We start from the raw sequence: 83,805 nt of genomic DNA on the forward strand, positions 1-83,805 counted from the left end.
TCGTCCCGGCCAGTTAAGCCGTAAAGAGACCGGCGATGCGTGGGAGTTAAAAGCGCGTCGCTGGCTTGAAGGCAAAGGACTGCATTTTATCGCCGCTAACGTTCGCGGACGTGGCGGCGAAATTGATCTGATCATGAAAGAGGGTCAGGTGATTGTGTTTGTAGAAGTCCGCTTTCGACAGTCTTCCCGTTTTGGCGGTGCTGCCGCCAGCGTGACGCTCGCCAAACAACATAAATTATTACAGACTGCCCACTTGTGGCTTGCCCGCCATAATGGGAGTTTTGATACTGTGGATTGCCGGTTCGATGTGATAGCCTTCACCGGAAATGAGATCGAATGGCTTAAAAACGCTTTTGGCGAAGACGCATAATTACGATTTAAAAGGGATAACGTGCTCGAAAGAATTAAAGTGTGCTTCACAGAAAGCATCCAGACTCAGATTGCCGCGGCGGAAGCCCTTCCGGACGCGATCTCTCGTGCTGCAATGACGCTGGTGCAATCCCTGCTTAATGGCAACAAAATCCTCTGTTGTGGCAACGGTACCTCAGCCGCCAACGCACAGCATTTTGCTGCCAGCATGATTAATCGTTTTGAAACCGAACGCCCGAGTTTACCTGCCATTGCACTTAATACCGATAATGTGGTCTTAACAGCGATTGCTAACGATCGTCTGCATGACGAAATTTACGCAAAGCAGGTGCGCGCCCTGGGGCATGCCGGTGATGTGCTGCTGGCCATCTCCACGCGCGGCAACAGCCGGGACATTGTCAAAGCCGTTGAAGCCGCGGTCACCCGTGACATGACTATCGTCGCCTTAACCGGCTATGACGGTGGTGAACTGGCGGGTCTGCTGGGGCCGCAGGATGTGGAAATCCGCATTCCGTCTCACCGTAGCGCACGCATTCAGGAGATGCATATGCTCACGGTAAACTGCTTATGCGATTTGATCGATAACACGCTTTTCCCTCACCAGGATGATTAAGGAGTTTTTATGAAGGCTTTATCGACCCTCGCAGTCCTTATGTCTGCATTGCTGCTTCAGGGATGTATCGCTGCGGCTGTCGTGGGTACTGCCGCAGTAGGCACCAAAGCGGCGACCGATCCACGCTCTGTAGGAACGCAGGTGGATGACGGTACGCTGGAGCTGCGCGTCAACAGTGCGCTGTCGAAAGACGAACAAATTAAGAAAGAAGCGCGTATCAACGTGACGGCTTATCAGGGCAAAGTCCTGCTGACGGGTCAGTCACCGAATACCGAACTCTCCAGCCGCGCGAAGCAGATCGCCATGGGCGTTGAGGGCACTACGGAAGTCTTCAATGAAATCCGTCAGGGCCAGCCAATCAGCCTGGGTACGGCGTCGTCTGACACCTGGATCACCACAAAAGTCCGTTCCCAGCTGCTGGGTTCAGATCAGGTGAAATCCTCAAACGTAAAAGTGACGACCGAAAACGGTGAAGTGTTCCTGCTGGGTCTGGTTACCGACCGTGAAGGGAAAGCGGCAGCGGATATCGCCAGCCGGGTCAGCGGCGTGAAGCACGTCACCACCGCGTTTACTTACATCAAATAAAAAAACCTCACTTGAAGGGATTTTTGTAGGCCCGGTAAGCGTAGCGCCACCGGGCTTTTTTTCACAGAAGCGCAATGCTTCCCACCAGCACCCCACTTAACGCTACCAGCCCCGCTGTCAGCCACAGCGCTTTTGCCGGGAAAGACTTACGCAGCATGACAAGCGACGGCAAACTAATGGCCGGCAAGGTGATAAGCAGCGCCAGCGCGGGCGCGGTGCCCATGCCAGCCAGCATCATGGTCTGAACAATCGGAATTTCAGCCGCCGTTGGGATCACAAACAGGCAGCCAGCAACGGCCATCGCAATCACCCACATCAGCGTGTTATCAATCGCGCCATCCGCATGCGGGAACAGCCAGACGCGCGCCGCGCCGAGCACCAGAACCGCCAGGATATAAACCGGAATGGTGCTCCAGAAAAGTTGCCACAGCGCTTTACCCCAGCGGGCAAAGAAACTGCCCTGCGGCTCGCTGATGTCCAGCTCAACAGAAGCGGGCTCTGGCGCTTTCTCTTTCACCAGATTTTGCACCAGCGTCGCCACCACCAGCACCGTCAGCAGCCCGGCAACCAGGCGGATAGCCGCAAAATGCCAGCCGAGCACAAAGCCCATAAACACCAGCGTTGCCGGGTTGAGCAGCGGGTTGCCCATCCAGAACGCCAGCGCACCGCCCATCGAGACACGCTGACGGCGCATTCCTGCGGCCACAGGGGCTGCACAGCATGAACACATCATGCCCGGCAGAGAGAAAATCGTCCCCAGCAAGGTGCCCTGAAAGCGTGGCTGCCCGAGGGTTTTCACCAGCCAGTTTCGCGGAATAAGTACCTGAATCAGCGACCCTAACAAGACGCCTAATACCGCAGCTTTCCAGACAGCAAGGAAGTAGACCATGGCGTAATCCCACGCCGCCTTAAGCGGGCTGGCATCCGCCTGCGCGAGTATCGATTTACCAATGCTGTGCGTTTCGGCGGCGGTGAAGGCCTTGCCATAGTACGGCTGCCATTTCACATACCAGAGGCCAATGATGACCACGAGAAAGAAGAGTGCGGGCTTCCACCATTGGACAGGTGTCGCCGCCTGAGATGAAGACTGACCAGTCATACCATTCCCCGGAGAGTGTTATTGAATAAGCCGGAGAAGTTTACGCCTCGCCCTGCGCGATTTCACGCAGTTTTGCCGAAGGGATGATATTGACCCCTTCCTGCGACGGTGCCAGCGCCTCTTTCAGCATCGCCTGCGCGACATCCCGCGCCTCAATGGACTTCCAGTTACCCGGCAGGATGCGAAACAGCGGAGCGAAAACAGACTCGTTAAAGCGCCGTTCATCGCGGTGCCCCATCAGCATGGAAGGCCGCACAATGGTCAGATATTCCCACTTCTGGGCAATCAGCGCCTCTTCCATCTTGCCCTTCACCTGGTTGTAAAAAAACGGCGAGCCGGTGCTCGCGCCGTGCGAACTGACCACCAGAAAATGCTTTGCCCCCAATTTTTTCGCCGTCAGTGCGGTATCCACCACCAGGGTGTAATCCGCATGGACAAAGGCTTCTTTACTGCCCGCCTCACGCCGCGTCGTACCGAGGCAGCAAAAGGCGATATCAATCGGGTCCTGCACCTGCGCCAGCGCGTCAGTGAGCTGCGGGTCGTGCGGGTTAAAGACGCCGGAGATATCCAGCAGCGGTCGACGCATCGGTGCGGCGATATAGTTAATATGGCGATCCTGGATCAGCAGCCGCAGCAGATGCCCGCCGACCAGCCCGGTTGCGCCCGTAATCAGTACCTGGCTCATCGTATCCCCTTTACAGAATTGTCCGTTTGCGAACTCAGCGTGGTCGACCACACTTAGAAGTCTGTTACAGGTAAGTATTTACCACAAGCGGAGAAAAATCAGTCTGAAGACAAAACAACGGAGGAAGCATGGGCAAGAAAATCGCAGTCTTGATTACCGACGAGTTTGAAGATTCAGAATTCACCTCTCCTGCTGAGGCATTCCGCAAGGCGGGCCATGAGGTCATTACCATTGAGAAAGAAGCGGGCAAAACGGTGAAAGGCCATAAGGGCGAAGCCAGCGTGACCATCGACGAAACCATCGATAACGTCAGCCCGTCTGATTTCGACGCCCTGCTGTTACCCGGCGGCCATTCACCGGATTCCCTGCGCGGGGACGAGCGTTTCGTCACTTTCACACGTGACTTTGTCGCTACCGGAAAACCGGTCTTTGCTATCTGTCACGGCCCGCAGCTGCTGATCAGCGCCGACGTGGTCCGAGGACGTAAGCTGACGGCGGTGAAACCGATCGTGATCGATCTGAAAAATGCGGGGGCTGAGTTTTACGATCAGGAAGTGGTCAACGACAAAGACCAGTTGATCACCAGCCGGACCCCGGACGATCTTCCGGCGTTTAACCGGGAAGCGCTACGCCTGCTCGGCGCGTAGCCAGTGAAGCTTCTTGCCAAAGCCCAGCGTGTTGTCGGTAAATTTCAGCTCATCGAGGCGGATTTCCCACACCGGGGCTTTTAGCGCAGCGGCAACCGGGAAGCGGCGCGTGTAGTGCTTACGGCGCGCGTCGCTCTCTTCTCCCTCCAGCCGACGGATCTCTCCCTTGAACTGCACGCCACGGATCAACGCGACCGTTTTGGGCTGGCCATTTACCGTACCCGCCACCTTCGCCTGCTGGCCGGTCATTTGCGCATGCCGCGTTTTGTCTTCGCTCATGACATAGAAGGCTACGCGCTCGGGATCGTAGTAATAAAAGGCGTTCGCGCACCACATCTCTTCGTCTTTACAGACGCACCAGGTGACGACATGCTGCTTCGCCAGCCAGCGGTTAATGGCTGCCAGTGTTTCCATTTTCGCTCTCTCTCATGCTATGGTGCGTTCACCTTAACATACTGAATCTGTTTACCGTGTGCTGGTTTCTCTATCTCGTCCGAACCGCTGATAACGCACTCTACACCGGGATCACTACCGATGTGGCGCGGCGTTTTTTACAACATCAAACGGGGAAAGGGGCAAAAGCGCTGCGGGGGAAAGGTGAACTTCAGCTGGCTTTTTACGCCGCCGTCGGCGACAGGTCGCTGGCGCTCAGGCTGGAATACCGAATTAAACAGCTGACGAAGCGCCAGAAAGAGCGCCTCGTTACCGGAGACGGCTCCTTTGAGGCGCTACGCGAAAGCCTGCTCAGAAACGATTGAAGTGATCGTGGTAATCAACCAGGCCACTCACACCATTCAGGGCATCATCCGCCAGGCGATGTACCTGGAAGGCGGATTCGGTACCCGGCCAGCGGCAGCGCAGATCGTAATGCGCGGCCTGCTCGAAGCCTAAGCGGCCATAAAATGCCGGATCGCCCAGCGTGACCACGGCGGCATAGCCAAACTCATTCAGCGAGTCCAGCCCTTCATACACCAGCTGGCGCGCCAGGCCCTGGCCGCGATAGTTCTCATCGACCGCCAGCGGTGCCATGCCTACCCACTGCAGATCTTCGCCCTGAACAATTACCGGGCTGAAGGCAACATAGCCAACAACCTGACCTTCGTCATCGGTGGCTACCAGCCCTAAAGTAATCAGGCCGTCTTCACGGAGATCGTGGACCAGTTGGGCCTCCGCATCGCTCTCAAAAGCGCGGCGTAACAACGCATCGATACCCGGTGCATCAATCCCAATTTCGACTCGAATCAGCATGGCTCACCTACTGAAGTGTGTTTACTGTCAGGCGGGGTTTTCAGCCCAGCCTCAACGAAATCTGCCATTTGCATCAGCATCACGCGCAGCGCTTTCGGCATCTGCTCCAGCTCAATGGCATCCATTAAATTTTTCACGTACAGACCCAGCTCCGTATCGCCTTCAATGACCAGACGGCGCTGGAAGAATAACGTATCCGGATCCTGTTTACGCGCGGCGATCATCAGCAGATCGCTGGCACTGGCGCTAAAGCTCACATCCGCCTCGGCGGACTCACGCACAATGAGTTGATCATTCTCAACCGAGGTAAACCAGCGCAGCCCGATGTCACGCACCTCAATGCTCAGCCAGCGGCCTTCCAGAAACTCCAGCTCGCCGTCCTGCAGCGCCTGGCGGAATTGCCAGCTCAGGACCTGCTCGAGCACCTGACGTTTTAGCGCGAACGGCGCCAGTTTCACCGGCACGCTCAGCATTGATGGACCGAATTGTACGAGACGTGAACGCAGTTTATCCAGCACGAGCTTTACTCCCTGATAGCAATAATCCCGTTATTTTGCCATATCCGACGCACAACATAGCGGCGTAAATCAACAAACCGTCGTCCGGTGACGCTCATTATTGGTGTCATCAATACGCCATTAGCTGCCTTAAATCAAAAATTGTCGCCCAGGGGTTAATTAAAATCCCAGCTCGTTAACAATTTTGCGATCGACTACATCAGGATAATTTATGGAGCTGCTCTGCCCTGCCGGTAACCTACCGGCGCTTAAGGCGGCCATCGAAAATGGGGCCGATGCGGTCTATATCGGGCTGAAAGATGATACCAACGCCCGCCATTTTGCTGGCCTCAACTTTACGGAGAAAAAGCTTCAGGAAGCCGTTAACTTCGTTCACCAGCACCGCCGCAAACTGCATATTGCCATTAATACCTTTGCGCATCCTGACGGCTATGCCCGCTGGCAGCGCGCGGTAGATATGGCCGCACAGCTGGGTGCCGATGCGTTAATCCTGGCCGACCTCGCCATGCTTGAGTATGCGGCAGAACGCTATCCGCATATTGAGCGCCACGTCTCTGTTCAGGCATCAGCCACGAATGAAGAGGCCGTGCGTTTTTATCATCAACACTTTGACGTCGCTCGCGTGGTGCTGCCCCGCGTGCTCTCCATTCATCAGGTTAAGCAACTCGCGCGCGTCACGCCAGTGCCGCTGGAAGTTTTTGCCTTTGGCAGCCTGTGCATCATGGCCGAAGGCCGTTGCTACCTTTCTTCTTATTTAACCGGTGAATCACCCAATACCGTTGGGGCCTGCTCTCCTGCCCGCTTTGTCCGCTGGCAACAAACCCCGCAGGGGCTGGAATCACGCCTGAATGAAGTGTTGATTGACCGCTATCAGGACGGCGAAAACGCGGGTTATCCAACGTTATGCAAAGGCCGATATCTGGTTGACGGTGAGCGCTACCACGCGCTGGAAGAGCCTACCAGCCTCAACACGCTGGAGCTGCTGCCGGAACTGCTGGCGGCGAATATTGCCTCGGTAAAAATTGAAGGTCGCCAGCGTAGCCCGGCCTATGTGAGCCAGGTGGCGAAAGTCTGGCGTCAGGCTATCGACCGCTGCATGGCGGACCCGCAAAACTATGCTCCGCAGGCAGCCTGGATGGAGACGCTCGGTTCTATGTCCGAAGGCACGCAAACGACGCTTGGCGCGTATCACCGTAAATGGCAGTGAGATAACCATGAAATATTCATTAGGACCGGTGCTCTACTACTGGCCAAAAGAGACGCTGGAAGATTTTTACCAACAGGCCGCCACCAGCAGCGCTGATGTGATTTATCTCGGTGAAGCCGTGTGCAGCAAGCGCCGCGCCACCAAAGTGGGCGACTGGCTGGAGATGGCGAAAAGTCTCGCCGGAAGCGGTAAACAGGTGGTGCTCTCGACGCTCGCGCTGGTGCAAGCCTCGTCCGAACTGGGTGAACTGAAACGCTACGTTGAAAACGGTGAATTCCTGCTGGAAGCGAGCGACCTGGGCGTAGTGAACATGTGCGCCGAACGTAAGTTACCGTTCGTCGCGGGTCATGCATTAAACTGCTATAACGCCGTCACGCTGCGCCTGCTGCTCAAACAGGGAATGACGCGCTGGTGTATGCCGGTGGAACTCTCCCGCGACTGGCTGGTAAACCTGCTGACGCAGTGTGACGATCTCGGCATTCGCAATCAGTTTGAAGTGGAAGTGCTGAGCTACGGCCATCTTCCGCTGGCTTATTCCGCGCGCTGCTTTACCGCGCGTTCGGAAGATCGCCCGAAAGACGAGTGTGAAACCTGCTGCATCAAGTACCCGAACGGGCGCAGCGTGCTATCCCAGGAAAATCAGCAGGTGTTTGTCCTGAACGGGATCCAGACCATGAGCGGCTATGTCTATAACCTGGGCAACGAACTGGCGTCAATGGACGGCCTGGTGGACATGGTGCGCTTATCCCCTCTGGATACCGGCGTGTTCACGATGCTGGACGCCTTCCGCGCAAATGAAACCGGCGCAGCTCCGCTGCCGCTAACGGCAAACAGCGACTGTAATGGTTACTGGAAACGCCTGGCCGGGCTGGAACTGCAGGCCTAAAAAAGGCTCACTTTGTTAACAACGGTTATCATTTTTTAATGCAGTATTAAAGATTGACCGTCGACAAAGTGAGCTGTTATGACTGACAAAACCCTTCCGTTTTCGGTGCTGGACCTGGCGCCGATCCCACAAGGCTCCTCGGCCAGAGAAGCCTTTTCGCATTCTCTCGATCTGGCTCAACTGGCTGAAAAGCGTGGCTACCATCGCTACTGGCTGGCCGAGCACCACAACATGGTTGGCATTGCCAGCGCCGCCACCTCGGTTCTGATTGGTTATCTGGCGGCGAACACAACGACATTGCACCTGGGCTCCGGTGGCGTGATGCTGCCGAACCACGCCCCGCTGGTGATTGCCGAGCAGTTTGGCACGCTGAATACCCTCTATCCTGGCCGTATTGATTTGGGGCTGGGTCGTGCGCCGGGTAGCGACCAGCCGACCATGCGCGCCCTGCGTCGCCATATGAGCGGCGATATCGACAACTTCCCGCGCGATGTGGCTGAACTGGTTGACTGGTTTGACGCGCGCGATCCGAACCCACACGTGCGCCCGGTGCCGGGCTACGGCGAGAAGATCCCGGTGTGGCTGCTGGGTTCGAGTCTTTATAGCGCGCAGCTTGCCGCGCAGCTGGGTCTGCCGTTTGCGTTTGCCTCGCATTTCGCACCGGATATGCTGCATCAGGCTCTGCATCTCTATCGTACGAACTTTAAACCGTCTGAACGTCTGGAGAAACCGTACGCGATGGTGTGTATTAACATCATTGCCGCCGACAGTAATCGCGATGCTGAATTCCTGTTTACCTCCATGCAGCAGGCGTTTGTGAAGCTGCGCCGCGGTGAGACCGGGCAACTTCCACCGCCAGTGGAGAATATGCATCAGCTGTGGTCTGCCTCTGAGCAGTATGGCGTGCAGCAGGCGCTGAGCATGTCGCTGGTGGGGGATAAAGCGAAAGTGCGGCACGGTCTGGAAGCGGTGCTGCGTGAAACGCAGGCGGATGAGATTATGGTTAACGGCCAGATTTTCGATCACCAGGCGCGTTTGCATTCGTTTGATTTAGCGATGCAGGTGAAAGAGGAGTTGGTGGGGTAGTTTTTTGCTTTGCTCCCTCTCCCTTTGGGAGAGGGTCGGGGTGAGGGGGCAAGCCGCACGTTTTACTGGTATACCGGCAACAGATTAAAGCTCGACAGCACGTGAACCACCGCGTTACCCACCCCAAATACCAGGATCAGTGCAATCATCGGTTTGCCACCCCAGACGCGGAATTTAGGGCTACCGAAGCGTTTACGTGATTTACGCGCCAGCAGCGCCGGCACAATTGCCGCCCAAATGGTTGCCGCCAGACCCGCATAGCCGATGGCGTACAGGAAACCGTTCGGCCACAGCAGCCCCCCCGCAACGGGCGGCAGGAACGTCAGCAGCGCCGTTTTGAAACGTCCCATCGCGGAATCATCAAAGCCAAACAGATCCGCCAGGTAGTCAAACAGACCCAGCGTCACGCCGAGGAAAGAGCTCGCCACGGCAAAGTTGGAGAAGATCACCAGCAGCAGATCCAGGCTACGGCTGTTCAGCACGCCGCTCAACGCTTGAACCAGCACATCAATGTTACCGCCTTTCTGCGCAATGCCGATAAACTCTGGACGCGGGATGTTGCCCATCGTCCCCAGCAGCCAAATCACATACAGCCCCAGCGCCAGCAGCGTACCGTAGACCAGACACTTCACGATGGTGCGTGGATCTTTGCCGTAGTACTTCATCAGGCTCGGCACGTTACCGTGGTAGCCAAACGATGCCAGACAGAACGGCAGCGTCATCAGCAGATACGGGGTGTAGGAAGTATTCGCTTCCGCGACATTAAACAGCGTGGCGGGCGTGACGTGCCCCAGCAGGCTACCGAAGGTCAGGAAGAAGGTGATGACCTTTGCACCCAACACAATCGCCGTCATGCGGCTCACCGCTTTGGTACTCATCCAGACGATAAAGGCCACGCCCAGAGCAAAACACAGACCCGCCAGACGCGCCGGAACGTTTAGCGACATCTCAGCAAAGGTGTGGTGCAGTATCGAACCGCTCGCGGAAATGTACGCGTAGGTCAGAATGTAGAGCACAAACGCGATGGAAAGCCCGTTGACCAGGTTCCAGCCCTTGCCCAGCAGATCTTTGGTGATGGTGTCGAAGCTGGAGCCAATGCGGTAGTTGAGGTTCGCCTCAAGGATCATCAGCCCGGAATGGAGCATACAGAACCAGGTAAAGACCAGCGCCGCCAGCGACCAGAAGAACCACGCACCGGACATGACCACAGGCAGGGAAAACATCCCGGCACCTATAATGGTTCCGCCGATGATCACCACGCCGCCAAGCAGCGAAGGTGACGTTTGGGTGGTGGTTAGTGTCGCCATACAGCCTTTTCTCCAGTCAAATATGCGGTTCTGCATTTTAGTGTGACGCACTGTACCAGTACAAGAGTACAAAGGGAATAAAAAAAGCCCCGATAGCATTTATCGGGGCTGTATATTTTACTTTACGTCAGAAGCGTAAGGCTTACGCGTCACCGAAACGACGACGGCTGGTGCCTTCTTCACGACGTGGGCCACGGTTTTCGCGGCGCTCGCCGGAGAAACGACGACCTTCACCACCGCGACCTTCTGTGCGACCGCCTTCACGACGCTCGCCGCCGAAACTGCGACCACCGCCACGACGTTCGCCGCCACGGTCAGGACGTGGCTGAGCATCGCCCAGCAGCTGCATGTTCATCGGCTTGTTCAGGATGCGGGTGCGAGTAAAGTGCTGCAGTACTTCGCCCGGCATACCTTTTGGCAGCTCGATGGTAGAGTGGGATGCGAACAGCTTGATGTTACCGATGTAACGGCTGCTGATGTCGCCTTCGTTAGCGATAGCGCCAACGATGTGACGAACTTCAACACCATCATCACGGCCCACTTCAATGCGGTACAGTTCCATATCGCCCGCTTCACGGCGTTCACGACGTGGACGGTCTTCACCACCACGCTCTGGACGGTCACCACGTGGGCCACGATCGTTACGGTCGCCACGACGTTCAAAGCGATCGTCACGGTCACGGAATTCACGCTTAGGACGCATTGGCGCATCAGGTGGCACGATCAGAGTACGTTCGCCCTGCGCCATTTTCAGCAGTGCCGCAGCCAGGGTTTCCATGTCCAGCTCTTCGCCTTCAGCCGTAGGCTGAATCTGCGACAGCAGTGCACGGTACTGATCCAGATCGCTGCTTTCCAGCTGCTGCTGTACTTTCGCGGCGAATTTTTCCAGACGGCGTTTGCCCAGCAGTTCTGCGTTTGGCAGTTCAGCTTCTGGAATAGTCAGCTTCATGGTGCGTTCGATGTTACGCAGCAGACGACGCTCGCGGTTCTCAACGAACAGCAGCGCACGGCCCGCACGACCCGCACGACCGGTACGGCCGATACGGTGAACGTAAGACTCGGAATCCATCGGGATGTCGTAGTTAACAACCAGGCTGATACGCTCAACGTCCAGACCACGTGCTGCCACGTCGGTTGCAATCAGGATATCCAGACGACCGTCTTTCAGGCGCTCCAGCGTCTGCTCACGCAGAGCCTGGTTCATGTCACCGTTCAGTGCTGCGCTGTTGTAGCCGTTACGCTCCAGCGCTTCAGCCACTTCCAGGGTCGCGTTTTTGGTACGCACGAAGATAATCGCCGCATCAAAATCTTCCGCTTCCAGGAAACGTACCAGCGCTTCGTTTTTGCGCATGCCGTACACAGACCAGTAGCTCTGGCTGATGTCCGGGCGAGTGGTGACGCTGGACTGAATACGCACTTCCTGAGGATCTTTCATGAAGCGTTTGGTGATACGACGAATCGCTTCTGGCATGGTAGCAGAGAACAGCGCGGTCTGATGACCTTCTGGGATCTGCGCCATGATGGTTTCGACGTCTTCGATGAAGCCCATACGCAGCATTTCATCTGCTTCGTCCAGTACCAGACCGCTCAGTTTAGAGAGATCCAGCGTACCGCGCTTCAGGTGATCCAGCAGACGGCCCGGCGTACCGACAACAATCTGTGGGCCCTGGCGCAGGGCGCGTAACTGCACGTCATAACGCTGGCCACCGTAAAGGGCTACCACGTTTACGCCGCGCATATGTTTAGAGAATTCCGTCATGGCTTCAGCAACCTGAACAGCCAGTTCACGGGTTGGAGCCAGGACAAGGATCTGCGGTGCACGCAGGTCCGGATCGATGTTGTTCAGCAGCGGCAGCGAGAACGCTGCAGTTTTACCGCTACCAGTCTGGGCCATGCCCAGCACGTCACGACCAGAAAGCAGGTGTGGGATACACTCAGCCTGGATCGGAGATGGTTTTTCGTAACCCAGATCGTTAAGGGCTTCAAGGATAGGAGCCTTCAGGCCCAGATCTGCAAAAGTGGTTTCGAATTCAGCCATGTAGTACAAGTGCCTCGATATTAATGGCGGCCAGTCTACTTAGCTCATCGTGAAAATGATTAGCAATTTTCATTGAAAAGTGTGAACCGGCTCAAAGTAGGTGTATTGACGAACAACAACGCCCTCACCAGTTAAGGTGATGGCAATCAAAAGATTACGGGCTGATGTTTATGTCGTCAGCTATTGCTGGTCCGATTCTGCCAGGTCGTCTTGCTCCTGGCCCAAGAGCGATAATTCCAACAATGCATAACGGTGCTCAACGAAGTTGTGTACGTTGTTAGCAACCGCTAATTTGAACAGTGCCGTAGCGCTGTCCTTATCCCCCAGACTTAGGTAGTACTTACCTAAATAGAAGTTGGTTTCACTGAGATGCTCAGCGAGCGAGGTGTTATCCGTTGCGTCCGCCTTGAGGCGTTCCATCAGCGTTGCTTCGCTAATGTTGCCCAGGTAGAACTCGACAATGTTCCATCCCCACTGTTCCTTGTCCGATTTATCGAAGCGCTGTTTCAGGGCCTCTTTTGCCTGCTTCTCATCGAGCTTCTGCTCAACGATGTAAAGCCACAGGCTACGGAAAGGATCATTAGGATCGTCTTGATAAAACGCCAGCAGATCATCTTGCGCTAACTTATCACGACCGCCGTAGTACAATGCGATACCGCGATTCAAGTGCGCGTAGTTGTAAGTTGGATCAAGCTCAAGTACAGAATCAAACGCTTCATAGGCAGCATCAAAATTGCCTGCCTGCGTTAAATAAATGCCTAAGTAATTGAATACTTCAGGCATATCAGGTCGGATAGCCAGCGCTTGTGAAAAATCATTTCGCGCCAATGCCCTCAGACCGAGACTATCATACAACACTCCGCGCTCATATAAAAGCTGTGCGCGTTCGTCATCGGTTAAAGCCCGACTGGCAAGAATTTGTTCCATGCGTGCCAGAATCACTTCCTGCTGCAAAGTCGGTTGCAATGGCACTGCGAGGACTTCGCTCTTACGCCAGGCAGAGTTGCTGCATCCTGCCAGCGTTAAAGCTGTCGCAACGAAACACCAGCGCAAAAAAGGCTTCATTTCCCACTCCCGAAGACAACTATTGGATGAACGTCCTGTCCCCCGGCGGCTTAACAAGGCGTCCTGCCTGATACCAGGCCCTCCGCAATGCGGAGGGCAAATGGCAACCTTACTCGCCTTGCTGTTCAGCAGCCGGAGTTTCCGGTGCCGCAGCAGGCTGAGACTGCTCGGTTGCTTCTTTAATGCTCAGACGGATACGGCCCTGGCGGTCAACTTCCAGAACTTTAACCGGTACTTCCTGACCCATCTGCAGGTAATCGGTCACTTTCTCAACGCGCTTGTCAGCGATCTGAGAGATGTGAACCAGACCTTCTTTACCGCCACCGATGGCAACGAACGCGCCAAAGTCAACGATACGGGTCACTTTACCGTTGTAGATACGGCCCACTTCGATTTCAGCGGTGATCTCTTCGATACGACGGATAGCGAATTTCGCTTTCTCGCCGTCGGTTGCTGCGATCTTCACAGTACCGTCATCTTCGATTTCGATGGTGGTGCCCGTCTCTTCGGTCAGCGCACGGATTACGGAACCGCCCTTACCGATAACATCTTTGATCTTGTCTGGATTGATCTTGATGGTGTGGATACGTGGAGCGAACTGAGAAATGTCGCCACGCGGCGCGTTAATCGCCTGTTCCATCACGCCCAGGATGTGCAGACGCGCACCTTTAGCCTGGTTCAGAGCAACCTGCATGATCTCTTTGGTGATACCTTCAATTTTGATATCCATCTGCAGTGCAGAGATACCGTCGCGGGAACCCGCCACTTTGAAGTCCATATCGCCGAGGTGATCTTCGTCACCCAGAATGTCAGACAGAACAACGAAGTTGTCACCTTCTTTCACCAGGCCCATTGCGATACCTGCAACAGCGGCTTTGATCGGCACGCCAGCATCCATCAGTGCCAGAGAAGCACCACATACGGAAGCCATGGAAGAAGAACCGTTAGATTCGGTGATTTCAGACACCACACGAACGGTGTACGGGAATTTGTCAGCTTCTGGCATCACGGCCAGCACGCCGCGCTTCGCCAGACGACCGTGACCAATTTCACGACGCTTCGGCGAGCCAACCATGCCGGTTTCCCCTACGGAGTACGGAGGGAAGTTGTAGTGGAACAGGAAGTTGTCAGTGCGCTCGCCCATCAGTTCGTCGATGATCTGTGCGTCACGAGCGGTACCCAGGGTCGCGGTGACCAGGGCCTGCGTTTCACCACGGGTAAACAGTGCGGAACCGTGAGTACGTGGCAGTACGCCAGTACGCACATCCAGACCACGGATCATGTCTTTTTCACGGCCATCAATACGCGGCTCGCCGGCCAGTACGCGGCTACGAACAACGTTTTTCTCGATAGCGTGCAGGATTTCGCCAATTTCGTTAGCGTCCAGCGTTTCGTCTTCAGCAACCAGGGTCGCGGTCACTTCAGATTTGATCACATCAACCTGAGCATAGCGCTCCTGTTTGTCGGTGATGCGGTACGCGTCGCTCAGACGAGACTCTGCCAGTGCCGCAACACGTGCGTTCAGCGCGTCGTTTGCTGCTTCTGGCTGCCAGTCCCAACGTGGCTTACCGGCTTCTTTCACCAGGTCGTTGATGTTCTGGATAACGATCTGCTGCTGATCGTGGCCGAAGACCACTGCGCCCAGCATCTGGTCTTCGCTCAGCAGTTCTGCTTCGGATTCAACCATCAGAACCGCCGCTTCAGTACCGGCAACAACCAGGTCCAGCTTACTTTCTTTCAGCTCTTCCTGAGTTGGGTTCAGCACGTACTGGTCATTGATGTAACCCACGCGCGCGGCACCGATTGGGCCATTGAATGGAATACCAGACAGTGACAGGGCAGCAGATGCACCGATCATCGCAACGATGTCCGGGTTAACCTGTGGGTTAACGGAAACTACGGTTGCGATAACCTGTACTTCGTTAACGAAGCCTTCCGGGAACAGCGGACGAACCGGGCGGTCAATCAGACGCGCGATCAGAGTTTCGCCTTCGCTTGGACGGCCTTCACGACGGAAGAAACCACCAGGGATTTTACCGGCAGCGTAGGTACGCTCCTGGTAGTTAACGGTCAGCGGGAAGAAGTCCTGACCTGGTTTAGCTTTTTTCTGGCCCACTACGGTGACGAACACCGCGGTGTCATCCATGCTTACCATAACGGCAGCAGTAGCCTGACGTGCCATCATGCCGGTTTCCAGCGTGACGGTATGTTGACCATACTGGAATTTACGAACGATCGGATTCAGCAAAATTCTGTCCTTTCTTAAATGTATGACAGCACACCACCGGCGTGCTGTCGATTTAACCCGACCTTCTTCGCATCCTCGCGACTAATGACAACCGACACCCCCATGGGTGAAGCCTCTCATTAGCCGCGCGAACCTCTGCAATGAAGATCATTTATAGCAACAATACAATAGTTTCCAGTGAATTGCTGCCGTCTGGTTGAAAAAAGGGGCCATCAGGCCCCCTTTTCTGAAACTCGCAAGACTTAGCGACGCAGACCCAGACGCTCGATCAGCGCGGTGTAACGTGCAACATCTTTACGTTTCAGGTAGTCGAGCAGTTTACGACGCTGAGAAACCATACGCAGCAGACCACGACGGCTGTGGTGATCTTTTTTGTGCTCTGCAAAGTGACCCTGCAGGTGGTTAATCTGTGCAGTCAGCAGAGCAACCTGAACTTCGGTAGAACCGCTGTCGTTAGTACCACGACCAAACTCAGAAACGATTTTAGCTTTAGCTTCAACGCTTAGAGACATTTTAAAACTCCAAAGTATAAAGAATGTAAGGGTGCCGATCTCTAATTCAGCGACCCCATGTACGCCTCGCAGATTGTTAAACAATTTACCAGGCGTTAAGCGGCAATATTCTACTCGTCTCCCCTGCTTATCGCAAGATGAGGCGTTATCACCGTCACGCGTCGACCGGATATTCGACGACCAGACGACGCGGCGCAACGCGCCCTTCGCCATCCATTTCGCCCATGCCGATAAACTTACCGTCGTCACCTTCGGTCACGCGCACCAGCCCTTCCAGCGGAGCTTCCGCCGTGCGAACCGGGTTGCCGTTCTTAAAGTAAACGGACGATGTTAAAGGAAGATTAACCACCGGGAAGTCCGCTGCCGGACTGTCCATTGGCATCAGCAAGGGATCCAGCAACGCTGCTGGCGCGATCCCCTGTACTTCCGCCTGTTCAACCAGCTCGCGCAGGTGCTCAAGCGTCACCATCCGCTCAACCGGGTACTTACTCACCGCCAGACGGCGCAGGTAGATAACATGCGCACCGCAGCCCAGTTTTTCACCGAGGTCGTCGATGATGGTACGAATGTACGTCCCTTTGGAACAGTGCACTTCCAGCTCCAGTTCATCACCTTCGTGGCGAATAAAGAGCAGCTCATACACGGTTATCGGACGGGCTTCGCGCGGAACGTCAATGCCCTGACGCGCATATTCGTAGAGTTTCTTGCCCTGGTATTTCAGGGCGGAATACATCGACGGCACCTGCATCGTGTCCCCGCGGAAGCTCTCCAGCGCAGCGTCAAGCTGTTCAGCACTGAAGGTCACCGGACGTTCTTCCACGACCTGGCCATCCGCGTCGGAGGTATCCGTGCGCTGGCCGAGCTTCGCGATAACGCGGTAACGCTTATCGGAGTCGAGCAGATACTGGGAAAACTTTGTCGCCTCTCCCAGGCAGATCGGCAGCATACCGGTCGCCAGCGGATCGAGCGCGCCGGTGTGGCCCGCCCGGTTGGCGTTATAAAGACGCTTCACTTTTTGCAGCACGTCGTTGCTGGATGCCCCCTGCGGTTTGTCCAGCAGCAGCACGCCATGCACGTCGCGACCACGACGACGAGGACGACTCATTAGTCCTCCTTGCTGTCGTCCGTCGGGTTAACACGACGTTCGTCGTCATGTTTCACCACGCTGGTCACCAGATTGGACATGCGCATACCTTCTACCAGCGAGTTGTCGTAGAAGAAGGTCAGCTCAGGCACGATACGCAGACGCATCGCTTTGCCGAGCAGAGAGCGGATAAACCCGGAGGCTTCCTGCAGCGCTTTAATGCCGTTCTTCACGGCCACTTCGTCCTGATCGTTCAGGAAGGTGACGAACACTTTGGCGTAGGCCAGGTCACGGGACATTTCCACGCCGGACACGGTGGTCATCACGCCGATGCGAGGGTCTTTAATTTCGCGTTGCAGGATAAGCGCGATCTCTTTTTGCATTTCCTGCGCCACGCGCTGTGGGCGACCAAATTCTTTCGCCATAATAAATTCTCCAGACAAAAAAGGGGCTTAAGCCCCTTTTGAAATAATTGCCGGATGGCGCTTCGCTAACCCGGCCTACGATCTCAATTAATCGATGCTGCGTTGGATCTCGATGATTTCGAACACTTCGATCATATCGCCAACGCGTACGTCGTTGTAGTTCTTCACACCGATACCACATTCCATGCCGTTACGGACTTCGTTAACGTCATCTTTGAAGCGGCGCAGAGATTCCAGCTCACCTTCGTAGATAACCACGTTGTCACGCAGTACGCGGATTGGGTTGTGACGCTTGATGGTACCTTCGGTAACCATACAGCCCGCGATCGCACCGAATTTCGGTGATTTGAACACGTCACGCACTTCAGCCAGACCGATGATCTGCTGTTTCAGCTCAGGAGACAGCATGCCGCTCATCGCCGCTTTCACTTCGTCGATCAGGTTATAGATGACGGAGTAGTAGCGCAGATCCAGGCTTTCCGCTTCGATCACGCGGCGAGCAGAAGCATCAGCACGCACGTTGAAGCCTACCAGGATGGCGTTGGACGCAGCAGCCAGGGTCGCGTCGGTTTCGGTGATACCACCTACGCCAGAACCGATGATCTTCACTTTCACTTCGTCGGTAGACAGTTTCAGCAAGGAGTCGGAGATCGCTTCCACAGAACCCTGAACGTCAGCTTTCAGCACAACGTTCACTTCGTGAACTTCACCCTCGGTCATGTTGGCAAACATGTTCTCGAGTTTAGATTTCTGCTGACGAGCCAGTTTAACTTCACGGAATTTGCCCTGACGATACAGTGCCACTTCACGCGCTTTCTTCTCGTCACGCACGACGGTCACTTCGTCACCGGCAGCCGGCACACCGGACAGACCGAGGATTTCAACTGGAATGGACGGACCCGCTTCCAGCACTTCCTGACCCAGTTCGTTACGCATCGCACGAACACGACCGTATTCGAAGCCACACAGAACGATATCGCCCTTAAGCAGGGTACCTTCACGAACCAGAACGGTTGCAACCGGGCCACGACCTTTATCCAGGAAGGATTCGATCACCGCACCGCTCGCCATACCTTTACGCACGGCTTTCAGCTCCAGAACTTCAGCCTGCAGCAGGATAGCGTTCAGAAGGTCGTCAATACCGGTACCCGCTTTAGCAGATACTGGGATGAACTGTGCTTCACCGCCCCACTCTTCCGGCATAACGCCATACTGAGACAGTTCGTTTTTAACACGGTCCAGATCGGCTTCTGGCTTATCGATTTTGTTGACTGCAACAACCAGAGGCACCTGCGCCGCTTTCGCGTGCTGGATAGCTTCGATGGTTTGCGGCATTACGCCGTCGTCTGCAGCAACAACCAGCACAACGATATCCGTTGCCTGAGCACCACGAGCACGCATAGACGTAAACGCTGCGTGGCCTGGGGTATCCAGGAAGGTAATCATACCGTTGTCGGTTTCTACGTGGTAAGCACCGATGTGCTGGGTAATACCACCCGCTTCGCCAGAGGCAACTTTCGTAGAACGAATGTAGTCAAGCAGAGAAGTTTTACCGTGGTCAACGTGACCCATAATGGTCACAACCGGTGCACGCGGTTCAGCCGCAGCGCCAGTATCACGGTCGCTCATTACGGCTTCTTCCAGCTCGTTTTCACGACGCAGGATAACTTTGTGGCCCATCTCTTCGGCAACCAGCTGCGCGGTTTCCTGGTCGATAACCTGGTTGATGGTCGCCATTGCACCCAGCTTCATCATCGCTTTGATGACCTGAGAGCCTTTAACCGCCATCTTGTTCGCCAGTTCGCCAACGGTGATGGTTTCGCCGATCACGACGTCACGGTTAACAGCCTGAGCGGGCTTCTGGAAGCTCTGCTGCAGAGCGGAACCTTTACGCTTGCCACCTTTACCACCGCGAACAGCAGCGCGTGCTTCTTCACGATCGGCTTTGGATTCAGCGTGCTTGTTACCTTTCTTCGCCGGACGCGCAGCTTTTGCATTACGACCACGGCCACGGCCGCCTTCTACTTCACGGTCGTTGTCATCTTCAGCCTGACGTGCGTGCTGAGAAGTGGTGACGTGGTAGTCGCTGGTGTCTTCAGTCGGTTCAACGGTATTCACACCGTTCTTCTCGTTTTCTTCTGCCATACGGCGTGCTTCTTCAGCGACGCGGCGAGCTTCTTCTTCGAGCTTGCGGCGTGCTTCTTCTTCGGCTTTACGCTTCAGTTCGGCAGCTTCATTTTCACGACGGGCTTTTTCAGCCTGGGCAGTTTTGGTCATTTCGTCTGTCTGTTGATTGCTCACTTTGTCTTTTTCCGCAGCGTCACGCTTCACTTTATCACTGGCGTCGCGTTTCGCTTTTTCTGCGGCCTCACGTTCAGCTTTTAATTCTGCCTCGCGTTTGGCGGCAGCTTCCGCCTCACGCTGAGCTTGTTCTTCCGCTTCACGCTGTGCCTGCTCTTCCGCGGCAAGGCGTTCTGCCTCTTGCGGATCACGTTTTACAAAGGTGCGCGTCTTGCGGACTTCAATTTGTACCGATTTACTTTTGCCACCGGTACCAGGAATATTCAACGTGCTGCGCGTTTTGCGCTGCAGCGTTAACTTGTCAGGCGTAGAACCGTGCTCACGGTTCAGGTGCGTTAACAAGGTTTGTTTTTCTTGCGCGGTCACCGAGTCATCAGCGGACTTCGGGATCCCTGCATCAGCAAATTGCTGTACCAGGCGGTCCACGGAGGTCTGAATCTCAGCAGCCAGCGATTTTACAGTTACATCAGTCATGCTGTTCCTTCCTGCTACAGTTTATTACGCTTCGTCGCCGAACCAGCAAATATTACGTGCGGCCATGATGAGTTCGCCGGCTTTCTCGTCGGTTAAACCTTCGATATCAGCCAGGTCATCAACGCCTTGCTCAGCGAGATCTTCCAGCGTACAAACACCACGGGCAGCCAGCTTGAACGCAATCGCACGATCAAGACCTTCCAGATTCAGCAGGTCATCAGCCGGCTTCTTATCGCCAAGGCTTTCTTCCTGAGCCAGTGCCAGGGTGGTCAGTGCGTTTTTAGCGCGTTCACGCAGGGCTTCAACGGTTGGTTCATCCAGACCGTCAATTTCCAGCAGCTCTTTCATTGGCACATAGGCCAGTTCTTCCAGCGTAGAGAAACCTTCCTCAACCAGAACAGTGGCGAAATCTTCGTCAATGTCGAGGTATTTGGTGAAGGTATCGATCGCCGCATGGGCTTCAGCCTGATGCTTGGCCTGCAGGTCGTCAACGGTCATTACGTTGAGTTCCCAGCCGCTCAGCTGTGACGCCAGACGTACGTTCTGACCGTTACGGCCAATCGCCTGCGCCAGGTTGCCCGCTTCAACAGCGATATCCATGGTGTGTTTGTCTTCGTCAACAACGATAGACGCCACATCTGCCGGAGCCATTGCGTTGATCACGAATTGCGCCGGGTTATCATCCCACAGAACGATATCAATACGTTCGCCACCCAGCTCGGTAGACACCGCCTGAACACGCGCACCACGCATACCAACGCAAGCACCGACCGGGTCGATACGCTTGTCGTTCGTTTTCACCGCAATTTTCGCACGGGAGCCCGGATCGCGAGCCGCCGCTTTGATTTCGATGACTTCTTCACCGATTTCCGGTACTTCGATACGGAACAGTTCAACCAGCATTTCCGGTTTAGAACGGGTCACGAACAGTTGAGCACCACGCGCTTCAGGACGCACGGCGTACAGCACACCACGGATACGGTCGCCCGGGCGGAAGTTTTCACGCGGCAGCATGTCTTCACGCAGGATCACCGCTTCAGCGTTACCCGGCATCCCTTCGGATTTGATCTCCAGAGAGATGTTGTCGCGGTTTACTTTCTTCACCACGCCGGTAATGATTTCGCCTTCCTGATCGCGGAACTGGTCAACCACCAGTGCGCGCTCGGCTTCGCGCACTTTCTGCACGATAACCTGTTTCGCGGTCTGGGTAGTGATACGGTCAAAGGTGACAGATTCAATCTGATCTTCAACGTAGTCACCCACGTTCAGACTTTCGTCTTCAAAACGTGCCGCTTCCAGCGTGATCTCTTTGGTCGGCTGGGTCACTTCTTCAACAATTACCCAACGACGGAATGTATCGAAGTCACCGCTTTTACGATCGATTTCTACGCGAACATCGATCTCTTGTTCGTATTTTTTCTTGGTTGCTGTAGCCAGTGCACTTTCCAGCGCTTCGAAAATCTTCTCACGCGGCAGTGATTTCTCGTTGGAGACGGCTTCAACAACAGCCAAAATTTCTTTGTTCATCGCGGGCTTTTCACCTCAATCCAGACTGTTAAAAGTGGGGAACCAGGTTCGCCTTCTGGATATTACTCAGCGCGAACACTTCATCTTTGCCTTCGACTGTCACCGTGATCATTTCACCATCAACGGCTTTGATAATTCCCTGCCATTTACGGCGGTTCTGTACGGCCATACGCAGAACGAGAGCCACTTCTTCACCGGTAAAGCGCACATAGTGCTCGGCCGTGAACATCGGACGATCGAGGCCAGGTGAGGAAACTTCCAGGTTGTACGCAACGGTAATTGGGTCTTCAACATCAAGAACCGCACTCACCTGGTGGCTGACATCAGCACAATCATCAACATTGATGCCATCTTCACTATCAATATAGATGCGCAGCGTCGATGTACGGCCGCGAACGAATTCGATGCCGACCAGTTCGTAGCCCAGTGCTTCGACCGGTGCAGTAATCATCTCTGTTAATTTTTGCTCTAATGTGGACAAGCCCACCCCCAAGACATAAAAAAAGGGCGTAAAGCCCAGTTATTCTGTAGTCAGATAACAAAAAACCCCGATAAATCGGGGCTTTAGATAACTGAACCCTATAGCCACAACTGTGGCCTGGAGCACTCTCCGAAAGAATTTTTTCAAATCCAGCTACGAAGGCTCTGAGTCTTCACAGTATATTTGAAAAAGAACTTTATGGGAAAGTGGTTGCGGGGGCCGGATTTGAACCGACGACCTTCGGGTTATGAGCCCGACGAGCTACCAGGCTGCTCCACCCCGCGCCTGAAACGTGGCAAATTCTACGCGTTTTGGACAGAATTTGCAAATAATGCTGGGATTTGGTACCGAAGACGGGACGTAAAATCGGCGTTTAGTATATTGATAGTTGACCCCACCTGTCAACCCAACTTCCATCAGACGAAACAGACCAAATTTTTTACAAAAAACGCACGAGTCTCTTCCGGTATTCGATAAAAGATGATTAAATGAATACTCACTTATTTTGCATAAAAATGCACAAGAGAGCGAAAGCGGTCTCTAATCAGTCAATCAAGCAGGGTTTTATTCTATGACGACGATTCTCAAGCATCTTCCGGTAGGACAACGTATTGGCATCGCTTTCTCAGGCGGCCTGGATACCAGCGCTGCACTGCTGTGGATGCGCCAGAAGGGAGCGGTTCCGTATGCATATACTGCGAACCTGGGTCAGCCGGATGAGGACGACTACGATGCTATTCCTCGTCGCGCGAAAGAGTATGGCGCAGAAAACGCGCGCCTGATTGACTGCCGTAAGCAACTGGTCGCAGAAGGTATTGCGGCTATTCAGTGTGGTGCGTTCCATAACACCACCGGCGGTCTGACCTATTTCAACACCACTCCACTGGGTCGCGCCGTTACCGGCACGATGCTGGTTGCCGCGATGAAAGAAGATGGCGTGAACATCTGGGGTGACGGCAGCACCTATAAAGGTAACGATATCGAACGTTTCTATCGTTATGGCCTGCTGACCAACGCCGAGCTGCAGATCTACAAACCCTGGCTGGATACCGACTTCATCGACGAGCTGGGTGGCCGTCATGAAATGTCCGAGTTTATGATTGCCTGCGGCTTTGACTACAAGATGTCCGTCGAGAAAGCCTACTCTACCGACTCCAACATGCTGGGTGCAACGCACGAAGCGAAAGACCTGGAATTCCTGAACTCCAGCGTGAAGATCGTTAACCCAATCATGGGCGTGAAGTTCTGGGATGAGAACGTGAAGATCGCGGCAGAAGAGGTGACCGTGCGTTTCGAACGTGGTCATCCGGTTGCCCTGAACGGCAAAACGTTCTCTGACGACGTAGAGTTGATGCTGGAAGCAAACCGCATTGGCGGCCGTCACGGTCTGGGCATGAGCGACCAGATTGAGAACCGTATTATCGAAGCGAAAAGCCGTGGCATTTATGAAGCCCCGGGGATGGCGCTGCTGCATATCGCTTACGAGCGTCTGCTGACCGGGATCCACAACGAAGACACCATTGAGCAGTATCACTCTCATGGTCGTCAGCTGGGTAAACTGCTGTATCAGGGTCGCTGGTTCGATCCGCAGGCGCTGATGCTGCGTGATGCGCTGCAGCGCTGGGTGGCGAGTGCCATTACCGGTGAGGTCACTCTGGAACTGCGTCGCGGTAACGACTACTCCATCCTGAACACCGTGTCTGACAACCTGACCTATAAAGCAGAGCGTCTGACCATGGAGAAAGGTGAGTCGGTGTTCTCGCCAGATGACCGTATTGGTCAGCTGACCATGCGTAACCTGGACATCACCGATACCCGTGAAAAGCTGTTCAACTATGTTGAGAATGGTCTGCTCTCCGCAAGCTCCGGTAACGGCCTGCCGCAGGTGGAAAACCTGGAGCACAGCGATAAGAAGTAATCGCTATTCAGAAATGCAGAAGGCACTCTTAGGGTGCCTTTTTTATGCCCTTTTGTAGGGCGGGTAAGCGCAGAGCCACCCGCCATTTTGCCCGGTGGCGCTGCGCTTACCGGGCCTACGAAAACAAAAAGTACAGACGAAAAAAAAGACGTCATTCGACGTCTTTCTTCTGGAATATTGGTACCGAGGATGGGACTCGAACCCACAAGCCCGTTAGGGCACTACCACCTCAAGGTAGCGTGTCTACCAATTCCACCACCTCGGTACGGAATACTTACTGCGGGATATCGCTGGTTGGCTTCGCCGGTGCAGCTGGCTGAGTCTGCTCAGTTTTCGCTGGCGCGCTCAGGTTTTCCCACTCGCTTCCTTTACTGGTCTTGTTGCTGTTGATATTGCCCAGCACCAGACTGATGATGAAGAACAGCGTAGCCAGAATCGCTGTCGTACGGGTCATGAAGTTCGCAGAACCACTTGAACCGAACAGCGTACCGGAAGCGCCTGCTCCGAAGGAGGCTCCCATATCAGCGCCTTTACCTTGCTGCAGCATAATCAGCGCTACGAGAGCGATGGCTACAATAAGGAAAATAACTAAAAGAGCTTCGTACATAATCAACCTGTTCCTTGCGGATTTGCCGCATACCAATGCTTCGACCAATTAGCAGGATTTTTGTTTCCCACTGAAGCGGGTGTGAATACTAACCAAAGCGAATGGCCTTCGCAAGGGCATTTTTGAGCCATTGTATCAACTGCGGAAAAAAACAGCAAAAAGCCATTAATTGCTTAAAACAAAGGCGACAAAAGTCGCCTTTTTAAACAGTTAGCGTGCAAGTTTATGCAGCTTTAACGGCATCAGCAATACGGTGGGCAAATTCAGTCACCTGCGCTTCATCCTCACCTTCCACCATAACGCGAATCAGTGGTTCAGTTCCGGACTTACGCAGCAGCACGCGGCCACGGCTTCCCAGCGCCGCTTCAACGTCAGCCATTACCGCTTTCACATTGTCATTTTCCAGCGGATCGCCTTTACCTGCCGTGAAACGCACGTTCACCAGGATCTGCGGGAACATTTTCATGCCGCTGCAGAGATCGTGCAGGCTCATATGGTTACGGGCCATCGCTGCGACGACCTGAAGCGCAGCCACGATGCCGTCACCGGTGGTGGTTTTGTCGAGCAGGATCACGTGGCCTGAGTTTTCTGCGCCAATGCGCCAGCCTTTCTCCTGAAGCTTCTCCAGCACGTAACGGTCACCCACTTTCGCGCGAACAAACGGGATACCCAGCTGTTTCAGCGCCAGCTCCAGACCCATGTTGCTCATCAGCGTGCCGACGGCACCACCGCGCAGTTGACCCTGACGCAGCCCTTCGCGGGCGATGATGTAGAGGATCTGATCGCCATCAACCTTGTTGCCTTCGTGGTCGACCATGATCACGCGATCGCCGTCGCCATCCAGCGCAATACCCAGGTCGGCCTTCTCTGCCAGCACGCGCGCCTGCAGGGCACGCACGTCCGTCGCGCCAACCTGCTCGTTAATGTTCAGACCATCCGGCTCGCAGCCAATGGTGATCACTTTGGCGCCCAGCTCGCGGAATACGTTTGGCGCAATGTGGTAGGTCGCACCGTTGGCGCAGTCCACCACAATTTTAAGGTGGGCAAGGCTCAGTTCGTTCGGGAAGGTGCCTTTGCAAAACTCAATATAGCGACCCGCGGCATCGACGATACGGTTTGCTTTACCCAGCTCTGCGGAGTCCACGCAGGTGATCTCTTTTTCCATTTCGGCTTCAATGGCTTCTTCCACTTCATCCGGCAGCTTGGTGCCATCAATGGAGAAGAACTTGATGCCGTTGTCATAGAACGGGTTATGGGAGGCCGAAATCACAATTCCCGCTTCCGCGCGGAAGGTACGGGTCAGATACGCAACGGCCGGCGTTGGCATTGGGCCAGTAAAGGAAGCTGACAGCCCCGCGGCTGCCAGTCCGGCTTCCAGCGCCGATTCCAGCATATAACCTGAAATACGGGTATCTTTACCAATAATGATCTTACGGGAGCCATGACGTGCGAGTACCTTGCCAGCAGCCCAGCCGAGCTTAAGGACAAAATCAGGCGTGATAGGCGCATCGCCGACACGCCCACGGATACCATCGGTCCCAAAATATTTACGATTACTCATAGCGTTTGTTTTCCTTCGCTGCCAGTGTGGCTTCCACCACGCGCATGGCTTCTACTGTTTCTTTGACGTCATGGACACGAATAATATGCGCGCCTTGCATCGCCGCAATGACCGCGCAGGCCAGACTACCACTCAGGCGCTCGCTCGGCCCTACGTTAAGCAATTGGCCAATCATCGATTTTCTCGACATCCCCACCAGCAGCGGCAGGCCGAAGTGATGGAATTCCGATAAGCGCGCAAGCAGTGCATAGTTGTGGGAGAGATTTTTACCGAAACCGAACCCCGGGTCGAGCAGCAATTTCTCTTTTGGGATGCCTGCACGCTCACAGCGTTCAATATGCTCAATAAAGAAGCGATTCACATCAGCAAAGACATCGTCATACTTCGGCGCCTCCTGCATGGTTTTCGGCTGCCCCTGCATGTGCATCAGGCACACAGGTAACCCTGTCTCAGCAGCGGCTTCGATTGCACCGGGTTCAGTCAGCGAGCGGATATCATTAATAATGTGAGCACCCACTCTCGCCACTTCACGAATCACTTCTGCTTTGGAGGTATCGACGGAGATCCATACCTCAAAACGTTGTGCGATTGCCTCAACGACCGGCACCACGCGCGCCAGCTCTTCTTCCACCGACACATCCGCTGCCCCTGGGCGCGTCGATTCACCGCCGACATCAATGATGGTAGCACCCGCGTTGATCATTAAATTCGCGTGCTTAACCGCGTCGATAAGCGTGTTGTGCGTGCCGCCGTCAGAGAAGGAGTCAGGGGTAACATTCAGGATACCCATCACATGAGGATGTGAGAGATCGAGATGCGAGTCCTGGGCGAAGAGTTTCATGGCTAAATCCCTGGTATCAATATGGTTAAATGAAAAAGAAAAACCCCGGAGCAAGCTCCAGGGTTTGAGATACAGACAAACGCTTCAACAGCAGTGACTTACTTGTCGCCCAACTGTTCTGACATGGTGTTGCCCGGGTTCGGCGTACGCGGTTCATCGACCGGACGCGGCGCACGCGGGGTGCCATTGTTGTCAGAATTGTTGGAAGCACCTGGGTCTTCCCAGCCTGCTGGCGGACGCACTTCGCGGCGAGCCATCAGGTCGTCAATCTGCGGTGCATCGATGGTCTCATATTTCATGAGCGCATCTTTCATCGAATGCAGGATGTCCATATTGTCGTTCAGGATCTGACGCGCGCGACCGTAGTTACGTTCAATCAGCGCTTTCACTTCCTGGTCGATGATACGAGCCGTCTCATCGGACATATGTTTCGCTTTTGCCACGGAGCGGCCCAGGAATACTTCACCCTCTTCCTCTGCATAAAGCAGCGGACCGAGTTTGTCGGAGAAGCCCCACTGAGTGACCATGTTACGTGCCAGGTTTGTCGCCACTTTAATGTCGTTCGACGCACCGGTAGAAACATGTTCCGGCCCGTATATGATCTCTTCCGCCAGACGACCACCGTACAGGGTTGAAATCTGGCTTTCCAGTTTCTGACGGCTGGCGCTGATCGCGTCGCCTTCAGGCAGGAAGAAGGTCACACCCAGCGCACGACCGCGCGGAATAATCGTCACTTTGTGTACCGGATCGTGCTCCGGTACCAGGCGGCCAATAATCGCGTGACCGGCTTCGTGATATGCCGTGGACTCTTTCTGCGCTTCCGTCATCACCATGGAGCGACGTTCCGCACCCATCATGATTTTGTCTTTCGCTTTCTCGAACTCCACCATGGACACCACGCGCTTGTTACCGCGAGCGGCGAACAGAGCAGCTTCGTTGACCAGGTTAGCCAGATCCGCACCGGAGAAGCCCGGGGTACCACGCGCAATAATTGCCGCGTCGATATCTGGCGCCAGCGGTACGCGACGCATGTGCACTTTCAGAATCTGTTCACGACCACGAACATCTGGCAGACCGACCACAACCTGACGGTCGAAACGGCCTGGACGCAGCAGCGCCGGGTCAAGTACGTCCGGACGGTTAGTTGCGGCGATAACGATAATACCTTCGTTACCTTCGAAGCCGTCCATCTCAACCAGCATCTGGTTCAGAGTCTGTTCACGTTCATCGTGACCACCGCCCAGGCCCGCGCCACGCTGGCGGCCTACGGCGTCGATTTCATCGATGAAGATAATGCATGGTGCTGCCTTCTTAGCCTGCTCGAACATGTCACGCACACGAGATGCACCGACACCCACGAACATTTCGACGAAGTCAGAACCTGAAATAGTAAAGAACGGCACCTTCGCTTCACCTGCGATAGCTTTCGCCAGCAGGGTTTTACCGGTACCCGGAGGGCCGACCATCAGCACGCCTTTCGGGATCTTACCGCCCAGTTTCTGGAAACGGCTCGGCTCGCGCAGGTATTCAACCAGTTCACCGACTTCTTCTTTCGCTTCGTCACAACCTGCAACGTCAGCGAACGTAGTCTTAATCTGGTCTTCCGTCAGCATACGCGCCTTGCTCTTACCGAACGACATGGCACCTTTGCCACCGCCGCCCTGCATCTGGCGCATAAAGAAGATCCAGACGCCGATGAGAAGCAGCATCGGGAACCAGGAAATGAAGATTGAAGCCAACAGGCTTGGTTCTTCTGGCGGCTCGCCTACCACTTTGACGTTTTTGGTCAGAAGGTTATCAAGCAGCTTAGGATCGTTCACCGGGATGTAAGTCGTGTAACGGTTACTATCTTTCTTGGTAACGTTGATCTCACGTCCGTTGATACGCGCTTCGCGAACCTGGTCCTGATTGACCTCCTGCAGGAAGGTAGAATAATCCACCTTGCGGCCATTCGACTCGCTGGGCCCAAAGCTCTGGAATACTGACATCAGCACAACGGCAATGACCAGCCAGAGTATTAGGTTTTTCGCCATGTCACTCAAGGGATTAACCTCATATTACAACTGTGTTAAAAACAGCGTCAGGATACTCTATATCCAGTTTCATTCAAACTTTCGCCTGAAATCTACCGGTTATCATTTTCGCCCGGTCGCTACAATATACACTTCGCGGGAACGGGCCCGGGAAGAGTCCGGCTTACGAACTTTGACCTTCGCAAACAGGGAGCGAATTTCCTTAAGATACTCCTCGAAACCTTCGCCCTGAAACACCTTCACAACAAAACTACCACCAGGCGCTAGTACATCACGACACATTTCTAACGCTAGCTCCACCAGATACATGGCGCGGGGGATATCCACCGCCGGTGTTCCACACATATTTGGTGCCATATCTGACATGACAACCTGGACCTTACTGTCACCTACACGATCAAGTAACGCTTTAAGCACTAATTCATCACGAAAGTCGCCCTGAAGGAAGTCGACACCGACGATAGGATCCATTGGTAAAAGATCGCACGCGATGATTCGGCCCGTTCCGCCGATCTGCGTTACCGCATACTGGGACCATCCGCCAGGTGCCGCACCGAGGTCAACAACCGTCATCCCCGGCTTAAAAAGTTTGTCACTTTGCTGTATTTCATCAAGTTTAAACCAGGCACGGGAACGCAACCCCTTTTTCTGCGCCTGTTGAACATATTTATCGCTAAAGTGTTCCTGAAGCCAGCGGCTGGAGCTGGCAGAACGCTTTTTACCTGTCATTTAACATTTCCGTCCTGGTTCATCGTTACTTGCCTGTGACGTAAATTTCTACGCAGCTATTTGGCGATATAAGGGAGATGGCGGTAGAATGAACCGTTTTCAATCCCAACGTAAGCAAAAATATACGATGAATCTGAGTACTAAACAAAAACAGCACCTTAAAGGTCTGGCACATCCGCTCAAGCCTGTAGTGATGCTTGGCAACAATGGTTTGACCGAAGGGGTGCTTGCCGAGATTGAACAAGCGCTGGAACACCACGAGCTGATCAAGGTGAAAATCGCCTCTGAAGACAGAGACACTAAAAACCTGATCGTGGAAGCCATCGTGCGCGAAACCGGCGCCTGTAATGTACAGGTCATCGGTAAAACGCTGGTGCTCTACCGCCCATCTAAAGAGCGTAAAATCTCGCTGCCACGCTAAGGATATCCTGAATCAAACACATTTTCTGTGTGAAACGAGGGATTTCTGTCAGCAGGCGAGCAAAAATGCCATGCTCCTTGAGTTGATAAAAGGCCGCTATGCGGCCTTTTTCTTTTCTTTACAATGTATCAACATCTTACCAGAGATGCGAATTACAGGTATTCAACCTTGATAATTTCGTATTCCACTTCACCGCCAGGCGTGCGAATGGTAACAACATCATCCTGCTCTTTGCCAATCAGGCCGCGAGCAATCGGAGAGTTCACGGAAATCAGGTTCTGTTTGAAGTCTGCTTCATCATCACCCACGATGCGATAGGTCTGCTCTTCGTCGTTGTCCAGGTTCAGCACGGTCACGGTTGAACCAAAGATCACGCGCCCATTGTTAGGCATCTTGGTGATATCGATAACCTGCGCATTGGACAGTTTTGCTTCGATATCTTTGATACGTCCTTCACAGAAGCCCTGCTGCTCACGCGCCGCGTGGTATTCAGCGTTCTCCTTCAGGTCGCCATGCTCACGCGCATCCGCGATAGCGGCGATAATTTCAGGGCGACGAACGGATTTCAGGAAATCCAGCTCTTTGCGCAGTTTTTCGGCACCACGTAAGGTCATCGGAATAGCTTGCATTTGTTATACCTCTTAAACATTCCTGTTGGGAGCAGTGTTCCCTGCCCCTGCCCCCCTAAGCGGGCAAGAAGCAAAAAGAAAACCGACCCGGGAGCAACGCCCCAGGTCAGCAGCAATTTTTCAATTTGATACGCATTTTACCGCGAAGTTCACTATGGGTCATCGTTTACTTTGCAGTGCTATGCACCGTAGTATGACGGTTTGTTTTCGGGTTGTTAGCGCGAGATTATGCGATTTTCCAGATTTATCATCGGATTGACTACCAGTATAGCGTTCAGCGTTCAGGCCGCGAATGTTGATGAGTACATTAATCAGCTACCCGCAGGTGCTAACCTTGCATTGATGGTGCAGAAGGTCGGGGCGCAGACGCCAGAGATTGACTATCACAGTCAACAGATGGCGCTGCCTGCCAGTACCCAAAAGGTGATCACTGCCCTCGCCGCGCTGCTTCAGCTCGGCCCTGACTTTCGTTTTACCACCACGCTTGAGAGCAAAGGCAACATTGACGGCGGTGTGCTGAAAGGCGATCTTATCGCCCGTTTTGGCGGCGATCCGACCTTTAAGCGCCAGGATATCCGCAATATGGTGGCGGTGCTGAAAAAATCCGGTGTGACGAAAATCGAGGGTAACGTGCTGATCGACACCTCGATTTTTGCCAGCCATGATAAAGCGCCAGGCTGGCCGTGGAACGACATGACGCAATGCTTTAGCGCACCACCCGCCGCCGCGATTGTTGACCGCAACTGCTTTTCAATTTCCCTTTACAGCGCGCCCAAACCGGATGATTTAGCGTTTATCCGCGTGGCATCCTACTACCCGGTGACCATGTTTAGCCAGGTGCGTACGCTGGCCAAAGGCTCCCCGGATGCCCAGTATTGCGAACTGGACGTGGTGCCTGGCGATCTTAACCGTTTCACGCTCACCGGCTGTCTGACCCAGCGCGCCGATCCCCTGCCGCTGGCCTTTGCGATACAAGATGGCGCGAGCTACGCGGGCGCCATTCTGAAGGATGAACTGAAGCAGGCAGGTATTAGCTACTCCGGTACGCTGCTCCGCCAGACGCAGGTCAACCAGCCCGGAACGGTCATCGCCAGCAAACAGTCGCCTCCGCTGCACGATTTGCTGCGAATTATGCTGAAAAAGTCTGACAACATGATTGCTGATACGGTGTTCCGCATGATCGGCCACGCGCGTTTTGGCGTGCCGGGAACCTGGCGCGCGGGCTCAGACGCTGTGCGCCAGATCCTGCGCCAACAGGCGGGAATCGATCTGGGTAATACCATTGCTGTCGATGGTTCCGGATTATCGCGTCATAATTTGATCGCACCGGCAACCATGATGCACGTGCTTCAGTACATTGCACAACATGACTCTGAGCTAAACTTTATTTCAATGCTGCCGCTTGCCGGGCATGACGGTTCTCTGCAGTATCGCGCCGGGCTTCACGCGGCCGGCGTAGATGGCAAAGTATCCGCTAAAACAGGTTCACTGCAGGGCGTTTACAATCTTGCAGGGTTCATCACGACAGCCAGCGGACAACGCATGGCCTTCGTACAGTATCTTTCCGGCTATGCCGTCGAACCGACCGATCAGCGCAACCGTCGTATTCCGCTGGTTCGCTTCGAAAGCAGGCTTTATAAAGACATTTATCAGAATAACTAGCGATGAAACTACTCATAGTTGAAGATGATCTGTTATTGCAGGAAGGACTCGCGCTGGGGCTTGCCAACGAAGGATATGCTCTGGATTGTGCCGGTACCGCGGCAGAGGCGGATTCCCTGATCCAGAGCGGCGAGTACAGTCTGGTGATCCTCGATTTGGGTTTGCCGGACAAAGACGGCGCGACGCTGCTCACCCAATGGCGTCGGCGCGGCATCGCTAACCCGGTGTTGATCCTGACGGCACGCGATGCGATTGAAGATCGTATTACCGGTCTCGATGCTGGCGCAGATGACTATCTGGTGAAGCCCTTTGCGCTCGCAGAACTTCAGGCCCGCGTGCGGGCGCTTATCCGGCGCTATCAGGGGCACAGCGATAATCTGCTGACGGACGGCGACATCACGCTCAATCTGCAAACCCAGCAGGTACTGCGTCAGTCCCAGCCCGTTGAAGTGACCCCAAAAGAGTTCGCCCTCCTGACCCGCCTGATCATGCGCAGCGGGCAAACGGTGCACCGTGAAACGCTGCAACAGGACATTTACTCCTGGCAGGACGATCCCGGCTCTAACACCCTGGAAGTCCACATCCATAACCTGCGTCGCAAGCTTGGCAAAGACCGGATAAAAACCGTCCGCGGCGTTGGCTATCGTCTGGAGAGCCAGAAATGAACAGCATGCGTCGGCGATTAATGGTGTTGCTGGCGGTCATTCTGTTATTTTTCCAGCTGATAAGCGTGATTTGGTTGTGGCATGAAAGTCGTGAGCAGATTGGCTTTCTGGTGAATGAAACGCTGTCTGCAAAAGCCCGCAATAACCATGTCGAAAAAGAGATCCGCGAGGCGATTGCATCTCTTCTGGTCCCTTCCCTGGTGATGGTCAGTTTCACTCTGCTGTTTTCATTCTGGGCGGTCACCTGGATAACCCGGCCTCTGAATAAACTCCGCGACAGCCTCGCTAACCGTTCGGCGGATAACTTAACGCCGCTGCCTATGTATTCCGACATGGAAGAAATAGGCGCCGTTACCACCTCTCTCAACCAGCTACTCGCCAGGCTGGACAGTACCATTCAGCAGGAGCGTCTCTTCACCGCAGACGCCGCCCACGAACTGCGAACGCCACTGGCCGGGATCCGGCTTCATCTGGAGCTGATGGCGCAGTCAGGCTCTCCGCAGGCGACAACGTTAATCAGCCGTATCGATCAGCTCATGCATACCGTTGAACAACTGCTGATGCTGGCCCGTGCCGGACAGGCGATGGCGAGCGGTCACTATGAGACCATCAACTGGACGGACACGATCATCACGCCCCTTGGTCTTGAGCATGAAGCCAAAGAACATACGGTGATATGGCCGGCCAAAAGCACCCTTACGGTGCAGGGTGACGCGGTGCTTTTGCGACTGATGCTGCGTAACCTGCTGGAAAATGCCGGACGTTACAGTCCACCAGGCACAACAATCACCGTGGCACTAACCGAGGTTGCGGGAGGTACGCTGGTCAGCGTGAGCGATCAGGGGCCCGGCATCGATGAAGCACATCGACAGTCGATCACCGAGCCGTTCCGTCGGCTCGATCAGCGCTACGGCGGTAGCGGCCTGGGCCTGAGTATCGTACAGCGTATCCTGCAACTCCACCGCGGTAAGCTAGCGCTGGAGAACGGTGCTGAAGGCGGCCTGATAGCAAGCTGCTGGCTCCCCTCAACGCTGGAATAAAAAAAGCCCCCGGAATGGGGGCCTTAGACAGATATCAGTGCTTGTAGATGAACTCGACACCTTCTTCGTCGTCTTCATCCCAGTCATCGTCCCAGTCGTCTTCCTCTTCCGCTTCCAGCTCTTCAAGCTGCTGACGGTGGTAGTCATCCCACATGAATTCGACTTTTTCTGGCTGTTTCGCTTCTTCAGCCTGAACGACCGGGTTTTCGATGATAAAGGTCATCACATCCCAGCAGAGGTCTTTCACGCCAACCTGGCTTGCCGCGGAGATCAGGTAGTATTTATCTTCCCAGCCCATCGCTTCAGCAATCGCTTTAGCTTTCGCTTCCGCTTCCGCTTTATCCATCAGGTCGATCTTGTTGAAGACCAGCCAGCGCGGTTTAGACGCCAGTTTTTCGCTGTATTTTTCCAGCTCACCGATGATGATCCGGGCATTTTCAACCGGATCGGAACCATCAATAGGATCGATATCAATGAGGTGCAGCAGTACGCGGCAACGCTCAAGGTGTTTCAGGAAGCGAATGCCGAGACCGGCACCTTCCGCTGCACCTTCGATCAGACCCGGGATGTCAGCAACAACGAAGCTCTTCTCGTTATCCATACGGACAACACCCAGGCTCGGTACCAGCGTGGTAAACGGATAGTCCGCCACTTTTGGTTTCGCCGCAGAAACCGCGCGAATAAAGGTCGATTTACCGGCATTTGGCATACCCAGCATGCCCACGTCTGCCAGGAGCATCAGCTCCAGCTGCAGATCGCGCTTATCGCCCGGCGTACCCATCGTTTTCTGCCGCGGAGTACGGTTAACGGACGATTTGAAGCGGCTATTGCCCAGACCGTGCCAGCCGCCTTTTGCAACCATCAGGCGCTGACCGTGTTTGGTCATGTCACCCATGGTTTCACCGGTGCCCTGGTCAATCACGCGCGTACCAACCGGCACTTTAATGGTCACGTCTTTACCGCGTTTACCGGTACAGTCGCGGCTCTGACCGTTCTGACCACGTTCAGCGCGGAAGGATTTTTCGAAACGGTAGTCGATCAGCGTGTTGAGGTTCTCATCCGCCTCCAGCCACACATCACCACCATCCCCGCCGTCGCCGCCATCCGGGCCACCTCGAGGAATATATTTTTCACGGCGGAAGCTCACGCAACCGTTGCCGCCATCACCAGCCACAACCAGGATCGTTGCTTCATCAACAAACTTCATTTTACTCTCCGTAACTCATTCGCCTGAGCGGGGACCGCTTCATTTTTGCGCCAACGTCCCCAAAGACGATGACCAATGGCGGAATACATCGCGCCCGCAACCACGACAAACGCACCGAGATAGCCCAACAGGTTGAGCATCGGTCTGACGAAGACATCGGGCCAGGCCATTGATAACAAATCTGAAAATAACAGGGTAAACAGCGGAGTCAGCGTGATCAATGCGCTAACCTGTGCTGCCTGCCAGCGCGCCATTGCTTCAGCAAGCGCGCCATAACCAACCAGCGTGTTAAGCCCACAAAAAATGAGGCACGCCAGCTGCCAGTCGCTCAGCTGGGTAATGACACCCAGCTTTGCTAACGGCAATAATGCAACTGTACATAAAGTGTACAGCAAAAAAAGGATCTGCTGTGAGGCCAGGCGCCGCAATAACACCTTTTGCGCGACGCCATAGCTTACCCAGACCGTAGCTGCTCCCACACCAAAAATCACACCCCAGGTGTAATCCGTCAGGCGGGTAAAAATTTCGATCAGGCTGGTGTTAAAGAACATCACCAGACCACACAGCAACATGCTCGCCCCGATAATCTGCGTCCCACGCATCTTCTCCTTGAGGATAAACACGCTGGCGACCATCATGCCCACAGGTGAAAGCTGACCAATCACCTGTGACGCTGTAGGGCTAAGATACTGCAGAGAAGAGCTGAACAGGATGAAGTTACCAAACAGACCGCCCGTCGCGATAGCCAGCAGCACCAGCCAGCGCGGTTTGCGGAAAAGTCGCAAAGGCGGAAGCTTACCTTTGATAGCCAGAATGGCGCCGAGGCCGATGCTTGCCATCAGAAAGCGATAAAAGACCACCGTAGGCGGCTCCATCACTTCCAGTACTTGCTTCATTGCAATTGGCAGCGCACCCCAGCACATTGCGGTCGTGAGCGCCAAAAGAATACCAATGCCGGCCTGCTGCTTCATGCCCGTTTTCCCTACAGAAAATTTTCCGGGTTTCCAATGTAAAAAGCCCCGCAACACGTTGCGGGGCTTTAATCCGTTACCGGACCGAGAAAACCTTACTCAGCAACGATGCTGATGTATTTACGGTTGTTCGGGCCTTTAACTTCAAATTTCACTTTACCGTCTGCTTTAGCAAACAGAGTGTGGTCACGACCGCAACCTACGTTGTTGCCAGCGTGGAATTTGGTACCACGTTGACGAACAATGATGCTACCCGCCAGAACGGATTCGCCACCGAAACGCTTAACGCCCAGGCGTTTAGCTTCTGAATCGCGACCGTTACGTGTGGAGCCGCCAGCCTTTTTATGTGCCATTTAAATCTCTCCTCAGGTCTTAGGCGCTGATGCCAGTAATTTTCACATCAGTGAACCACTGACGGTGGCCCTGCTGCTTACGGTAGTGTTTACGACGACGAAACTTAACGATTTTAACTTTCTCGCCACGACCGTGAGCAACAACTTCAGCTTTGATAACGCCGCCATCAACGAAAGGAACGCCGATTTTGACTTCTTCACCGTTTGCGATCATCAGAACTTCTGCGAACTCAACAGATTCGCCAGTTGCGATGTCCAGCTTTTCCAGGCGAACGGTCTGACCTTCGCTTACTCGGTGTTGTTTACCACCACTTTGGAAAACCGCGTACATATAAACTCCGCTTCCGCGCACATCCTCGTATGATTCAGAGTGCGCTATAAATATTCACAATAGGGCGCGAATATTACGCAAAACGCGAGCCTTTGACAAGTGCTACCATCAATACATGAAGAAAAAAAACACAACACGTACGGTAACGTTTATCTGAGCCGTTTTTTCAGTACAATCAGCACTACTATTGATAAACCGAAACCCTTCGTTACCCCATTGAAGATGGGATCAACAGGATGAAAAGCCCGGCTTTTGCGATGAATTTAGAAAAAATCAATGAGTTAACCGCGCAAGATATGGCGGGTGTGAATGCAGCAATCCTGGAGCAACTCAACTCTGACGTTCAGTTGATCAATCAGTTGGGCTATTACATTGTCAGCGGCGGCGGTAAACGCATTCGCCCGATGATTGCCATTCTGGCAGCCAGAGCCGTTGGCTATCAGGGAAATGCCCACGTCACGATCGCCGCACTGATCGAATTTATTCACACAGCGACGCTTCTGCATGACGATGTTGTGGATGAATCCGATATGCGTCGCGGTAAGGCCACGGCCAATGCCGCCTTCGGTAATGCCGCCAGCGTTCTGGTCGGGGATTTTATCTATACCCGCGCCTTCCAGATGATGACCAGCCTGGGCTCGCTGAAAGTGCTGGAAGTGATGTCAGAAGCCGTAAACGTCATCGCTGAAGGCGAAGTGCTGCAGCTGATGAACGTCAACGATCCGGATATCACTGAAGAAAACTACATGCGCGTCATCTACAGCAAAACAGCACGCCTGTTTGAAGCGGCCGCGCAGTGCTCCGGCATCCTGGCTGGCTGTTCTGAGGCTCAGGAAAAAGGGCTCCAGGACTATGGTCGCTATCTGGGGACAGCCTTCCAGCTAATTGATGATTTGCTGGACTACAGTGCGGACGGCGAAACGCTCGGCAAAAACGTGGGCGATGACCTGAACGAAGGCAAACCGACCCTGCCGCTGCTCCATGCGATGCGCAACGGAACTGCAGATCAGGCGAAAATGATCCGTGAGGCGATCGAACAGGGAAATGGTCGCCATCTTCTGGAACCGGTACTGGAAACTATGGCGATCTGCGGTTCACTGGAATGGACGCGTCAGCGTGCCGAAGAAGAGGCTGATAAAGCCATCGCTGCCCTTCAGGTTATTCCAGACAGCCCGTGGCGTGATGCCCTTATTGGCCTTGCCCACATCGCTGTTCAACGCGATCGTTAATCCTTTCACGCCTCCCCGTTTCCATCGCGGGGAGGTTCTAAAACACCCCAGTAAATTCCGTATTCATGTAAATTCATCGGTTTAGAGACCGCATGAATAAAGGCATGTCTTATTCTGAATATCCCTTCAAGTAACGCGAACTTTTTAGAACAAGAGTTTGAAATGGGTATAGTAAGCCAGTCGTTTCAGAAGAAACGGCGTAGGTGAATCCGCACTTAAGGACAGCGTTATGGATACGAAATTTATCGACTGGCATACGGCAGATATCATTGCGGCACTGCGCAAAAGAGGGACGTCACTGGCAGCAGAGTCCCGCCGCCATGGTCTGAGTTCTTCCACCCTGGCCAACGCCCTGACCCGCCCCTGGCCAAAGGGAGAATTAATTATCGCGACGGCGCTGGAAACGCACCCGTGGGTGATCTGGCCCTCGCGCTACCACGATCCCATTACCCATGAATTCATCGACAGAACGCGCATGATGCGCCAGAGAAAGTTAAAGAAAGAACCACAGGAATAACGCGCTTTTTAGCAGGAACAGCAACCCCCCGGTCATCTCTGGCAGGGGGCTGCCGGAACGATTACTCGCCCTTCACACGCTCGATATTGGCACCCAGCGCGCGCAGTTTGTCTTCGATACGCTCATAACCACGATCGATGTGGTAAATACGATCCACCACCGTAGTACCTTCCGCAATACACCCCGCCAGCACCAGGCTTGCAGACGCACGCAGATCGGTTGCCATCACCTGAGCACCTGACAGTTTCTCCACGCCGTGGCAAATCACGGTATTGCTCTCGATCTCAGCATGCGCACCCATACGGATCAGTTCCGGTACGTGCATAAAGCGGTTCTCGAAAATGGTCTCTGTGATGAAGCCTGTCCCTTCGGCAACCAGGTTCAACAGGGTGAACTGCGCCTGCATGTCCGTTGGGAACGCCGGATGCGGCGCCGTACGTACATTGACCGCTTTTGGACGCTGACCGTGCATATCGAGGCTGATCCAGTCTTCGCCGATTTCGATATCCGCGCCTGCATCACGCAGTTTCGCCAGCACCGCATCCAGGGTATCAGGCTGCGCGTTGCGACAAACAATCTTACCGCCAGAGATCGCTGCGGCCACCAGGAAGGTGCCGGTTTCGATACGGTCGGGCAGAACACGATACACACCGCCGCCCAGACGCTCAACGCCTTCGATGGTGATACGGTCAGTACCCTGGCCGGAGATCTTCGCCCCCAGCGCCACGAGGAAGTTGGCAGTATCCACAATCTCAGGTTCACGCGCGGCGTTTTCGATGATGGTCGTGCCGTCTGCCAGCGTTGCCGCAGACATGATGGTGACGGTTGCGCCCACGCTCACTTTGTCCATGACAATGTGCGCGCCTTTCAGACGACCGTTGACGGAGGCTTTAACGTAACCTTCTTCCAGCTTGATCTCAGCGCCCAGTTTCTCCAGACCATAGATATGCAGATCAACCGGACGCGCACCGATGGCGCAACCGCCCGGCAGTGAAACCTGACCCTGACCAAAACGCGCCACCAGCGGGCCAAGCGCCCAGATGGATGCACGCATGGTTTTCACCAGATCGTAAGGCGCAGAGAAGTTGTTCACGTTGCTGGCATCGATCCAGACGGAACCGTTACGCTCAACTTTCGTGCCCAGCTGGGTGAGCAGCTTCATGGTGGTGTCGATATCTTTCAGCTTCGGTACGTTCTGAATTTCTACCGGCTCCTCCGCGAGCAGCGCAGCAAAGAGGATTGGCAGCGCGGCGTTTTTCGCGCCAGAAATTGTGACTTCGCCCTGGAGACGCGTTGGCCCCTGTACACGAAATTTATCCATTGTGTGCTCTCTTATAAATTCAACCGTGCTGCGGGCCTGTCGCCCTCAGCTCAAAAACCGTTTAGTTTGCGATCGCGTGCCCACTCTTGCGGGGTGAACGCTTTAATCGACAGGGCGTGGATGCGGTTATCCGCAATATATTCCATCAGCGGCGCGTACACAGCCTGCTGTTTCTTCACACGGCTCATACCGTCGAACATCTCACCCACAGCAATAACCTGGAAGTGACTGCCATCGCCAGTGACGTGGGCTTCCTGAAGGGAGAGTGCATTCATCAGCACTGTCTGGATTTCATGATTTTCCATGGGTTCTTAATCATCTGATAGTGAAAACAAGCCCAACATCTTAGAGCAAAGTGGCGTCGTCTTAAACAAGCAAAAAGCCCCGACGATGAAACTGTCAGGGCTTTCGGAAGTAACGCACTGAAAATATTAACGAGGCAGGACGTCCGGAGGCAAATTGTAGAGTTGGGCAAGGGTAACGACATTATCGCTCGCGCCATGAAGCCTGACGCTTGTCCCCTGCTTTTTCCCCACAGCGACCAGATGGGCGAGCAGCGCAACACCTGCCGTATCCACCCGCGTGACGTCGGTTAAGTCGATGAGCGTCACGCCCTGCATCGCGTCGTGGCGTTTATCCCACAGTGGGTTCAGCAGGTCCTGATCAAGTTCACCGGACAGCTTTAACGTCTCACCTTCACGCGACCAGCTGAGTTGCTGCGACATTACTTTTTCTCGTCCAGAGTAATTTTCTGACGCGCAATAGACTGCAGTTGCGCGGTCAGGCCATCAATACCTTTGGTGCGCAGCAGGTCACTCCACTCGTTCTGTTTGGTGGTGATCATGCTTACCCCTTCGGCAATCATGTCATAGGCCTGCCAGTGCCCGGTCTGGCTGTTTTTACGCCACTGGAAATCCAGGCGCACCGGTGGACGGCCGTTAGGATCGTTGATCGTCACGCGGATAGGCACAATGGTGGCATCACCCAGCGGCTGCTCGGGAGCAATCTGATAGGTCTGGCCGTGGTACATCGCCAGCGCCTGACCATACGCCTGTTTCAGGTATTCACGGAACGCAGCAAAGTAGGCTTCACGCTGCGCAGGCGTCGCATCTTTGTAATAACGTCCCAGCACCAGCGCACCAGCATATTTGATCTGCACATAGGGCAGCAGTTCCTGGTCTACCACGTCACGCAGATAATCAGGATTCGCGCGAATTTTTGGCTGTTCGTTTTTGAGACGGTCGAAGGTTTTCTTCGCAGCTTCGTCCATCAGTTTGTACGGGTTGCTTTGATCCGCAGCATGAGCCGCAGTCAGAGGAGCAATGACCAGCATGGCAACCATTAACAGTCGTTTAAACATGAATGACTTCTCCTGAATTAATTCGTCGCACCTGGGGTCGGCGCAGCGTTGGTATGGTCTTCACTCTGCGCAGGGGCATCGTCAGACTTTTTATCATCCCCTTTACTGTTGTAAAGGAACTGACCAATCATATCTTCCAGCACCATCGCGGACTTCGTATCCTGGATAACGCTACCGTCTTTAAGGATAGTCGTTCCAAGCTCAGGGTCTTCAAAGCCAACGTTGAGCGCCAGGTATTGCTCTCCAAGCAGGCCGGAAGTACGGATTGACAGGGAGCTGGTGTCCGGAATGTGGTTGTAACGCTCTTCGATATCCATCGCAACGCGCGGCAGATACGTTTTCTCATCAAGCGTTATGTCTGATACACGCCCGATAACAACGCCACCAATACGCACCGGTGAGCGCGCTTTCAGGCCGCCGATATTATCGAAGGTGGCATAGACACGGTATGTCGGCTCGGTGCGCACTGAGGTGATATCCGCCGCTCGCAGACAGATAAACAGTGCGGCCAGCAGCGCCAGCAGCAGAAACACGCCGACCCAAATTTCATTTTTTCTCGTTTGCATGAACTCAATTCCCAAACATCAGTGCGGTGAGCACAAAATCCAGACCCAGTACGGCCAGCGACGAATGTACGACAGTACGTGTAGTTGCACGGCTAATGCCCGCCGACGTCGGAATGGCATCATAACCATTGAACAAGGCGATCCAGGTGACCGTAATGGCAAATACCACGCTTTTAATCAGGCAGTTAACCAGATCCATTCGCAGATCGATGGCATCCTGCATGGCGGACCAGAAGAAACCGGCATCAATGCCTTTCCAGTGGACCCCCACCAGCGAACCACCCCAGATCCCCACGGCGACAAACAGAATAGTCAGTAGCGGTAACGAGATCACCCCCGCCCAGAAACGCGGAGAGATGACCCGACGCAGCGGGTCGACCGCCATCATCTCCATGCTGGAGAGTTGCTCGGTGGCGCGCATCAGGCCAATTTCTGCCGTGAGTGCTGACCCTGCACGACCGGCGAACAGCAGCGCCGCCACAACCGGCCCCAGTTCACGCAGCAGTGAGAGCGCCACCAGCATCCCGAGGCTGGTTTCCGCACTGTAGGTGGTCAGAACGAGGTAGCCCTGCAGCCCCAGCACCATACCGATAAACAGGCCGGAGACAATGATGATGAGCATCGACAGCACACCGACATTATAAAGCTGCCGCACCAGCAGAGGCGCGTGCTTGCGAAACTCCGGCTTGCCAACCAGCGCGTTGAATAACATTAATCCGGCACGCCCGAACGTCCTGATGGTTTTTATGCCACGGTGTCCAAGGGCGGCCAACGCATTTAACAGCATGAGTGGCTTAACTCCCTAATCCCAGTAAATCGTCACGATAATCGCCCGCCGGGTAGCGGAACGGTACGGGTCCGTCAGCAATACCATCGAGGAATTGCCGCACGCGCGGATCGCAATTTTCCTGAAGCGCCTGGGCGCTGCCGTGTGCGACGATCTTTTTGTCCGCCACGATATAGGCGTAATCGGCAATGCTCAACACTTCCGGTACATCGTGAGACACCACAATACAGGTTACGCCGAGCGCGCTATTTAGTTCAGAGATAAGCTTCACCAGCACGCCCATCGTGATGGGATCCTGTCCGACAAACGGTTCGTCGAACATGATTAAATCGGGTTCTAATGCAATGGCTCGCGCCAGTGCGGCACGTCGCGCCATCCCGCCAGACAGTTCTGAAGGCATCAGTTTCGCAGCCCCCCGCAGACCGACAGCTTCAAGCTTCATCATCACCGTGCTTTTCAGCAGTTCAGGCGGCAGGCTGGTATGTTCGCGCAGCGGATAAGCCACGTTATCAAAGACGTTCATGTCGGTGAACAGCGCCCCCGACTGAAAGAGCATACTCATACGTTTGCGGACAGTATACAGGCGCGAGCGCGACATCTCCGGGATGTTTTCGCCATCGAAGAGGATTTCACCGCTGTCAGGTGGTATCTGCCCACCAATAAGGCGCAGAAGGGTCGTTTTACCGATCCCGGACGGCCCCATGATGGCGGTAATTTTGCCACGCGGTACGGTCAACGAAATATCATCGAATATCAATCGATTACTACGCGAGAAACTCACACCGCGGACATCGACTAAATTCGCCATCGTTTGGCTCATTTATGGTTCCTTTCTTACCCTGCTCACGTTTAAGCGTGCAGCCTGAATCAGCCCTAAACTCAGCATTTTTACAGAATATTAGCCATTGAGGTTAGCGAAAGCTGGCATTTGTTTTACTTTTCCGGCGCATAAAGTCAAAATTAGGAATTCGTTACGCCTCAGACCGTATGCAGTCCAGCCATTCCCGCGCGATGGACCGACAAGTATACCTGAAGAAAGGACTTTTGATGCTTTTAGCAACAGCACTGTTAATAATTGGTTTACTTTTGGTGGTCTACAGTGCTGACCGTTTAGTGTTTGCTGCATCAATCCTGTGTCGCCTGACGGGCGTACCGCCGGTTGTCATCGGGATGACCGTTGTCAGTGTTGGCACGTCGCTTCCTGAAATCATCGTCTCTGTCTCGGCATCGTTGCACGGTCAGTTAGACCTTGCAATTGGCACCGCGATTGGCTCTAACATCGTCAACATCTTACTGATCCTGGGCCTGGCGGCGCTACTCCATCCATTTCGCGTGCATTCTGATGTTCTGCGCCGTGAATTGCCGCTAATGTTAATCGTAAGTCTGCTGGCAGGCTGCGTATTTTATGATGGCGTACTGAGCTACAGCGACGGCATTTTCCTGCTGGCGCTGGCCGTCATTTGGCTGCTGTATAGTGTTAAAATCGCCCGCCAGGCTGAGAAACTGGGTCATGACAGCCTCACGCGTGAGCAGGTCGCCGAACTCCCGCGCGAAGGTACGCTACCGGTCGCCCTGCTCTGGCTTGGCGTCGCGCTGATTATTATGCCGATGGCAACGCGCATGGTCGTGGATAACGCGACGGTGCTGGCGAACTTTTTCGCCATGAGTGAACTGACGATTGGCCTGACGGTGATTGCTATCGGCACCAGCCTGCCGGAGCTGGCCACCGCCATTGCGGGGGCACGTAAAGGGGAAGATGACATTGCCATTGGTAATATCATCGGTTCCAACATATTTAATATCGCGATTGTGATGGGTCTGCCGGCCCTGATTACGCCAGGGCCCTTCAACCCTCTGGCATTCTCTCGCGATTACGGAGTGATGTTGTTGGTCAGCGTGATATTCGCCCTGCTCTGCTGGCGGCGGCAACGACAGATCGGCAAAGGCGCAGGTGCGCTGCTGACAGGTGGATTTATCGTATGGATGGCGATGCTGTACTGGCTCTCGCCTCTTCTCTCTGGGTAAACGGAAACGCATTATGTCGCAAATAGAATTGCAGCCGGGTTTTGACTTTCAGAAAGCAGGCAAAGACGTTCTGGAGATTGAACGTGAAGGTCTGGCGCAGTTAGATCAGTACATTAATCAGGATTTTAGTCTGGCCTGTGAGAAGATGTTTTACTGTGCCGGTAAAGTCGTGGTGATGGGGATGGGCAAATCCGGTCATATTGGCCGCAAAATGGCGGCAACCTTTGCCAGCACCGGAACCTCCTCCTTCTTTGTCCACCCGGGAGAAGCCGCACACGGCGACCTGGGGATGGTCACGCCGCAGGATGTTGTCATCGCGCTGTCCAACTCCGGTGAATCCAATGAAATCCTGGCGCTAATCCCGGTACTGAAGCGCCTGCAGGTGCCGCTGATTTGCATGACCAGCCGCCCGGAAAGCAGCATGGCGCGTGCAGCCGATATTCACCTGTGCGTAAAAGTACCCAAAGAAGCCTGTCCTCTCGGTCTGGCGCCAACGTCCAGTACCACCGCGGCCCTGGTCATGGGCGATGCACTTGCCGTTGCGTTGCTGGAAGCGCGTGGTTTTACGCCGGAGGACTTCGCGCTTTCCCACCCGGGTGGCGCGCTGGGGCGCAAGCTGCTGCTTCGGGTAAACGACATTATGCACACCGGGGATGAGATCCCTCACGTCAGTAAAGAGGCCTCCCTACGTGATGCGCTGCTGGAAATCACCCGCAAGAATCTGGGCATGACGGTCGTGTGTGACGACCTGATGAAAATTCAGGGGATCTTCACCGATGGCGACCTGCGTCGCGTGTTCGACATGGGTGTAGATGTCCGTACACTTGGCATTGCCGATGTGATGACGCCCGGCGGGATTCGCGTGCGTCCGGGTACGCTGGCCGTGGATGTGCTGAACCTGATGCAGTCCCGCCATATCACCTCCGTTATGGTTGCCGATGGCGACCAGTTGCTGGGTGTGGTACATATGCATGATCTGCTGCGCGCAGGCGTAGTGTAATGAAGGATAAGACAATGAGTAATGCGGGTGCATCCCTTGCAACCTGTTATGGACCGGTTAGTACCCAGATGATGGCAAAGGCGGAAAATATTCGTCTGCTCATCCTTGATGTCGATGGCGTACTCTCCGATGGCCTGATTTACATGGGCAATCATGGCGAAGAGCTGAAAGCGTTTAACGTCCGCGATGGCTACGGAATTCGCTGCGCGCTCACCTCGGGTATCGAGGTGGCTATCATCACCGGGCGGAAAGCTAAACTGGTAGAAGACCGCTGTGAAACCTTAGGGATTACCCATCTGTATCAGGGGCAATCCGATAAAATGGCAGCGTTCAACGATTTACTGGGTAAACTGGCGATCGCGCCGGAAAACGTGGCCTATGTCGGGGACGATTTGATTGACTGGCCAGTGATGGCTGAAGTCGGTCTCAGCATTGCGGTTGCTGACGCTCACCCGCTGCTGCTCCCACGCGCTGACTACGTTACCCACATCAACGGTGGCCGCGGTGCCGTACGTGAAGTCTGCGACCTGCTTCTGCTGGCGCAGGGCAAGCTTGATGAGGCCAAAGGGCAATCAATATGAGTAAAACCAGACGTTGGGTTATCATTCTGCTTTCGCTTGTCGCACTGGTATTGATTGGCGTGAACCTGGCCGATCGCGACGATACGCAAAAGGAAGTGATCAACAATAACGATCCAACCTACAAAAGCGATCACAGCGACACCGTGGTCTATAGCCCGGAAGGTGCGCTGAACTATCGCCTGGTTGCCCAGCATGTGGAATATTTTTCCGATGAAGGCGTTTCGTGGTTTACCCAACCCGTCATGACCACATTCGATAAAGACAAAGTGCCGACGTGGTCAATTAAGTCAGATCGAGCCAAACTGACAAATGACCGTATGCTTTATCTGTATGGCCACGTTGAAGTCAACGCCCTGACCGCTGACTCGCAACTGCGGAAAATTACGACCGATAATGCCCAGATCAACCTGGTAACCCAGGACGTGACCTCGCAGGATCTGGTCACACTGTATGGCACAACATTTAATTCCAGCGGTTTAAGAATGCGCGGGAACTTACGCAGCAAGAACGCCGAGCTGATTGAAAAGGTTAGAACCTCCTATGAAATTCAAAACAAACAAACTCAGCCTTAAAGTAATTATCGCCAGCGCGATGCTGGCGGCCAGTCTCCCCGCGCTTGCTGTAACGGGCGATACCGACCAGCCGATCCACATCGAGTCTGACACTCAGTCCCTCGATATGCAGGGTAACGTCGTCACCTTCACGGGTAACGTCGTGATGACGCAGGGCACCATCAAAATTAACGCTGATAAAGTGGTCGTTACCCGTCCGGGTGGCGAGCAGGGCAAAGAGATCATTGATGGTTACGGCAACCCGGCCACCTTCTACCAGATGCAGGACAACGGCAAACCGGTGAAAGGCCGCGCCTCGCATATGCACTATGAGCTGGCGAAAGACCTGGTTATCCTGACCGGAAACGCGTATCTGGAACAGCTGGACAGCAACATTACCGGCGACAAGATCACCTATCTAGTGAAAGAGCAAAAAATGCAGGCCTCCAGCGAGAAAGGCAAACGCGTAACCACCGTGCTGGTTCCGTCTCAGCTGCAGGATAAAGGCAAGGGTCAGGCCCCGGCACAGAAGAAGAGTAACTAATTCGTTATGGCAACATTAACTGCAAAAAATCTCGCGAAGGCCTATAAGGGCCGCCGTGTCGTAGAAGATGTCAGTCTGACCGTCAACTCCGGCGAAATTGTGGGCCTGCTAGGCCCTAACGGTGCGGGTAAAACCACCACCTTCTACATGGTGGTTGGCATTGTCCCGCGTGATGCCGGCAACATCATCATCGATGATGAAGACATCAGCCTGCTGCCACTGCACGCGCGCGCGCGTCGTGGCATCGGCTATCTGCCGCAGGAAGCCTCTATTTTCCGCCGTCTGAGCGTCTTTGATAACCTGATGGCGGTTCTGCAAATTCGTGACGACCTGACCAGCGAACAGCGTCAGGATCGCGCCAACGAGCTGATGGAAGAGTTTCACATCGAGCACCTGCGCGACAGCCTGGGTCAGGCATTGTCCGGCGGTGAACGTCGTCGTGTTGAGATTGCGCGCGCGCTGGCTGCAAACCCGAAATTTATCCTTCTGGATGAACCGTTTGCCGGTGTTGACCCAATCTCCGTCATCGACATTAAACGTATCATTGAGCATCTGCGTGACAGCGGGCTTGGCGTGCTGATCACCGACCACAACGTGCGTGAAACGCTTGCCGTCTGTGAGCGCGCGTACATTGTGAGCCAGGGCAATCTGATCGCCCACGGTACGCCGCAGCAGATCCTCGAAAACGATCATGTTAAGCGCGTCTATCTTGGGGAAGACTTCAGACTCTGATAGGGTAGAGGTAACGTAACGCCGAACCGGAGAAAAATGCTCTGAACATGAAGCAAGGTTTGCAATTAAGGCTCAGCCAACAACTGGCGATGACGCCGCAGTTACAGCAGGCAATTCGTCTGTTGCAACTGTCCACCTTAGAACTCCAGCAGGAGCTCCAGCAAGCGCTGGACAGCAATCCCCTGCTGGAGCAAGCCGATCTTCATGATGAGGTAGATACACAGCAGTCCCAGGATACAGAATCGCTCGACACCGCAGATGCGCTCGAACAAAAAGAGATGCCGGACGAGCTTCCTCTGGATGCCAGCTGGGATGAAATTTATACCGCCGGCACCCCTTCCGGTACGCGTGCAGACTACCAGGACGATGAGCTACCGGTTTATCAGGGCGAAACCACCCAGTCGCTGCAGGATTACCTGATGTGGCAGGTGGAGCTGACCCCGTTCTCCGATACCGATCGTGCCATTGCCACCTCCATTGTCGACGCCGTTGATGACACCGGCTATCTGACCGTCACGCTGGACGACATTCTGGAGAGCATGGGCGATGAAGAGATTGAGCTGGAAGAGATTGAAGCCGTTCTGAAACGTATTCAGCGTTTCGATCCCGTAGGCGTGGCAGCGAAAGATCTGCGCGACTGCCTGCTGATCCAGCTTTCTCAGTTCAGCAAAGAGACGCCATGGCTCGACGAAGCACGCTTAATCATCAGCGATCATCTGGATCTTCTCGCTAACCACGACTTTCGTAGCCTGATGCGCGTTACGCGCCTCAAAGAAGAGGTGCTGAAAGAGGCGGTGAATCTGATTCAGTCCCTCGATCCGCGGCCTGGTCAGTCGATCCAGACGAGTGAACCCGAGTACGTGATCCCGGACGTGCTGGTCAGAAAACATAACGACCGCTGGGTCGTTGAACTGAACTCTGACAGCATCCCTCGCCTGCAAATCAACCAGCAGTACGCCTCCATGTGCACCAGCGCGCGCAACGACGCCGATAATCAATATATTCGTAGCAACCTTCAGGAAGCGCGATGGTTGATCAAGAGTCTGGAGAGCCGAAATGATACCCTGCTTCGCGTGAGCCGCTGTATCGTCGAACAGCAGCAGGCATTCTTTGAACAGGGCGAAGAATATATGAAACCGATGGTACTGGCGGATATCGCTCAGGCCGTCGAGATGCATGAATCAACCATTTCCCGCGTCACCACGCAGAAGTATCTGCACAGTCCGCGCGGTATTTTTGAGCTTAAGTATTTCTTCTCCAGCCACGTGAGTACCGAGGGCGGCGGCGAAGCGTCGTCAACGGCGATTCGCGCACTGGTGAAGAAGTTGATCGCCGCGGAGAACCCCGCGAAGCCACTGAGTGACAGTAAGTTAACCACCATGCTGTCCGATCAGGGTATTATGGTGGCACGTCGTACTGTTGCGAAGTATCGAGAGTCTTTATCCATTCCGCCGTCAAACCAGCGTAAACAACTGGTGTGACACAACCGATAAGGAAGACACTATGCAGCTCAATATCACAGGACACAATGTCGAGATTACTGAGGCCTTACGTGATTTTGTGAACGCTAAGTTCGCGAAACTCGAGCAGTATTTCGAAAGGATCAACCAGGTCTACGTCGTGTTGAAAGTGGAGAAAGTGACTCATATCTCGGATGCGACCCTGCATGTAAACGGGGGTGAACTCCATGCCAGTGCGGAAGGGCAAGACATGTACGCTGCTATCGACGGCTTGATTGATAAGCTTGCGCGACAGCTCAATAAACATAAAGATAAACTGAAACAACACTAATTGTCCGGGCAGTTAACGGGTGCAGGACGGCCTGTTGTGAAAAACAACAGGCCATTTGTACAGTTAGCGCTTAGGTGAAATTATGATGAACAACGATTCCGCTCTTCAACTGAGCAATGTCCTTAACCAGGAATGTACCCGCAGTGCCGTTCACTGCCAGAGCAAAAAACGTGCGCTGGAGATCATCAGTGAACTGGCTGCAAAACAGCTGGGCCTGCCGCCGCAGGTGGTGTTCGAAGCGATCCTGACCCGTGAAAAGATGGGCAGTACCGGTATCGGCAACGGCATCGCGATCCCGCACGGCAAACTGGAAGAGGACACCCTGCGTGCCGTCGGTGTGTTTGTGCAACTGGAAACGCCAATTGCCTTTGATGCCATTGATAATCAGCCCGTCGATCTCCTCTTCGCGCTGCTGGTTCCTGCCGACCAGACCAAAACCCATCTGCACACGCTTTCGCTGGTCGCTAAACGTCTGGCCGATAAAACCATCTGCCGTCGACTGCGCTCAGCCCAAAGTGATGAAGAGCTTTATCAGATTATCACTGAAGCAGAAGGCAATCAGGATGACGCGTAACCAGGAGATGGCCTTCACATCTGTTGTCCTGAGGAGAAACGGAACATGGTGCTGATGATTGTCAGCGGTCGTTCAGGGTCGGGGAAATCCGTTGCCCTGCGCGCGCTGGAAGACATGGGTTTTTACTGCGTAGATAACCTGCCGGTGGTGTTATTGCCCGATCTGGCGCGTACCCTGGCGGAGAGACAAACCTCTGCTGCCGTCAGTATCGACGTTCGTAACATGCCCGAGTCGCCTGAAATCTTCGAGCAGGCAATGAGTAACCTGCCTGACGCATTCTCGCCTCAGCTGCTGTTTCTCGATGCCGATCGCAATACCCTGATCCGCCGCTACAGCGATACCCGGCGTTTGCACCCGCTTTCCAGTAAAAATCTCTCGCTGGAAAGCGCCATCGACGAAGAGAGCGATCTGCTGGAACCGCTGCGTTCACGCGCCGACCTGATTGTCGATACCTCAGAGATGTCCGTTCATGAACTGGCGGAAATGCTGCGTACCCGCCTGCTGGGCAAACGCGAGCGCGAACTGACGATGGTGTTCGAATCCTTTGGCTTTAAGCACGGTATTCCGATTGATGCGGACTATGTTTTCGACGTGCGCTTCCTGCCGAACCCGCACTGGGATCCTAAACTGCGTCCTATGACCGGCCTGGATAAACCCGTTGCGGCGTTCCTCGACAGGCACACAGAAGTTCACAATTTTATCTACCAGACGCGAAGCTACCTTGAGCTATGGTTACCTATGCTGGAGACAAACAATCGTAGCTACCTGACGGTGGCGATTGGCTGTACCGGCGGTAAACATCGTTCGGTCTACATTGCCGAACAGCTGGCCGACTATTTCCGCTCGCGCGGCAAGAACGTTCAGTCCCGTCATCGCACGCTGGAAAAACGTAAAACATGACCGTAAAACAAACCGTTGAGATCACCAACAAGCTGGGAATGCATGCACGCCCGGCGATGAAACTGTTTGAGCTGATGCAGGGTTTTGATGCAGAAGTTCTGTTGCGCAATGATGAAGGCACCGAAGCGGAAGCGAACAGCGTTATCGCCCTGCTGATGCTGGATTCTGCCAAAGGGCGCCAGATTGAGGTCGAAGCCACCGGCCCTCAGGAAGAGGAAGCGCTGGCGGCGGTGATTGCGCTGTTTAATGCCGGGTTTGACGAAGATTAGGTCTGCCATTCTGGCGGGTGGCGCTGCGCTTACCCGCCCTACATCAGATGATTACGCTGCATAAACCCCTCTCCACCCAGCTGTCGCATCTGACGCATGATCCACGCCTGACGGCTTCGCACGTAGCCTGATGGGGCACTGGCCTTAAAGCGAAGAGGATTAGGCAGTACAGCGGCTAACAGCGCGGCCTCCGACATGCTTAGCCTGCTGGCAGGTTTATTAAAATAGCGTTGTGATGCAGCTTCGACACCAAATACCCCCTCCCCAAACTCGGCAATATTGAGATAGACGGTCAGAATGCGCTTTTTGCTCCAGACTGTTTCCATTCCCAGGGTCAGCCCCGCTTCCAGCCCTTTTCGCACCCAGCTTCGGCCATCCCACAGGAACAGATTTTTTGCCGTCTGTTGCGACAGGGTAGACGCACCGCGCACGCGATTTTCATGGCGTTCGTTATGGGCAAGCGCCTTTTCAATCGCGGCCACATCGAACCCCCAGTGCTCCGGGAACTTCTGATCTTCCGCCGCGATGACTGCCAGCCCCATCCACGGTGAGATCTCGTCCGTACTCACCCAGTCAGAATGCGCGACATAGCCAAAATCACCGGAGAACCACGCGCTGAGCTGACGCTCAACCATAACGGCTGAAAACGGTACTGGCAAAATGCTGAACACGGCCAGTCCGCCTCCCCAGAACACCGCCAGCACGAGTACGATGCGCAAAAGAAGGTATTTCACCCATTTTCCTGCGGAAGACTGTCGGCTCATTCCGTCAGCACCAGTACCCGGGCTACCAGTTTTTCAATACCCTCAGCCGCTTGCGCGATATTCTGCGCCAGCATGTACGCGGGCGTGGTGACGATTTTGTTCTCTTCATCCACGACAATGTCATCGACCGGGCACGGAACGTGTTCGCCACCCATCTCCTCGATGACCTCAGCAGTATCGATATCGGTCCCGATTGTCAGCCGTAACGGGAAATCAAAAATGTTTGGCAGCATGGCCGGTGCAATGCAGATAAAGCCCAGCGGCTTACCCGCCGCATGCATCGCCTGCGCCAGCGCTTTTAAATCCGCGTCCACCTTGCAAGCCGCGCCTTCAGCAGCAAAAGTGCTGAGATTTTTCGCGGCACCAAAGCCACCCGGCACAATGAGCGCATCCAGTTCAGCAGCATTTGCCTGGGCCAGCGGACGAATTTCTCCCCGGGCAATACGCGCGGCTTCAATCAACACATTACGGGTTTCGGCCATTGGCTCGCCGGTCAGATGGTTAATGACATCCGCCTGATTTTTATCTGGCGCAAAACACATCACCTCTGCGCCCTGTTTTGCCAGAGCCAGTAGGGTAATTACGGCTTCATGTATCTCTGAGCCATCATAAACACCGCATCCGCTCAGGACGACACCCATTTTTTTCATCTTGACGATCCTTCTTTGCAACTTGCTGAAGCACATTAATAATTTTGATTAAAACGCTATGCTTCACACATTTCACTGATTCATGTAACAAACCATTTAAGATTTGCTATCTTATCTGCGTGCGGCCTAAATTTTTCAGGCGGCGCCCATTCGAAAATAACGTTTAAAAACAGGCGCAGCCACGATTTCCCTGGTGTTGGCGCAGTATTCGCGCACCCCGGTTAAACCGGGGTCATTTTTTTCTGGCGTCCACCCAGGCTTTAAGCACCGCCACATCGTTCTGCCACTCTTGTTTCATCTCTTCAACCCAATCACCCACGTTATCTTCCCAGGCGGGTAAATCAGGCGACTGAATCTGTTGGCCCAGCTGCTGCAGGTGGCGTAACCCGACCGAGCCGGCGGCCCCTTTGATTTTATGCCCTTCTTCCACGATGCCCTTCTGGTCCCGTGCCGTCAGGTTTGACTCCAGCACGCTCAGATAGCCCGGCATCATTTTTTCAAACACAGCCAGACCGTCGGTAATCAGTTTCGGGCCGACCAGGTCAATGTACTGCTCCAGCATCGCGGTATCGAGTATCGTTTGGGCTTTTGCGCTATCAACAGACGTCATGGTGCTCTCCTCTTCATCACGGGTATCCCAGAACTTCTTGATCATGGCGGTCAGAGCAGGCACCGCCAGCGGCTTGCTGAGTACATCGTCCATACCGGCGTCGAGATACTCTTTTTTGTCTTTCAGTACGTTTGCCGTTAGCGCCACCAGCGGCGGCAGTTCGTCAGCCGCGTACTGACGCGTCAGTTCACGCGAGATATCCAGCCCGGTCATATCCGGCAACTGGATATCCAGCAGAACGAGGTCATATTCGCCCGGTGTAAACATCTCCAGCGCGGCTTTACCGGTCATTGCCACATCCACGCTGTTGCCCAGTTTTTCCAGCACCGAGCGCGCCACAATGACGTTCAGCTCAATATCTTCCACCAGCAGGACGTGCAGGGCTGGCAGCGGCATATCGTCGTTTTCAAAGGTATCCTCAACTTCTTCCGCCACCGCTGGCGCATGCACCGTCAGCGTAAAGGTCGATCCTTTGCCCGGCTGGCTGGCAACGGTAATATCACCGCCCATGCTCTTCGCCAGCCGTTTAGACACCGCCAGGCCAATACCGGTCCCGGTGGCAGGTTTTCCGCCGTTGCTGTCCTTCACCTGGTAGTACATCGCGAAAATTTTGTCCTGCTCTTCCTGTGGAATACCGATCCCGGAGTCCTCCACCTCGAAGTGCAGCATGTCGCCTGCGTCATAGCGGATACGCACCGCCACCTGCCCTTTCTGGGTAAATTTCACCGCGTTGCTGATCAGGTTCCACAGGATCTGGCGCAACCGCGTACCGTCGGTAACCACTTTATGCGGCAGCGGCAGGGTGGGCTCCATGACGAACCTCAGCCCTTTCTGCTGCGCCTGAAGACCAGACAGATTTTCCAGATCGGCAAGGAAACTGGTGAAATCAATCGGCTGGTTATCAAGCTGAACCTTACGGCGTTCCATCTTATCCATATCGATAATATCGTTGAAGATATTACCCAGCGTAACCGCCGAGACATGAATTGTTTTCAGGTACTTTTCCTGCTCTGCAGTGAGATCGGTATCCAGCAAAATACGGCTCAGCCCCACAATGCCATTGAGCGGCGTACGCAGTTCGTGGCTAATGGTGGAGATAAAGGTGGTTTTATCGCGGCTGGCGCGCTCCAGGGCATCCTGATAGCGCTTACGCTCGGTGATATCACGGCCGAAGCCCATCAGGCCGTGGCGTTTCCCTACGCGGTCATAATAGGGCACCTTACGGATCTCAAAGCAGGCTTTGCGGCCATCCGGATAATCCAGCCACTGCTCGTAGGTCAGCGAGACGTTATGGCGGAACACTTTTTCGTCCGTTTCCATAACCTTGGCGGCCGCCTCCTCAGAGTAAACGTCCTGCGGCTTCAGGTGAATCAACTGCTTCTCGCTTTTTCCGGTCAGGAGTTCCATCGCCCGGTTACAGCCGGAAAACTCTTTATCTTCGTTGCGGTAGAACACCAGATCCGGCGAAGCATCCAGGAACGAACGCAGGAAAGAGGATTGCTGCTCAAGCTGGATCTGCGTCACCTCGCGCTCTTTCATTTCAACTTTCAGCTGTTCCAGCGTGGCCTGACGCTCCGCCTCCGCCTTCTCACGATCTGAAATTTCCTGATTCAGCTGCGCAATGTTGTCTTTAAGCTGAACGTTGAGTTTCAGATCGCGCTCGCGCATCTCCTCCAGCTTATCCACCAGTTTTGACAAGCGCTGACGGGACTCCTCAAGCTGTTCAACCACGACGGAAAGGAAATAGACGGCCCAGGGGGTAATAAGCAAGCCAAAGAAGATAGAGCGGATGACGTCGATACTCTCGACCTGGCCATGCAGAACCATGGTGACGGCCATTTGCACGACAATGGCCAGAACGACCAGCGCCAGCGCCAGCAGCATGGAGAAACGCACCAGCCCAAGCTTCATCATCAGGTCGACGTAATACTGGGCAAGCATTCGAATTTGCTTCATAGAGGATCCCTTCACGACTTTATCGCTCAATAATACTCAAATTCGGGGCAGGACGTTGAAGGTTGTGAGAAAAAGTGCGGGGTGAAACAGGAGATTAGCCTCGCTCCCGGTCAACCGGAAGCGAGGAGAGGTCTGTCAGGAGCGTTTCAAAAGCAGCCAGAGGCTGATCAGGAAGAAACTGGCACTCGGTAGCAGCGCGCCAATAATCGGCGGGATACCGTACACCAGCGTCAGCGGTCCGAAGATCTGATCGAGAACGTAGAAGACAAAGCCGAAGCTGATCCCCGTTACCACGCGCACGCCCATCGGTACGCTACGCAGCGGACCGAAGATAAACGACAGCGCCATCAGCATCATTACGGCCACGGACATCGGCTGGAAGATCTTGCTCCACATGTTGAGCTGATAACGTCCGGCATCCTGCCCGCTCGCCTTCAGGTACTTCACATAGTTGTGCAAGCCGCTGATAGAGAGCGCATCAGGATCCAGCGCCACGACGCCGAGTTTATCCGGCGTGAGGTTGGTCTTCCACGTGCCGCTGACGGTCTGCGAACCGGTGATCTGTTTTGGATCGGTCAGGTCAGATTCATCCACCTGCGACAAACGCCACTGCTTATGTTCGGGGTCAAACTTTGCCGAAGAGGCATGTCGTACTGACTCCAGGCGGCGCTGGTCATTGAAGGCGTAGATGCTCACGCCGCCCAGTTCATCATCGCCTTTTACCCGTTCGATGTAGACGAAGTTTTTACCATCTTTCGCCCACAGCCCTTGCTGCGTCGAGAGTAGTGAACCACCGTACATCGCCTGAGCACGATAGTTACGCGCCATCTGCTCGCCCTGCGGTGCCACCCACTCACCAATCGCCATGGTCAACAGCACCAGCGGGATAGCGGTTTTCATTACCGACAGCGCAACCTGCATACGGGTAAAGCCTGAGGCCTGCATCACCACCAGCTCGCTGCGCTGTGCCAGCATGCCTAGCCCGAGGAGTGCCCCCAGCAGGGCCGCCATTGGGAAGAAGATCTGCACATCTTTTGGCACGCTGAGCAGGGTGTACATCCCCGCGCCCAGCGCGTCATAACTGCCCTGCCCGGCTTTTTTCAGCTGGTCGACAAATTTGATAATGCCGGAGAGCGACACCAGCATGAACAACGTCATCATGATGGTGGTAAAAATGGTTTTACCGATATAGCGGTCAAGAACGCCAAACGCCTGCATTAGATGGCTCCTTTACGCGAAAACCGGGCACGTATGCGGCGCACTGGCACCGTATCCCACAGGTTTAATCCCAGCGCCAGTAAGATGTACAAGCTGTTAACGAACCACGTCCAGACCATAGGATCCAGCTTACCCTTCGCGCCGTTAGAGCGAATAGAGGTTTGCAGCAGGAAATAGATCAGATAAAGCAGCATCGCTGGCAGCATAGAGAGCACGCGCCCCTGACGCGGGTTCACCACGCTCAGCGGTACCACAATCAGTGCCATCATAAACACGGTGAATACGAGCGTAATACGCCAGTGGAACTCCGCACGCGCTCTGTCGGTGTTAGTGTTCCACAATGTACGCATATCCATTTGCTCGGTATCCGTCGGATCGAGCGCCACCGCCTGATGGCCGATAATAGCCTGATAGTTCTGGAAATCCGTAATACGGAAGTCGCGCAGCATCGCGGTGCCTTCAAAGCGAGTGCCTTTATTCAGCGTGACAATCTGCGAACCATCTTTACTCTGCGCCAGCTGACCGGAATCTGCCACCACGACGGATGGACGCGCGTTACCTTTAGGTCGCAGCTGGGCCAGGAATACATCGTTGAATTTACTGCCGTCAACGCTCTCAATGAACAGCACAGAGTTACCGTCGGTCGCCTGCTGGAACTGCCCCTGCGCTAACGCCGCCATGCCGGGGTTCGCTTTCGCTTCGGCCAGCACTTCGTCCTGATGACGAGAAGACATGGGGCCCGCCCACATTACATTCACTGCCGCCACGATCCCCGTGAACAGCGCCAGTATCATCGCCGCTTTCACCAGTACGGCTTTGCTCAGGCCACAGGCATGCATCACCGTGATTTCACTCTCGGTGTACAGCTTGCCGAGCGTCATGAGCAGGCCGAGGAAAAGACTCAGCGGCAGGATCAGCTGCGCCATTTCCGGGATCCCTAAACCAAGCAGGGAAAGCACCAGATTCGTTGGAATTTCGCCGTCAACGGCCGCACCGAGGATCTTAACCAGCTTCTGACAGAAAAAAATCAGCAGCAGGATGAAGAGGATCGCCAGTTGGCTTTTGAGCGTCTCCCGCACCAGATATCTTATGATTATCACTTTAAATACGCCCGTAAAAACCCGTCTCTTTGCTGGAAAATCGCTTGTTTCATGGCTTAAACGTCATTTATTCTCTTGAGTCGTCGAAATCATCGCTAAGATTAAAACATCCGGCGGATTCACGCTTCAGGACTTTTTCTGACGTGTCGAAACCGTAGTAACGTAAGATTAACACGAAGTCACCACAACAGCGGACATGAGTTACGAAAGGTTTCAATTCTATCCGTAGCAGCCGCTGTTGTCTTTAAGATTCAGGAGCGTAGTGCATGGAGTTCAGTGTAAAAAGCGGTAGCCCGGAGAAACAGCGGAGTGCCTGCATCGTTGTGGGCGTCTTTGAACCGCGCCGACTCTCCCCGATCGCCGAGCAACTCGATAAAATCAGTGACGGCTATATCAGCGCCCTGCTGCGCCGTGGCGAACTGGAAGGCAAACCTGGGCAGACGCTGTTACTGCACCATGTTCCAAACGTCCTGTCAGAGCGTATTCTACTGATTGGCTGCGGCAAAGAGCGCGAGCTGGACGAGCGTCAGTATAAGCAGGTCATTCAGAAAACCATTAATACGCTGAATGATACCGGTTCAATGGAAGCCGTCTGCTTCCTGACCGAGCTGCACGTTAAAGGCCGTAACACTTACTGGAAAGTCCGTCAGGCGGTCGAAACCGCAAAAGAGAGCCTGTACAGCTTCGATCAGCTGAAGACCAATAAAAGCGAGCCGCGTCGTCCGCTGCGTAAAATGGTCTTCAATGTGCCAACCCGTCGCGAACTGACCAGCGGCGAACGCGCTATTCAGCATGGTCTGGCGATTGCCGCCGGTATTAAAGCGGCGAAAGACCTCGGCAACATGCCGCCGAACATCTGTAACGCTGCCTATCTGGCCTCTCAGGCGCGCCAGCTGGCAGACTCCTACAGCAAAAACGTCATCACTCGCGTCATCGGTGAACAGCAGATGAAAGAGCTGGGGATGCACTCCTATCTGGCGGTCGGCAACGGCTCGCAGAACGAATCCTTAATGTCGGTCATCGAATACAAGGGCAACCCGTCCGAAGATGCGCGCCCTGTCGTGCTCGTCGGTAAAGGCCTGACCTTCGACTCCGGCGGCATCTCCATCAAGCCTGCCGAAGGCATGGATGAGATGAAGTACGACATGTGCGGCGCGGCGGCGGTTTACGGCGTGATGCGCATGGTCGCGGAGCTCCAGCTGCCCATTAACGTGATCGGCGTTCTGGCAGGCTGCGAAAACATGCCTGGCGGACGCGCCTATCGTCCGGGTGACGTGCTGACCACGATGTCAGGCCAGACCGTTGAAGTGCTGAACACCGATGCCGAAGGCCGTCTGGTGCTGTGCGACGTGCTGACCTACGTTGAGCGCTTCGAGCCTGAAGCGGTGATTGACGTCGCCACATTGACGGGTGCCTGCGTGATTGCACTGGGCCACCACATCACCGGACTGATGTCGAACCACAATCCGCTGGCGCACGAGCTTATCGGGGCATCTGAACAGGCTGGCGATCGCGCATGGCGTCTGCCGCTGGGTGACGAGTACCAGGAACAGCTGGAGTCTAACTTTGCGGATATGGCGAACATCGGCGGTCGTCCTGGCGGGGCTATCACCGCGGGCTGCTTCCTGGCACGCTTCACCCGCAAGTATAACTGGGCACACCTGGATATCGCGGGTACCGCATGGCGCTCCGGTAAAGCCAAAGGTGCCACCGGCCGTCCGGTGGCGCTGCTGTCGCAGTTCCTGCTCAATCGTGCGGGTTTTAACGGCGACGAGTGATGTAAAACGCCGGGTAGCGGCTTCGCCTTACCCGGCCGACAACGTCGCTCAACCGTAGGCCGGGTAAGCGTAGCGCCACCCGGCTTTGCATTTAAATCCACGACAAGAAGCCCCATATATGAAGAATGCAACGTTCTACCTTCTGGACAACGACACCCATCAGGATGGCCTCAGCGCCGTCGAACAGCTGGTGTGTGACATTGCCGCAGAACGTTGGCGCGCAGGTAAACGCGTTCTGATTGCCTGTGAAGATGAACAGCAGGCGATTCGCCTTGATGAAGCCCTGTGGGCCCGCCCACCGGAGAGTTTTGTCCCGCATAACCTGTCGGGCGAAGGTCCGCGCGGTGGCGCCCCGGTCGAGATCGCCTGGCCACAAAAGCGCAACAGCAGCGCGCGCGATATTCTCATTAGCCTGCGGGCAGACTTTGCAGATTTTGCCACCGCTTTCACAGAAGTGGTAGACTTTGTCCCTTACGAAGAATCTTTGAAACAACTGGCGCGCGAACGCTATAAAGCGTACCGCCTGGCTGGTTTTAACCTGAATACGGCAACCTGGAAATAATGGAAAAGACATATAACCCACGCGATATCGAACAGCCGCTTTACGAGCACTGGGAACAGCAGGGCTATTTCAAGCCTAACGGCGACGAAAGCAAAGAGTCCTTCTGCATCATGATCCCGCCGCCGAACGTCACCGGCAGTTTGCATATGGGACATGCTTTCCAGCAGACCATCATGGACACCATGATCCGCTACCAGCGCATGCAGGGTAAAAACACCCTGTGGCAGGCGGGGACTGACCACGCGGGTATCGCGACCCAGATGGTGGTTGAGCGTAAAATTGCCGCTGAAGAAGGAAAAACCCGCCACGACTACGGTCGCGACGCCTTCATCGACAAAATCTGGCAGTGGAAAGCGGAATCCGGCGGCACCATTACCCGTCAGATGCGCCGCCTCGGCAACTCCGTGGACTGGGAGCGCGAGCGCTTCACCATGGATGAAGGCCTGTCCAATGCCGTGAAAGAAGTTTTCGTCCGTCTGTACAAAGAAGACCTGATTTACCGTGGCAAGCGCCTGGTGAACTGGGATCCGAAACTGCGTACTGCCATCTCTGACCTGGAAGTGGAAAACCGCGAGTCTAAAGGCTCCATGTGGCACATCCGCTATCCGCTGGCTGACGGCGCGAAAACCGCAGACGGTAAAGATTATCTGGTCGTTGCCACCACCCGTCCGGAAACCCTGCTGGGCGATACCGGCGTGGCCGTTAACCCGGAAGATCCGCGTTATAAAGATCTGATCGGCAAATTTGTGGTGCTGCCGCTGGTAAACCGCCGTATTCCGATTGTGGGCGACGAACACGCCGACATGGAAAAAGGCACTGGCTGCGTGAAAATCACTCCGGCGCACGACTTCAACGACTATGAAGTGGGTCGTCGTCACGCCCTGCCAATGATCAACATTCTGACCTTCGACGGTGATATCCGTGAAAGCGCAGAAGTGTTCGACACCAAAGGCAACGAATCTGACGTTTACTCCAGCGAGATCCCGGCTGAATTCCAGAAACTGGAACGTTTTGCCGCGCGTAAAGCGATTGTGGCTGCCGTTGACGCACTCGGCCTGCTGGAAGAGATTAAACCTCACGACCTGACCGTGCCGTACGGCGATCGTGGTGGCGTAGTTATCGAGCCAATGCTGACCGACCAGTGGTACGTCCGTGCCGATGTGCTGGCGAAACCGGCGGTGGAAGCGGTTGAAAACGGCAGCATCCAGTTTGTGCCGAAGCAGTACGAAAACATGTACTTCTCCTGGATGCGTGATATTCAGGACTGGTGTATCTCCCGTCAGCTGTGGTGGGGTCACCGCATCCCGGCGTGGTATGACAACGAAGGCAACGTCTACGTTGGCCGCAGCGAAGACGAAGTGCGTCAGGAAAACAACCTGAGCGCTGACGTTGCGCTGCGTCAGGACGAAGACGTACTGGATACCTGGTTCTCTTCCGCGCTGTGGACCTTCTCCACCCTTGGCTGGCCTGAGAACACCGACGCGCTGCGTCAGTTCCACCCAACCAGCGTGATGGTGTCCGGTTTCGACATCATCTTCTTCTGGATTGCGCGCATGATCATGATGACCATGCACTTCATCAAAGACGAAGACGGCAAGCCTCAGGTTCCGTTCCATACCGTCTACATGACCGGTCTGATCCGTGATGATGAAGGCCAGAAGATGTCCAAATCCAAGGGTAACGTTATCGACCCACTGGATATGGTTGACGGTATTTCGCTGGAAGATTTGCTGGAAAAACGTACCGGCAACATGATGCAGCCGCAGCTGGCAGAGAAAATCCGCAAGCGCACCGAGAAGCAGTTCCCGAACGGGATTGAGTCTCACGGTACCGACGCCCTGCGCTTCACCCTGGCGGCGCTGGCCTCGACCGGCCGCGACATCAACTGGGACATGAAGCGTCTGGAAGGTTACCGTAACTTCTGTAACAAGCTGTGGAATGCCAGCCGCTTCGTGCTGATGAACACCGAAGATCAGGATTGCGGCTTCAACGGCGGCGAGATGACCCTGTCCCTGGCGGACCGCTGGATCCTGGCGGAATTCAACCAGACCGTGAAAGCGTTCCGTGAGGCGCTGGACAGCTACCGCTTCGATATCGCAGCGGGCATTCTGTATGAATTCACCTGGAACCAGTTCTGCGACTGGTACCTGGAGCTGGCGAAGCCGGTGATGAACGGCGGTTCTGAAGCGGAGCTGCGCGGCACGCGCAACACGCTGATTACCGTTCTGGAAGGTCTGCTGCGCCTGGCGCATCCGGTCATTCCATTCATTACCGAAACCATCTGGCAGCGCGTGAAGGTGATTGCAGGTATCAATGCCGATACCATCATGCTGCAGCCGTTCCCGGAATTCGATGCTGCGCGCGTTGATGAAGCCGCCGCTGCCGATACCGAATGGCTGAAGCAGGCGATTGTTGCCGTACGTAACGTGCGTGCAGAAATGAACATCGCCCCGAGCAAGCCGCTGGAACTGCTGCTGCGCGGCTGCAGCGAGGCTGCCGTGCGTCGCGTGAACGAGAACAGCACCTTCCTGAAAACGATGGCGCGTCTGGAAAGCATCACCGTGCTGCCTGCAGATGACAAAGGTCCGGTTTCCGTGACCAAAATCATCGACGGCGCCGAGCTGCTGATCCCGATGGCAGGCCTGATCGACAAAGATGCTGAGCTGGCGCGTCTGGCGAAAGAAGTGGCGAAAGTCGACGTAGAAATTGGCAAAATCGAAAGCAAACTGGCGAACGAAGGCTTTGTCGCCCGTGCGCCGGAGGCGGTCATTGCCAAAGAGCGTGAACGTCTGGTTGCCTTCGCGAATGCGAAGACCAAGCTGATTGAGCAGCAGGCGGTTATTGCTGCCCTGTAATGCTTTTACCCCTTACGCTTCAGGGCGTAAGGGGTACCCTTCCTGAAAACTCCTCGCTTGCACTCCCTTTTCTGCGGTGCTATTAACAGCAGTTGTGTGTCAATTTTTGTCATGAGTAATACTATGAGCGTGATTACCCCCGTCGCGACGACGATGCGTCGGATCACTGAGCAGGACAATCCGGCTATTGCCACCGTTATCCGCACCGTTTCTGCGGAGTATGGGCTGACAGCGGATAAAGGCTATACCGTTGCTGACCCCAATCTTGACGAGCTTTTTCAGCTCTACAGCCAACCGGGCCACGCCTATTGGGTCATAGAGCAGAACGGCCAGGTAGTAGGCGGTGGCGGCGTTGCGCCGCTGAGCTGCAGCGAGCCGGACATCTGTGAGCTACAGAAAATGTATTTCCTGCCGTCCGCTCGCGGACAAGGGCTGGCAAAAAAACTGGCGCAGCTCGCCCTTGATCATGCTCGTACTCAGGGTTTTACGCGCTGTTACCTCGAAACAACCGCCTTCCTCAAAGAGGCCATCGGCCTGTATGAACATCTTGGCTTTGAGCATATCGATGCGCCGCTGGGCTGCACGGGCCACGTCGACTGCGAAGTGAGAATGCTGAAAAATCTGTAAATTTTGTTCCTGCCCCCTTCTGTTAAGCGGCCGTAAACTGAATGCTCTACACTCTCAGTTCACACCACAATGGGGGAAACACGATGTCGAAGATAAAAAGCTACGCCGCACCGCAGGCGGGTGCAGAACTTGAGCTGTACGAATACGATGCGGGCGAACTAAAAGCAGAAGACGTCGAAGTGCAGGTTGATTACTGCGGGATCTGTCACTCGGATCTCTCGATGATCGACAACGAATGGGGCTTCTCGAGCTATCCACTGATTGCCGGGCATGAAGTCATTGGTCGCGTCGCGGCGCTCGGTAGCGCCGCCCAGGACAAAGGGCTGAAGGTCGGCCAGCGCGTAGGTATTGGCTGGACGGCACGCAGCTGCGGTCATTGTGATGCTTGTATCAGCGGCAACCAGATCAACTGCCTTGAAGGCGCGGTGCCAACCATTCTGAACAAAGGCGGATTTGCCGATAAACTGCGTGCCGACTGGCAATGGGTTATCCCCCTGCCGGAGAGCATTGATATTGAATCCGCCGGTCCGCTGCTGTGTGGCGGTATCACCGTCTTTAAACCACTGCTGATGCACCACGTCACTGCGACCAGCCGCGTAGGCGTCATTGGTATTGGCGGCCTGGGACATATTGCCATCAAACTGCTGCACGCAATGGGCTGTGAAGTGACGGCGTTCAGCTCGAACCCGGCAAAAGAACAGGAAGTGCTGGCGATGGGTGCGGATAAAGTGGTGAACAGCCGCGATCCTGAAGCGCTGAAGGCGCTGGCGGGTCAGTTTGATCTGATCATCAACACCGTCAACGTCGATCTCAACTGGCAGCCATACTTTGAAGCGCTGGCCTACGGCGGTAACTTCCACACCGTGGGTGCGGTAATGAAGCCTCTGCCGGTTCCGGCGTTTACCCTGATCGGCGGGGATCGCAGCGTATCCGGTTCCGCAACCGGTACGCCGTACGAGTTGCGCAAGCTGATGAAGTTCGCCGGACGCACCAAAGTGGCACCCACCACCGAGCTTTATCCGATGTCGAAAATTAACGAAGCTATCCAGCACGTACGCGACGGGAAAGCCCGGTATCGCGTGGTGTTGAAAGCGGATTTTTGATGTGAGTTTGCCGGGTGGCGGCTTCGCCTTACCCGGCCTACTTTTACCGCTGTGCCAATACGTTAAATACTTCTGCCACCGCAACCGCCCCCGGATCCATCACGCCATCCAGGTTCTCTTTGTTCACATATGACGAGCGCCCAGCTCCTGCTTTCTCCATTTTTGCCGTTGCTTCTGCCCCCTGCTGCGCTGCCTGCGCCGCTGCCTGAAGATCATTTTTCTGCAACGCCTCCAGCGCCGGTTGGATCGCATCGATCAGGGTGCGATCGCCGAGATCCGCGCCGCCATACTGCTTCATTTGCGCCAGCCCGCTCAGCAGCGCATCCGGAAGCGATTTTCCGTCATGCAGCTTTTGCCCCGCTGCCGTAAAGAAGATCGACATCAGTACGCCACTCGATCCGCCCATCACCGTTGCCAGCCGCTCCCCTACCAGCAGCAGAAGCTTAGAGACATCATCAAGCGGAAGCGCATGCTCCTCCAGACGCTGCGCAATATCCCGCGCGCCTTGCGCAAAGGTGGAGCCGGTATCGCCGTCGCCCACTTTGGCATCCAGCGCGTTCAGACGATTTTCCAGTTGGATCAGCGTCCTGGCTACCGAGGAGACAGACTTTTCGACCTGTGGGTTTTCCGACGGAGTGTATTCCACGCGGTCATGGATGGCACTATGTGCGACGGTACGCAGTGGCGCAAACGCCACGGGTTTCTGCCAGCCCAGCGTTTCCACCTCTTCATGAAGCGCTTTTTCGAATAGATCGTTGAGCTTCAGCAGCGTCAGCGAAAAACCCTTCATATCCAGGGCGCTTACCAGCGGGGCCGGGCCAATAAGATAAGCAATACTCTCTTTCAGCGCCGAGTGCGCCAGCTCTTTGGTTAGTAACGCCATTTCCAGCGCCGATACGCCACCAAGATTGTTAATCAGCACCGCAAAGCGCCCTTCACCCGCCTGCGCTTTCAGCGGGGTCACCAGCGTGTCGATAATCGCTTTGCTGTTTTGTGTGTCGACAACGGAAGCGCCCGGCTCACCGTGGATCCCCAGCCCCAGCTCGACATGACCCTGCTTAATGCGTCCCTCTTCATCGTCACTGCCCGGCAGGTTGCAGGTTTGCATCGCCACGCCCAGACTCCAGAGGTTATCGCAGGCCTGTTGCGCAATATCCCGCACTTCACTCAACGATTTCCCCTGCTCCGCCGCATAGCCCGCAATCTTATGCACCAGCGCCGTACCGGCAATACCGCGCGGCTGTTTGTTGTCGGGCAGCGCGATATCGTCCGCCACAATCACCATTTCGACCTTCAGCCCGTAACGTTTGGCCTTCTCGGCCGCCAGACCGAAGTTCAGCCGATCGCCGGTGTAATTTTTGACAATCAGCAGACAGCCGCGATCGCCCGTGACCGCGACAATGGCATTCAGCACCGCATCCACGCTCGGCGAGGCAAACAGATCGCCGCAGACGGCAGCCGTCAGCATGCCTTTGCCGACAAACCCGGCATGCGCGGGCTCGTGGCCAGAGCCGCCGCCGGAGATCACCGCCACGCGGCTTTTGTCCCAGTCACCGCGCGCGACAATCCTGATGGCAGGATCAATATCGAGTTTGACGAGATTCGCGTGTGGCGCAGAAAGCAGTATGCCTTCAATGGCATCGTTGACCAGCTGTTTGCGATCGTTAAAGAAGAATCTGGACATAGTTTCCCACTATTTTGTTAACCGTATGCAAAAGCATAGTCCGCGCTGGATAATGCGCCGCAAAGTCAGCAATTTACTCAGCCATTTTGCCGTCAGGTTGCCTATACTCCACCCAGGACTAAGAGAGGAAGCGCATTATGAGTACACCATTGTTAATTGCCCGGACGCTGGAAAAAGAGCTGTATCTGCTGCCCGCGATGGCGAACCGCCACGGCCTGATCACCGGCGCGACCGGGACGGGGAAAACCGTCACCCTGCAGAAGCTGGCGGAGTCGCTTTCAGAGATTGGCGTACCGGTCTTTATGGCTGACGTGAAAGGCGATTTAACCGGTGTGGCTCAGGAGGGTATCGCCTCTGAAAAATTGCTTGAGCGGCTGAAGAATATTGGCATCACGGACTGGACGCCGCATGGCAACCCGGTGGTGGTATGGGATATCTTCGGTGAGAAAGGCCACCCGGTCCGCGCCACCGTCTCCGACCTCGGCCCGCTGCTGCTCGCCCGTCTGCTTAACCTTAACGATGTCCAGTCCGGGGTACTGAATATTATCTTCCGCATCGCCGATGACCAGGGACTGCTGCTGCTCGATTTCAAAGATCTGCGGGCCATTACCCAGTACATCGGGGATAACGCTAAATCTTTCCAGAACCAGTACGGCAATATCAGCAGCGCTTCTGTCGGCGCGATTCAACGCGGGTTACTGACTCTGGAACAACAGGGTGCCGAACACTTCTTTGGTGAACCGATGCTGGATATCAAAGACTGGATGCGCACCGACAGCAGTGGAAAAGGCATCATCAACATTCTGAGCTCAGAGAAGCTCTACCAGATGCCGAAACTCTACGCCGCCAGCCTGCTGTGGATGCTCTCCGAGCTTTATGAACAGCTGCCCGAAGCGGGTGACCTGGAAAAACCGAAGCTGGTGTTCTTCTTTGACGAAGCGCACCTGCTGTTCAACGACGCCCCACAGGTCTTGCTGGATAAGATTGAACAGGTCATCCGCCTCATCCGCTCCAAAGGCGTCGGCGTCTGGTTTGTCTCGCAAAATCCGTCGGATATCCCCGATAACGTGCTCGGGCAGCTCGGCAACCGCGTCCAGCATGCCCTGCGCGCCTTCACGCCAAAGGATCAGAAAGCGGTGAAAGCCGCCGCGCAAACCATGCGTGCGAATCCAGCCTTTGATACCGAAGCCGCCATTCAGGCACTGGGCACCGGTGAAGCGCTGATATCGTTCCTTGATGCGAAGGGCAGCCCATCCATCGTGGAACGTGCGATGGTGATTGCGCCCTGCTCGCGTATGGGGCCCGTCACTGATGATGAACGTAACGGCCTGATTAACCATTCTCCGGTTTACGGTAAGTACGAAGACGAGGTGGATCGCGAGTCCGCGTTTGAGATGCTGCAAAAAGGCGTGCAGGCAACAACGGAGTCCCAGGAGGCTCCTGCCGCAAAAGGGCAGTCCGTCGCCGTAGATGACGGCATTCTCGGTGGACTCAAAGACATTCTGTTTGGCAGCACCGGTCCGCGCGGCGGCAAACGCGACGGCGTGGTGCAAACCATGGCGAAAAGCGCGGCGCGGCAGGTCACCAATCAGATTGTACGCGGCATGCTGGGGAGTTTGCTAGGCGGCCGTCGCCGGTAGACGGGGAACCCACGGGCGCCCCAGCGCCGAACCCTGTACGCCGTTTTCCTGCAGATAGCGGTCAATTTCCACCATTCCCGTCCAGCGGTTCTCACACCAGAGCGGTGCCAGAAGCGTTGGACGGCGGGCGCTGGCCGAGATGCGATGGTAAACAATCTCCGGCGGCGTGTGGCGAATCATCTCCCCCGCGGTCACCGTATAGTCCTCAAGCTCAATACCGCTTAACCGCCCCGCTTGCCAGGCTTTCGCCATAATGCTTCCCGTAACGATGTGCAGCGGATGCAGCTTGATACCGTCCACGCCGGTCTCAACGACCTTTTCCAGCGTCTCCAGGCCGTGCTGCTGCCCTTCGCCAGGGAGACCAACAATCAGGTGCGAACAGACCTTCAGCCCACGCGCGCGGGCGAGGCGCGTAGTTCGCTGGTAGCAGGCGAAATCATGGCCACGGTTAATGCGGTGCAGGGTATTGTCATGTGCGGTCTGCAGGCCCAGCTCCAGCCAGATCTCGTAGCCTTGCTCCTTATACTCGCTGAGCAAGTCCAGCACCGCCTCCGGCACACAGTCCGGACGCGTACCGACGCACAACCCCACAATGTTCGCCTGCGTGACTGCCTGCTGATACATGGACCGAAGCACCTGCACTTCCGCCCAGGTACTGGTGTACGCCTGGAAATAGGCCAGATACTGCTTTGCGCGGTTAACCCGGCTGGCCTGATGTGCGAGCTGCTCTGCAATAGATTTATGCTGCTGAGCTTCGTCAGCAAAGGAGGCCACGTTACAGAAAGTGCAGCCACCGCGCCCGATGGTGCCATCGCGATTCGGACAGCTAAAACCGCCGTGCAGCGTCAGCTTGTGAACCTTTTGCCCGTAGCGCTGCAAAAGATCCCCACCAAACATATTGACTAATTTCTGTAACTGCATAATCTGATAGACCGTCCCGAAGAAAGGGGACAAGCCTGCCATTTTTAGCCTCTGTCGGCGATGACCTGGATCAATCGCCCAGGACGGCCTTTATCTATATGAATAAATACTCAAGATTACTGCAGTTTCATTCACACCACCTGTGATTACTTTTCCTTATGTTCTGATTGTTTTTTTCATTTATAGCGCCAGCACTGAAAAACAGTGACTTTATGCGGGTTTAGAACCCATGCCAGATTATTGTTCTGCGTTAAAACCACTATTCAGCACGCTACGTTGATAATACCGCTTACATATAGTGAGACAGATCACACTCCGTTGCGGTCTACAAGGGCTTTCAATCAATGTAAAAATAGTTAAATACCCTTTATTTACAAATACATAGGCACTCTTTAGCACATTTTTGGATAAATAAGATTGCCATTTGACCTGTGTACCAATTCCCGATAAGTTGGAAATCCGCTGGAAGCTTTCTGGATGAGCGGCCTGCTCATCATATTTATGCAGTAATTGAGATTCCCTCTGAAGCAAGTCCTCAAACTTGTTTACCTGCGCGAAAGGATGAAAAGAGGGCGAATGCGAGGTACGCGTATGAAGCGCAAACCCCGTCGCCATGCTCTTTCTGCGCCTGTGCGCCACGGTAAAGTTCAGAGAGAAGCCCGACGAGCCTGGGGAGGTTCACTGATATGTTGTACGATAAATCCCTTGAGAAGGATAACTGTGGTTTCGGCCTGATCGCCCACATAGAAGGCGAACCTAGCCACAAGGTAGTGCGTACCGCTATTCACGCACTGGCCCGTATGCAGCACCGTGGCGCCATCCTTGCTGATGGTAAAACCGGCGACGGTTGTGGCCTGCTGCTGCAAAAACCGGATCGTTTCTTCCGTATCGTTGCGGAAGAGCGCGGCTGGCGTTTAGCCAAAAACTACGCTGTCGGTATGCTGTTCCTGAACCAGGATCCTGAAAAGGCTGCCGCTTCACGCCGCATCGTTGAAGAAGAACTTCAGCGTGAAACCCTGTCGATTGTCGGCTGGCGCGATGTGCCAACCAACGAAGGGGTGCTCGGTGAAATCGCCCTCTCCTCACTGCCTCGTATTGAGCAGATTTTTGTTAACGCGCCTGCGGGCTGGCGTCCACGCGATATGGAACGCCGCCTGTTTATCGCCCGTCGCCGCATTGAAAAACGCCTCCAGGACGATAAAGAGTTCTACGTCTGTAGCCTCTCGAACTTGGTCAACATCTATAAAGGTCTGTGTATGCCGGCTGACCTGCCGCGCTTCTACCTGGACCTGGCGGACCTGCGTCTGGAATCGGCCATTTGCCTGTTCCACCAGCGCTTCTCCACCAACACCGTTCCACGCTGGCCGCTGGCGCAACCGTTCCGCTATCTGGCGCACAACGGCGAGATCAACACCATCACCGGTAACCGCCAGTGGGCTCGCGCCCGTACTTATAAGTTCCAGACGCCACTGATCCCTGACCTGCACGATGCCGCGCCGTTCGTGAATGAAACCGGCTCGGACTCAAGCTCCATGGACAACATGCTGGAGCTGCTGCTGGCGGGCGGGATGGACATCGTGCGCGCCATGCGTCTGCTGGTGCCACCGGCATGGCAGAACAATCCGGATATGGACCCTGAGCTGCGCGCCTTCTTCGACTTTAACTCCATGCACATGGAGCCGTGGGACGGCCCGGCGGGCATCGTTATGTCCGACGGTCGTTTTGCCGCCTGCAACCTGGACCGTAACGGTCTGCGTCCGGCGCGATACGTCATCACAAAAGACAAGCTCATCACCTGTGCCTCTGAAGTCGGTATCTGGGATTACCAGCCTGATGAAGTGGTCGAGAAAGGCCGCGTCGGTCCGGGCGAGCTGATGGTTATTGACACCCGCGGTGGGCGCATCCTGCACTCTGCCGAAACCGATCACGATCTGAAGAGCCGTCATCCATACAAAGAGTGGATGGAGAAGAACGTGCGTCGTCTGGTGCCGTTTGAAGATTTGTCGGACGAAGAAGTGGGCAGCCGCGAGCTGGACGACGATACGCTTGCAAGTTTTCAGAAACAGTTTAACTACAGCGCGGAAGAGCTGGACTCGGTTATCCGTGTGCTCGGCGAAAACGGCCAGGAAGCAGTCGGCTCCATGGGTGACGATACCCCATTTGCCGTGCTCTCCAGCCAGCCACGCATCATTTATGACTACTTCCGCCAGCAGTTCGCGCAGGTTACTAACCCGCCAATCGATCCGCTGCGTGAAGCCCACGTGATGTCCCTGGCCACCAGCATCGGTCGCGAGATGAACGTCTTCTGCGAAGCCGAAGGCCAGGCGCACCGTCTGACCTTTAAATCGCCGATCCTGCTGTACTCCGACTTCAAACAGCTCACCACCATGACCGAGGAGCACTACCGCGCCGACACGCTCGACATTACGTTTGACGTGAACGACGCGAGCCTCGAAGAGACGGTGAATGCGCTGTGTGACAAAGCCGAACAGATGGTGCGTAACGGTACCGTTCTGCTGGTACTGTCTGACCGCAATATCGCGAAAAACCGTCTGCCGGTGCCTGCGCCAATGGCGGTGGGTGCTATCCAGACGCGTCTGGTGGATAAGAGCCTGCGCTGCGATGCCAACATCATTGTTGAAACCGCCAGCGCCCGCGACCCGCACCACTTTGCCGTGCTGTTAGGCTTTGGCGCGACGGCGATCTACCCGTACCTGGCCTACGAAACGCTGGCCCGTCTGGTGGATACCCGCGCGATCGACAAAGATTACCGTACTGTGATGCTGAACTACCGTAACGGCATCAACAAAGGCCTGTACAAGATCATGTCCAAAATGGGCATCTCGACCATTGCCTCTTATCGCTGTTCGAAGCTCTTTGAAGCGGTCGGCCTGCATGATGACGTGGCAAATCTCTGCTTCCAGGGCGTGGTTAGCCGTATCGGTGGAGCCGGTTTTGCTGACTTCCAGCAGGATCTGGTGAACCTGTCCAAACGTGCCTGGCTGGCACGTAAGCCGCTGGATCAAGGCGGTCTGCTGAAATACGTTCACGGTGGTGAATACCACGCCTATAACCCGGACGTTGTGCGCACGCTGCAGCAGGCGGTGCAGAGCGGTGAATACAGCGATTATCAGCAGTATGCTGAGCTGGTGAACAACCGTCCGGCGGCGACGCTGCGCGATCTCATTGCCCTGAATCCGGGTGATGAAGCGGTCAGTATTGACGACGTTGAGCCAGCTTCCGAGCTGTTCAAACGCTTCGACACCGCGGCAATGTCCATCGGCGCCCTGAGCCCGGAAGCCCACGAGGCGCTGGCCGAGGCCATGAACAGCATCGGCGGTAACTCCAACTCCGGTGAAGGCGGTGAAGATCCGGCGCGTTACGGCACCAATAAAGTGTCCCGTATCAAGCAGGTGGCATCCGGTCGTTTTGGCGTGACGCCTGCGTACCTGGTCAACGCCGACGTGATTCAGATTAAAGTCGCTCAGGGTGCGAAACCGGGCGAAGGCGGTCAGCTGCCGGGGGATAAAGTTACCCCGTACATCGCCAAACTACGCTACTCGGTGCCGGGCGTGACGCTGATATCCCCGCCACCGCACCACGATATCTACTCTATCGAGGACTTAGCGCAGCTAATTTTCGACCTGAAACAGGTCAACCCGAAAGCGATGATCTCCGTGAAGCTGGTTTCCGAACCGGGTGTGGGCACCATCGCCACCGGGGTGGCGAAAGCCTATGCGGATCTCATTACCATCGCCGGTTACGACGGTGGTACCGGTGCAAGCCCGCTCTCCTCCGTGAAATACGCGGGCTGCCCGTGGGAGCTGGGCCTGGTGGAAACCCAGCAGGCGCTGGTGGCGAACGGTCTGCGTCATAAGATCCGTCTTCAGGTGGACGGTGGCCTGAAAACGGGCCTCGACATCATCAAAGCCGCGATCCTCGGTGCGGAAAGCTTCGGCTTCGGTACAGGCCCAATGGTGGCGCTCGGCTGTAAATACCTGCGTATTTGCCACCTGAACAACTGCGCAACCGGTGTGGCGACCCAGGATGAGAAGCTGCGTAAGAACCACTATCACGGGCTGCCGTTCAAAGTGACCAACTACTTTGACTTCATCGCCCGGGAAACCCGCGAGCTGATGGCGCAGCTGGGCGTGAAGCGTCTGGTGGATCTGATTGGCCGTACCGACCTGCTGAAAGAGCTGGAAGGCTTCACGGCGAAGCAGCAGAAGCTGGAGCTCAGCAAGCTGCTGGAAACCGCGCAGCCACACCCAGGCAAAGCGGTGTACTGCACCGAGAACAACCCACCGTTCGACAATGGCGTGTTGAATGCGCAGCTGTTGCAGCAAGCGAAACCGTATGTGGACGAGAAGCAGAGCAAGACGTTCTGGTTTGATATCCGCAACACCGACCGTTCTGTAGGCGCGTCGCTCTCCGGTTATATCGCGCAAACGCACGGTGACCAGGGGCTGGCAGCGGATCCGATTACCGCGCACTTCAGCGGCACTGCGGGTCAGAGCTTCGGTGTGTGGAACGCAGGCGGCGTTGAGCTGTACCTGACTGGTGACGCCAACGACTACGTCGGTAAAGGCATGGCGGGTGGTCTGCTGGCAGTGCGCCCTCCGGTCGGCTCTGCCTTCCGCAGCCACGAAGCGAGCATCATCGGTAACACCTGTCTGTACGGCGCGACCGGCGGTCGTCTGTTCGCTGCGGGCCGTGCGGGTGAGCGTTTTGCGGTGCGTAACTCCGGTGCCATCACCGTGGTGGAAGGCATTGGCGATAACGGTTGTGAATACATGACGGGCGGGATTGTTTGCGTTCTGGGTAAAACCGGCGTGAACTTTGGCGCAGGCATGACGGGCGGTTTTGCCTACGTCCTGGATGAAGACGGTGAGTTCCGCAAACGCGTGAACCCGGAACTGGTGGAAGTGCTGGACGTTGATACGCTGGCTATCCATGAAGAACACCTGCGCGGTTTGATTACCGAACACGTGCAGCATACCGGTTCTTCGCGCGGCGAAGAGATCCTGGCGAACTGGCCGGCGTTCTCAGCGAAATTTGCGCTGGTTAAACCGAAGTCCAGCGATGTTAAAGCCCTGTTGGGTCACCGTAGTCGTAGCGCAGCAGAGCTGCGCGTGCAGGCGCAGTAAGGAATTCAGATGAGCCAGAACGTATACCAGTTTATCGACCTGCAGCGTGTTGATCCGCCAAAGAAACCGCTGAAGATCCGTAAAATTGAATTTGTTGAGATTTACGAGCCGTTTTCAGAAGGCCAGGCCAAAGCGCAGGCAGACCGCTGCCTGTCCTGCGGTAACCCTTATTGCGAATGGAAATGCCCGGTCCATAACTACATCCCGAACTGGCTGAAGCTGGCCAACGAAGGGCGTATTTTTGAAGCCGCCGAACTCTCACACCAGACCAACACCCTGCCGGAAGTGTGCGGCCGTGTGTGTCCTCAGGACCGCCTGTGTGAAGGCTCCTGTACCCTGAACGACGAGTTTGGTGCGGTGACCATCGGTAACATTGAGCGCTACATCAATGATAAAGCGTTCGAGATGGGCTGGCGTCCGGATATGACCGGCGTGAAGCAAACCGATAAGCGCGTGGCGATCATCGGTGCGGGCCCGGCGGGCCTGGCCTGTGCGGACGTGCTGACCCGCAACGGCGTGAAGGCGGTGGTCTTTGACCGTCATCCGGAAATCGGTGGTCTGCTGACCTTTGGTATTCCGGCCTTCAAGCTGGAAAAAGAGGTCATGACCCGTCGCCGTGAAATCTTCACCGGCATGGGCATTGAGTTCAAACTGAATGTGGAAGTGGGCCGCGACGTGCAGCTCGACGATCTGCTGAAGGATTACGACGCGGTGTTCCTCGGCGTGGGCACCTATCAGTCCATGCGCGGCGGTCTGGAGAACGAAGATGCGCCGGGCGTGTTTGATGCCCTGCCGTTCCTGATTGCCAATACTAAGCAGATTATGGGCTACGGCGAAACCGCCGACGAGCCGTTCGTCAGCATGGAAGGCAAACGCGTGGTGGTGCTGGGCGGCGGTGATACCGCGATGGACTGCGTGCGTACCTCTATTCGTCAGAATGCGGCGCACGTCATCTGCGCCTACCGCCGTGACGAAGAGAACATGCCGGGCTCTAAACGCGAAGTGAAAAACGCGCGTGAAGAGGGCGTGGAATTCCAGTTCAACATCCAGCCTCTGGGTATTGAAGTGAATGCTAACGGCAAAGTGAGCGGCGTGAAGATGGCGCGCACGGAGATGGGTGCGCCGGATGCGAAAGGCCGTCGTCGTGCAGAGATTGTCGCAGGCTCTGAGCATGTGATCCCGGCTGATGCCGTGGTGATGGCGTTCGGTTTCCGTCCTCACAGCATGGAGTGGCTGGCGAAGCACAGCGTTGAGCTTGACTCTCAGGGTCGTATTATCGCCCCTGAAGGCAGCGATAACGCTTTCCAGACCAGCAACCCAAAAATCTTCGCGGGTGGCGATATCGTTCGCGGATCTGACCTGGTGGTGACAGCCATTGCCGAAGGGCGTAAAGCGGCCGACGGGATTATGAACTACCTGGAAGTGTAAGAAAAAAGCCGGAGGGTATTTACCCTCCGGCTTTTTTTATGCGGTTTACAGCCATTGATTATCACCCTACCCCACATGCAGCTCCGCTTTTAAGGAGTGCCGCGAAGAGAAGGGTTACTTCGTCAATAAACTCCAGGACAAATCACTTTCCAGCGTAGTTTGATCTGTCAGATGGCTGAACGCGCTATCGTTGAGAACCGGCGAGAGCGTTACGTTGAAACTCATCTGCTGGCCGGAAGGAACCTGGTTATTCTCAAGCGCAATCACCGCCTCGTTATTACGCAGGTAGAGAGGTGTCGGCGTACCGTTTTCAGGCGTAAAATTTAGCTGATCAACTGTTTTACCCACACTGTAACTTTTGCCATCAACGGTCATGTTGTCAATTTTGACCGCGACACCACCGGACTGCCCAAAAAGAAACCGCCCCTTATCTCCAGCTGTACCGCGCAGTAACACCGCCATCTGCTGAGTCTGAGGACAGAAAACGTTGACCGTGATGTCACGATCGGCCATTTTGTGCCAGTCCTGTTGCGTCGTTTCGATCGTATCCCGACGCATCTCGTGATAATCCACCACCGGCTGTGAGAGGCTGATCTGGCAGTCTTCAGCATGGGTTACCCCTGTCATACCGAGCATCAGCAAGGCTACTAAGCCCGATAAGTGTCGACTGTTCATCGGCAGACTCCGTTCACTTCTTCGTAGAAGGCATTTTCGTCACGCTTATCAGCCAGAGTGTAATCAATCTTACACAGTCGGTTATTGTTACCGTCTAGCGCGTAGAGGGCGCTCAGCTGATCGGCATCGTTAATAAAGACGTGGCCATCATCAACCGTGGTCACGATATAGTTACCTTTCTCATCAACAATCGAGATCCCTTTATTCAGGGGCTGACCGTTAGCCTGCTTTACGCTCAGCATGACGCGGCGGCTGTTGAGTACTTTGAAATCAATCTCGCTGACCGAAGCATGGCCTGCGGCGATATATTTCGTGCCGTTAGCCAGCGTCATACTCTGCGGCAGCTTGTTAGCATCAATTTCTATGCGGGAGTTATGCCATTCGTTGAGAGAAGGCACCACGGCCTGGCCCCATGGATCGGTCCAGACGGTGCCTTGCGGAGTGGAAATTTCAACGCCGCTCTTCTTCTCGCTCAGTCTGGCAATCGCGAAGGTATCCTGAATCTAATACGGCGAGAAAGTCACGCCCTCTTTATGCATGGCCACGCCGCCCGACAATGTCGCACTGTAGTTCCGCTGATTATCACCACTGGTTCCGCCCCCCACGCTTAGCTGCGTATAGTGGAGGTTAGTGTTGATGTTGCCATTGAAGCTGTTGTCTTTGGTATCCTGATCGCGATCGGCTGAGATGTAATAGTGCGTATTGTCTCCCAGCGAGCCGCTGTTAGACACGCCATAGGTGGTGCTATCACCCTGTTTACGCATATAGGAGCTGATCGACTGACTGCCACCGATCGGGATGCTCACGTTGACGTAGAACATCTCATTGTCCTGATCGTCATCGACATTACCGACCGCACTTTGCCAGTTCATGGACACTGACGCGTACGAAAAGGTCTTGCCCCAGGACAGCAGGAGATAACGTGAGTCATCCCTACCACCATTGGTCTGGTTGTAGTTGAACCCTGCGCTAAATACCCCCGCCAGAGGGGAGGAGAAACGAACGTTGCCAGAATAGGTATTGTCATATCCCTGATAATCGTCATCCATTGCGTCAGCCATTTCGCGGTACTCGCCGCTGTAATGCGTCGCACTGCCTGAAAGACCGACATACTCGTTCAGGATATAATCACTTTGCAGATCGGTTTTTACTCCGCTGCTGCTGTCACTAAAGTTCGCACTGCTGACTGCTGCGCCCGTTGAAAGAGTCCAGTCATCGTTTATCTGGAACTCTGTTCTGCCGCCTGCTGCCTGGTAGTTTTCCGCAGCTGCACCAGAAGCCAGGAGATTCATCCACGGTGAGATGCGCCAGCCGTCAGAAATGTTCATTACCAGCGGATCGCTATATTCGCTTTCGATGCTGCGCACCTGACCTACAGAAAGGGTCAGCCCCTGTGGGCGTGAAAGGTTGCGCGCCCTTACCTGAGACGCCGGGACAATAAACCGGTTAGTCGCACCATCGGACTCTACCACCGAGACGTCCAGATCCACATTGTTGCGAACCACGGGCACGTCATCCAGCGTGAAGGGGCCAGCAGGCACAAGGGTACTGAAGACCAACTGCCCGTTCTGGCGGACTTCTACACGTGCCTGGGAAGACTGGGCGATACCGGAAACACTCACGCCAGAGCTTGTTTTCGCCAGGCCGCTGGTCGGCATAAACTGCACGCCGGTAATCGGCACGCCGCTCAACACGTTAGACATGGCGTTGATTTCACCCACCTGCATCGTCATCTTCTGCGCGGCAAATACATGTTCTGCATAGGTGTAAATGCTTTCAGCATTTCGGCTACCGTTGTCATCCGTCAGGATATAACGGCTGCGCAGCGCCCAGTCCATCGTGTTGAATCCGGCTTCCAGGCTGGCCTGAGAGTAGCGGCTAGTGTCGTTGTCACCATAGTCGTTATGGGTACTGAACAATGAATAGTTCAGCAGCGCCGCCGTTCCGCCATGCTGAAAGTTTTTGATATCTCCCGACAGACTGTTCATCGCTTCAGCTGGCAGATAGAGTTCAACGGCTTCCTGGTTAGGCAAAGCGTTGATGATGGCTTTAGGATAGTTATCACGAATATCGTGACACGCCTCATCGGACTTTATTGGCACAGGCATCAGCCCGGCAAACTCCATGAGATCGTTGTCAAAGCAAAGCACGCCATCTTTGTTGAAACGAACTGCGGCCATTCCTCGCTCTTTCCCATTGACCTTCACCGAAACGGAGTGGGTTCCGGGTAAAAATCGCGGTGCTTCAGCGAAGTAATGGTTGAGATCTTTATTCAACCCCAGCGTTTGCATAATCCCCGTATCGAAGGTGACTTCCCTCGCCAGGACGGATGTCGAATCAAGTAATACCAGAGGTAATGTGCCGCAAAGAATGGCGCGGACACAAAATGCAAGGCGGCTTTGTTTAATCACCGTCATATCCCTATTTATTTAATTCCGATGTAAAGCTCGGTACCTCAACGCCATAGCGGCTGGCCGGGAAAAACTTAACGCTGCTGTCACCGCTGACTTTCTTTTTCATATCAGCCGTTAGCGTTTCGCCAGGAAGAATGTAGGTTTTGGACAGAGTGGCGCTCACACCTGAAGGCAGCAGCATTACGTTCTGCCCAAGACGGACCACATATTTGCTAGGGTTTTTCACGGTGACAGACGCGCCGTTTGAAGACCACTTAAGGAACTTCCAGGCATCAGTAACCACTCCCAGAGATGCCGGACGAATAAGCACGGGGATATCCTGGCGAATGTTTATACCGATCTTGATTTTTTTATCATCGTTTTTAGGTGGAATACCGTCGAACGTGACGCGTTTATAATGCTCAACGTCCAACGGTTGTTTATTCTGAAGAATAAAGCGCAACTGCTGCGTCTGACCTGGCTCAAGACGTACCACTGGCTGCGTCGCAATAAGCTTAAGACCGGTATCATCCGGCAGATCAACGACATTCGTATATAAAAGTGAAGGGTGCGAGTCGGTATTCTTGACGTTTATCGTTCCACTGTGCGTCGCTTCATCAATGATTAACAGACTGGTTTCAGGCACCATGCCTTCTGCATGTACAGCAACACTGGCAGACAATAATGTGGCAGTAATAAGTGTATTAATTAAAGTGGATTTTAAACCTTGCATAATAATATCTCCTTGAAAGCAACAACAGAACAGTCCATGTTTATCGCGCCGTTAAAAAGAGAGTAAATGCAGCGCATTTACTCTCCGGTAATTAAATAACATTTACTCGATTAAAAAGTCTTACAGATAACGCAGACTGATTGTTACCTGACCGTCAAGCTGGGTGTCATCAGTGATCGCCAGCGTGGTGGTATCCTGGATCGCCAGGGAGGTTACCAGCGGGAAGGTTGCAGTTTCGAACGCCAGAGGAGCCAAAGAGCCAACAGTCGCAACGGTGAAATCACGATAGTTGTCGCCCTGAGTAGAACCGTTGTTGCTCTTAGTCCATACACCCGCAGAGCCCTGCTGGTAAATTGGATCAACAGTAGCGCCATCAGCCACTACGCTGTCAGTTTTAACAAACAGTGAATAAGAACCGATGTTCACTGGTGTTGCACCTGCAGTTTTACCGACACCATAAAGCTGGCTTTCAGAAGTCTGAGAATCCCCACCAAACATGCCATTCTCAACTTCGAGTTTCGCGTTTGAATCTTTGCGATCGTCAACCATGTTCCAGGAGACTTTCGTTGCCGCGGTGCAATTAATGGTCAGGTCGATATTTTTCTGACCCAGCTGGTTAACCGCTGTAGCACTCAAAGTGCCCAGATTAATTGTACCGTAGTCAACGGTACCACCATTACTTAATGTTGGCGTACATGCTGCATTTGTCAGCGTACCCTTAACCTTCAGAACAGCGGTAGGGTTAGCAGCAAATGCTGATGTTACACACAGAGAAAGGGCGGTAGCGAGTAATACTTTTTTCACTTGTTAATCCTTAACATACGAGAAATTGCAATATTAAATCACGTAATGGTAAATGCCTTTACCGATTACTGATTGTAGTCATGCTTGTCAGCATGCGCCCATAATATTATTTTTATAAATACATGCAATTTAGCAAAATTAATTTTGATATTAAGAATATCAAAAAAATGATTATTTCCTTAATTTATTAAGGAATTACTCGTTTAAAAAGGAGATTAACATCAAAAAAATAATATTACCCAAAATTTACCTTTACTTTTATCACTGTTTTGATATTGGCTTAAATCACAATAATTCACAGGAATTATAAATCCATTTAATTATTAACCAAGTGATGAAGAATCAAGAGGTATAAACAATGCTTGTTTATACCTATCGTCACGATTATTTGAAATAAGAATAAAAAAAAGCCAGTGATATCACTGGCTTTTAATAAACAGGCCGCAAGCGGATTTATTTCACTACGCGTAGTGCTGGACGACCACCGCGCGGCGGCGGTGTGTCATCAGGATCGTCGTCGTCGTGATGGTCGGGCTTATCGCCGTCGATCACCGACATGACCGTTTCACCTTCAGCGCCAGCTTCTTCATCGTCATTGACGTGAATTGCGTCTTCGTCATACGCCGCTTCCGGCTCAAACATGGTGCCTGCACCGTTTTCACGCGCATAAATCGCCAGCACCGCAGCCAGCGGCACAGAAACCTGACGCGGTACACCGCCGAAACGCGCGTTAAAGCGCACTTCGTCGTTGGCCAGTTCGAGGTTACCCACCGCGCGTGGCGCGATGTTCAGTACGATTTGTCCGTCGCGTGCATATTCCATTGGAACCAGCACGCCCGGCAACGTCACATCCACAACCAGGTGCGGCGTGAGCTGGTTATCCAGCAGCCATTCATAGAAGGCGCGCAGCAGATACGGACGGCGTGGGGTCAGTTGTGACATTTCCACAGTCATTAGCCTCGGCCGAGACGCATTTCACGTTCCGGTTCAGTTAAAGATGCCAGGAAAGAGTCGCGCTCAAATACGCGGGTCATATAGCCCTTCAGCTCTTTCGCGCCAGGACCGCTGAACTCTACGCCCAGGGTTGGCAGACGCCACAGCAGCGGCGCCAGGTAGCAATCCACCAGGCTGAACTCATCGCTCAGGAAGAAGGGTTTTTGGCCAAACACAGGGGCAATGGCGAGCAGCTCTTCACGCAGTTGCTTACGCGCTGCATCGGCTTCAGAAGCAGAACCGCTGGTGATGACGTTCATCAGCGAGTACCAGTCTTTTTCGATACGCTGCATGTACAGGCGGCTTTCACCACGCGCAACAGGGTAAACAGGCATCAGCGGCGGATGCGGGAAACGCTCATCCAGGTATTCCATAATGATACGGGATTCCCACAGGGTCAGCTCGCGATCCACCAGCGTCGGTACGCTTTGGCTCGGGTTGAGATCGATCAGATCCTGAGGCGGGTTATCCTTTTCCACATGCTCGATCTCAAAACTGACACCTTTCTCGGCCAGCACGATACGAACCTGATGGCTATAAATGTCAGTAGGACCAGAAAACAGCGTCATTACCGAACGTTTGTTGGCAGCGACAGCCATGAAAACCTCCAGGTATATTCAGAATTTTTACTGCTACCGGCCCAACAGGGGCCAGCCAGATGTTGTATCGCCCATCCCAGAGAAGACACATTGTTCAGGAATCGAACAAAAATCGAGTATTCACCGACATTTGGGCAGAAAATTGGATGATAGTTTACCAGATTTTGATGGCTTTGTGGTGAGGGGATTCTGGAAAAGAGGAAAAAGAGAAGATATATGCATGGATATTGTGGATAACCTGCGCATTATCCATAAAAAAACCCGCCGAAGCGGGTTTTTCGCCAATCGTTCTGCGTAAGCAGAATGGATTAACGTTTGGAGAACTGTGGACGACGACGTGCTTTACGCAGACCCACTTTCTTACGTTCAACCTGACGAGCGTCACGAGTAACGAAGCCAGCTTTACGCAGTTCAGAACGCAGGGATTCGTCGTACTCCATCAGAGCGCGGGTGATACCGTGACGGATCGCACCTGCCTGACCGGAGATACCACCACCTTTAACGGTGATGTACAGATCCAGTTTTTCTACCATGTCAACCAGTTCCAGCGGCTGGCGAACTACCATGCGGGCAGTTTCGCGACCGAAGTATTGTTCCAGAGAACGCTGGTTGATTACGATTTTACCACTGCCCGGTTTGATGAAAACGCGAGCTGCGGAACTTTTGCGGCGACCAGTGCCGTAGTATTGATTTTCAGCCATTGCCTATAATCCCGATTAGATGTCAAGAACTTGCGGTTGCTGTGCCGCGTGGTTGTGCTCGTTGCCTGCGTAAACTTTCAGTTTACGGAACATAGCACGACCCAGCGGGCCTTTTGGCAGCATGCCTTTAACCGCGATTTCAATCACACGCTCAGGACGGCGAGCAATCATCTCTTCAAAGGTCGCTTCTTTGATACCACCGATGTGGCCGGTGTGGTGGTAGTACATTTTGTCAGTACGCTTGTTGCCGGTTACAGCAACTTTATCAGCGTTCAGAACGATGATGTAATCACCGGTATCAACGTGCGGAGTGTATTCCGCTTTATGCTTACCGCGCAGGCGACGAGCCAGTTCAGTAGCCAGACGGCCCAGAGTTTTACCGGTCGCGTCAACAACATACCAGTCGCGCTGTACGGTTTCTGGTTTAGCTGTAAAAGTTTTCATTAAAAGCTTACCCAAATAATAAGTTACACGTTGGTGAACACCCAAACGTTTAGTCAGTTGAGGTTCACACGACAAAGTCCGGCAAACCTACCCCTTCGAATAGCACATGCCGACACATAGAAAGTTTCGGGAAAAAAACCTTCTCGTAACGTGGGGTCGCAAGATTATAGAGAAGTTGAGGTCAAAGATCGACCCTTAAATGTGATTTGGAATGGGTTTTTCGGGGGTGGGTATTGTGCGGTCTGGTGGCCGGGGGGGGGGGGGGGGGGGGGGGGGGGGGGGGGGGGGGGGGGGGGGGGG

Annotated in this window: 82 protein-coding genes, 2 tRNA genes and 1 pseudogene (2 of these 85 only partly in view); 35 read left to right on the top strand and 50 right to left on the bottom strand. The window is 54.5% G+C overall.

The features are described 5' to 3' along the window. A protein-coding gene (locus ACOTY9_RS13870; protein WP_348565941.1) for a penicillin-binding protein activator crosses the window boundary here: on the top strand, window positions 1-17 show its 3' portion. It extends 2,134 nt beyond the left edge of the window; 17 of the gene's 2,151 nt are visible here — the last part of the coding sequence; its start codon lies off the left edge, out of view; the stop codon is at window positions 15-17. Next, window positions 1-370, top strand: partial view of a YraN family protein gene (locus ACOTY9_RS13875; RefSeq protein WP_014885358.1) — the 3' portion only. It extends 26 nt beyond the left edge of the window; 370 of the gene's 396 nt are visible here — the last part of the coding sequence; its start codon lies beyond the left edge, outside the window; its stop codon occupies window positions 368-370. Before ACOTY9_RS13870 ends, ACOTY9_RS13875 begins: the two co-directional genes overlap by 43 nt. Before the next feature lie 21 nt (window positions 371-391). Next, window positions 392-982, top strand: a complete 591-nt coding sequence (diaA, locus tag ACOTY9_RS13880) for a DnaA initiator-associating protein DiaA (RefSeq protein ID WP_003861754.1) — start codon at window positions 392-394, stop codon at window positions 980-982. A gap of 9 nt (window positions 983-991) precedes the next feature. Continuing rightward, complete coding sequence (gene dolP, locus ACOTY9_RS13885) at window positions 992-1,567, top strand: division/outer membrane stress-associated lipid-binding lipoprotein (RefSeq protein ID WP_014171764.1); 576 nt, start codon at window positions 992-994, stop codon at window positions 1,565-1,567. Between the two features lie 61 nt (window positions 1,568-1,628). On the opposite strand, the gene ACOTY9_RS13890 is transcribed toward dolP, so the two are convergent. Together ACOTY9_RS13890 and ACOTY9_RS13895 are read right to left on the bottom strand one after the other, a co-directional pair. Further along, window positions 1,629-2,666 (bottom strand): permease, encoded by a 1,038-nt coding sequence (locus ACOTY9_RS13890; RefSeq protein WP_023337853.1) that lies wholly within the window; start codon window positions 2,664-2,666, stop codon window positions 1,629-1,631. A gap of 40 nt (window positions 2,667-2,706) precedes the next feature. Further along, a complete protein-coding gene (locus tag ACOTY9_RS13895) occupies window positions 2,707-3,351 on the bottom strand; it encodes an NAD(P)H-binding protein (RefSeq protein WP_348565942.1) in 645 nt (214 codons plus the stop codon). A gap of 128 nt (window positions 3,352-3,479) precedes the next feature. Between ACOTY9_RS13895 and ACOTY9_RS13900 the strand changes: the two genes are divergently transcribed. Further along, entirely contained in the window at window positions 3,480-3,998 is a 519-nt protein-coding gene (locus tag ACOTY9_RS13900) for a type 1 glutamine amidotransferase domain-containing protein (RefSeq protein WP_014885361.1), read from the top strand. Here the strand turns inward: ACOTY9_RS13900 and ACOTY9_RS13905 are convergent. Then, on the bottom strand, window positions 3,978-4,412 hold the full coding sequence (locus ACOTY9_RS13905) for a YhbP family protein (RefSeq protein WP_023331387.1): 435 nt from the start codon (window positions 4,410-4,412) through the stop codon (window positions 3,978-3,980). The two genes, ACOTY9_RS13900 and ACOTY9_RS13905, sit on opposite strands and share 21 nt — an antisense overlap. 14 nt (window positions 4,413-4,426) lie before the next feature. Here ACOTY9_RS13905 and ACOTY9_RS13910 point away from each other — a divergent pair, with 14 nt between their 5' ends. After that, window positions 4,427-4,756 (top strand): GIY-YIG nuclease family protein, encoded by a 330-nt coding sequence (locus tag ACOTY9_RS13910; protein WP_023331388.1) that lies wholly within the window; start codon window positions 4,427-4,429, stop codon window positions 4,754-4,756. Here the strand turns inward: ACOTY9_RS13910 and ACOTY9_RS13915 are convergent. After that, window positions 4,743-5,246, bottom strand: coding sequence for a GNAT family N-acetyltransferase (locus ACOTY9_RS13915; protein ID WP_014885364.1), 504 nt, complete (start codon window positions 5,244-5,246; stop codon window positions 4,743-4,745). The genes ACOTY9_RS13910 and ACOTY9_RS13915 overlap by 14 nt on opposite strands. Further along, window positions 5,240-5,764, bottom strand: a complete 525-nt coding sequence (gene ubiT / locus ACOTY9_RS13920; RefSeq protein WP_014885365.1) for a ubiquinone anaerobic biosynthesis accessory factor UbiT — start codon at window positions 5,762-5,764, stop codon at window positions 5,240-5,242. Before ubiT ends, ACOTY9_RS13915 begins: the two co-directional genes overlap by 7 nt. A gap of 211 nt (window positions 5,765-5,975) precedes the next feature. On the opposite strand from ubiT, the gene ubiU reads away from it, so the two are divergent. From ubiU to ACOTY9_RS13935, 3 genes are all read left to right on the top strand, one after another. After that, window positions 5,976-6,971: a ubiquinone anaerobic biosynthesis protein UbiU gene (gene ubiU, locus ACOTY9_RS13925; protein WP_014885366.1), complete on the top strand. Its 996-nt coding sequence runs from the start codon at window positions 5,976-5,978 to the stop codon at window positions 6,969-6,971. 7 nt (window positions 6,972-6,978) lie between these two features. Further along, on the top strand, window positions 6,979-7,857 hold the full coding sequence (locus ACOTY9_RS13930) for a U32 family peptidase (RefSeq protein ID WP_014885367.1): 879 nt from the start codon (window positions 6,979-6,981) through the stop codon (window positions 7,855-7,857). A 78-nt stretch (window positions 7,858-7,935) separates the two neighbouring features. Beyond that, window positions 7,936-8,943: a luciferase-like monooxygenase gene (locus tag ACOTY9_RS13935; protein WP_014833426.1), complete on the top strand. Its 1,008-nt coding sequence runs from the start codon at window positions 7,936-7,938 to the stop codon at window positions 8,941-8,943. 62 nt (window positions 8,944-9,005) lie between these two features. On the opposite strand, the gene mtr is transcribed toward ACOTY9_RS13935, so the two are convergent. From mtr to ACOTY9_RS13995, 12 genes are all read right to left on the bottom strand, one after another. Beyond that, complete coding sequence (gene mtr, locus ACOTY9_RS13940) at window positions 9,006-10,250, bottom strand: tryptophan permease (protein WP_045134771.1); 1,245 nt, start codon at window positions 10,248-10,250, stop codon at window positions 9,006-9,008. Between the two features lie 142 nt (window positions 10,251-10,392). Continuing rightward, window positions 10,393-12,288 carry a DEAD/DEAH family ATP-dependent RNA helicase gene (locus tag ACOTY9_RS13945; RefSeq protein ID WP_014885369.1) on the bottom strand — a complete coding sequence of 632 codons (1,896 nt, stop codon included), beginning with the start codon at window positions 12,286-12,288 and terminating at the stop codon, window positions 10,393-10,395. Continuing rightward, window positions 12,281-12,361 (bottom strand): protein YrbN, encoded by an 81-nt coding sequence (gene yrbN, locus ACOTY9_RS13950; protein ID WP_097397692.1) that lies wholly within the window; start codon window positions 12,359-12,361, stop codon window positions 12,281-12,283. The genes ACOTY9_RS13945 and yrbN overlap by 8 nt, the downstream gene beginning before the upstream one ends. Window positions 12,362-12,468: 107 nt before the next feature. Then, window positions 12,469-13,353 carry a lipoprotein NlpI gene (nlpI, locus tag ACOTY9_RS13955; RefSeq protein WP_013098912.1) on the bottom strand — a complete coding sequence of 295 codons (885 nt, stop codon included), beginning with the start codon at window positions 13,351-13,353 and terminating at the stop codon, window positions 12,469-12,471. 109 nt (window positions 13,354-13,462) lie between these two features. Continuing rightward, the gene (pnp, locus tag ACOTY9_RS13960) at window positions 13,463-15,601 is read right to left on the bottom strand and encodes a polyribonucleotide nucleotidyltransferase (protein WP_023331391.1); all 2,139 of its coding nucleotides are present in this window, start codon (window positions 15,599-15,601) and stop codon (window positions 13,463-13,465) included. A gap of 242 nt (window positions 15,602-15,843) precedes the next feature. Then, on the bottom strand, window positions 15,844-16,113 hold the full coding sequence (gene rpsO, locus ACOTY9_RS13965; RefSeq protein ID WP_003861789.1) for a 30S ribosomal protein S15: 270 nt from the start codon (window positions 16,111-16,113) through the stop codon (window positions 15,844-15,846). 154 nt (window positions 16,114-16,267) lie between these two features. Then, window positions 16,268-17,218, bottom strand: a complete 951-nt coding sequence (gene truB, locus ACOTY9_RS13970) for a tRNA pseudouridine(55) synthase TruB (protein ID WP_014885371.1) — start codon at window positions 17,216-17,218, stop codon at window positions 16,268-16,270. After that, window positions 17,218-17,622 (bottom strand): 30S ribosome-binding factor RbfA, encoded by a 405-nt coding sequence (rbfA, locus tag ACOTY9_RS13975; RefSeq protein WP_348565943.1) that lies wholly within the window; start codon window positions 17,620-17,622, stop codon window positions 17,218-17,220. Before rbfA ends, truB begins: the two co-directional genes overlap by 1 nt. 87 nt (window positions 17,623-17,709) lie before the next feature. Further along, a complete protein-coding gene (gene infB, locus ACOTY9_RS13980; RefSeq protein WP_014885373.1) occupies window positions 17,710-20,397 on the bottom strand; it encodes a translation initiation factor IF-2 in 2,688 nt (895 codons plus the stop codon). Window positions 20,398-20,421: 24 nt separating this feature from the next. Further along, window positions 20,422-21,924, bottom strand: a complete 1,503-nt coding sequence (gene nusA, locus ACOTY9_RS13985; protein ID WP_014885374.1) for a transcription termination factor NusA — start codon at window positions 21,922-21,924, stop codon at window positions 20,422-20,424. A gap of 28 nt (window positions 21,925-21,952) precedes the next feature. Then, window positions 21,953-22,405, bottom strand: a complete 453-nt coding sequence (gene rimP / locus ACOTY9_RS13990; protein ID WP_014833432.1) for a ribosome maturation factor RimP — start codon at window positions 22,403-22,405, stop codon at window positions 21,953-21,955. Between the two features lie 207 nt (window positions 22,406-22,612). Next, a tRNA-Met gene (locus ACOTY9_RS13995) sits at window positions 22,613-22,689 on the bottom strand. A 287-nt stretch (window positions 22,690-22,976) separates the two neighbouring features. Here ACOTY9_RS13995 and argG point away from each other — a divergent pair. After that, window positions 22,977-24,323, top strand: a complete 1,347-nt coding sequence (gene argG, locus ACOTY9_RS14000) for an argininosuccinate synthase (protein ID WP_014885375.1) — start codon at window positions 22,977-22,979, stop codon at window positions 24,321-24,323. Between the two features lie 178 nt (window positions 24,324-24,501). On the opposite strand, the gene ACOTY9_RS14005 is transcribed toward argG, so the two are convergent. The 6 genes from ACOTY9_RS14005 to rlmE form a co-directional block, all read right to left on the bottom strand. Then, window positions 24,502-24,588, bottom strand: a tRNA-Leu gene (locus ACOTY9_RS14005). A gap of 9 nt (window positions 24,589-24,597) precedes the next feature. Then, window positions 24,598-24,930, bottom strand: a complete 333-nt coding sequence (gene secG, locus ACOTY9_RS14010) for a preprotein translocase subunit SecG (protein WP_003861803.1) — start codon at window positions 24,928-24,930, stop codon at window positions 24,598-24,600. A 223-nt stretch (window positions 24,931-25,153) separates the two neighbouring features. Beyond that, entirely contained in the window at window positions 25,154-26,491 is a 1,338-nt protein-coding gene (glmM, locus tag ACOTY9_RS14015; protein WP_014885376.1) for a phosphoglucosamine mutase, read from the bottom strand. Next, on the bottom strand, window positions 26,484-27,332 hold the full coding sequence (gene folP / locus ACOTY9_RS14020) for a dihydropteroate synthase (protein ID WP_096217837.1): 849 nt from the start codon (window positions 27,330-27,332) through the stop codon (window positions 26,484-26,486). The genes glmM and folP overlap by 8 nt, the downstream gene beginning before the upstream one ends. 98 nt (window positions 27,333-27,430) lie before the next feature. Next, entirely contained in the window at window positions 27,431-29,365 is a 1,935-nt protein-coding gene (gene ftsH / locus ACOTY9_RS14025; protein WP_013098921.1) for an ATP-dependent zinc metalloprotease FtsH, read from the bottom strand. A gap of 102 nt (window positions 29,366-29,467) precedes the next feature. Next, the gene (rlmE, locus tag ACOTY9_RS14030; RefSeq protein WP_003861812.1) at window positions 29,468-30,094 is read right to left on the bottom strand and encodes a 23S rRNA (uridine(2552)-2'-O)-methyltransferase RlmE; all 627 of its coding nucleotides are present in this window, start codon (window positions 30,092-30,094) and stop codon (window positions 29,468-29,470) included. Between the two features lie 127 nt (window positions 30,095-30,221). On the opposite strand from rlmE, the gene yhbY reads away from it, so the two are divergent. Next, complete coding sequence (gene yhbY, locus ACOTY9_RS14035) at window positions 30,222-30,515, top strand: ribosome assembly RNA-binding protein YhbY (RefSeq protein WP_003861814.1); 294 nt, start codon at window positions 30,222-30,224, stop codon at window positions 30,513-30,515. Window positions 30,516-30,667: 152 nt separating this feature from the next. Here yhbY and greA read toward each other — a convergent pair whose 3' ends face one another. Continuing rightward, window positions 30,668-31,144, bottom strand: a complete 477-nt coding sequence (greA, locus tag ACOTY9_RS14040) for a transcription elongation factor GreA (RefSeq protein WP_421637371.1) — start codon at window positions 31,142-31,144, stop codon at window positions 30,668-30,670. Between the two features lie 228 nt (window positions 31,145-31,372). On the opposite strand from greA, the gene dacB reads away from it, so the two are divergent. The 3 genes from dacB to pmrB are packed head-to-tail and all read left to right on the top strand — an operon-like array spanning window position 31,373 to window position 34,511. Further along, complete coding sequence (gene dacB, locus ACOTY9_RS14045) at window positions 31,373-32,806, top strand: serine-type D-Ala-D-Ala carboxypeptidase (protein ID WP_348565944.1); 1,434 nt, start codon at window positions 31,373-31,375, stop codon at window positions 32,804-32,806. Window positions 32,807-32,808: 2 nt separating this feature from the next. Then, on the top strand, window positions 32,809-33,471 hold the full coding sequence (pmrA, locus tag ACOTY9_RS14050) for a two-component system response regulator PmrA (protein ID WP_014885379.1): 663 nt from the start codon (window positions 32,809-32,811) through the stop codon (window positions 33,469-33,471). Then, window positions 33,468-34,511 (top strand): two-component system sensor histidine kinase PmrB, encoded by a 1,044-nt coding sequence (pmrB, locus tag ACOTY9_RS14055; RefSeq protein ID WP_023331397.1) that lies wholly within the window; start codon window positions 33,468-33,470, stop codon window positions 34,509-34,511. The genes pmrA and pmrB overlap by 4 nt, the downstream gene beginning before the upstream one ends. 34 nt (window positions 34,512-34,545) lie before the next feature. Here the strand turns inward: pmrB and cgtA are convergent, their stop codons facing one another. The 4 genes from cgtA to rplU form a co-directional block, all read right to left on the bottom strand. Further along, the gene (gene cgtA / locus ACOTY9_RS14060) at window positions 34,546-35,718 is read right to left on the bottom strand and encodes an Obg family GTPase CgtA (protein WP_014885381.1); all 1,173 of its coding nucleotides are present in this window, start codon (window positions 35,716-35,718) and stop codon (window positions 34,546-34,548) included. Beyond that, window positions 35,715-36,689, bottom strand: coding sequence for a DMT family transporter (locus ACOTY9_RS14065; RefSeq protein WP_096217835.1), 975 nt, complete (start codon window positions 36,687-36,689; stop codon window positions 35,715-35,717). Before ACOTY9_RS14065 ends, cgtA begins: the two co-directional genes overlap by 4 nt. 95 nt (window positions 36,690-36,784) lie before the next feature. Then, entirely contained in the window at window positions 36,785-37,042 is a 258-nt protein-coding gene (gene rpmA / locus ACOTY9_RS14070; RefSeq protein ID WP_004385076.1) for a 50S ribosomal protein L27, read from the bottom strand. 19 nt (window positions 37,043-37,061) lie between these two features. Beyond that, window positions 37,062-37,373, bottom strand: a complete 312-nt coding sequence (gene rplU, locus ACOTY9_RS14075; protein WP_003025032.1) for a 50S ribosomal protein L21 — start codon at window positions 37,371-37,373, stop codon at window positions 37,062-37,064. 257 nt (window positions 37,374-37,630) lie between these two features. Between rplU and ispB the strand changes: the two genes are divergently transcribed. Further along, window positions 37,631-38,602 carry an octaprenyl diphosphate synthase gene (ispB, locus tag ACOTY9_RS14080; protein ID WP_032629753.1) on the top strand — a complete coding sequence of 324 codons (972 nt, stop codon included), beginning with the start codon at window positions 37,631-37,633 and terminating at the stop codon, window positions 38,600-38,602. Window positions 38,603-38,831: 229 nt separating this feature from the next. After that, window positions 38,832-39,119, top strand: a complete 288-nt coding sequence (gene sfsB / locus ACOTY9_RS14085; protein ID WP_014885384.1) for a DNA-binding transcriptional regulator SfsB — start codon at window positions 38,832-38,834, stop codon at window positions 39,117-39,119. 61 nt (window positions 39,120-39,180) lie between these two features. Here sfsB and murA read toward each other — a convergent pair whose 3' ends face one another. The 7 genes from murA to mlaF form a co-directional block, all read right to left on the bottom strand. Beyond that, entirely contained in the window at window positions 39,181-40,440 is a 1,260-nt protein-coding gene (murA, locus tag ACOTY9_RS14090; RefSeq protein WP_032635434.1) for a UDP-N-acetylglucosamine 1-carboxyvinyltransferase, read from the bottom strand. Window positions 40,441-40,490: 50 nt separating this feature from the next. Beyond that, entirely contained in the window at window positions 40,491-40,745 is a 255-nt protein-coding gene (gene ibaG / locus ACOTY9_RS14095; protein WP_008501458.1) for a BolA family iron metabolism protein IbaG, read from the bottom strand. 126 nt (window positions 40,746-40,871) lie between these two features. Further along, complete coding sequence (gene mlaB / locus ACOTY9_RS14100; RefSeq protein ID WP_014885386.1) at window positions 40,872-41,165, bottom strand: lipid asymmetry maintenance protein MlaB; 294 nt, start codon at window positions 41,163-41,165, stop codon at window positions 40,872-40,874. Continuing rightward, on the bottom strand, window positions 41,165-41,800 hold the full coding sequence (mlaC, locus tag ACOTY9_RS14105; RefSeq protein WP_014885387.1) for a phospholipid-binding protein MlaC: 636 nt from the start codon (window positions 41,798-41,800) through the stop codon (window positions 41,165-41,167). Before mlaC ends, mlaB begins: the two co-directional genes overlap by 1 nt. Before the next feature lie 17 nt (window positions 41,801-41,817). Then, on the bottom strand, window positions 41,818-42,366 hold the full coding sequence (gene mlaD, locus ACOTY9_RS14110; protein ID WP_014885388.1) for an outer membrane lipid asymmetry maintenance protein MlaD: 549 nt from the start codon (window positions 42,364-42,366) through the stop codon (window positions 41,818-41,820). Between the two features lie 4 nt (window positions 42,367-42,370). Further along, window positions 42,371-43,153: a lipid asymmetry maintenance ABC transporter permease subunit MlaE gene (gene mlaE, locus ACOTY9_RS14115; protein ID WP_010436044.1), complete on the bottom strand. Its 783-nt coding sequence runs from the start codon at window positions 43,151-43,153 to the stop codon at window positions 42,371-42,373. A gap of 7 nt (window positions 43,154-43,160) precedes the next feature. Then, window positions 43,161-43,973, bottom strand: a complete 813-nt coding sequence (gene mlaF / locus ACOTY9_RS14120) for a phospholipid ABC transporter ATP-binding protein MlaF (RefSeq protein ID WP_014885389.1) — start codon at window positions 43,971-43,973, stop codon at window positions 43,161-43,163. Between the two features lie 227 nt (window positions 43,974-44,200). On the opposite strand from mlaF, the gene ACOTY9_RS14125 reads away from it, so the two are divergent. The 11 genes from ACOTY9_RS14125 (at window position 44,201) to npr (ending at window position 52,120) form a co-directional block, all read left to right on the top strand. Beyond that, window positions 44,201-45,178: a calcium/sodium antiporter gene (locus ACOTY9_RS14125; protein WP_014885390.1), complete on the top strand. Its 978-nt coding sequence runs from the start codon at window positions 44,201-44,203 to the stop codon at window positions 45,176-45,178. 13 nt (window positions 45,179-45,191) lie between these two features. Beyond that, window positions 45,192-46,178 carry an arabinose-5-phosphate isomerase KdsD gene (gene kdsD / locus ACOTY9_RS14130; RefSeq protein WP_014885391.1) on the top strand — a complete coding sequence of 329 codons (987 nt, stop codon included), beginning with the start codon at window positions 45,192-45,194 and terminating at the stop codon, window positions 46,176-46,178. A 14-nt stretch (window positions 46,179-46,192) separates the two neighbouring features. Further along, window positions 46,193-46,759, top strand: a complete 567-nt coding sequence (gene kdsC, locus ACOTY9_RS14135; protein ID WP_023331400.1) for a 3-deoxy-manno-octulosonate-8-phosphatase KdsC — start codon at window positions 46,193-46,195, stop codon at window positions 46,757-46,759. Next, on the top strand, window positions 46,756-47,331 hold the full coding sequence (gene lptC / locus ACOTY9_RS14140) for an LPS export ABC transporter periplasmic protein LptC (protein WP_014885393.1): 576 nt from the start codon (window positions 46,756-46,758) through the stop codon (window positions 47,329-47,331). The genes kdsC and lptC overlap by 4 nt, the downstream gene beginning before the upstream one ends. After that, the gene (gene lptA, locus ACOTY9_RS14145; RefSeq protein ID WP_023331402.1) at window positions 47,300-47,854 is read left to right on the top strand and encodes a lipopolysaccharide ABC transporter substrate-binding protein LptA; all 555 of its coding nucleotides are present in this window, start codon (window positions 47,300-47,302) and stop codon (window positions 47,852-47,854) included. The genes lptC and lptA overlap by 32 nt, the downstream gene beginning before the upstream one ends. A gap of 6 nt (window positions 47,855-47,860) precedes the next feature. After that, a complete protein-coding gene (gene lptB / locus ACOTY9_RS14150) occupies window positions 47,861-48,586 on the top strand; it encodes an LPS export ABC transporter ATP-binding protein (protein ID WP_014885395.1) in 726 nt (241 codons plus the stop codon). A 47-nt stretch (window positions 48,587-48,633) separates the two neighbouring features. Further along, window positions 48,634-50,067 carry an RNA polymerase factor sigma-54 gene (gene rpoN / locus ACOTY9_RS14155; protein WP_014885396.1) on the top strand — a complete coding sequence of 478 codons (1,434 nt, stop codon included), beginning with the start codon at window positions 48,634-48,636 and terminating at the stop codon, window positions 50,065-50,067. A 22-nt stretch (window positions 50,068-50,089) separates the two neighbouring features. After that, window positions 50,090-50,377: a ribosome hibernation promoting factor gene (hpf, locus tag ACOTY9_RS14160; RefSeq protein WP_014171818.1), complete on the top strand. Its 288-nt coding sequence runs from the start codon at window positions 50,090-50,092 to the stop codon at window positions 50,375-50,377. Window positions 50,378-50,459: 82 nt separating this feature from the next. Further along, the gene (gene ptsN, locus ACOTY9_RS14165; RefSeq protein ID WP_008501443.1) at window positions 50,460-50,951 is read left to right on the top strand and encodes a PTS IIA-like nitrogen regulatory protein PtsN; all 492 of its coding nucleotides are present in this window, start codon (window positions 50,460-50,462) and stop codon (window positions 50,949-50,951) included. Window positions 50,952-50,996: 45 nt separating this feature from the next. Continuing rightward, window positions 50,997-51,851, top strand: coding sequence for an RNase adapter RapZ (gene rapZ, locus ACOTY9_RS14170; RefSeq protein ID WP_014885397.1), 855 nt, complete (start codon window positions 50,997-50,999; stop codon window positions 51,849-51,851). Continuing rightward, entirely contained in the window at window positions 51,848-52,120 is a 273-nt protein-coding gene (npr, locus tag ACOTY9_RS14175) for a PTS phosphocarrier protein NPr (protein WP_003861872.1), read from the top strand. The genes rapZ and npr overlap by 4 nt, the downstream gene beginning before the upstream one ends. Before the next feature lie 38 nt (window positions 52,121-52,158). Here npr and mtgA read toward each other — a convergent pair whose 3' ends face one another. The 5 genes from mtgA to lptF form a co-directional block, all read right to left on the bottom strand. Next, complete coding sequence (mtgA, locus tag ACOTY9_RS14180) at window positions 52,159-52,884, bottom strand: monofunctional biosynthetic peptidoglycan transglycosylase (RefSeq protein ID WP_023337859.1); 726 nt, start codon at window positions 52,882-52,884, stop codon at window positions 52,159-52,161. After that, window positions 52,881-53,534 (bottom strand): isoprenoid biosynthesis glyoxalase ElbB, encoded by a 654-nt coding sequence (gene elbB, locus ACOTY9_RS14185; RefSeq protein WP_014885399.1) that lies wholly within the window; start codon window positions 53,532-53,534, stop codon window positions 52,881-52,883. The genes mtgA and elbB overlap by 4 nt, the downstream gene beginning before the upstream one ends. 232 nt (window positions 53,535-53,766) lie before the next feature. Next, on the bottom strand, window positions 53,767-56,100 hold the full coding sequence (gene arcB, locus ACOTY9_RS14190) for an aerobic respiration two-component sensor histidine kinase ArcB (RefSeq protein ID WP_014885400.1): 2,334 nt from the start codon (window positions 56,098-56,100) through the stop codon (window positions 53,767-53,769). Between the two features lie 135 nt (window positions 56,101-56,235). Beyond that, window positions 56,236-57,318 carry an LPS export ABC transporter permease LptG gene (gene lptG, locus ACOTY9_RS14195; RefSeq protein WP_014885401.1) on the bottom strand — a complete coding sequence of 361 codons (1,083 nt, stop codon included), beginning with the start codon at window positions 57,316-57,318 and terminating at the stop codon, window positions 56,236-56,238. Then, a complete protein-coding gene (gene lptF / locus ACOTY9_RS14200; protein WP_348565945.1) occupies window positions 57,318-58,418 on the bottom strand; it encodes an LPS export ABC transporter permease LptF in 1,101 nt (366 codons plus the stop codon). The genes lptG and lptF overlap by 1 nt, the downstream gene beginning before the upstream one ends. A gap of 266 nt (window positions 58,419-58,684) precedes the next feature. Between lptF and pepA the strand changes: the two genes are divergently transcribed. The 5 genes from pepA (at window position 58,685) to ahr (ending at window position 65,343) form a co-directional block, all read left to right on the top strand. After that, a complete protein-coding gene (gene pepA, locus ACOTY9_RS14205; protein ID WP_014885403.1) occupies window positions 58,685-60,196 on the top strand; it encodes a leucyl aminopeptidase in 1,512 nt (503 codons plus the stop codon). A gap of 118 nt (window positions 60,197-60,314) precedes the next feature. Beyond that, window positions 60,315-60,758, top strand: a complete 444-nt coding sequence (gene holC, locus ACOTY9_RS14210) for a DNA polymerase III subunit chi (protein ID WP_014885404.1) — start codon at window positions 60,315-60,317, stop codon at window positions 60,756-60,758. Then, on the top strand, window positions 60,758-63,613 hold the full coding sequence (locus tag ACOTY9_RS14215; protein WP_348565946.1) for a valine--tRNA ligase: 2,856 nt from the start codon (window positions 60,758-60,760) through the stop codon (window positions 63,611-63,613). The genes holC and ACOTY9_RS14215 overlap by 1 nt, the downstream gene beginning before the upstream one ends. Before the next feature lie 123 nt (window positions 63,614-63,736). Continuing rightward, a complete protein-coding gene (locus ACOTY9_RS14220; protein ID WP_023331404.1) occupies window positions 63,737-64,240 on the top strand; it encodes a GNAT family N-acetyltransferase in 504 nt (167 codons plus the stop codon). A gap of 83 nt (window positions 64,241-64,323) precedes the next feature. Continuing rightward, window positions 64,324-65,343: an NADPH-dependent aldehyde reductase Ahr gene (ahr, locus tag ACOTY9_RS14225; protein ID WP_014885407.1), complete on the top strand. Its 1,020-nt coding sequence runs from the start codon at window positions 64,324-64,326 to the stop codon at window positions 65,341-65,343. Between the two features lie 43 nt (window positions 65,344-65,386). Here the strand turns inward: ahr and ACOTY9_RS14230 are convergent, their stop codons facing one another. Beyond that, complete coding sequence (locus ACOTY9_RS14230) at window positions 65,387-67,027, bottom strand: dihydroxyacetone kinase subunit DhaK (protein WP_421637372.1); 1,641 nt, start codon at window positions 67,025-67,027, stop codon at window positions 65,387-65,389. A gap of 137 nt (window positions 67,028-67,164) precedes the next feature. On the opposite strand from ACOTY9_RS14230, the gene ACOTY9_RS14235 reads away from it, so the two are divergent. Continuing rightward, window positions 67,165-68,667, top strand: a complete 1,503-nt coding sequence (locus tag ACOTY9_RS14235; protein ID WP_348565947.1) for a helicase HerA-like C-terminal domain-containing protein — start codon at window positions 67,165-67,167, stop codon at window positions 68,665-68,667. On the opposite strand, the gene ACOTY9_RS14240 is transcribed toward ACOTY9_RS14235, so the two are convergent. Beyond that, window positions 68,647-69,588, bottom strand: coding sequence for a TIGR01212 family radical SAM protein (locus tag ACOTY9_RS14240; protein WP_348565961.1), 942 nt, complete (start codon window positions 69,586-69,588; stop codon window positions 68,647-68,649). The two genes, ACOTY9_RS14235 and ACOTY9_RS14240, sit on opposite strands and share 21 nt — an antisense overlap. Before the next feature lie 686 nt (window positions 69,589-70,274). Here ACOTY9_RS14240 and gltB point away from each other — a divergent pair. Then, window positions 70,275-74,735: a glutamate synthase large subunit gene (gene gltB / locus ACOTY9_RS14245; RefSeq protein WP_014885411.1), complete on the top strand. Its 4,461-nt coding sequence runs from the start codon at window positions 70,275-70,277 to the stop codon at window positions 74,733-74,735. Between the two features lie 9 nt (window positions 74,736-74,744). Continuing rightward, entirely contained in the window at window positions 74,745-76,163 is a 1,419-nt protein-coding gene (gene gltD / locus ACOTY9_RS14250) for a glutamate synthase subunit GltD (protein WP_045134760.1), read from the top strand. Between the two features lie 114 nt (window positions 76,164-76,277). Here gltD and ACOTY9_RS14255 read toward each other — a convergent pair whose 3' ends face one another. The 8 genes and pseudogenes from ACOTY9_RS14255 to rplM form a co-directional block, all read right to left on the bottom strand. Continuing rightward, entirely contained in the window at window positions 76,278-76,838 is a 561-nt protein-coding gene (locus tag ACOTY9_RS14255; protein ID WP_032635417.1) for a hypothetical protein, read from the bottom strand. Beyond that, window positions 76,835-79,255: pseudogene (locus tag ACOTY9_RS14260) on the bottom strand (fimbrial biogenesis usher protein). Before ACOTY9_RS14260 ends, ACOTY9_RS14255 begins: the two are co-directional and overlap by 4 nt. A 4-nt stretch (window positions 79,256-79,259) precedes the next feature. Next, window positions 79,260-79,964: a fimbria/pilus chaperone family protein gene (locus ACOTY9_RS14265; RefSeq protein WP_014885415.1), complete on the bottom strand. Its 705-nt coding sequence runs from the start codon at window positions 79,962-79,964 to the stop codon at window positions 79,260-79,262. A gap of 120 nt (window positions 79,965-80,084) precedes the next feature. Beyond that, on the bottom strand, window positions 80,085-80,768 hold the full coding sequence (locus ACOTY9_RS14270; RefSeq protein ID WP_023331412.1) for a DUF1120 domain-containing protein: 684 nt from the start codon (window positions 80,766-80,768) through the stop codon (window positions 80,085-80,087). A gap of 453 nt (window positions 80,769-81,221) precedes the next feature. Further along, complete coding sequence (gene sspB, locus ACOTY9_RS14275; protein ID WP_014885417.1) at window positions 81,222-81,716, bottom strand: ClpXP protease specificity-enhancing factor; 495 nt, start codon at window positions 81,714-81,716, stop codon at window positions 81,222-81,224. A gap of 5 nt (window positions 81,717-81,721) precedes the next feature. After that, window positions 81,722-82,360, bottom strand: coding sequence for a stringent starvation protein SspA (gene sspA / locus ACOTY9_RS14280; RefSeq protein ID WP_014885418.1), 639 nt, complete (start codon window positions 82,358-82,360; stop codon window positions 81,722-81,724). A gap of 308 nt (window positions 82,361-82,668) precedes the next feature. Continuing rightward, window positions 82,669-83,061 carry a 30S ribosomal protein S9 gene (gene rpsI / locus ACOTY9_RS14285; protein ID WP_003860436.1) on the bottom strand — a complete coding sequence of 131 codons (393 nt, stop codon included), beginning with the start codon at window positions 83,059-83,061 and terminating at the stop codon, window positions 82,669-82,671. 15 nt (window positions 83,062-83,076) lie between these two features. Beyond that, window positions 83,077-83,505 (bottom strand): 50S ribosomal protein L13, encoded by a 429-nt coding sequence (gene rplM, locus ACOTY9_RS14290; RefSeq protein ID WP_003860434.1) that lies wholly within the window; start codon window positions 83,503-83,505, stop codon window positions 83,077-83,079. Window positions 83,506-83,805: the final 300 nt, after the last annotated feature.

The organism is Enterobacter cloacae complex sp. SHL012 (genome assembly GCF_049237505.1).
Classification (GTDB): domain Bacteria; phylum Pseudomonadota; class Gammaproteobacteria; order Enterobacterales; family Enterobacteriaceae; genus Enterobacter; species Enterobacter kobei.

Excerpts from the sequence above, each read along its gene's own strand:
- dolP (WP_014171764.1), top strand. The coding sequence starts at position 992 with ATGAAGGCTTTATCGACCCTCGCAGTCCTTATGTCTGCATTGCTGCTT.
- ACOTY9_RS13890 (WP_023337853.1), bottom strand. The coding sequence starts at position 2,666 with ATGACTGGTCAGTCTTCATCTCAGGCGGCGACACCTGTCCAATGGTGG.
- ACOTY9_RS13895 (WP_348565942.1), bottom strand. The coding sequence starts at position 3,351 with ATGAGCCAGGTACTGATTACGGGCGCAACCGGGCTGGTCGGCGGGCAT.
- ACOTY9_RS13900 (WP_014885361.1), top strand. The coding sequence starts at position 3,480 with ATGGGCAAGAAAATCGCAGTCTTGATTACCGACGAGTTTGAAGATTCA.
- ACOTY9_RS13905 (WP_023331387.1), bottom strand. The coding sequence starts at position 4,412 with ATGGAAACACTGGCAGCCATTAACCGCTGGCTGGCGAAGCAGCATGTC.
- ACOTY9_RS13910 (WP_023331388.1), top strand. The coding sequence starts at position 4,427 with ATGCTATGGTGCGTTCACCTTAACATACTGAATCTGTTTACCGTGTGC.
- ACOTY9_RS13915 (WP_014885364.1), bottom strand. The coding sequence starts at position 5,246 with ATGCTGATTCGAGTCGAAATTGGGATTGATGCACCGGGTATCGATGCG.
- ubiU (WP_014885366.1), top strand. The coding sequence starts at position 5,976 with ATGGAGCTGCTCTGCCCTGCCGGTAACCTACCGGCGCTTAAGGCGGCC.
- ACOTY9_RS13930 (WP_014885367.1), top strand. The coding sequence starts at position 6,979 with ATGAAATATTCATTAGGACCGGTGCTCTACTACTGGCCAAAAGAGACG.
- ACOTY9_RS13935 (WP_014833426.1), top strand. The coding sequence starts at position 7,936 with ATGACTGACAAAACCCTTCCGTTTTCGGTGCTGGACCTGGCGCCGATC.
- mtr (WP_045134771.1), bottom strand. The coding sequence starts at position 10,250 with ATGGCGACACTAACCACCACCCAAACGTCACCTTCGCTGCTTGGCGGC.
- ACOTY9_RS13945 (WP_014885369.1), bottom strand. The coding sequence starts at position 12,288 with ATGGCTGAATTCGAAACCACTTTTGCAGATCTGGGCCTGAAGGCTCCT.
- yrbN (WP_097397692.1), bottom strand. The coding sequence starts at position 12,361 with ATGAAAATTGCTAATCATTTTCACGATGAGCTAAGTAGACTGGCCGCC.
- nlpI (WP_013098912.1), bottom strand. The coding sequence starts at position 13,353 with ATGAAGCCTTTTTTGCGCTGGTGTTTCGTTGCGACAGCTTTAACGCTG.
- rpsO (WP_003861789.1), bottom strand. The coding sequence starts at position 16,113 with ATGTCTCTAAGCGTTGAAGCTAAAGCTAAAATCGTTTCTGAGTTTGGT.
- truB (WP_014885371.1), bottom strand. The coding sequence starts at position 17,218 with ATGAGTCGTCCTCGTCGTCGTGGTCGCGACGTGCATGGCGTGCTGCTG.
- rbfA (WP_348565943.1), bottom strand. The coding sequence starts at position 17,622 with ATGGCGAAAGAATTTGGTCGCCCACAGCGCGTGGCGCAGGAAATGCAA.
- infB (WP_014885373.1), bottom strand. The coding sequence starts at position 20,397 with ATGACTGATGTAACTGTAAAATCGCTGGCTGCTGAGATTCAGACCTCC.
- nusA (WP_014885374.1), bottom strand. The coding sequence starts at position 21,924 with ATGAACAAAGAAATTTTGGCTGTTGTTGAAGCCGTCTCCAACGAGAAA.
- argG (WP_014885375.1), top strand. The coding sequence starts at position 22,977 with ATGACGACGATTCTCAAGCATCTTCCGGTAGGACAACGTATTGGCATC.
- secG (WP_003861803.1), bottom strand. The coding sequence starts at position 24,930 with ATGTACGAAGCTCTTTTAGTTATTTTCCTTATTGTAGCCATCGCTCTC.
- glmM (WP_014885376.1), bottom strand. The coding sequence starts at position 26,491 with ATGAGTAATCGTAAATATTTTGGGACCGATGGTATCCGTGGGCGTGTC.
- folP (WP_096217837.1), bottom strand. The coding sequence starts at position 27,332 with ATGAAACTCTTCGCCCAGGACTCGCATCTCGATCTCTCACATCCTCAT.
- ftsH (WP_013098921.1), bottom strand. The coding sequence starts at position 29,365 with ATGGCGAAAAACCTAATACTCTGGCTGGTCATTGCCGTTGTGCTGATG.
- rlmE (WP_003861812.1), bottom strand. The coding sequence starts at position 30,094 with ATGACAGGTAAAAAGCGTTCTGCCAGCTCCAGCCGCTGGCTTCAGGAA.
- yhbY (WP_003861814.1), top strand. The coding sequence starts at position 30,222 with ATGAATCTGAGTACTAAACAAAAACAGCACCTTAAAGGTCTGGCACAT.
- greA (WP_421637371.1), bottom strand. The coding sequence starts at position 31,144 with ATGCAAGCTATTCCGATGACCTTACGTGGTGCCGAAAAACTGCGCAAA.
- dacB (WP_348565944.1), top strand. The coding sequence starts at position 31,373 with ATGCGATTTTCCAGATTTATCATCGGATTGACTACCAGTATAGCGTTC.
- pmrA (WP_014885379.1), top strand. The coding sequence starts at position 32,809 with ATGAAACTACTCATAGTTGAAGATGATCTGTTATTGCAGGAAGGACTC.
- pmrB (WP_023331397.1), top strand. The coding sequence starts at position 33,468 with ATGAACAGCATGCGTCGGCGATTAATGGTGTTGCTGGCGGTCATTCTG.
- cgtA (WP_014885381.1), bottom strand. The coding sequence starts at position 35,718 with ATGAAGTTTGTTGATGAAGCAACGATCCTGGTTGTGGCTGGTGATGGC.
- ACOTY9_RS14065 (WP_096217835.1), bottom strand. The coding sequence starts at position 36,689 with ATGAAGCAGCAGGCCGGCATTGGTATTCTTTTGGCGCTCACGACCGCA.
- rpmA (WP_004385076.1), bottom strand. The coding sequence starts at position 37,042 with ATGGCACATAAAAAGGCTGGCGGCTCCACACGTAACGGTCGCGATTCA.
- rplU (WP_003025032.1), bottom strand. The coding sequence starts at position 37,373 with ATGTACGCGGTTTTCCAAAGTGGTGGTAAACAACACCGAGTAAGCGAA.
- ispB (WP_032629753.1), top strand. The coding sequence starts at position 37,631 with ATGAATTTAGAAAAAATCAATGAGTTAACCGCGCAAGATATGGCGGGT.
- sfsB (WP_014885384.1), top strand. The coding sequence starts at position 38,832 with ATGGATACGAAATTTATCGACTGGCATACGGCAGATATCATTGCGGCA.
- murA (WP_032635434.1), bottom strand. The coding sequence starts at position 40,440 with ATGGATAAATTTCGTGTACAGGGGCCAACGCGTCTCCAGGGCGAAGTC.
- ibaG (WP_008501458.1), bottom strand. The coding sequence starts at position 40,745 with ATGGAAAATCATGAAATCCAGACAGTGCTGATGAATGCACTCTCCCTT.
- mlaB (WP_014885386.1), bottom strand. The coding sequence starts at position 41,165 with ATGTCGCAGCAACTCAGCTGGTCGCGTGAAGGTGAGACGTTAAAGCTG.
- mlaC (WP_014885387.1), bottom strand. The coding sequence starts at position 41,800 with ATGTTTAAACGACTGTTAATGGTTGCCATGCTGGTCATTGCTCCTCTG.
- mlaD (WP_014885388.1), bottom strand. The coding sequence starts at position 42,366 with ATGCAAACGAGAAAAAATGAAATTTGGGTCGGCGTGTTTCTGCTGCTG.
- mlaE (WP_010436044.1), bottom strand. The coding sequence starts at position 43,153 with ATGCTGTTAAATGCGTTGGCCGCCCTTGGACACCGTGGCATAAAAACC.
- mlaF (WP_014885389.1), bottom strand. The coding sequence starts at position 43,973 with ATGAGCCAAACGATGGCGAATTTAGTCGATGTCCGCGGTGTGAGTTTC.
- ACOTY9_RS14125 (WP_014885390.1), top strand. The coding sequence starts at position 44,201 with ATGCTTTTAGCAACAGCACTGTTAATAATTGGTTTACTTTTGGTGGTC.
- kdsD (WP_014885391.1), top strand. The coding sequence starts at position 45,192 with ATGTCGCAAATAGAATTGCAGCCGGGTTTTGACTTTCAGAAAGCAGGC.
- kdsC (WP_023331400.1), top strand. The coding sequence starts at position 46,193 with ATGAGTAATGCGGGTGCATCCCTTGCAACCTGTTATGGACCGGTTAGT.
- lptC (WP_014885393.1), top strand. The coding sequence starts at position 46,756 with ATGAGTAAAACCAGACGTTGGGTTATCATTCTGCTTTCGCTTGTCGCA.
- lptA (WP_023331402.1), top strand. The coding sequence starts at position 47,300 with ATGAAATTCAAAACAAACAAACTCAGCCTTAAAGTAATTATCGCCAGC.
- lptB (WP_014885395.1), top strand. The coding sequence starts at position 47,861 with ATGGCAACATTAACTGCAAAAAATCTCGCGAAGGCCTATAAGGGCCGC.
- rpoN (WP_014885396.1), top strand. The coding sequence starts at position 48,634 with ATGAAGCAAGGTTTGCAATTAAGGCTCAGCCAACAACTGGCGATGACG.
- hpf (WP_014171818.1), top strand. The coding sequence starts at position 50,090 with ATGCAGCTCAATATCACAGGACACAATGTCGAGATTACTGAGGCCTTA.
- ptsN (WP_008501443.1), top strand. The coding sequence starts at position 50,460 with ATGATGAACAACGATTCCGCTCTTCAACTGAGCAATGTCCTTAACCAG.
- rapZ (WP_014885397.1), top strand. The coding sequence starts at position 50,997 with ATGGTGCTGATGATTGTCAGCGGTCGTTCAGGGTCGGGGAAATCCGTT.
- npr (WP_003861872.1), top strand. The coding sequence starts at position 51,848 with ATGACCGTAAAACAAACCGTTGAGATCACCAACAAGCTGGGAATGCAT.
- mtgA (WP_023337859.1), bottom strand. The coding sequence starts at position 52,884 with ATGAGCCGACAGTCTTCCGCAGGAAAATGGGTGAAATACCTTCTTTTG.
- elbB (WP_014885399.1), bottom strand. The coding sequence starts at position 53,534 with ATGAAAAAAATGGGTGTCGTCCTGAGCGGATGCGGTGTTTATGATGGC.
- arcB (WP_014885400.1), bottom strand. The coding sequence starts at position 56,100 with ATGAAGCAAATTCGAATGCTTGCCCAGTATTACGTCGACCTGATGATG.
- lptG (WP_014885401.1), bottom strand. The coding sequence starts at position 57,318 with ATGCAGGCGTTTGGCGTTCTTGACCGCTATATCGGTAAAACCATTTTT.
- pepA (WP_014885403.1), top strand. The coding sequence starts at position 58,685 with ATGGAGTTCAGTGTAAAAAGCGGTAGCCCGGAGAAACAGCGGAGTGCC.
- holC (WP_014885404.1), top strand. The coding sequence starts at position 60,315 with ATGAAGAATGCAACGTTCTACCTTCTGGACAACGACACCCATCAGGAT.
- ACOTY9_RS14215 (WP_348565946.1), top strand. The coding sequence starts at position 60,758 with ATGGAAAAGACATATAACCCACGCGATATCGAACAGCCGCTTTACGAG.
- ACOTY9_RS14220 (WP_023331404.1), top strand. The coding sequence starts at position 63,737 with ATGAGCGTGATTACCCCCGTCGCGACGACGATGCGTCGGATCACTGAG.
- ahr (WP_014885407.1), top strand. The coding sequence starts at position 64,324 with ATGTCGAAGATAAAAAGCTACGCCGCACCGCAGGCGGGTGCAGAACTT.
- ACOTY9_RS14230 (WP_421637372.1), bottom strand. The coding sequence starts at position 67,027 with ATGTCCAGATTCTTCTTTAACGATCGCAAACAGCTGGTCAACGATGCC.
- ACOTY9_RS14235 (WP_348565947.1), top strand. The coding sequence starts at position 67,165 with ATGAGTACACCATTGTTAATTGCCCGGACGCTGGAAAAAGAGCTGTAT.
- ACOTY9_RS14240 (WP_348565961.1), bottom strand. The coding sequence starts at position 69,588 with ATGCAGTTACAGAAATTAGTCAATATGTTTGGTGGGGATCTTTTGCAG.
- gltB (WP_014885411.1), top strand. The coding sequence starts at position 70,275 with ATGTTGTACGATAAATCCCTTGAGAAGGATAACTGTGGTTTCGGCCTG.
- gltD (WP_045134760.1), top strand. The coding sequence starts at position 74,745 with ATGAGCCAGAACGTATACCAGTTTATCGACCTGCAGCGTGTTGATCCG.
- ACOTY9_RS14255 (WP_032635417.1), bottom strand. The coding sequence starts at position 76,838 with ATGAACAGTCGACACTTATCGGGCTTAGTAGCCTTGCTGATGCTCGGT.
- ACOTY9_RS14265 (WP_014885415.1), bottom strand. The coding sequence starts at position 79,964 with ATGCAAGGTTTAAAATCCACTTTAATTAATACACTTATTACTGCCACA.
- sspA (WP_014885418.1), bottom strand. The coding sequence starts at position 82,360 with ATGGCTGTCGCTGCCAACAAACGTTCGGTAATGACGCTGTTTTCTGGT.
- rpsI (WP_003860436.1), bottom strand. The coding sequence starts at position 83,061 with ATGGCTGAAAATCAATACTACGGCACTGGTCGCCGCAAAAGTTCCGCA.
- rplM (WP_003860434.1), bottom strand. The coding sequence starts at position 83,505 with ATGAAAACTTTTACAGCTAAACCAGAAACCGTACAGCGCGACTGGTAT.